The organism is Thermodesulfobacteriota bacterium, from assembly GCA_040754335.1.
In the GTDB taxonomy this organism is placed as follows: domain Bacteria; phylum Desulfobacterota_D; class UBA1144; order Nemesobacterales; family UBA2774; genus 2-12-FULL-53-21.
On the sequence record JBFMCV010000003.1, the window covers coordinates 173,015 to 288,357 of the forward strand.

A 115,343-nucleotide genomic window follows, 5' to 3' on the forward strand; every position below is an offset into this window, starting at 1 on the left:
TCACCAGCTTCTTCGGGAGGAAGATCGACGACAAGGACGCCGTCCGCTCCCGCCCCGGCTGCGTCTTTGGAGAACCTCTCGAGCCCGTATTTAAAAAACGGATTATAGTAGCCGAAGATGATGATGGGAACCCGGGATTTCTCCCTTATGCGCTTTACCATGTCCAGAACCATTTTTAGCGTAGTGCCTTTCTTAAGCGCCCTCTCGGAAGCGAGCTGTATTGCGGGCCCGTCAGCCATGGGGTCCGAGAACGGGACGCCCAGCTCGATAATGTCGGCGCCGCTTTCCTCGAGCTTGAGCACGAGGTCCGCGGTCAATTCGGGCGACGGGTCGCCCGCCGTAACGTAATTGACCAGAGCTATCCTGTTTTTCTTTTTCAGCTCCCTGAACTTATCGCCTATTCTGCTCATGTTATGTTGGAATTGGAATTTAGATGGATGAAATCAACCGACAGCTATTTGTTCCCAAACCACTGCTCTTATTGATAGTCATTTTAAGGGAATGAAATTAACTAAATACTCAGTCACCCGCCCCGCAACCAGATCGTAAGGGACAATCTAACACCTCCAAGGCTAAAGTCAAGATTGGAGCCTGCCTCCCCTGAGGGGGCAGGATTAGTGGTCTTGAGTCGGCCGAAGTCCGGGTTATAATTATAAATCTCATTGTTTTATGCCTCTTACGAGGATATCTGAAACCGCGTTTATGTCCTTGTCGCCGCGTCCGGAGAGGCAGATAATAATAACCGCGTCCCCGGGCATACCGGGCGCTGCCTTCCTCGCGTAAGCGATCGCGTGAGAAGATTCGAGAGCGGGGATTATGCCCTCCGTTTGCGAAAGGTACTTAAAACCTTCGAGCGCTTCCGAATCAGTAACGTTCGTGTAGGAGACCCTGCCCGTATCGTGGAGATACGAATGCTCCGGACCCACGCCGGGATAATCGAGTCCCGGGGCTATGGAGTGCGTCCCCAGGACCTGCCCGTTCTCGTCCTGGAGCAGGTATGTCCTGCTGCCGTGCAGGACCCCAACGCTCCCGGCGGATATAGTAGCCGCATGGTGTCCCGACCCGATGCCGCTTCCGGCAGCTTCGACGCCCGTCATTTTCACCGACTCGTCCCCGAGGAAGGGATAGAAGAGGCCCATCGCATTGGAGCCTCCTCCCACGCAGGCGATAAGGAGATCGGGAAGACGATTTTCCTTCTCGAGTATCTGCTCCCTCGCCTCCCTCCCTATGACCGACTGGAAGTCCCTCACCATCATGGGGTAGGGGTGCGGCCCAGCGACGCTGCCTATAATATAAAAAGTATTCCTGACGTTCGTTATCCAGTCCCTCATCGCTTCGTTCATAGCGTCCTTCAAGGTCTGTGTGCCCTGAGTCACCTCCCTCACGGTCGCGCCCAGGAGCTTCATGCGCGTTACGTTGAGCGCCTGGCGCCTCGTATCCTCGAGTCCCATGAATATCTCGCATTCCATATCGAGGAGCGCCGCTACAGTGGCGGTCGCCACGCCGTGCTGCCCGGCGCCGGTTTCGGCTATGATCCTTTTCTTGCCCATGCGCGACGCGAGAAGGGCCTGCCCTATGGTGTTGTTAATCTTGTGAGCGCCCGTGTGCGCGAGGTCCTCGCGCTTGAGGTATATCTTCGCCCCTCCGAGGTCCTTCGTCATTCTCTCGGCGAAGTAAAGGGGCGTCGGGCGGCCGACGTATTCCTCGAGGAAGTAATCGAGCTCCTGCTTGAACTCCGGGTCGTCTTTTATCTCGAGGTACGCCTTTTCGAGCTGCAATATCGCGGGCATAAGCGTTTCCGAGACATACCTGCCTCCGAATATGCCGAAATGCCCGATCTCGTCGGGCACCGTGGTTCTAGACGCCATTCTTCACCGCCTCGATAAATTTTCTCATCTTCGCGTGGTTCTTCCTTCCGGGAGAGTCCTCTACGCCCGTGCTTACGTCAACGCCGTAAGGCTTCACGATTTCTATAGCCGCGGAAACGTTCTCGGGGGTCAGACCGCCGGACAGTATCACCTTTTTCGACAGCTTGATATCCTTGAGCGCCCCCCAGTCGAAGCTCTTCCCCGTCCCCCCGTATAATTCGTCCGTGTGCTTATCAAAGAGGATAGCCCGAACCGGGTAAAGTTCAACTTCGGCTGTATTTACCGTGTCTTTAATCCTGACCGCCTTTATCAATTTATAGGGCAGCATGGCGGAGAACTCGGGCGTTTCGTCCCCGTGGAGCTGCACGGTGTCTATGCCGGAGACAGCGACCGCCTCTATAATCTCCGGAAGCCCCTGGTTTACGAAGACGCCGACAGCCGAAATAAACGGGGGGAGCGTGGAGATGATCGATCGGGCGTCGCGGGGGTCTATAAACCTTCGGCTCCCCTTGTAGAAAATAAAGCCGAGCGCATCAGCGCCCAGGTCGGCCGCCCGCGAGGCGTCTTCAGAATTCGTAATACCGCAGAACTTTACCCTTACCATAGGAATTGAGAATTATAAAATCACAACCCGTTTATGTAAAACGGACCGGGGCGCCCGCCGCGCTAAAGTCCGTCCATGTAACTCTTTAACGACTCCGCTATTATCCTGTAACCGTTCCTGTTCTCATGCCCGCCGAAGTTGTTGGGGTATATCTGCTCAGTACCCGCGCTTACGCCGAGGGGGCCCAGCGCGTCGACGTACCTGATACCGTGCTCGTCGAAATACTTCCTGACCTCGCTGTCAACCCGCCTCTCGTTCACTATCAGATAGTCGATCCTGTCCGATGCGGGAAGCGATTTATTGCCTTCGATATACCGGGCGAATACGCTCTCCTTCGTGGGGATTATGACAACGATGAACTCGATGCCGTTCTTTCGAGCGAGCCGGTTCATCCTGTCGAAGAATTCGAGGCTGAGCGCGAGCCCTTCCCTTACGTCGGGCTCAGCAAGATCGAGCCCCTTGAGTCTCTGGTCGGGCGTAAACCCCGTCTTTATGCCGCTTGCCTCGTCCTCGAACATAACGATCAGCTCGCCCCTCTTCATCCTCCGCGCCTGCCTCAGGCTGTCCCCGATGAATGAGGAGCTCACGAGCCTGTAGAGGACGCTGTGTCCGGCGAGCCAGCCGCCTATGCCGTACGAGAATCCTTCCTCGTCTTCCGCTTCAACATTATCGGGAGACGATACGAACTCGGGCTTCCTCATGTCCTTCCACCTGTCGACATTGTATACGGCGGTGAAGGAGTCCTTGACGTCGTTGCCCAGATAAAACCCTGCGATAATAATCCCGGGGCGGAGCGCGAGGGCCTCCTGCTCCATGAGATATAGATACTCGGCGGGGCCGTAACCGCCGAGGGACATGTTATACACGGTTTTGCCCGTCATTCTTCCCAGAGCCGAAGGCCAGGAATCGCTCGCCCTAGCGCTAATTCCGTAAGTGTGTGAATCGCCTATCGCCACAACCTCTGCCGTATCGGGGGACGATTTGTTCCTGAACCCCAGGGCGTCGTGCGCGCCTGAATGAGGCTCGATCCTGTATCTGAGCACGTCGTCCGGAATCCTCCTGGGCTTGAGGAAATCTATAGGATCGAAGACGAGCCTCGACACTCCCTCGGCAACCAGGAGCGATATGGCAAACGAGCCCAGGATCAGGACGAAGATTTTGAGATATTTATTCAAGCGGGTATAAGCTCCGACGCGTTCAACAAATTTATAAATATTAAATTTCCAGTAATATAATCGAGGAATAAAGGTGAAACAATCAACCGCCGGACGCGGGCAACCTGTAAATCCTATGCTATCATATTCATCCATACCGCTTTCAAAGAGTGCTGAAAACCCGGGATTCCCCATATATAAACTGTAAGCCGAGAACGAGAGATGAACGAAACCGAAAAGAAGCCGACCTTTAGAAAAAAGCTGTATCTCGTCCTGCTGAGCGTACTCATCACACTCGCCATACTCGAAATCGGAACGCGCGTCTGGCTCGATTTCATCGCCCCAGAGGACGTGAGCCTCGAGTATTCGCTCTACTCGTACCTGAGCCCGGACAACCAGAGATACGTACGCCACCACTATCTGAATTATTACCCGAATCCGGAGTATAGGAGAGGAAAGACCTATCATAATTCGCTCGGGTACAGGAACGACGAGTTCCTGGCCGAGAAGCCGGAAGGGGTGTTCAGGATAGTGCTCCTCGGCGGGTCTTCGACGTACAACATAGGTATAGACGATAACGACAAGACCTGGGCCGCGCAGCTGGAAAAGATACTCAGGGACAAGTACGGGTATAAGAACGTCGAGGTTATTAACGCGGGGGTCGGCGGGTATAATTCATGGGAGACGCTCATCAACCTTGAATTCAGGGTGCTCGACGTCGACCCCGACCTCATTATCGAGTACGAGGGCACGAACGACGTGCACGCGCGGTTCGTTGACCCCGTCTCATACAGGGGAGACGATTCGGGCCGGAGGAAGCAGTGGGACCCTCCGTCGGTATTCTTCCTCGAGCACAGCGCGCTTTTCAGGGTGATACTGAGGAAGCTCGGCGTGACCGAGCAGGTGGGCATAGGGAACTTCATAACCCCCAGAAATACCGCGTACGGCCCTGTTTCGGTGGCGAAACACGACCCGATGGGACTCCTCGATAAGAATCCGCCCGTTTACTTCAGACGCAACCTCAACAACATGGTAGCCATAGCCAAGGCGAACGGCGTCGAAATATTGTTCTCGACGTGGGCGTATTCACCGTACCTGAACGACTACGCCTCGACCCCGTATTATCAGAAGGGGTTCGAGGAGAATAACGATGTGGTAAAGGAAGTGGCCATCGAGAACGGCATACCGTTTTTCGATTTCTCAGCCGTGATGCCCAAAGACAGGAAATTCTGGCGGGACGGCCGCCACGTGAACGCGCTGGGAGCTGAAAAGATGGCCGAGCTCTTCGCGGAATACCTGCACGAGAGCGGTCTTATAAAACAATAGCGTCCTAGCGGGACGCTGCCCTGTCAGAGTCTCCGCTCCCCTTCCCTTCTCATGTAGTATCCGAATACGGCGAATGAAAGCGCCGATTTTATTACGGCGAATCCCAGAAACGCGAGCGCCGCGCCGACGTAGGAATAGGATGGGACGAGCAGAAGCATGAGGGCCAGATAGACTACGGTTGTAAGGACATAAAAAGCGGTCCTTATACCCGGCATCCCCATCGCGAGCAGCGCCGGGTTTATCCAGTATGTATACCTGGCGACGAGCACCGCGAGGGCGAGTATCCTGAGAGTGTTCGTCGCAGGCGCGTACTCCCCGCCGAAAACAAGACGCACTATGGGCCCCGCGAACACGATTATCAGCACAGTCACGGGCACGATGAGCTTCATCAGGTTCTTCGTAGAGTCTTTTATGAAGGACTTGAACTCTTCCATGGCGTTCACGGTCGTGAGCTTGACGAGCTCGGGGAAAATCGCCTCGTAGAGCGTATCCACGATACGGTTTAGCACCGCCGCGACCGAGTTCGCTATCCTGTAAAAGGCGACCGCGTCTTTACCGGCGAAGAAACCGAGTATCATCAACCCCAGATACTTGTCGCTCCCCGTTTTGAGCGTCGCCATGAAGCTCGTGTTCCCCAGGAACCAGGCGATCTCCTTCCACTGTCCCCTTATAAGGAATATATCGGCGGTAAGCCAGCTCCCGAGGTTTTTCTCGCCGAGCACCCGCATGACCGCCCATAGCCTCACGGCTGCGGCTATGAAGTTCGAGAGCACGAGACCGTACAACGCACCTTTTATCCCTAGCCCGAGAAGAAGGAGCGCGGTTACGAGAACCAGCTGCGTCAGGTTCTCGAAGGAATTTATAACCGCGATGTTCTTATACTTCTCGAACACCCTCAGTATCGCGTCCGACGTCAGCTTGGCGGTCTCCACGAAAAGCCCGAATGCGTATATCCAGATGTATATGTAAGCCTCAGGCGAGTGTATCACGTACGTGCTGACGAGCTTCGCCGTGACAATCGCGATCAGGAAGGAGACCGCTCCGCTGCCGACATCGAGTATGTAGGAGAGCTTTATCATCGCAAGCGTCTTCTCGGTCTCCCCGTTCTCCCAGTAGGAGCCGATGTACCTTACTGCTGTTTCCCAGACCCTCACGTCGAAGAACTGGTTCATCATCGCGATGTAGGCGATAACGAGCTGAAGGAGGCCGTAATCGGTCACCCCGAGTATCCTCGCGAGAACGACTGTCTGGAGGGCGGCGAACCCCCCTGCCGCGGCCTTGCCGCTGAAGAGCAGCGATGCGTTGAGAAACAGTTTTTTCTGGGGGCTACGGGATTCGCTCATCCGGCACCCGGCGCATGGAGGACTTTATGGTTTCGCATCGAGAGCACCTTTCAGGGCATCGACATAATTTTTTATCATCCGCGCTTCCGTATGAAACTCCTTTACCATCTCCCTCCCGCTCTCGCCCATGAGCCGCGCCCGCCCGGGGTCCCTGAGCAGGGATATTACAGCTTCGGCTATATCCGTCACGCTCTCCGGATCGACGAGGACTCCTGTCACGCCGTCCCTCACGGCCTCCGCAGATCCCCCTTCATTACCCGCTACGACGGGTTTCCCCCTCGCGCCCGCCTCTATCAATGCGTTAGGCAGACCCTCGACCTTGTCGTCCCACCGCCTGCTCGGCATCACGAAAACGTCCGCGAGATCGAGGTAATTTATTATTTCATCGTGACTGACTCCGCCGGTAAAAACGACGGATCCGCCCGCTCCCATATCGTCGGCAAGCTCCCCGAATCTCTTTTTGAACCTCCCCTCGCCGACGACGAGATAGACAATATCCGGGAATTCTTTTTTTATGAGCGGGAGCGCCCTTATGACCATGTCCTGACCCTTCCTCGGGAGAACCCTAGCAATCGTGATTATGACAGGGGCCGATCCGCCTATCCCGTGCTTTGACCTGAGCGCCTTTAACTTATCCGCATCGGGCTCCCTCGACAGCATTTCCCCGCCAACGCCGTTGTAGATAACCGTGATAACGTCTCCCGGAATGCCAATGCTCTCGAGGAGCCCCTTCGTATTCCTGCTGACTGCTATAATGCGGCCGGCCCGCTTGTAGAGCCTCATCATAGGATGCTTCATCAGTCGTTTGAGCAACCTTTTTCCGTAAAAGCAGGTGGTGATGCCCGAGCCCGCCACACGCACAACGGGCAGGAACGAGATTACCGGAACGAGACCGCCCGCCGCTTCGGCCTCCTCCGTTATGAAGAGGACGATATCCGGTTTCTCATCGCGGAGAGCCTTCGTGAGGGAGAATAAACCGAGGAGAATGTCGGCGTAAGGTAAGGCCTTTATCCAACTGCTGCCGAGAGCGGGAATCCTGATAACGCGGCACCCTAGCCCCTTGTCTGTCACGCCGTTTTCCCGGCCGTAGCCCGGAGCGAGCACGACCGTTTCTATCCCCGAGCCGGAAATCCCTCTCGCAAGTTTCATACTCGTCGTGGCAAGCCCTCCCAGAAACGGGGGGAATTCATGGGTATAAAGAAGGACTTTCATCAAGCGCCGTTATCGGCAATACCAATCTGGTTGCCGATTATTATGTGCATGTATTATTGCTCTTTTTTTTATAATACACTATATTTCGTTTTAGGTTTTCTACAGCCGGCTGCGGCGAGATAGACGCGGCCAGGAAATCACGAGAGACGTCCCGGAATCACGGTCCGGGAGGAAGCCATGAACGATATCGAATCACATTTGCTGAATTTGCTCTGCAGAGGCGCAGGTCAGGGGAACTCCAATACCGACAAGCTCACACAGGCGATCGTGGATGCGAACCCGGAGCTGGATTATAATAAAACGAAAATAAGCGTCGTAGAGGCGCTTAACGACCTCAAGGACAAAGGCCAGATCCAGATTATGACCATCAACTGGGAGCTCGGCGACGAATTCCTCTACATATGCACTAACATAATCGAATGAGTCCCGCCTTCAGCGAGTCAGATATACATGACGCCGGGCCCTTGAACGGAGTCAGACTGCGCGGGCATCGACGGAGCTGCTTGTGCCGACACTCGACTACTTACGCATCGTTGGTATATCGGATATAAAATCGGGCGTCTCAGGCCCGTCCGACGTAACCTTCAACATAGAGTATTCGGGCGATCCGGATTTCAGCCTGCCCAAAATGGGGGTCATAACTCTCAGAATGGACGAGCTCCTTGACATCCCGGGACTAGGTGCCGGAGAGATGGAGAAAATCGCCACAAGGCTCGTAAGACAGGTGCTTGTCAGGGAAAGAGATAAGGACGGAACTATCATAATTCTGCACATCCTCGGACTGCCTCTCGGTGAATGGCTCAGAGAAAACGTACCGTTCCTGAGACAATAAGGGTTACTCAAATAATTAAACTAAGCAGGCCTCTTAACCCTGAAAACCTGAAAAAATCATAACTATACAAATCCTCTTACAAATCCTTTTTTTTTCGTGTATAATCTGTCCCAGTCAATTTTAAGTAGTTTACTTAGTTCTTTGAAAACCTAGACCAAAAAGCATGACCGGATCTCGGCGCTTTATTCCGGGGTTGGATTTTTTTAAGATTTTGTCTCTGCAGGAGGTATAGGTATGGTGCTCAGGCGTTCCCTAATTATCCTTTTCGCAATTCTCCTTCCGGCAACTGCTCTAGCGGCCAAAAAGTATGTAGTCAAGAAAGGAGATAACCTTTATGAATTATCCAAAAAGTTCGGGCTTACAGTCGACGAGCTTAAGTCAATCAACAATCTGAAAGACAGCAGGCTGGACATCGGCGATGTTTTAACGGTCGACGTCTCGTCCGGCGATGAAGACAGAACGGCGGTGAACACCGCTCGAGGCAATAATAACGAATACATCGTAAAGAACGGCGATACATTAGGTGAAATAGCGGAAATATACGGTCTTTCTTCGGAAGACCTGAAAGCAGCAAACGGTTTAAAGAATACAAAACTACAAATCGGACAAAAGCTTTTAATCCCTCCCTCAAACTCAGAGCCGGTCAAGGCAACGGTGTCCGGGGAGCCGGCGGCCGGAGATTCAGTCAGTGAAACTGCGGGTAAAGCCGGGGATTCCTCGAAAGACTCCTCAGATGCGCCCGGTAAGTACGCCGTCCGAAAAGGCGATACGCTCGGGCACATCGCGCTCAGGTTTAACGTGCCGAGCGCCGAAATCAAAAAAGCCAACGGACTAAAAAACGATAAACTGCAGATCGGGCGGGTCCTTATAATCCCGGGCGGCGGAACGGCGGCAGTTGAAGAAACTCCCGCGGCCGTGAACGGGACCGCCGACAAGCCCGCTCCGGTGAAGGCAAGCGCTTACACCGTTGTTAAGGGGGATACGCCTGGCGCTATCGCCAGAAAGCTCGGTGTCAGCACGGATGAATTGATAAAGCTCAACAGCCTCGACAGCAGGAATCTCCAGATCGGCCAGAGGCTCTCAGTCCCCGGCTACGAACAGGGGCAGACAGCATCCGCAGAGAAAGCCGCTCCCGCCGGGGAGGAAAGCGTGGAACCAAGCCGCGCCGAGTCAGTCAATGCCACAACCCCATCAACGACAAAAACTAAAGAATACGTTATCAAAAAAGGCGACACGCCGGGCGCAATAGCCAGAAGGCTTGGCGTGAGCACTGACGAATTGATCAGGCTCAACAACCTCGACAGCAGGAAGCTGCGTGTCGGGCAGGTGCTGGTCGTTCCCGGGACGCAAACCGGGACTGTCACGGGCGATACATCCGCCGCACGCGATGCCGAGAATCAAGCGCCGTCCGAATACATCGTGAAAAAGGGCGACACCCTTTACGAGCTCGCAAGGACGTACGGCGTATCCGTAGACCGCATAAAAGAGTACAACAGTCTTATAAGCAACAACCTGAGGGTCGGCCAAAGGCTCGTACTGAACGCGTCCGGGGCTCAGGCGGCCTCCCGGGAGAACGTGCAGGAAGCGCAGGTCACAGAATCAGTGACCGAAATCACTGAAACCGCGAAATACACGAGGGAATACACTGTCAGGAGAGGGGACACGCTCGGACACCTCGCTCTTAAATTCGGGGTCTCGCAGAGCGAGCTCAAAAAGGCGAACGGGCTCAAGAGCAGCAATCTGAGGTCGGGCCAGGTGCTCATGGTCCCCGGCACCGAAATCACCAGAGAGACCGAAGAAGTAATAATAAAAGAAACAGCGCCGGAACCGGTGAGCGATGTATATATCAAGAAGAGGTACGTCGTCAAGTCGGGCGACACGCTCGGCAATATAGCAGAGAGCTTCGGCGTCACCATAGAGGAAATAAAGAAAGCGAGCGCGCTAAAGAACGATACGATTAATAACGGCGACATACTTCTCATTCCCGTGCCTCAGGAGAAGGTCACGCAGTCCAAATACACTGTGGCCAAGGGCGACACGCTCGGCAAAATCAGCAGGAAGTTCGGCGTCCCCGTTACTTCGATCATGAGGGCGAACGGGCTTTCGAGCGATACGCTCAGGGCGGGCATGAAGCTGAGCATACCGGGACTGAATCCCGCAGAGCCCGTTGAGAGTGAAGCCGAAAGCGCAGCTTCAGCCTCTGTACCGAGGGGCGAGTACGTAGTTAAGAAGGGCGACACGCTAGGACGTATAGCCAGGCGCTACGACGTCACCATCAAGCAGCTCAAGAGAGAGAATAATATTAAGGGTAACTCCATCAGAGTAGGGCAGGTCCTGTATATTCCGGGCTACGGACGCGAGGAGACCGAATACAGGGCAGCAGCAGAGGAGAGCGCCGTTCATGAATCGAACGGACATTACAAATACTCGGAACCCGAAGTGGAAAACGGGAGGTTCTCGAAGGAAAGCATCATACAGGTGGCAAAAAAGTACCTGGGGGCGCCTTACAAATTCGGCGGCAACGACCTCGCTACCGGTATCGACTGCTCGGGTTATGTAAAGAAAATTTTCAGCAGGTTCAACGTATATCTGCCCAGGACGGCCAGGGACATATATTACAAGTCCGGATACAGCGTTTCTAAAAGAAATCTCGATACCGGAGACCTCGTATTTTTCACAACATATGCGAAATACCCTTCGCACGTAGGTATATACATCGGCAACGACGAATTCATACACGCCTCCTCGGCGTCGCGAAAGGTAACCATCGACAGCATCAACAAGCAGTATTACAAGAAACGCTACGTAGGCGCGAAACGAGTGCAGCTGTCGGGACTGTTCTACGACGAGCTCTCCAAGGATTACGCGGGGTTCGGTAATTAACAGTCCGGATTCTCCGTATAAGCTCCGCGAGGGAGCCAATAATTTCCCGGCGGAGCCTACCCTTGTGCCTGTCACTCTTTTATACCTCCCCGTCTCCCGATAAATACCCTCCATTGAAAGATGGGGAGCGGTGTTTATATTATAGCGATTGATATCATGGAACAGCTCATTCAGAATTTCAGGGACTATCTCGGCTCCGAGAGAAACTACTCGAAACACACCGTCAAGGCTTACATCACCGATATAGGAGAGTTCCGGCGTGTTATAAAAGAAAAAAAGCTCCTCGGTGAAAAAGTGGGAGTTATAGATCCCGGGAATCTGGACGAGAAGACCGTAAGGGCTTACGTGAACTGGCTTTACACCAGGAACTCGAGGGCGTCCATATCGAGGAAGCTCGCGTCCGTAAGGACGTTCTTCGAATTCCTGATAAGGAAAGGCGTTATAAAAAATAACCTCGCGAAGCTCGTACCGACGCCCAAGGGCGAGAAGAGGCTCCCGACGTTCCTGACGGTCGACGAGGTTGTGAAGCTCCTCGGCATAGAGGGCGAGGGCGCGCTCGTATCCAGGGACGCCGCACTGCTCGAGCTCCTGTATTCGAGCGGGCTCAGGGTGAGCGAGCTCGTAGGCATCGACCTGAACGACATAGACATCAAGAACCTCACCGTCAAGGTCCTGGGCAAAGGCGGCAAGGAAAGGATCGTGCCCGTCGGCTCGAAGGCCGCGGAGGCGATCAATGAATATCTGCGCGAAAGGCTCGGCATGAACCCCACAGGAGACCACCTGTTCGTAAATTCGAGAGGCGGGAGGCTCAACGTCAGGAGCGTCGACAGGATAATCAGGAAATACGCCACGCTCGCGGGGATACCCAAGAACGTGAGCCCTCATGTGCTCAGGCACACGTTCGCAACGCACCTCCTCGGAGGGGGGGCAGACCTGAGGGCAATCCAGGAGATGCTCGGCCACAAGAGCCTTTCCACGACGCAGAGGTACACGCATACGTCGATCGAAAAATTGATGGAGATTTACGATAAAACACACCCGAGAGCGTGAACATGGAAAACTTCCACGGAACAACGATAGTTTGTGTAAAGATAGGAGACAGGGTCGCGATGGCCGGGGACGGCCAGGTAACCCTGGGGCACGCAGCCGTAAAGCATTCCGCTAAAAAAGTCCGGAAGATATTCGAGGGCAAGGTGCTGGTGGGCTTCTCAGGGGCTACCGCCGATGCCATGACACTCTTTGACAAGTTCGAGGCCAAGCTCGAGGAGTTCAGAGGGAACCTCAGGAGAGCGGCCGTAGAGCTCGCGAGAGACTGGAGGACTGACCGCATACTGAGGAGGCTCGAAGCGCTCCTGGCCGTCGCCGACAAGGAGAGCATGTTCCTCATCTCGGGCAGCGGAGACGTGCTCGAGCCCGACGACAACGTCGTCGCCGTGGGCTCGGGAGGCTCGTACGCACAGGCCGCGGCCAAGGCGCTATCAAGGCACTCGAAGCTGGGCGCGAGAGAGATCGCCGAAGAATCCCTCAGGATCGCGTCCGAAATCTGCATCTACACGAACGATAAAATAACAGTAGAGGAACTCGCATAACATGAGCAGCGAAACATTTTTCACGCCGAGAGAGATAGTCTCGGAGCTAGACAGGTATATAATCGGCCAGAACAAGGCAAAACGCGCCGTTTCGATCGCGCTCCGCAACCGTTGGAGAAGGCAGCGCGTATCGCCCGAGCTGAAGGACGAGATCGCGCCTAAGAACATACTCATGATAGGACCCACGGGCGTGGGAAAGACGGAGATTGCGAGGAGGCTCGCGAAGCTGGCCCAGGCTCCGTTCCTCAAGGTGGAGGCGTCAAAGTTCACGGAAGTCGGCTACGTCGGCAGGGACGTCGAGTCGATGATAAGGGACCTTACCGATATAGCCATAAAAATGATAACCGACGAAGAAAAACAGACCGTGAGAGCCAAGGCCGAAGACCTGGCGGAAGAGAGGATGCTCGATCTCCTTTTCCCCACAGGCGGGGGCGAGCAACCGCATACCGACACGGGGGGCGAAACCCGCGAGAAGCTGAGGAAGCTCTTAAGGGAAGGCAGGCTCAACGAGAGGTTCGTGGATATCGAGGTGACTTCAAAAAACTTTCCCATTCAGGTGTTCTCACCGCAGGGCCTGGAGGAGATGGACGTCAACATATCGGACATGCTGGGGAACCTCTTCCCCAAGAAAACAAAGAAGAGGAAGGTGAGAGTCCCCGACGCCATGGAAGTCCTCATACAGGAGGAAGCACAGAAGCTAATAGACATGGACAACGTCGTCAAGATGGCGATAGAGAGGGTCGAGCAGTCGGGGATAATTTTCATCGACGAGATAGACAAGGTCGCCGGGCGCGAGAGCACCGCCGGGCCCGACGTATCGAGGGAAGGCGTACAGAGGGACCTGCTCCCGATAATAGAAGGGTGCACGGTGAATACGAAGCACGGGATGGTGAGGACTGACCACATTTTGTTCATCGGGGCGGGCGCATTCCACGTATCGAAGCCTTCGGACCTGATCCCCGAGCTCCAGGGCAGGTTCCCGATCAGGGTCGAGCTCGAGCCGCTTACGACGGAGGACTTCATCAACATCCTCACGCAGCCCAAGAATGCGCTCATCAAGCAGTACACGGAGCTGTTGAGCACGGAAAAAATAGACCTCGTCTTCAAGGACGACGCTATAAAGGAAATAGCGGAGACGGCCCAGGCGGTCAACGAATCGACGGAGAACATCGGCGCGAGGAGACTCCACACCATAATGGAGAGGATGCTCGACGAGATATCCTTCAACGCACCCGACATGGCCGAGCAGAAGATTGTGATCGACGCGAAATACGTGAAGGACAAGATCGCCGATATAGTGAAGGACAGGGACCTGAGCAGATATATTCTATAGAACCTGGCGTCGCTCTCGGCCAATCTAAAAACTTATGCCCGTCATTCCCTTAACTGCGGCCCCGCTCCTTTATTTGACGAAAGATGAGGAGTGACGGAGCAATCATATATGAGCGCAGGTTCTGCGCCTTAGGGCGAACGGGTTATCTTTGATGAATGAATGTAAGGTGTCACCCCCACCTTAATCCTAATTTGGATCAGGTGGCATTGAGCCTGAAGTTGATTGGCTACATCAGCTTCGTTGTAGGTCCGACCGGTTCTTGTGCACGCTCAGAACCGTCCCTCAAGGGGGAGGAAATTTATTTGCGGTTACTGATCCGCCGCCGGATTCTGTAATGTCGGGGGAAAATGCGTCCTTCGACAAGCTTCCGGCTCCGCTAAAGCAACGCCGGACATGCAGGGCGAATGGGTATTGCGCGGTTGTTGGATTGAAAACCCACCCCATTCATACTTCGATAAACTCAGTACGAACGGGGTGGGTTTCGTTGCTGGATTAACCAGAGGAGTTGGAAAGAATATTAAAACACACTATGTGTGTGCCCGCGGGTGATCACACGTCAGGAGTTATGACTTGCTCTGCCAGAGCGCCTTTCCGATGAAAAAAGGCCCCAGGCTTTCGAGATACATCGACGTCTGCTTGGTCTTCCGCATCGACTGGATGAGTATGGATAGAGGATAGAGGTCCTTCCCGAGGACGCCTATCAGGAAGTCGTTGTCGTTCCTGTCGAGGCCGTGACAGGCAAGGCGTATGTCCTTGCCTAAGCCAGCGTCCCCGAACTTGAAGCCGAGCTTCCCGTGCTCTCCCAGGACAGAGCGCTGCTCTTCGGCCGAAAGGGTCTCGAAGAGCTTGTTCCTGCGGAGTGGATACCATATCACCCAGGGGAGCTCCGGGTCGAGAACTCTCTCCCGCGGCCGGTCGATGAGCGTCCTCTCGAGATCGGGCTCGTATCCTAGCGAATAAGTCCTCCCGAGCATGGTGTATTCGGGCTTGGGCGTAAGCTCGGTGAAGGCCGAGCCGTTAAGGAACTCCCTAAGCCCGCCGACGAAGAAGTTCGGGTCCTCGTTAACGGACAGAAGGCCTATCCCGTAGGGGTCGTTTATGTCCGCATAAAGGGCGAAATCCATGCCGGATTTCTTTAATTCATTGATTAGTTTCGGCGTGTTATGACAGTTCCCGAAGGCGAGGAGCTGCATCAGCAGCCTCCGGTCGGAGGATAGGACGGTGCCGTCCTTCGCCCTCCCCTTCTCGCTTATATCGAGACCGGCGCGTTCAACATCGAGTGACATTTTCAATACCTCCGCGGCTATTAAATATAACAGGGAAACCGCCCGCTGGCGATTGGGAAGAGGATTTCTCCATGCAAACACCGGTCACTACATCCGTTACTATCGGCCCTCACGGGTGGAATCCGGGATTTCACCCGTAACTGACGCCGAAATCGGGAGTATACCCAAGATAAATATTCACCCGCGGAAAAGAATTTATTTGCATGGAATCGTATTTATTTTATAATAATCAACTTTATTTTCAGTCTGCGAAAGAGGCGGATGAAAAACCTTATACAGAAAGCTAAAACGCTCGTTGAGGCCCTACCCTATATAAAGGAATTCTACGGGCAGACGATAGTCATAAAATACGGTGGGAGCATAGGCGACGACGACCTGCCGAACTTCGCCCGGGACATAGTGCTGATGAAATTCGTCGGCATAGACCCGGTCGTGGTCCACGGGGGCGGCCCCCAGATAGGGAGCCACCTGAAAAAGCTGGGGATAGAATCCAAATTCATCGCGGGCCTCCGAGTGACTGACGAGGAGACGATGGAAGTCGCGGAGATGGTCCTCGTCGGGAAGATAAACCAGAAGATAATCGAGATGATACATTCAATGGGCGGTAAGGCCGTCGGCACGTCGGGCAAGGAAGGGAAAATGATACTCGCGAGGAAGCTCGACGTGAAAAAGTTCGCGATCGAGAACGGGCTCGACATACCGGAGGACGCAGACCTCGGGATGGTAGGAGAGGTGGAGTGCGTGAACCCGCAGCTGATAAACGTGCTCGAGAGCTCGGGCTTCATACCGATTATCGCGCCCATAGGGTTCGACGAGGAAGGAAAGACCTACAACATCAACGCCGACCACGTGGCCGGGAAGATCGCGGGCGCGCTCAAAGCGGCGAAGCTCATACTCATGACGAACGTCCCCGGCATCATGGACAAGGATAAGAACCTCCTTTCGAGCATCACCGAATCGCAGGCGAGACACTTGATCAAGAAAGAGATAATCTCGAGCGGCATGATACCTAAAGTCATGTGCGCGATCGAAGCCCTTCACGACGGGGTGCAGAAGGTGCACATCATAGACGGCACTATCGAGCACTCGCTCATACTCGAAATATTCACCGACGCCGGAATCGGGACGGAGATACTCCTTTGAGAACGGGTGATATTATTTCCGGCACCTCGCAATACCTCATGAACACCTACGGCAGGTACCCGATCGCCATGGTCAGGGGAAAGGGCTCGTGGGTATGGGACTCGGAGGGGAAAAAGTACCTCGACTTCGTGACGGGAATAGCCGTCAACAACCTGGGGCACTGCCATCCTAACGTGGTGAAGGCGATATCCGGGCAGTCGAGGAAGCTCGTACAGGTCTGCAACCTCTATCACATAGAGAAGCAGGTCGAGTTCGCGAAGATGCTAGTCGAGAACTCCTTCGCCGACAAGGTGTTCTTCTGCAACAGCGGGGCGGAGGCGAACGAAGGCGCGATAAAGTTAGCCAGGAAATGGGGGGGAGCGAACGGCGGGAGGTACAAGGTCGTGCACGCCCGCGACTCCTTCCACGGAAGGACGCTGGGCGCGCTCTCAGCGACTAACAAAAAATACCAGAAGGGGTTCGAGCCGCTCGTCCCCGGATTCAAATCCGTCCCTTACGGGCAGATAGATCCCTTAGAAAAAGCCCTCGGGGACGATAAAGTCTGCGCCGTATTACTCGAGCCGATTCAAGGGGAGAACGGCGTGATTATGCCTTACGCGAATTTCCTGAGGGACGCGAGGAGGCTGTGCAAGCGCAAGAACGTGCTCCTCATTCTCGACGAGATACAGGTGGGGCTCGGCAGGACAGGGAAGCTCTTCTCTTACGAGCATTACGGAATAAAGCCTGACATAATGACCCTCGCCAAGGCTCTCGGGGGCGGGATACCTTGCGGGGCGGTTCTCGCGACGGACGCGGTCGCGAAGCACCTCTCTCCCGGCAATCACGGGACCACGCTCGGTGGCAACCCGCTCGCGATGTGCGCGGGCATAGCGGTGCTGAAAACTATCATAGAAGACGGGCTTCTCGACAACGCCGCAGGGATGGGTGAATATTTCCTGAGCGGGCTCCTTAAAATAAAAGATGAATTCGGAGATACCGTCAGGGACGTGAGGGGAAAAGGACTCATACTAGGCGTCGAGTTTGTAAATGCGGAAACCGCAAAGGACGTGGTAGTGAGATGCTCGAATAACGGGCTCCTCACCATTCTCACCGAGCAGAAGGTGATGAGGATACTCCCCCCGCTTACGGTGAAAAAGAACGAGATCGAACATGCGCTCAAGATCATCCGCAGATCGCTTAAAGAGGCGGCCCGTGCCTAGACACTTCCTCAGGATATCCGACCTTACGAAGAAGGAGCTCGAATCCCTCTTCAAAAGAGCCTCGAAGCTGAAAGCCGAAAAGAAATCCGGCAGGAGGCGCGCATCGCTCAGCGGGAAATCGATCGGGCTTGTTTTCGAAAAGCTCTCGACCAGGACGAGGGTTTCGTTCGAGGTGGCTATAAGCGACTTAGGCGCTAACCCGCTCTATCTCAATCCGAACGACCTTCAGCTCGGGCGGGGAGAGACCATCTCCGACACGTCGAAGATACTGTCCTCTTATCTCGACGGCGTAATCCTCAGGACCTATGAGCAGGAGAGGCTCGAAGAGTTCGCGAGGTCGGCGAGCATACCCGTCATAAACGCGCTCACGGACCTGGAGCACCCTACGCAGATAGTGTCGGACCTCTTTACGATCAAGGAAACGGGCCTCGACCTCGGGAAAATGAAGCTCGCCTACATAGGCGACGGGAACAACGTGGTCAACTCCTTCATAGGGGCGGCCGCGATACTGGGTTTCAGGCTCTCCATCGCAACTCCCAAAGGGTACGAGCCCGACCTCGCGGCGGTCGACGGAAAGGCGTCCCCCGGCAAAGCCCGCATAGAGATACTGAACGATCCGGCGGAAGCGGCTGACGGTGCGGACGTATTGTATACGGACGTCTGGGTAAGCATGGGGCAGGAAAAAGACGCTGCCGAGAGGAAAAAGATCTTCAAGCCTTACCAGATAAACCAGAAGCTCTTATCGCACGCCAAAAAAAACGCCTGCGTGATGCACTGCCTTCCTGCGCACAGGGGGGAGGAAATCACGAACGAAGTGGCGGACGGACCCAATTCCATAATCTTCCGGCAAGCCGAGAACAAGCTTCACGCGGGCAAGGCTATCCTGGAAATGTTCATGAAAGGCTGAGGCTTCCGAGGCGCGGTCCTGACCGAGGGCTTCCCTCCCGGCAAGTCAAAAAGAGATCAATAATCCCCGTCTATGTTGATAGTCGGATCGTATTCTATATTGAACGCCCTTCTTATGGGGTCGACATTGAACACCCAGTAAGTGCCCTTGACGAATACGCTCGTCAGGGCGAGGGGCGGCCTTAACGCGAGACTCGTGAGCTTGAACGGGTGGAGTGCGTCGCCCGGATTGTATTTGTAATCCGTTATCTGCGGCGCCTGCGCCAGGGCGTTCGAAGCGATAAACAAGAGACCAAGAACCGATGCTGCGAAATATTTCATGTCCATCTCCCCTTTAAAGTGAAGTGTTAACTTATACGGTCAAATTATAAGTCCCATGACCTGAATAGTCAACGAAGGCAAATCCAGAGCACCAACCGGTTAAAATGCATACTTAAAGGAGAGAATTAGAATGAGCCTCCGATATAGAAGCGGCGGTCTTTATTAAAAAGTGATTTTTGTTTTATCGTGCTGGTATAATATGGTGGATAACTTGAAAATGGATCGTAAAATTTATAGAATAGTAATTTCCGAGGCCGGATAACCGATGAGAAGGGGAGAGAAGGTTTACTACGTCAAGGATTTCATACAGACCGTGCCTCTTCCCTCGCCCAAAAAGATATACAGCGAGCTCGAAAAGCTCGGATACAGGGGACAGCCGCTCGCGAGGAAGGCCGTATCCCTCGCTTCTTACAGGCACGTCAAGAGGCTGAAGCTCCTCCACAATAAGAACACCCCCAGGGCCAACCTGCCGCCGAGACCGAATTCCATTCTGATGGGCCCGACCGGGTGCGGGAAGACCTATCTCATAGAGCTCCTCTTCGGGGAGATATTCAAGCTCCCGTTCGTTATCATCGACATGACCAAATTCACGGAGTCGGGCTACGTAGGGGACGACGTCGTGAACATACTCGTCCAGCTCGTGTACGCCGCCAACGAAAGCATTGACATCGCGGAGTGCGGAGTGATCGTGCTCGACGAGTTCGACAAGATCGCAGGCGCATACAGCAGCGCCAGGTTCGCCGGGCAGGGCACGACGAAAGACGTCTCGGGATACGGAGTCCAGAGGGAGCTCCTCAAGATACTCGAAGGCACGGACGTTCAGATTCCGCTCGACTTCGGGTTCTCGAGCAGGGGGCCGAGGGCCCTCATCTCCACGCGGGATATAACGTTCTTCGCCGTTGGGGCTTTCTCCGGCATAAGGAACCTGTTCGAGAGGAAGGGAGTGGGGTTCATGCAGGCGCTCGAGGAAGGGAGAGGAGACGAGGAATCGATAGCCTATAACCTCACCGAAGAGGAAGCCGACGATATAACGAAATTCCATATGTTCGGGTTCCTCCCCGAGCTCATATCGAGGTTCAACAGGATAGTCCCCTTCGCCCCCCTACACAGGAGCACGCTCAAGGAGATCATCCAGATCAAGGTGCAGAACTATCAGAGGGAATTCGAGGAAGAGGGGTTCAAGCTGCACATAGAGCCCAATGTCGTGGATTTCATCATCGAGGAAGCCCTCAAGAGGCAGACTGGCGCGAGGGGTCTCGACGTGATCATATCGAAATACCTGGAAGAGGTCGCCTTCGAGACTTTCGGCAAGGGCGACGAAGGGGAAGTCGTGCTTACACTCGATTCGGGCGGGGTTTCTCACATAGTCAAGAGACGCGCATGAAGATATCGATCGTAAGCCTCGGCTGCTCGAAAAACCTTGTAGACAGCGAGATAATGACTGGTGCGCTCAAAAGCGCGGGACACGAGCTCTCTACCGAAGAGAACGCCGAAGTGATAATCGTAAACACGTGCGGGTTCATAGGCGACGCGAAGAGGGAATCAGTCGAGACGATACTCGAGTTATCGAAGAGGAAGGAAGAGGGGAGCTGCCGCAAGTTAATAGTAACCGGATGCCTCGTGGAGAGGTATTCAAAAGAGCTCAGCCGCGAGCTGCCTGAAGTGGACGCGTTCTGGGGAACGGGGAACCTGCTCAGGATCAACGAGGCACTAAACGAAATCCAGCCTGAAAAGATACACAGGAACCCTCCCGGGACTCTCTACGACCCCGACACTCCGAGGGTGCTCCTCACGCCGGCCCACTATGCGTACGTCAAAGTGTCCGAAGGCTGCTCTAGGACGTGCTCCTTCTGCATTATCCCCAAAATGAGGGGCACGATGAAAAGCAGACAGGTCGAATCTATTGCCGGAGAAGTCAGTCGGTTGGCCGGTCAAGGGGTCAGGGAGATAAACCTCATAGCGCAGGACATGACGAGCTATGGCAGAGACATAGGTACCAATCTCGAGGAGATGCTGATGGCGCTCGCGGGAATCGAAGGCGTGAAATGGATCAGGATCCATTACTGCTACCCGTGGGGGCTCACGGACTCCCTCATAGGCCTCATCGCGGACGAGGAAAAAATACTACCTTACATAGACATGCCGCTCCAGCACATAAGCGACCGTATACTGGGCCTCATGGACAGGAAGACCCCCGCCAAAAGGATAAGGGACATCATTCACAGGCTGAAGAGCCGCGTCGGCAATCTGACGCTCCGCACGACGTTCATAGTAGGGTTCCCCGGGGAAACGGAAGAAGAGTTCGAAGAGCTCCTTGAATTCGTCGCGGAGACGGGCTTCGACAGGGCGGGCGCGTTCAAATACTCGCGGGAGGAAGGAACACCGGCGGGCGCAATGACAGGTCAGATACCGGAGGATGTAAAAGAAGAAAGGTACGAGAGACTGATGCAGGTCCAGTCGGAAGTGTCGCTCAGAAGGAACGAATCGCACATCGGCACGATTCACGAGGGTTTTATCGAAGGGAGAGAGAACGGGAATTACATTGCCAGGATCGCCTCGCAGGCCCCCGAGGTGGACGGATTGACCTACGTTAAACGAACCAAGCCGCTCGATACGGGCGACCTCGTCAGGATAAAAATCACCGGCGCGGATATTTACGACCTTCACGGGGAAGTCGTTCCCGAATAAAAACCCGTACAATCACTGCCCGGATTCACTGCGGGAAAACATCTGCCTTATTCCATAGGTAGTCGTCCTCTCGGCGGGAATCCTGCCTATCTCCCACGTGAGGCGCCTGAACTCCTCGGGCGGGAAGTACTGCCCATAGCTCGCGCCCGCCGAGCGGGAAATCTGCTCCTCCATGAGTGTGCCTCCGAAGTCGTTCGCCCCCGCCGTGAGCGAAAACTGCGCGAACTCGGGGCCCTGCTTAACCCAGGAGACCTGTATGTTGTTTATCCATCCCCTGAGCATGAGCCTCGAGACGCCGTACATCTTGAGCTGGTTGAGGTCTCCGGGGCCCTCCTGCACCTTGCCCTTGGAGTGCCTGTAGAGACGCGTGTTCCAGGGTATGAACCTGAGCGGCACGAACTCCGTAAACCCGCCCGTCTCTTTCTGTATGTCCCGCAGTATGCCTATGTGCTCGGCCCAGTGGTGGGGCTTGTCCACATGGCCGTACATTATGGTCGAGGTCGTCCTCATGCCGGCCCTGTGCGCCTTCTTCACTATCCTTATCCAGGCTTCTGTGGGCATCTTCCTCGGCGCGATTATCTTCCTCACCTCTTCGACGAGTATCTCGGCCGCTGTGCCGGGGAAAGTGTTGTGTCCGGCGTCTTTTAATTTGTCTATGAAATCCTCTTCGCTTATGCCGAGAGTCTCGGCGCCGTAATAGATCTCGAACGGGGAGAAGGCGTGCGTGTGCATCTCGGGCACGGCCCTCTTAACGGCCTTTATAAGCTCTATATAGAAATTCCCGTCGATGTCGGGATGCATGCCGCCCTGCATGCATACCTCAGTGGCCCCTATCTCCCACGCCTCCCTGACCTTGTCCGCGATCTCGTCCATGGACAGGAAGTAAGCCCTCTCGTCGCCCTCGGGCGCCATAAAATTGCAGAAGCCGCAGTACGTGTTGCAGATGTTCGTGAAGTTGATGTTCCTGTTGACGACGTAAGTCACGACGTCTCCGACGTCCTTTTTCCTTATCTCGTCCGCGGTTATAGCCAGGGCCGACAGCTCGTCAGGGTCGGTTATATTGAAGAGCTCTTCGGCTTCTCCGACGGAAATCTCGCCGCCCGAGAGAGATTTATTGAGTATCCTGCCGGTCGTGCCATTAACCTTGCGCAAAATGCCGTCGAGCCCGAGGCTCCTGTTCTCTTCTATGCGTTTGACTGCGTCTTTAATATGCTCCATCGGATGCCTCCTCGGAAGGGACGTATCCCTGCTCGTCCACGGCACCCCTTACCAGCTTGAGCAGATCGTCGTCGATGTACTTATCGTCTATGAATTCAGGGTAAACAGGGAGTCTCTCCCTGAGAGTAAAGCCCATTTCCTCTACGACGTTTTTCATCATGTCGAGCTTGGGCCAGGGGGCCTCCGGATTGACATAGTCTATCGTGATAGGGGACACGCCCCCGAGGTCGTTCACGCCGGCGTCGACGAAGAGAGGATAGGTGTCGGGATTGAGGTTGGGCGGTATCTGTATGTTCATTACCTCCCCGAATACGAGCCTCGCGATCGCCACTATCTTGAGCATGTCTATAAAATCGGGCGGCGGGTACTTCTCCATGATTATCCCCTGCTTGGGGCTGAAATTCTGGATTATCAATTCCTGGATATGTCCGAAGGCGTCGCTCAGCTCCTTTAATACGTAGAGGGAGTCAATCCTCTCCTCCCAGGTCTCTCCTATGCCGACGAGTATCCCCGAAGTCCAGGGTATGCCGAGCTCGCCTGCCAACTCCATCGTCTTCATCCTGTGCCTGGGCACTTTATCGGGGCACCCGTGATGCGCCTGGCCCTTCTTAAGGAGCCTCGGGCTGATGTTCTCGAGCATGAGGCCCATGCTGGGGTTAGATTCCCTGAATGCCAGGAGCTCGTCCCTAGTAGCCAGGCCCAGGTTCGTATGAGGGAATATGCGCTCCCTCAAACCCGCCTCGCCCATGGCGATAAGGTATTCGGCCGTGCTCTTATATCCGAGCCTGCCGAGCGCCTCCCGGTACACAGGGTACATGAGCTCGGGCTTGTCTCCCGTAACGAAGAGGAGCTCTGTGCAGCCGAGCTCCGCCCCTTTTCTAGCCATGTCTATGACCTCTTCAGGCGTGAGGAAAAGAGGGCCCTCGCCGGGCTCGTATTTGAACGTGCAGTATCCGCAGCGGTTACGGCAGAGCTGAGTGAGTGGGACGAACACGTTTCTCGAAAACGTGAGCGTCTTACCTTTGCCCCTGTCTCTCAGTTTCGACGCGGTCGTGAGGAGGAAGGGTATTTCTTCCCTTCCCAGTTTAGAAAGCGAAACCGCGTCATCCCGGCTAAGGGACTCGCCGCCCTCGGCCCTGGCGAGTATTTCCCCGAGCTCGCCTGGAGCCGTTCCGGCCGCAATCGATAGGTTGCCCGTCATGCCCCGGGCATATTCCGCAGGGGCGGGCCCGGAACAGCATATCGATTTGATATCAAGAGCAGTCATAATTCTCCCAGATATATAATTAAACCAGATATTTATTCAGATAAAAGTCCGATTACGACGATGTATGCTGCGGTTATCACCCCGGATTAACCTATTAATCATTAGCACAAACGGGCAAAACTTGTCAAGGAGGTCCGGGAGCCGGCTAAATCTCGGAGAGGACGGCCGAGGCGAGGAGGGCCGCCTTGTCAGGGTCGGACATCACCGTGTCGAGCACGACGGGCTTGATCCCCATCCCGCTTATCCGCTCGGCCTCCCGGGCGTCCTCCCTGTCGATAACCATGATGTCGAGAAAGTCCCGGTAGAGTCTAGCCACGCCGGCCGACGACACCTCGAGCCCTAGCCCCCTCATAAGCTTGTCCGCAGGCCCTTTGAGCGGCACCCCCCCTATAAGCGGGCTTATGGCGATAATCCTCGCGCCTGAGGCCCTGAGCGCTTCACCGATGCCCTTTACGTTTAGTATAGGGCCTATGCTTATGATGGGGTTGCTGGGGCAAAGAATAACGACCCTGGCGTCCCTTATCGACTCCTCAACGCCCGGGGCGGGCGCTGCTCTTTCGATATTTTTGAAAACCACCTCTATCACATCGGGCCTCATCTTCCGCTTCACGAAATATTCCTGAAAGTGCATCTCCCCGTCGTCGGTCACTATCCATGTCTCGACGTCCTCATCCGTCATCGGGAGGACTCGTATGCCTTCAGTTATGCCGAAAGCTTTTGCCAGCTCCGCCGTGACTTGCGAAGGCGTGAAACCCTTCTGCCTCAGCTGCGTCCTGTAAATGTGCGTGGCGAAGTCGACGTCCCCTATATTGAACCAGGTCTCGGATCCGAATCTCGAAAGCGCGGCCAGGCATTCGAACGTATCGCCCCTCACCCCCCACCCCTTCCCGGCATCTATCAGGCCGGAGAGCCTGTATATTATAGTATCGACGTCCGGAGAGACCCTGAGACCATGCAAAACTATGTCGTCGCCGGTATTTACGATCACAGACAGCGGTTCGCCGTTTATAACGCGGGCGAGACCCTCAAGGAATTTAGCGGCTCCGACACCTCCGCCAAGTGCTGTTATCATTGGGATTAACCTTCGAGAAATGAGAAAATGAAAAACCGCTTCCTTACATAATCTAAATCCAGGTTGAGAAGGGCTTAAGAATATTTGAGCGTGTCTTAACTGTCAAGTGAAGCGGCGGGCCCTGCCTACGGATAATAAGGGCGGGAATGAGAACCGTCATTCGACCGGCCTGTTTATGCCGCGCACACGCGGGTCCGGGCCCCGCCTTGTTGAAACTGAAGAGGAAGTGATATAGATTTTTATAAGAATTCAGCATAAAAGGGGAAAATAAATAAATGAGTCTCAATTTCATCAGGAACAGGCACAGCTGGTTTATCAGAGGAATTTTGATACTTATCGCCGTCGCGTTCATCATAGGCATCGGATACAACCTGAGCGATTTCGGGGCAATCACAGACGTCCCGAACAGGACAGCCGCTAAGGTGAACGGGGAGGACGTAAGTATCGTCAATTTCTACCTGATGAGGGACAGCCTTAAAAGACAGTTCGGCGGCGAAGGCGAAATACCCGCGGAGTATCTCGACCAGATCAATATTATAGCCCTCAATCAGCTGATTAATCTCAAGCTCCTGGCTCAGAAGGCCAAGAGTCTAGGGTTCAGGGTAACGGATGAAGAGCTAGATAATGCAATCAAATCGGACCCGAGCTTCCAGATAGACGGGAAGTTCGTCGGAAGTGACAGGTATAAACAGTTCGTGGAGCAGGCGTTTCAGCAGGATATCGGGGAATTCGAGAATTGGTACAGGGAGAGGCTCCTGGCCGCGAAGTTCGCGGGATTCCTCGATGAGACCGCGCTCATTACGGAAGAAAACCTGCTGGACGTATACGAGAGGCAGAACGAAAAGATCAACCTTTATTACATCACGTTCTCAGGACAGGATTCGGCAGGCTCCTATACACCGGGCGAGGAAGAGATAAAGCTCTACTATCAGAGCCACAAAGGCGACTTGAAAACAGCCGAGACGAGACAGATCAGGTATTTCACGCTCAGTCCGGAAACGTTCGAAAAGAACGTCACCGTAACGGAAGACGAAATCTCCTCTTATTACAACGCCTACCCGGAAGAATTCAAGACAGTGGACGGAAAGCAGGTGCCTCTTGCCGAAGCCAAAAAAGATATAGAGTCCAGGCTCAAAGCGCAGAAGGCGGAAGGGCTTCGCCAGCAGTTCTTGTCGAGGCTCGATAATGCCGGGAGCGAAAGCGCGGGCATCGATGCGCTCGCGAAGGAGTACTCCGCAGAAACGATTAAGGAGAGCGGACCGTTTTCATTAAACGATAATCCGGGCGACATACCGCCTATGGTCACAAGGCAGGCATTCGGCACAGACAAGGGCAAAGTTGCCATGATTCCCGTAGGGACGAGTATATGGGTTATGGAAGTAGTTCAGATAACGCCTCCCAGGGAAAAAACTTTCGAAGAGGCGAAAGAGGAAGCGGCAGAATCCATTAAGCGGGAAAAATCCAAAGATGTCGCCAGAAAGAAAGCCGAAGAGTCGCTTAAGAAGCTGAAAGGCGTGAAGGATGAAAACCTCCCTGCTGAAGCCCAGAAGCTCGGTCTCGAGCTGAAGGAGACAGGATTCTTCTCACGCTCCGAGAGTGTGCCTCAGTTAAATTCTCGGTTGCTGAGCTCGGAAGCCTTCGAGCTCGACCCGGAGTCAGGCGTGCCGAACAGGATCTATGACGATGCGGACAAGTTCTACATCATATCGGTCAAGGAAGTAAAAAGCGCGAGCCCCGAGGATTTTAACGGAGCAAAAGACGCATTGATGGAACAGGAGCTCCAGAACCAGCGTTCCCAGGTCATACAGAGAATGATACAGGACCTGAGACGGCAGGCGGAGATAGTGCCTAACACAAAGATATTCCCGTCACAGGGATGACGGCGGCGTTAAAGGGTCGGAGATAAAATTGTCTAAAAGAGCTCTAATAATAGGTTCTGACAGGGACTACTGCTATGTCTTGAAGGAGTTCCTGGCGCTGAGAGAGCTGTTTGTGACCGTGGTACTGGATTACAAGGAAGGCGTAGAAAGGCTTTTCTATGAAAAACCCGATCTGGCCGTATTCGAGAACACTTCCCAGGAACCCATAGATACGTACAGAGACGCCGTCGAGGGCTCAAGCGAGTTCGAGGTCGTTGACTTCAACAGCGGTCAGTCAATAGGAACCGGGATAAAGCCGGTGCTGATTTTCGACGACAAATCCCAGATAAACCGCCTCTTCGACTTTCTGAAGGCCAGTTACTCGAACCCGGAGACAGAGGATTCCCCCGACAGAGGGGACGAGGGGAGCCTGGGCACCACGTTCTATCCGAGCCTGCTTGTCGATATATACCACAAGAAGAAGAGCGGAATCCTGTCCATATCATCGAAAACGAACCTTATCATTTATTTTATCAACGGCAGCCCCGTGTTCGCGGAAGGGGGGGACATTGAGACGGCGATAGGGAGGATACTCCTCGACAGAGGCAGGATCGATGAACAGACGTATGAAAAAGCGCTGGACATAGCTACGAAAAACAAGCAGAAATTCGGCCAGATACTTTTTGAAATGGGCATCACCTCACCCCACGAGCTGAACAGCTTTCTCGAGTTCCAGATACAGGAAAAAATACTCAAGGGGTTTTATTACATAAACGGGAAATACGTATTCAAAGGCGGTGACGATTTCGCGGACAGGATAGTTTCGTATCAGGTCGATCTGTCCAAGATCATCTATGAAGGCGTAAGGAGGTATATAGACGTGGAGAGCCTCGAAGAAGCGAACCCGACAATCGTCGCCGACCCGAGGCTGAAAAGCGATATCAACAACCTCGGGCTCAAGCCCAGGGAGCTCAGGTTCGTGCAGCTCCTCAAGGAGAGGTCAACAGTAAGGGATATACTCGAGGGGTCGAGGCTCGACAGGCAGGAAACCCTCAAGCTCCTCTATTTCCTGTCGTTGTTCAAGCTGGTGAAGATAACGGGCGTGTCGCCCGATGAGATCGGCAGGGCTTCGATAGAGAAACTCACGAGAGAGAAAGAGAGGGCTGCGGGCACGGGAGGAGAAGCGAGCGTCCCGGCGGATACGGAGAGCATCTTCGGGGAAATGAAAGAGGCGGAGCGCGGAGCAGGGGCTGAGAGCGACTCCTATACCGAAAACGAAGAGCCCGCCGATCATTCATACCCAGGCGCGGAAGAGGAAGGTGGAGAGCCTGAGCCGGCGAATGAAAGAGCAGAGGAGAGTGCGGCATGGTTCGGGCCGCCGTCCGGCATGGAGGAGGCGGATGCCGAGCAGGTGAAATCCATCGAATCCTCGGTTGAGCCCCCGGAGGAAGAGAGCGGGAATGAGCCTGTATATTATCCGGCCGGAACGGAGGCGGAAGGAGTCTCGGGAGAAGAGCCCACGGCGGGCTCGTACGTCCATGAAATTGAGATCGATCAGGACGAGGAAACAGGGGACGACTTAACAGCGGAGGTTGGGGAAGCATTCCTGGGCCTGCAGTTCCGGGATGAGGGACGGTTCGAGAACGGGAGTCCGGAGCCGGAGTTAGAGCTCGATCGTCCTTCGGGCAATGAGCCCCGGGACGCCGTGGCGGAAGACGGCTTCAGCAGCCTCTTTCAGCCTTACAAGGACGCTATGGACGAGGGGGAAGACGATGCCGGCGCCGAGTCCAAGGTAGAATTTATTTTCGCGGGCCAGTCACCCGGCCCGGCGTTCGCCGGGGAGACGGAGGAAGATTCGACGCTAAGACCGCATTCCGCCGATTTCAACGAGCGGGTAGCCGAGTTCCACTCGACGATGCAGCAAAAAGATTATTACGAAATCCTGGGCGTATCTCAGGAGGCTTCTCCGGAAGAGGTAAGAGACGCCTACTATAAACTCGTAAAATGCTACCATCCCGACGTCAATCCAAACGCGGACCAGGAGATAAGGGCAAAGGCGGAAGAAATTTTCACGCAGATCTCGACCGCCTACGAGACACTATCCGAAAGGGATAAAAGGGAGCAATACGACTCGCACGAGGAGCTTTCCGTGCTCAAGTCGCAGGCGAAATACATATATGAAGCGGAAATGACCTTTAAAAAGGGCATAACCCTGCTGATCCAGCGCGATTACGCCGAAGCGGAAAAGAAGATAAGGGAAGCGGTGAACATGAACCCCGACGAAGCCGCGTATTTAGGGGCGCTCGCATGGGCAGGGTTCCTTGCTGCAGGGGACAAGTCGGCTGTCGTGGAGGAGGTCAAGAGCTCTCTCGAGAAGGCCCTGAAGATGAACGATAAAATACCGGAAAATAATTATTACCTCGCATCCGTATACAAATACGCCAACGACCTCAGGAACGCGGAAAAGTATTTCGAAAAGGCGATCGAGCTCGACCCCGATTACATCGAGGCCAAGAGGGAGGTGCGCCTTATCAAGACACGCAAAACGAGCATCAAGAACGACAAAAAGATCGAAAAAAACTTCTGGTCCAGCCTGTTCAAAAAATAATCGGACCCGCCTCCCGGGAAATTCCGCAACCCTTTTTATCTCTTCGGATATTTACTTTTTTTAAACTTTTGATTATCTTCACTGATTAGATTAGGCGATGAAAATCAAATCCCTGGAAATTACCGGCTTTAAATCATTCTACGAAAAGACACGCATCAATTTCGACCTACGCCTGAGCGCTATAGTGGGCCCGAACGGCTGCGGGAAGTCGAACGTGCTCGACGCCATCAGGTGGATACTGGGCGAGCAGAACCCGAGACAGCTGCGGGCGAACGTAATGGAGGAGGTCATCTCGAACGGGAGCGAGTTCCTGAAGCCCCTCGGAATGGCCGAAGTCTCGCTGCTTATGGAAAACGTCCCCAGCTACAACTTCGAGCAGGTCGAGATCAAGCGCCGGGTATTCCGCTCGGGAGAGACCGAGTACTACCTGAACGGGGTCCCCTGCAGGCTCAAGGACATCACGGACATATTCATCGACACAGGCTCCGGCGCAAGGGCCTACTCCGTCATCGGACAGGGCAGAGTGGACCAGATGATCACTGCGAAGCCGGAAGACAAGAGGACGCTCCTCGAAGAAGTGGCCGGCATAAGGAAGTACAAGATCAGGCGGAGGGAGACCGAGACCCGTATCAAGACGACGAGGGAGAACCTGAGCCGCGTAAGGGACATGGCGGGCGAAGTGAAGAGACAGATGGACACGCTGAGTCTCCAGGCGAAGCACGCGGAGGAATTCAGAGAGCTCTCGGAGGAATCGAGAAGGCTAGAAGCCGGGATACTGAGAGCGAGGATAGAGAGACTCGAAAATAAGAAGAAAACCGTAAGCGAGGAAAAAACAGCCGTCGAACAATCTATTGCCAAGTCCGAAGAGGAGATAATCCAGGTCATTAACCTCCTCAAAAAATTGAATAACCAGTCCCTGATCACGGACGATAAAGTGAGGGAGCTCGAAAACAGCATATACAGGACGAAAACAGAGCTCCAGACGAAGATATCCTCGCAGGAGCTTATAAAGACAGAGATATCGAGCATCGAGAGGTTCATCGAAAAGATAGAGAGCGAATCGGCGCTCCTGGGCGGCGAGCGCCTGAACCTGGCGGCGCAGACCGGGATCAAGAGAAGCGCGCTCGAAGAGGTAGGCCTCGAACTGGAAAAAGAGAAGGAGGAGATAGCCGCTAAAGAAAACATGCTGGCGGCGATCAAGACGGGGTTTGCAGAGATCCGAGCGGAGCATCAGGGGATCAGGGCTTCCCTCTTTAAAACACTCGACGAATACAGCTCTCTCAAAGGCGCGGCGCTGGGTTATGAAAAGGAATTAAAGGACCTCTATTCGAAGAAAGAGGTTATAGAGAAAGAGCTCTCCGAAATAGAGCTCGAGAGAAAGGCCGCAGCAGAAGAAATCTCGAACCTCGAGCGGACACTTTCGGAGAACGAGGCCAAACGGCAGCATATTTCCGAATCCAGGGACAGGCTGCTGGCTTCTCTCTCATCCCTGAGCGATGCGCAGGCAACAAAACGCGAGGAATACGACAGGGTCCAGGACAGGCTCAACGAGAGCTCCTCGAGACTCACCGTGCTCAACCAGATACAGGCAAACTACGAATGGCTCCCCGAGGGAATAAGGAATTACATCCTCGAGCATAAGGGAAACGGCGTGCTCGGCACGGTATCCGACTTCATTTCGGTCCCCGAGGGCTACGAGAAGGCCGTGGAAGCGGTGCTCGGGGATAAGATCAAATGGATACTCGTCGAGGAGAACTCGCAGGCGCTGAGCGCTATAGATTCCCTGAGACAGCGCTCCCTCGGCAGGGGGACGTTCGTTCCGGCGAGGGGGATCGAGGCTAAAGCGGCGTCAAACGGAAGACCTGCGAGTTCGAGGCCGCTTTCGGAAATAGTACACCTTGACAACAAACTGAGCGTAATCGAAAACATCCTTAACAGCGTATACATGGTCCCCTCTCTCGGCGAAGGATTGAGAATGCAGTCGGAAATGGGAGGGGGGTCGTCTTTCGTCACCGCCGAAGGTGATTACCTCCACCCCGACGGCGTTATCTCCGGCGGAACGGCGCAGCCCGGGGTGCTCGAGAGGAAAAGGGAGATAGAAAACCTCAAAACCCTTATAAGCGGCCTTGAGCGCGAGACAGACACGCTCGGCCTTGAAATCGAGGCCAACGAGCTCGAGATAAAGGGCTTGCACGCCGGAATAAAGGATTACGAGAGCGGTCTCGTCGAGACGGGGATCGTCGACGCGGAAACGAGGAAAGACATACTCAATTTCAAAAATAACCTCGAGAAGCTGGAGAGGCGGATCGAGGCAATAAGCCTGAACCTCCAGAAGACCGGCTCCGAGACCGACGAAAAGCTCAGGCTCATGGACGAAACGAGGGTGAAACTGGAGGGGCTCGATTCAGAGAAGTCGGTCCTTGAGCAGCGGTTCGGGGAAGTAGAGGGCAAAATCCAGAAGGCCGAGGAAGAGGAGCGCTCGGTCGAAAGGGAAATCGCGGAAAAGAAGGTCAAGTGCGCTTCCCTCGTAGAAAAGGAGAAGAGCCTCATCGAGGATTTAACGGAGCTCGAGAGAAGGATAAGGGACATAGACAGCCGCATCGAGCTCGAATCACGGAACATCGAGGAGAAAAAACAGGAGAAGCTGAGCTTTATAGAAAAGGACAGGTATACGGTCGAGGAGATAAGCCTCATAAATAAAGCCATTTCGGAAAACGAAGAGAAGCTTCAGGTGATGAGGCAGGAAAGGAACACCGTCGTAGAAGAGACAAGGGCCGCTAACGAGAACAGGGAGAGCCTGAATACAATTCTCTCCGATCTGAGGCTCAGGAACAATTCGCTTGAGCTCGACCTCAACAGTTTGCAAATCGAGGCGGAAAATATCAACGATATAATCGAGAGGACCAATCTTTCGGAAATAATATCGGGTATGGCGGAGAGGGGCGAGCCCGCCGAGATAAATATTCACGAAGAAGAAGCAAGACTTAAGAAGCTCCAGGCGCAGATCGAAAAATTCGGGCCGGTAAACCTGCTTGCCCCTGAGGAGTATAACAAGCTCGAAGAAAGACATAAATTCCTGAACGAGCAGATGGAAGACCTGAACCAGGCCATCAATTCGCTCGGGAAGGCTATAAACAAGATAGACAAGGAATCGGAAAAACGGTTCAGGGAGACCTTCGAGCTCATGGATCAGAAGTTCCAGGAGATATTCAGCCGTCTCTTCAGGGGCGGGGAAGGGAAGCTGGTGCTGACGGAGCCTGAGAACATGCTGGAGTCGGGAGTGGAGGTCATGGTCAGGCCGAGGGGGAAAAAATTCCAGGCCATAACGCTCCTTTCAGGGGGCGAGAAGGCCCTTTCCGCGATCGCCCTCATAATCGCAGCCTGCCTGATAAAGCCGGCACCTTTCCTCCTGTTCGACGAAATAGACGCGCCGCTCGACGACAGGAATACTTCCTATTTCATCGAGCTCGTTAAGGAAATAGACAGGAATTCCCAAGTGATACTGATAACCCATAACAAGAAGACCATGCAGCAGGTGAATTCCCTGATCGGCATCACTTCCAACAAGTCCGGCACTTCGACCGTGGTTTCGGTCGACCTGAGCTAAAATCCGCGCAATAGGCTGACCGCTCAATATAATCCGGGTTTAAAACCTGCAGAGGGCCTGACGCCGTATAATAAGCAAAATTTGTGATGCCGGGGTTTTACACTTATACTTTTATCGGTTTCACAGTATCGGAGGAATATTAGCGAATGATTTCTTACATAATGAAGAAAATAATAGGCTCCCAGAACGACAGGGAAATTAGGAGACTGGGCGCCATTGTCGAGAGGGTCAACGAATACGAGAGCGAATTCCAGTCTCTTCCCAACAGCGCATTCGCGTTAAAAACCGTAGAGTACAGGGAAAGGATAAAGAACGGCCTGAACGGGAACGGCGATCCTCTGGAGGAGGAGCATTACGCGAAGCTCGAGGACGCGCTCCTCGAAATACTCCCAGAGGCCTTCGCGCTCGTAAGGGAAGCGTCCCGGAGGACCCTCGGCATGCGTCCTTTCGACGTCCAGCTCATAGGCGGCCTTGTGCTCCACCTGGGCAGGATCGCTGAAATGAAAACGGGGGAAGGAAAGACGCTTGTAGCCGCCCTGCCCCTGTATTTGAACGGCATCACCGGCCTCGGGGCGCACCTGGTGACGGTGAACGATTACCTGGCCAGGCGCGACGCTACGTGGATGGGACCGATATACAAGCTCCTAGGCCTTAACATAGGTGTAATAAACCACGAAATTTCCTATCTTGTGGAATGGGAAGACCCCGTAAGGGCTCAGCACGCAATAGATAACGACTTGAGCGTATGGCCCTCCGAATACTCCGAAATGGAGATACCGACCGAGAAGAACCTCGACGTGCTGGCCGCGTTCAAGACTAAGCTCGTCGAGTGCCCGAGGAAGGAGGCGTACAGGGCGCACGCGACCTACGGAACGAACAACGAGTTCGGGTTCGATTACCTTAGAGACAACATGAAGTTCTCTCTGAACGACTACGTCCAGAGAGAGCATAATTACGCGATCGTCGACGAAGTGGACAGCATCCTGATCGACGAAGCCAGGACGCCGCTTATCATATCGGGTCCGTCGGAGGACTCGACGCAGCTCTATTACGATATAAACAACGTGGTCGTAAAGCTCAAAAAAGAGGTCGATTTCACGCTCGACGAGAAGACGCGTCAGGTAACCCCGACCGAGGAAGGGTCGAACAAGGTCGAAAGGGCCCTCGGGATAAGCAACGTCTACGACCCGGCGAACCTCGAGATACTACACCACGTCATACAGGGGCTCCGCGCGCATAACCTCTTCCACCGAGACGTCGATTACATGGTAAAGGACGGCAAGGTGATTATCGTCGACGAATTCACGGGGAGGCTCATGCCCGGAAGACGCTGGAGCGACGGGCTCCATCAGGCGATCGAGGCCAAGGAGGACGTCGAGATAGAGAACGAGAACCAGACGCTCGCCACGATCACGATACAGAACTATTTCAGGATGTACAGGAAGCTCGCCGGGATGACGGGTACGGCGGACACGGAAGCCTTCGAGTTCAAGAATATCTACAACCTCGACGTAAACGTCATACCGACCAACAAGCCGATGATAAGGGCCGACAGGAACGACTCGGTATACAAGTCGGAAAGAGAGAAGTTCGGCGCCGTGGTCGAGGAGATAAAGGAGCTCTACGGCAAGGGACGGCCTATACTGGTGGGCACTACTTCGATAGAAAAATCGGAGAGGCTCTCCGGCATGCTCCAGAAGCTCCGCATACCCCATCAGGTGCTGAACGCGAAGCAGCACGAGAACGAAGCCGAGATCGTCGCCCAGGCGGGCAGGATCGGAGGCGTGACTATAGCGACGAACATGGCGGGCAGGGGCACGGACATCATACTCGGCGGAAACCACGAGTACCTGGCGAGGGACATACTCAGGAAAAAATTCAGGGTAGACCCTCATGAAGCCCTCCCGGAGCAGTTCGAGGAGGCCATGCTGGAGGCGAAATCCGTATGCGAGGGCGAGAAAAAGAGCGTGCTCGAGCTGGGGGGCCTCCACATCATAGGCACGGAGCGGCACGAATCGAGAAGGATAGACAACCAGCTGAGGGGAAGGGCGGGCAGACAGGGCGACCCCGGCTCTTCCAGGTTCTTCGTGTCCCTGGAAGACGACCTGATGAGGATATTCGCGTCCGAGACGATAACCAAGATCATGGACAAGCTCGGGTGGGAGGAAGGCGAGCCCATAGAGCACAAAATGATCACGCGCTCGATAGAGAACGCCCAGAAGAAGGTCGAGGGCAGGAACTTCGACATAAGGAAGCACCTTCTCGATTACGACGACGTGCTCAACAAGCAGAGGGAGGTCGTATACAGGAAAAGGAGGGAGTTCCTGGCCGGCGGGGAGAACCTCAAGGACAACCTCTATGAAATGGCCGACGAAGTCATAGAGGACCTCGTCACGGAAACTGTGCCGGAAAAGGGCAATATGGACGAGGCCGCATGCGGCGACCTGAAAGAAGCGGTCCACGGCTCGTTCAACATTCAGATCGACACGGCCGGGCTCACCGGAAACGGGACGAGAAGGGAAGACGTGACCGAGTACATACGGACGAAAATACACGAGTACTACGAAGGGAAAGAGACAGAGATAACGCCCGAGACCATGCGGCAGATCGAAAGATATATAATGCTCCAGACACTCGATTACCTCTGGAAGGACCACCTCCTGAACATGGATCATCTCAGGGAAGGCATAGGACTGAGGGGCTACGCGCAGAAGGACCCGCTCTACGAGTACAAGCGCGAGGGGTTCGAGATGTTCTCGTCTCTCATGAACCGCCTCTCCTATGACGTCTGCGAAAAGCTCTTCAGGGTGCAGCCCGTGAGCGAAACCGACATGGAGAGGCTCGAGAGGAGAAGGAGGGCCGAGCAGCAGCGCATGACCCTCAGCAGGGGAGAGGAAGAAGAGAGCAAGAAACCCGTCAAGAGACACGACAGGAAGGTGGGGAGGAACGACCCCTGCCCTTGCGGAAGCGGGAAGAAATACAAGAGATGCTGCGGCGCCTCGTAGGGGAATACCAGTTGGAACCGTCCGAGTTCTCAGGCAGGATACGAAGCCTCGAAACTAACATAAGCGCCGTCATAAAGGGGAAACCCGAGATAGTAAAAACGGCTATAGTGGCCCTCATTTCGAGGTCGCATATGCTGATAGAAGACGTCCCGGGCGTAGGCAAGACCACGCTGGCGCAAGCTCTAGCCAGGTCGACGGCCTTAAGCTTCAAGAGGATCCAGTTCACGAGCGACCTGCTCCCTTCAGACATTCTCGGAGTATCCGTACTCGATCAATCAACCGGTGATTTCATATTCAAGCCCGGGCCCATTTTCGCGAACATAGTCCTCGCCGACGAGATAAACAGGGCCACTCCAAAGACCCAGAGCGCGCTGCTCGAGGCGATGAACGAGGCGAAGGCGACGATCGACGGGACCGTCCGCGACATGCCCCAGCCGTTCATGGTAGTAGCAACGCAGAACCCTTTCGAATACAAGGGCACGTTCCCGCTCCCCGAGAATCAGCTCGACCGTTTCGCCATAAGGATCAGCATAGGCTATCCCGACAGCGAGAGCGAAAGGCGGATACTCTCGACGTCGGGCCCCGTAAACTCGTGGGACGGCGTAAACCCAGTGATATCGAAGGAGGAAGTAGTAATGCTCCAAAAACTGTCGGAGAGGGTGAGGACCGACGATTCCATTCTGGACTACATTCTAGCGATCATAACCGAGACGAGGAACCCGAAGATGTTCGAGCTAGGAGTGAGTCCGAGGGGGGCGATAGCGTTAAAGAGCGCGGCGCAGGCGCTCGCTCTCACGGAGGGGAGAACGTACTGCATACCCGAGGACGTGAAGAAGATGGCCGTCCCCGTGCTCGCTCACAGGGTGCTTCTGAGGAGCGGGCGTCACATGGGACGGGGCGGCGAGGAAGAGGCCATAAGAGAGGTGCTCGAGAGCGTAAAGGTGCCGATCTGAACGCAGCGCCGCGTATCGCATGGTAGACTATATCAAGGTTCTAATATGAATGAGTATCGAAAGCGGAGGAAATAATGAACCCCAGACCAAGAATTTACTTTTATCAGGGTAAGCCGCCCGCATATCTCATACCCCTCGTACTTTTACTGGGGATCGTGGTATTCGCAATACTCGCGGTATTCGGATTCTTCCTCGGGATCGCGGTGGGGGTCGCCCTTATCATATTCGGGGTCATGAGGCTTTTCTCTTCAAACAGCAAGAAGAAATACAGGACCATCGAAGAGGACGGCAGAACGACCATAGTCCTCGACAGGGAAGATTACGAGGTTATAGAAAAGGGTAAAAAGAGTTAATCCTAAAGAGCGTCGATCTCCCCCGCGAGCTTGAAATCCTTCTCCGTCAGTCCCCCTTTGCTGTGCGTAGATAAAGTCAATGTCACGTTTTTGTATTGTATGAGTATGTCGGGATGGTGGTCCGCCTTCTCGGCCAGTATCGCTACCTTATTAACGAACCCGATGGATTCGACGAAGTTCTTGTTCCTGTAGACCTTGACGATCTCGTTCCCCTTACGCTCCCAGCCCTTGAGGCCCGAGAGACCCTCCTCAATCTCCGCATCGGACATGAGCGCCATTGTGATTCACCTCCCATTCTATTTAGTTTATGGAGGGCGGATGGATAGTCAAAAAATAGTTATTTAAACTTAACGGATGCCGAGGGTCTTTATCAGCATAGGGTCGAATCTCGGGGACAGGGTGCTCAACTGTAAAAAAGCGCTCGGGGAGGTCTCGGCCTTCGCCAGGATACTGAGAGTCTCATCGGCATACGAGACCGAGCCCGTAGGGAGCGAAGACCAGCCCCCCTTCATAAACTGCGCTGCGGAGATAGAGACCGCGCTCCATCCCCTGGACCTGCTCGACCGCTTGCACGAAGTTGAAAAGAGATTGGGACGAATCAGGGACGAGACATGGGGGCCGAGGACTATAGATATCGATATTATATTTTACGACGACCTCGTAATAGATACGGAGGAGCTGAAAATCCCTCACGTGAGCGCCCACGCAAGAAGGTTCGTTCTCGAGCCCGTTTGCGAGATAGACCCGTGGCTCGTCCACCCGGGATTCGGAGTGCGCGTTTACGAGCTGCTGGATAAACTTGAGGATACGAAGAAGGTAGAAAAAGTCGGGAACCCGTCCACATTGTTTCCACAGTAACCAACAGCCTGTCAACAGCTCCGTAACAGGTGCCCGGATATATTACCAACATGGCTTAGAGGCAGGTCGCTAAGAAATAAAGCAGCGGTCTTAGGAGATTAAGACCGTTTCTGCATATAAGCCGGATTGTTTGTGGACAACCGGCTTTATGGGAAAGAGACTTTTATCCACAGGCAAAGACCGTTTTTCACGAAGCTGCGAAATTCCTGGCCGATTCGAGCGTGTTAAAGAGAAGCATAGCTATCGTCATAGGCCCTACCCCGCCGGGAACGGGCGTGATGTAGGAGGCTTTTTGGTTTACCCCTTCAAAGTCCACGTCCCCCGTGAGCTTGCCTTCGTCGTTCCGGTTTATCCCCACGTCTACTACGACCGCACCTTCCTTGACCATGTCGGCGGTGATGAAATCGGCGCGCCCGATCGCCGCCACGAGAATATCGGCCCTCTTCGTCACCTCCCCCAGGGGCTTCGTGCGCGAATGGCATATCGTCACGGTCGCGTGGCGGTGGAGCAGAAGCATGGAGACGGGCTTCCCGACTATATTGCTCCTTCCGACGACCACCGCTTCCTTGCCCTCTATGCCTATCTTGTAGAAATCGAGCATCTTTATTATCCCGTGCGGGGTGCACGAAATGAACCTCGGCTTCCCCTCGACGAGGAGACCGACGTTATAGGGATGAAAGCCGTCTACGTCTTTAAGAGGGGATACCGCCCTCAGTATTTTCGTTTCGCTTATCTGGGTAGGGAGAGGGAGCTGGACCAGTATGCCGTGTATGTTGTTATCCGCATTAAGCCTCTCGACGAGCGCGAGCAGCTCCTCCTCGGTCGCCTCGCAGGGGAGCCTGTGCTCCTCGGAGTAGATGCCCGCTTCAGTGCAGGCCTTTCTTTTGTTCCTGACATATATTTCAGACGCCGGGTTATCCCCGACGAGAACGGCCGCGAGGCCGGCCGTTATTCCGGTCTCCGCCCTGAGCCTCTCCACTCCCTCAGCGACCTCGTTCCGTATGTGCTGCGAGACAAGCTTGCCATCGATGATTTCAGCCATTTGTGACTCCTCTTCCTCAATCGAATTTCCAGAAATGGTTCAGTGGTCCGTGCCCTTTCCCGAGCTCGAAAGAGCGCATTATTGCATAAGTGACAAAGTCCTTGGCCTCCTTCACCGCGTCTAACGGGGAAAATCCCTGTGCAAGCGCTGCGCAAACGGCCGCCGAATAAGTACACCCGGTTCCGTGCGTGTTTTTTGTCGCGATCCTGGGCGCTTTCAGCTCGTAGTGGTTTTGCCCGTCGTAAAAAACGTCTATCGCGTCCGCGAGGTTTTCGAGGTGGCCTCCCTTCACGAGCACGAATCCGGGGCCCATCGACTTGATCGCTTCCGACGCCTGCTTCATCCCCGATAAGGACGATATCCTGACCCCGGTAATTACCTCTGCTTCAGGGATGTTAGGTGTCACCATCAAAGCCAGCTTGAAGAGCTCGCTCACCAATGCCTCCCTTGCCCCGGCGTCGAGAAGAGTATCCCCTCCCTTCGATACCATGACGGGGTCGACCACGAGATTCTTTATCCCGTACTCTTTTATTTTCCTGGACACGGCCGAGACGATATCTTTATTGGAGAGCATCCCGGTCTTCACGGCGTCTGCTCCTATATCGCCGAGCACGGCGTCAATCTGGAGCTCGACGAACTCCGCCGGCAGGTCCGAAATGCCCAGAACGGATTCCGTATTCTGGGCGGTCACGGACGTTATCGCCGACATGCCGAAAACCCTGAACGCGGTAAAGGTCTTGAGGTCGGCCTGTATACCCGCGCCTCCCCCCGAATCGGAACCCGCAATTGTCAGTGCTCTCGGAACCTTTCGACCCACGCCGCTTTATTCTACAAAGCTTTTATAACCATTACAAACAGGCCTGTCCCGCGCCCTAGACTAAATAAAATTTAAATGTAATATATTCTCAGCGAAAACAACCGAAGGAGATATAGGAGTTATGGCAGAGATTTCAGAGAAGGACGAAGTTCTGTTCCCGGAGCTTTTCAAGGTGGACAATGAAGGCAGGGTCAGGCTCGTGGCGGGGTACTCGAAAGAGTCTAATAACTGGACTTTCCCGAAATACCTGGCCGACCCGGTAAGCTTCTCGGACGAAGTCGAAGAGAGGCTGCTCAGCCCCACGGGAGAGCTGCATTCATTTACGGTCGTAAGGAGGAGCATGCCCGAGTTCCCCGTCCCATACGCGCTTGCGCTCGTAGATTTTCCGGAGGGAGTCAGGGTCATGGCCCAGGTCGAAACGAGTGACCCGGAGGGACTGAAAATCGGCCAGAAGATGGGAGTCACGATAGGGACCGTGAAGAAATCCAAGGACGGCAGGGACGTTAAATCGTATAAATTCGTACCCGTCAGCAACTGACCGGGGCTCTCCTGTCCGCAGAGAGAAATTACTTTCCAGCGTTGACAAAAGCTTACCGCGCATTCCGTCTTAAATTCCGGGGAGTCCTGATCAGGCGGACTCCGGGATTGTAAAGACATATAATCTTTATTTACTTTTGACCCTTTATCATTTATTCTGAAAGTAGTCTCTCAAAGAGTATCTCACTCGATGAAGAAACCTCTTCTTACGCTCGTCTTATCGGGAATAATCGTCATACTTCCTATAACCGCTTATACGGTCAATACGGCCGACTCATACCCGGAAGACGACCCGGCCGCGGAATCCCCCGCCGGGAAGAACAAAATCCTCTCGGTCGAGGTAACGAACACGGACCTCCGCCTGATCCTCCTGGGAACTCTCACGAGCGGCGGGGTGTCTAAAGCGATGATAAAGAACCCCGTCACCGGGGAGCTCGGATCGTACGTCCGGGGGGACGTACTCGACCTCGTCAGCTCGGAAACCGTGAAGGTAGCCGAGATATCCAACTGCGCCGTGCTCATCGAGAGGTCTGGAAAATTCGAGACCATGGAGTGCGAGAATAAAATGCCTACCGTCGTTTTTAACAGACCGTCCGCACTCTCGAGGTACAGAATAATCCTTCCCGAAGACGGCAAAACCAGGTTCGTCTTCTCGGACGAATTTATAACGGACTACGACAAGGACATACTGAGCGTGAGCGAGAAGCACGGGGTCGATCCATATCTCGTGAAGGCTGTGATAAAGGCCGAATCGAACTTCGACCCGGACGCCGTGTCGCCCAAGAACGCACAGGGCATAATGCAGCTGATACCGGAAACCGCGAGCGATTACGGAGTAGATGACCCGTTCGACGCTAAGGACAACATGGAGGGCGGGGTGCATTACCTGAAAGACCTCCTCGAGTACTTCGACGGGGACATGAGCCTCTCTCTCGCGGCGTATAACGCGGGCAAGGGCGCCGTCATAAAACACGGCTTTTCTATCCCGCCCTATCCGGAAACGACGGACTACATAGCAAAAGTCCTCGGATATTACAAATTGCTCAGGGCGAAAAGCTACGCTTTAAAAAGATAACCCGCCGCGCGCCTCCGGCAAGCAGGCTCGGGGAGATGATGCCAGACCGCTGTTTCGTGAAGCATATGAGCGCGCCGGTTTGACAAAGCCCCGTTTTTTATCTAGACTTCTAAATTCACTAAATTAATTCAGAGGGCCCATAGCTCAGTTGGTTAGAGCGGCGGACTCATAATCCGTTGGTCCCTGGTTCGAGTCCGGGTGGGCCCACACTTTAGAAGAGGTTATAGTTTTCTAAATGGGCATAGAAGTTAAAACGAGCGGCAGCCTCCCAAAATCAGTCCCGATACCTGTTTCCACATTTCCAGCAAGAATCATTAAAACCCTTCTTTCCGAAAATAACGCGGCAAAAAAAAGGAGAAAAAAATGAGAAACCAGATTTTGGTTCTCGAGACGCTCCAGAGAGTAGATATGGAGCTAAGTCAACTGGAAAAAAACTTGAGAGAGTACCCCGAAAAAATCGCGGATTATGAAAACGAGATAGAGACTTCAAGGTTAAAGCTGGAAAATTCAAAAAAAACAAGGGAAGAGATACTTAAGAGCAAGTCGAGGACGGAGCTCGAAATCGCGCAAAACGAGGAACTGATTAAACAGGCCGAGCAGAAGCTGTTCGAGATCAAAACCCATAAGGAATACGAGGCACTCCAGAAGCAAATCGCGGATACGAAACGAAAGAACTCGGAGCTTGAAGAAAAGCTTCTCGAAGAAATGGAGAGGCTCGAGGAAACCGAATCCCGGTTATCGAAAGAAGAAGAGGAACTCGCTAGCAAGGAGAGTGAATACAGCGACAAGATCGCCGGCTTCAAGGATAAGATAGAGGAGCTGAAAATCCAGTATCAGCCGAAGAAGGAAGAGAAAGAAAAAATCGCATCAGGACTCAGCCCCGAGATCCTACCCGTATACGAGCGCGTCAAGAAAAGAAACGGTTTCGTGCTGGCGCTGGCGAGGAACGAGGTATGCACGGGCTGCAATATGAACATCCCGCCCCAGCTGTTTAACGAAGTGCTGACACTATCGAGACTGATACAGTGCCCCAACTGCCAAAAATTCCTCTACTGCGAAGAAGAACCCAAGAGTGAAGCTAAAACAGGATAGCCTGCCTTTCAAGAAATCGGGTGATGACCGCATCGATATTTATATCGACGGCGCCGCCAGGGGCAACCCGGGCGAATCGGGCATAGGGGTCCTGATCAAGGGGGAAGGCGGCAAGGCCCGTGAAATCAAGAAATACCTCGGAACACGCACCAATAACCAGGCCGAATACACGGCTCTTATAACCGCCCTCGAATCGGCCCGCGGCCACAAAGACCAGGAAATCCGGATTTTTACGGACTCCTTGCTGCTCGCCAACCAGATGAACGGCTTATGGAAAGTGAAGCACCCGGAGATAAAGGAGCTCTTCAAAAAAGCGAAGGGCTTAATCGAAGGATTCAGCCGGGTTACGATCAGCCATATACCCAGGGAAGAGAACAGGGAAGCCGACAGGCTTGCGAACCTCGCCATTGATGAATATCTTTAAATGAAGAAGCAAGTGAGCCGGACAGTCGCCGGCCTTAGCGGAAACGCCGGGGCTGGAGGAAAGTCCGAACTCCGCAGGGCAGGGCGCTGGGTAACGCCCAGGTGTCGTGAGGCAACGGAAAGTGCCACAGAAAACAAACCGCCCAAGCTCTCCAGCGATGGAGAGCCGGCAAGGGTGAAAAGGCAGTGTAAGAGACTACCGCGCAGGCTGGCGACAGCAGGCGGCACGGTAAACCCCGCCCGGAGTAAGACAAAATAGGGAAGCGCTTTTCCAGCGAAAGAGAGGACGGCCCGTCCGATGCTTCCGGGTATGTTGCAAGAGGCATTCAGTAATGGATGTCCCAGATGAATGACTGTCCTCGACAGAATTCGGCTTACAGGCTCGCTTGCTTCTAACTTATTTTTACCAGAACGAACTCTTTTTTCCCTATCCTCATGCGGAGAGTGCCTTTATCGGGCACGGGCGAGTTCATATCGGTGACCCTTTCCCCGTCTATGCTCACCCCGCCCTGGGCTATGAGACGCTTCGCCTCGTTCCTGCTCCTGAGCTTCTCCGAGGACTCGACCACGAGATCGAGGAGCGTCTTCCCGTCGTCCCGCTTTATGACTACTTCCCTCGCGTCATCAGGGAACTCCCGCTGCGAGAACTTGGTCGCGAAATCCTCTGCCGCCGACTTCGCGCTGTCTTCCCCGTGGAGCCATGAAGTGATCTCGGACGCGAGCGCCCTCTTCGCGTCCATCGGGTGTCCTTTCTTGAGCACGTCTATTTCCTTTTCGGTCCTCCGCGTGAGCAGCTCATAATACCGCCACATGAGCTCGTCGGGTACGGACATTATCTTCCCGTACATATCGACTGGGGTGTCCTCGACCGCTATGTAGTTGTCGAGGGACTTCGACATCTTCCTCACGCCGTCCAACCCTTCGAGTATGGGGAAGAGTATGGCGACCTGCGGCTCCTGCCCGAAATGCTTCTGCACTCCGCGTCCGAGCAGTATGTTGAACTTCTGGTCAGTCCCTCCGAACTCGACGTCAGATTCCATCCTGACCGAATCGTAGGCCTGAATCAGTGGATAGAGGAACTCGTTGACCGATATGGGGACGCCCGCCTTGTAGCGCTTGCTGAAATCGTCCCTCTCCAGCATGCGGGCCACGGTTTCGAGCGCCGAGAGCCTGACCAGCTCCTCGCCGGTCATCTTTCCGAGCCATGCCGAGTTGAACATGACCTCCGTCCTGTCCCTGTCGAGTATCCTGAAGACCTGCCTCTGGTACGTAAGCGCGTTCTCCTCCACCTGCGACTTCGTGAGCGGGGGTCTTGTCTCGGACCTGCCCGACGGGTCTCCTATCATGGCCGTGAAGTCCCCGATGAGGAACATCACGGTATGTCCCAGGTCCTGGAATTCGCGGAGCTTCTTTAACAGGACGCAGTGTCCAAGGTGGAGGTCAGGCGCCGTGGGGTCAAAGCCGGCTTTAATCCTGAGCGGCACGCCTTTTTCCTTCGATTTTTTAAGCTTCGAGAGGAGCTCGGGCTCTGATATTATCTCCTCGGTCCCGCGCTTGACTATTCCGAGCTGCTCCTCGGGCTCTATGAATTTCACCTTGTTATTTCCCCTTCTTTCGGTAGATTTCGGTCATGGAAGCCGCTCAAAAATATAGAATATCACGGTAGTTAGTCAATGGTGAGTTTTCGTCCCGGCGCACTAAATACCCTACCGAGGCTGTTTATAATCGAAACTTTAGATAGAATATTGGCCCATGATAACGGAAATCCGTGGCAGGAAGCTCCGGCTCCTGATACCGGCGCCGGAGATAAAGAAGAAGGTGAGAGAGCTCGGGATGCAAATCGCGGGGGATTACAGGGACAAGAACCCGGTCTTCATAGGCATACTCAAGGGAGGGTTTATATTTCTGGCCGACCTCGTGAGGGAGCTCGATTTCAACGTCGAGATCGATTTCGTAAGGACGTCGAGCTACAAGGAGGGCATGGAGCCGGGAGAGATCGAGCTCGTGACCGATGTGTCCATCCCGCTTAAAGGGAGGCACGTCGTGATGGTTGAAGATATGCTCGACACCGGGATTACGCTCGATTTCTTAAAATCCGTGATTCTCTCGAAGCAGCCTGCGTCCCTCGGAATATGCGCGCTCATCGACAAGAAAGAGAGGAGACAGGTCGACATAGAAGCCGATTACACGGGGTTCGACATCCGGGAGGGGTTCATAGTCGGGTACGGGACCGACTGGCGCGAGGCCGGGAGGAACCTGCCCGGCGTCTACGTGCTCGAATAGGCCGTTCGCCGGAACACCCGTCGGCGTCAGTTAAGACCTCAATGTAAAATATCCCGTACAAAGCGGTTACAATAAACTTAAAAAAACGCCGGAGACACATACATGAGCCTCAGGGAAAAGATTCCGCAGGATTTAAAAGACGCTCTCAGGAGCAAAAGGGAGCTCGAGCTGTCGGTCCTCAGGATGCTCCAGTCCTCCATCCGCAACAAGGAGATCGAGAAGCAGAAGAAGGATCTCACGGACGAGGAAGTAATCGAAGTCGTAGGGGGCGAGATAAAAAAAAGGAAAGAAGCCGCTGCCGAATTCGAAAAGGTGAACAGGCAGGAGGCGGCCGACAGGGAAAAGGCGGAAATAGAGGTCCTGATGAAATATATGCCCGCGCAGATGAGCGAGGACGAGATCAGGGCGGAAGTGACGAAAGCCGTCGCAGGCTCGGGGGCCCTGGGGCTGAAAGACCTGGGTAAGGTGATGAAGATAATAATCCCCGCCGTAAAGGGGAAGGCGGACGGGGCGGCCGTCAACAGGATCGTCAGGGAAGAGCTTGAGAAGCTCGAGCAGGGATAATATTTTTACATTCTGGAACCGTATTAACAGAACTCATACGGCCTCGAACCAAATAAGGCCGATCATATTTAATACACTCAGAGGAGTCGCCGATGGCAGAACCTGCGAAAAAATTAAAAACGGGCTCGGAAGGCGTCGTGTGGGACCTTTCAGACCTCTATTCGGGCCTGGATGACGCCCGGATCGAAAGAGACATAAAGGACGTAATAAAAAAATCGGCTGCCTTCGAGAAAAAATACAGGGGGAAGATAAACTCGAAAACGATAAACGCCCCTAACCTCCTTAAAGCCGTGAGAGAGCTCGAATCCATAAGCGAGCGGATAGGGAAGCTCCTTTCGTTCGCGTACTTGGTCTTCGCGGCCGATACGGCGAAGCCCGAGCACGGGGCGTTCCTCCAGAAAATCCAGGAGAAAGCTACCGAGGCGAGGAAATTTCTCATGTTCTTCGAGCTCGAGTGGGTGGCTTTGAGCGGCCCGAAAGCCCGGAAGCTTATGGACGACAAGAGGCTTTCGCGCTACCGCCATTTCCTCGAGCAGGAGCGTAAGTACAAGCCTCACAGGCTGAGCGAGCCCGAGGAAATGATCCTCGACGAAAAAGCGAACACCGGATCGAGGGCGTTCAAGCGCCTTTTCGACGAGGTGCTCAACAACATACGCTTCAAGGTCAGGCTCGGCGGGAAAGTAAGGTCTCTCAGCGAGACGGAAACGCTCGCCCTCCTCTACGACCCCGGCCGAGCGAATCGGAAGGCTGCCGCCGAGGGGCTCACCCGGGGACTCGTAGAGAATTCTCACGTGCTCACATTCATATTCAACACTCTCGTCCAGGACCATGCCGTGAGCGACCGTCTGCGCTCGTTCTCTTACCCGATGGAGTCGAGGCATCTCGACAACGAGATAGACAGGGACACGGTCGAGGCGCTGATTACCTCGTGCGAAAGGAATTACGGCATGGTGGCGAAATACTACAGACTCAAGAAGAACCTCCTCCGTCTCAAAAACTTCTACGATTACGACCGCTATGCCCCTGTCTTCTCAGAATCGAAAACTATAAAGTACGGGGAAGGGAAAGAGATAATACTCGCGTCGTTTGAAAAGTTCTCCCCGAGGATGTCGGGAATAGCCGGGGAATTTTTCGACAAGAACTGGATCGACGCCGAGACGCGTGACGGAAAGAGGGGTGGAGCTTTCAGCCACGGAACGGTGCCGAGCGCGCACCCTTACGTATTCATGAACTACACGGGGAGGCTGAGGGACGTCATGACGCTCGCTCACGAGCTCGGGCACGGCGTGCACCAGTACCTGTCGAGAAAGCAGGGGTACTTTCAGTCGAACACCCCGCTGACGACGGCAGAGACGGCGAGCGTCTTCGCTGAGATGCTCGTATTCCACAAATTAACCGAAACGGAGAAAGACCCCGGGACGAGGCTCGCGCTCATATGCAGCAAGCTCGAGGACATATTCGCCACGGTTTTCCGCCAGGTGGTGCTGACGAGGTTCGAGGAGAGCCTGCACGAAAGCCGGAGGAGCAAGGGGGAGCTGCCCCGGGAGGAGATAAACAGGCTCTGGGTCGAGGCGAATAAGCCCATGTTCGGGGACTCGGTCGAGCTCACGGAAAACTACAGCCACTGGTGGCTGTACATTCCCCACTTCATACACTCTCCGTTTTACTGCTACGCGTATTCGTTCGGGGAGCTGCTCGTGCTCGCCCTCTACCATAAATATTTAAACGAAGGGAACAAGTTCGTCCCAAGGTATATAGAACTTTTATCCTCGGGCGGAAGCGAAGCGCCGGACAAGCTGCTAAAACGCGTGGGTGTCGATATCAAGGACCCAGGCTTCTGGCAGGGAGGGCTCGACCTGCTCGGGGATATGGTTACGGATGCCGTTAAGTTATCTGCGGAAGTGGAGAAAATGGGCATCAGAACACAAATATAAACTAGAGAATCAATTGTTCTGAACAGAGAAGGACGTCAAGTTATATCCTTTTGTTGATTCCACCATTCCCTCTGAACCTCTTGAGTTAGTTTATAGGATGTCTATAATAGTTTATACAAATAATTAACCTTTGATCCTATTTTGGTGATTAGATTGATAAAGATTAGTCAAAAAATATTTGTGATTTCAATCACTTCGCTAGGTTTGATGGGTTGCTCTACTTACAAAGTTGGTGTCAACAGTTACCTTGAGCCAGATACAACAATGATAAAAACTAAAAGCGTCTACGTCTTAGCTAATAAACAAGTCCCAAATTGTTTGAACATACATAAAATTTGGTAAATCAAAATGGGGTGGTTCATATTTCTTGCAATTGCAGCATTTATAATCTGGATAGTCATCCATGATGTTAAAGAACTTAAGAAAAAAGAAGAACTCCGCAATGCTAGAATGCAGGAGTTGTATGAAAAACGTGAAATAGAGAGAGCTGAGCGAGAGTTACGAATGCATAGTAGCTCTGACAAATCTTATATAGCCCAAGATTGGAATGAAAGAAGGCTTTACGTATTAAATAGAGATGGATACAAGTGTAGAAATTGCGGTGGAAAGTCTGGTCTACAAGTGCATCATATTATTCCACGTTCTCAGTCCGTAAATCATCATGTTGATAATCTTATTACTCTATGTGTTTATTGCCATTCAAAACATCATAATGCTGATTTTGTTCCCGCAGCTATCGAAAGAAAACTTAGACTGAGTCAATACCATAAGACAACATATAAAATGCGTAAATCGAGGAAAGAGCATCACTGTAGTGATTGTAATCGCTTGATAGAAAAAGGAACTTCATATTATTTTGCTCAGAGGGGTTATATACAAAAAAAGTTGTGTGAACAATGTTTCTTGAAGAGTAGTAGCGGAATAAATAGATTTTAAAAGCTATGAAGTCAATATATCTTAAATTGTCCCGAACTACAAAAGCCTTTACTGTTAGGTCTTCCAGTTAGCTTGTTTTATTTCATTCTACTACATCACCGCCATGACCTAAACGTGTATCTCTAAGATTTACCCCCTAATGGAGACTGAAAGCTTATGCAATCAATATAATCATAGTTGTAGATTATTAAGGGGAAACCTGAAATGTTTGCGGATTATCCTTTAGAAGTCTTTTACATATAATTGACTCGTCTACGTAACCCTCATCGAGTATCCTTTTAAGCATTGCCGCAATATCATTGTTAGTTACTCTTAGATGACCCGTAGTTCTGAATTCCACGCCGATTCTATCTATATACTCCCATGTATACTCTCGTACTTGAGGCTCACCGTCTTTTAGAATAGTAATGAATTCGGGCAAGCCGTGATGAGCCACTAATCCACTATGTCGATCTGTCATTCATCTTAGATTACTCCTCAGTTAGTTAATGTAAAGGATAAAACACTACTACACTCCAAGTCTAGAATCGCTAGAGGGTCTACTGCGTTGTTTCTTATTTACTCCATCATTTCCTTAACCCAAGGCAATCTAGCAACTGTCTTATCCTTATACTCTCTAGACACATGAGAATAGATCATAGGAGGAAAAATCAGTATACGCCTCTTAATTGCTCTCGGCCAGCACGCCGTACAGCACGTCGCTCAGCTTACCCATTTCGTAGGGCTTGGGCAGCACGCCCTTGAAACCATACTTCCTGTACTTCTCGAGTATCGGGTCGCTCGAATAGCCGCTCGATACTATTGCCTTTACGCCTGGGTCGAATACGAGGAGCTTTTCTATCGCCTCTTTCCCGCCCATGCCTCCCGGCACCGTGAGGTCCATTATGACCGTATCGAAGGGGACTCCTTCCATCTTCGCCCTCTTGTATAGCTTCAGAGCCTCGCTCCCGTCTTTCGCGAATTCGACCTCGTACCCGATATGCCTGAGCATTTCGCCCGCGGCTTCCCTCACCTCGATCTTGTCGTCCATTATCAGCACCCTGCCCCTGCCCTTCTTTATCGGCTGCTCCGGCTTCGCCTCGGCGCTGACGGCGTGCCCTTTTGCGGGCAGGTATATAACGAACTTCGTGCCGACGTGGAGCTCGGACTCGACCGTGATATAACCCCCATGGTTTTTAATGATCGAATAGGACGTAGAAAGCCCGAGGCCGCTCCCGGTCTGCTTGGTCGTAAAGTATGGATCGAAGATCCTGGACAAATATTCCTTGGGAATGCCGATGCCTTCGTCGGCGATCGTCGTCTTCACGTATTTCCCGTCCTCGAGCGGGACCCCTTTTTCTTTCCTCGCCTCGGCGTTTTCGATCCTTATCGTTATTTTCCCCTCGTTCGTCATCGCCTGGGCCGCATTGATCAGCATATTGCTGATCACCTGGCTTATCTGCCCCTCGTCTATCTCCACACTCCAGAGCTTGTCCTCGACCATAAAATTGAATTCTATGTCCGAGCCGCTCATGGTGAAATTCGCTGTCTCCCTTATGACCTTTTCGAGCGACGTTACGGTCCTGTTTTCAAGCGCGCCGCCTTTGGAGAAGGTGAGGAGCTGAGTGGACAGGTCTTTGGCCTTGTGACAGGCTTTGAGCGCATGGAAGAGCCTCTGCTTGACCTTATCGTCCGATATGTCCGGGAGCGAGCTCAGGGATATGTTCCCCATTATTGACGTAAGGAGGTTATTGAAATCGTGAGCGACGCCTCCCGCGAGCACCCCTATAGACTCTAGCTTTTGTACTTTGAGCAGCTCTTCTTCCAGTTTTTTCAATTCCGTGATGTCCCTGAATACGAGCACCACGCCGATTATGATGCCGTCCCTGTCGCGTATCGGGGAGCTGCTGGCCGAAACGTACCGGCACCCTTCCCTCCCCTTCGTAATGAGCACGGTGCCGCTTTCGAGACCCACGACGTTATTGGCGTTTATCGCCCTGCTCACAGGGTTTTCCTTCCTCTCCCCGTTCTCGACGTTGACTATGAAGAATACTTCCTCGATAAATTTCCCAATTGCCTCGGCGTGAGACCAGCCCGTCAAACGCTCGGCTACGCGGTTTATGAGCACCACCCTTCCTTCCGTATCCGTCGCGATCACGCCGTCACCTATGGAGCTGAGCGTGACGGCGAGGCGTTCTTTCTCCTCGAAGAGGGCCTGCTCTATGGACTTCCTGTTGTTTATTTCCCTCTGCCTCTCGAGCGCATACTTTATGGACCGCGTGAGATGACTTACGTCGACCTCGCCTTTTATGAGGTAATCCTGCGCCCCGAGCTGGACCGCTTTGACAGCGAGCTCTTCATCGCTCGTTCCGGTAAGAACGATTACGGGAACTTCCGGGCAGCGCTCGTGGAGCTCCGCGAAGGACTCGAGCCCTTCGCTGTCAGGGAGCTGAAGGTCGAGAAGCACCAGATCGAAGCCGCCTGACTCGAGGACCTCTATGCCTCCGGCGAGCGTATCGACACACTCGATCTCGAACGAAACGTTGCCCGCGCCGCCGAGCATCTTGGCGACGAGCCTGGAGTAGCTGTCGTTATCCTCAACCAGTAATGTTCTTATCGGGCGAGAAGACATTTGGTTATCCGGAATGCACATGACCTCATCAATTGATTTTTGAATAATTAATCGTAATTAAATGGATGCAAAAACTGTACCAATATAACAGCCATGATAATTAATCGTTATTAAATATAATTTTTCAAACTGTGCAAAAATTGCCCGTCTGGAACTGACAAAATACGTAACATTCGCCTATTGCGGTAACAAACCTTTGTCAGCCATGACCGTGACCCGGGGCCTGAAGACTCAAGGGATTGAACGAAGGATCAAGATGATTTCGAACAAATGAACGGATCAATTCTATCTTTCATTTATTGAAACTGTTCAGATTGAAGACGTTGTCTTTCGCATCTTCATCCTTGTTATTCTTGTCGGCATACATCAGCTCGTCGGCCTTGACCAGAAGCCTGTCTATTGACGACGGTACCCGCGGATCGAACTTCGCGATCCCGTAGCTGAGAGAAAGGTGGTAAGGCTTCATTCCCTTGGAATTATGCTTCTCCAGGTTTTCCGTTATGCGCCGCTTGATAGCCTCCTCGCCGTTCCCGTCGGTATCTGTAGTTACGACGACGAATTCGTCCCCGCTTATCCTGGCGGTCACGTCCGAGTTCCTGAACGTCTGCTTTATTACCTGTGCGGCGTCCATGAGGGCCTGGTCCCCGATATTGTGCCCGTACGCGTCGTTGATCTGCTTAAGACCGTCGAGGTCGATGAGTATGAGCAGCACCCGCTCCTTTCTCCTTTCCGCGGCCTTTATATGGTGGTCCGCGAAAGCCAGAAACCCGCGCCTGTTATAAAGGCCCGTGAGGTCGTCGGTTATCGAAAGGCTGCGCAGGCGCTCTTCCATCTTTTTCCGCTCCGTTACGTCGCGGGAGTTCACGATAACGCCCATGCCGCTCAAGCCGGGCGGACAGAGCTTGCCGATCGATTCGAGAGTGATCCAGTAGCCTTCCTTGTGCCTGACACGGAACTCGGCCGAATACAGCCGGTCCTCGTTCTGGAGGGTTTCCGTAAAGATATCGAGGACCTTGGGCAGGTCCTCCGGATGTATGAACTCGAATACCCTTCTGCCCAGAAGGTCGTCGTCGTCGTAACCGAGTATGCGCTTATGAGAAGGGCTCACGAATTTCATCGTCCCGTCCACGTCCAGCATTTCGATAAGATCGAGCGCGTTCTCTATGAGGAGCTTGAACCTCTCCTCAGTCTGCTTCACGGCGTCGTCCGCTTTTTTGCGCTCTATCGCATACCTGATCGAGCGGACGAGCAGCCTTGCGTCCACCTGTCCCTTCATGAGATAGTCCTGAGCGCCCATCTGGACTGCTTTGAGGGCCAGCGATTCGTCGTCTGTCCCCGTGAGGACTATTATCGGGACATCCGTGACTTCGCTTATGCTGAGGAGCGTATCTATGTTCCCGCTGTCGGGAAGGTCGAGGTCGAGGAGTATGAGGTCTATGTTGCCCACGGAAGCCCTTTCATAGCCGCCTGAGAACGTATCGTGGTGCTCAACTTCCATAGGGCAGGAAGTCTGCTTGGAAAGAATCCTCTTTATCAGCTGCGCATAATCCAGATTGTCCTCGATCAGTAAGACCTTTATGTTCTGCTCTATCATTTTCCGTAGTATCCAGCGGGGACGGCTCGTTTGATGTACGAATAGATGTAATGATTTTTTTCCGGTCCAGGGTTAAACCGGTCAGGCATCAATCCCCCTCCACGTATCGTATAAGTGACAGTAAAAAACACAACAAAAAGCGTGCCAATATAATCGTCCCAAGCGTTCGCCGCAAGGGTCTATAAATACTGAATTATTTACACGCTCGCATCACCCGGCCGCATGGATTTCAATTTATGCGGACAATATTTGTCGGCCGCCCGACATTTCTCAGTCATATATTATTTTTTCATGTTTACGGGGATAATCGCGCTTTATATATATTCCCGGTATCGATCATCCGGTAACCGCAGTTTAAAGAAACGCCGGTATGCCGGATGATATAATGTCTTGACGGGAGAAAGGACATGAAGCTGCTAGTCGTCGGGGCCTCGAGTGGGATCGGCGCCGCGCTTGCGGAGCAGGCGGTCAGGGAAGGACACGGAGTCACCGCGCTCGTACGCAGACCGGAGAGAATGAGGCCCGGCGCCGTGGGCGTCAGGATAGTCAAGGGCGACATAAGGGATAAGGATAAAGTCTCTGCAGCCGTGGCGGGCCAGGACGCGGTATGCATCACGATCGGAATCAATCCCTCGTTCAGACCCGTCACGGTCTTCTCGGAGGGCACGAGAGCGGTCGTCGAGGCGATGAAAAGACATTCTGTTCGGAAGCTGATATGCGTCACGGGGATAGGGGCCGGGGACAGCAGGGGCCACGGCGGTTTTCTATACGACAGGATAGTTTTCCCGATTTTGCTTAAAAGAATATACGAAGACAAAGACGTTCAGGAGTCGATCGTGAGGAACTCCTCCCTCGAATGGGTGATCGTGAGGCCGGGCTTTTTGACGAACGGTCCGGTTACATGTAGATACAGTGTGCTTACGGACCTCACAGGCGTGACATGCGGCAGCATATCGCGGGGAGACGTCGCACACTTCATCCTCCGGGAGCTCGAAAGCATGAAGCACGCCGGGCAGACACTTCTCCTTACCTCCTGACCTGACCGCCGGGCGGAACCGATTTTAAGACAAGCATTCTCGCCGAGTATGGAATTTACCGGGATCCCTGTATTATAATAGTCACGACGTGAGAACCGCACAAGACCGGAAGCTTATATGCCCTCTATAAAAGACACACGGCACCAGATGGTGCAGTTCGTATTCCCCGAGCACGCGAACCCCCACGGCACCCTCCACGGGGGCAGGCTCATGGACTGGATAATGCTCGCGGGGAGCATAAACTCGTCGCGGACAGCAAGGGGCATAACCGTGCTGGGAGCTACGGACAGCATCGATTTCATTAACCCGGTGAAGGTGGGAGAAATAGTAACGCTCGACAGCTCGATCGAATATATCGGATCGAGCTCCATGGAGATAGGCGTTACAGTGCATTCCGAAAATCTCGAGACTCGCGAGAAGAAGCTCACGACCCACTCTAGCCTGGCGTTCATAGCCGTGGATAAGGACGGAAGCCCTAGGCGGATAGCTGAGGTGATCGAACCTGCCGACGAAGAGGAAACGGCTCTCCGCGACGAAGCAAGGAAACGGAGGGAGCAGAGGGTCCCGAAAATCGGCAGGAGGGACGAGCAGGCAAGGAACATAATCGACGAAACCGAGATAACGAGGATGCGCCTCGAGACGACGAAGGTGGTGCTCCCCGAGGACAGCTTCTACGGGAGCTTCATGTCGGTAGGGAAGCTCATGCTCGATATAGACGAGACCGCGGCCATACTCGCCATGAGGTTCGTCAAGGGGGTCCTCGTTACGGGGTCGCTCGACGAGCTGTTTTTCTACTCGCCCATCAGGGTAGGCGACATCATTATTTTCAAGTCCGGTATTACTTACGTCGGGAACACGTCGCTCGAAGTCGGCATCAAGGTCCTTTCCGAAAATATCCTGACCGGGGAGCAGAGGCATACGTGCACGGCGTTCCTGACCTATGTGCACGTCGGCGACGACGGAGCGCCTAAGAAGGTGCCCGAGTTCAGGCCCGAAACGCCTGAAGAGAAAAGGCTCTGGAAAAAAGCCCTTGAGAGAAAAGACAGACGGACCGAGAGGCTGAGGCGCCTGAGCGGGATCATGTCGTAAAGGGCGGAAATTTCCCCGCGGTTAATTTTTGTGTTAGGATATTCGAAAGCTCCTCTTTACACGCTCCGTAAATTTTTAATATAACGATTCCGGCAGGTTATAACATGCATTACCGCGCCGTCCATAAGCCGAAATGATGCACAGAACGCTCATGTTCCTCCTCTGCCTGATTATGCTCGACATCGTGACGGTGCCCGTGGACGACCGTTCGCCGCTCCGGGAAGTCCACGGCCAGACTGAGCAGGACACAGAAGAAGCGAGTGAGAGCGGTCCCGATTCCGAGGGCGGAATAGTAAATCTCCAGGGAAGCATCAGCATCGTCGACCTGATCATGGCTGTGAGCGAGATCAATGACGAAGTTTACGTCATCGACAGTTCCGTCCGGCCGAACGAGATAAGCATAGTGACCCCCGGGGGCGGGATGAAAAAAGAAGACCTGCTCGGCCTCTTCGACACGGTGCTCCGTTTAAACGGACTTGCGGTAGTGAAAGCGGACGGCATCAACAAGATAGTCAATACGAGCGATATAAAGGGAGTAAATACCCCCGTCGAGTCAGACGGGATGGAATAGTTTTTACGAACGCTCAGAATACGGGCGTCTCGCTCCTCTCGCTCCTTATAACCAGGTAATTCGAGAACAGGATAAGAACCCCCCCTATCAGGAGATATAAACCTATCTTCTGCGAGAAGAACACCCATGCGAGGACCGTAGCGCTCACGGGCTCGAGCAGGAGTATTATCCCCGCGACCGAAGCCGAGAGCCTCTCGAGCGACCTGTAGAAGAGGAGGTGAGGCAGCGCGCCGCCCAGGACGGCGAATGCGGCGAGATATCCCCAGTCCAGAGTGGAAAGGTCGAGCGTAAGCCTGAGGAGCCCTTTATCGGCAATGAGAAAATTCATTACGGGAAGGAGCAGTAGGAGCCAGACCGAGGCGAAACCGGACCAACCGAAAGTGGTCGTGATGTAGTGCTGATCGAGTATCGCGCTCCTCTTGCCCAGAATGACCCATAGCGAGAGCAGAACGCCGGCTGCGAGCGCGGCAGCTACGCCGAATAAAGAACCCGCCTGACCCGCCTCCCACGACTGGAGCAGGACGGCCGTCCCCGCAAGGCCGATGAGCACGGACGCGAGCTTGACGCGCGTCAGCCTCTCGCCGAGAACCGCCCTCCCTATGAATATCGTCCACACGGGCTGCGTGTAAAGGAGCAGCACGGCCAGCGCGACCGGCACTCCGAGGGCGATACCCGTGAACAGGGACAGCTCGAGGAGCCCGCCGATAAGCCCGTAGAGCGCATAGAACGGAATTTTATCCCACTTCAGCATGTACCGGCCGGGCCTCATCAGCACGGCGGGAAGAAGAAAGACGAATACAAGCAATGATCTGTAGAAAGAAACGTCGTACAGCGAGAGCCCGCGGTCGAGAAGAAACTGCCCGCCCGGCGCTATAACTCCGTATAAGATGCCCGCGATAATTATGTACCAGTATTCCCTGTGCATAAGATTGATTTGAAAAGACGGGAGGGACGGCCTCTCCCGGTTATCGATTACAGCCGGAGCGCCCTTTATTTCAAATCTTTGAGCCTCGGCATGACCTCTTCGACGAGGAGCTTCATGGACCTCACCCATTTATCCTTTGGCTTCCATTCGTGCCCCATGACGAGGAGGACGCCGAACCCGCCCACATAATCATATAGCTCCCTTATTCTTCCGACCGCATCGTCGGGGCTCCCTACGATCCAGAGGTTGTCCATCATGTAGTCGACCGTTACATCGGAGTCGGACATGGACTTCCCGGTCTTGAATATATCGAGGTTCCCTCTTATCTTCGGGACCATCTTGAAGAAATATTCGGTGAAGTCCCTGGCGAGCGTGCCTTCCCTGACGTCCCGCCTCGCCTCCTCCGTGCTCTCCGCGATATATATGTCCCTCGCTATGCGCCATAGCGATTTCTCGGGTTTCCTGCCCGCGCCGGCTGCCCCTTCCTCGACAGAGGCCCAGTGCGTTCTGAGCACGTCCCTCGTTATGAAATTAATGCTCATCGGTATCCATCCGTTTGCGCCCGCGATCCTGAGAGTCCCCGAGCCCGCCGTAATTCCGGCTACCGCGATCGGCGGATGGGGTTTTTGATAGGGCTTCGTGTGCACGCCGAGTCCGACGTCCGGCTGCGGCGCCGGGATGGTGAATTTCCACCGTCTGTTCCCGTACTTCCCCGGCCTGGGGTCTTTCCATAAATCCAGAATGAACCCGAGCGATTCGTCCGTCAGCTCCCTCTGCTCACCCGATTTCGCGTCGATGCCGAACGCCTCGAAATCCCCTATGAAGCTCCCTGCCCCGACGCCCCAGTAGAACCTGCCCTTCGCGAGGTGGTCGAGCACGGCGATCCTGTGCGCGAGCACGAACGGGTCGTGGTCGGGGAGGCATGAAACTCCCGTACCGAGAATAATGTTCTTCGTAAGGGGGATCGCCTTGGCTATCAGCAGGTCGGGAGCGGCGATGTTCTCCCAGCCGGCGGTGAAATGCTCGCCTATCCACGCCTCCCTGAACCCGAGCCCGTCCAGAATTACGATCTGTTCGAGGTCGGCGTCGAGGGTCTCGGTAAGGTCAGAGCCCGCAGGGTGAAGCGGCATGGTGAAGTAGCCTATTTCCAAAGGAGACTCCGCTTTATCGAATTTTATTCCGAGTTTCAGGATATTAACACATCGCGTGTTTTTCCACAAAAACGGAGCGCTGTGTATAACCGTTATTCACGTATCGATATTTATTCTTTGAATTTGAGTGCCGGCTTACGTATACTCTTTAAGCCACGGCAAGGACCGATCCCCAATGGCAGTCATCCCAGGACGCGCCGTAAATGCAATCCGTGAATTCCTGAAGCTTGAATCCGCGAGCGGAATAATTCTCGTGGGCGCCGCCGTGCTCGCCCTCATACTGAGCAACTCGCCGCTTTCGAGCCTCTACGACCTTTTTCTGGATACGCCGGTCGAGATCAGGGTGGGAGCGCTTCAATTGGCGAAGCCTCTGCTCCTCTGGATCAACGACGGTCTCATGGCCGTATTCTTTCTCTTAGTCGGACTCGAGATAAAGCGCGAGGTGATGGACGGGCAGCTGTCGAGCTTATCACAGATCGCCCTTCCCGGCATCGCCGCTGTCGGGGGCATGATCGTACCCGCGCTCATATACGTATTCTTCAACTTCAATTATCCGGGAGGGCTCAACGGCTGGGCGATACCCGCGGCGACCGATATCGCGTTCGCTCTCGGCATAATGACCCTGCTGGGCTCGAGTGTACCAATCTCGCTCAAGCTCTTCCTGATGACACTCGCGATAATAGACGACCTCGGCGCAATATTGATAATCGCAATTTTTTATTCCGGGAAGCTCTCCCTCGTCTCGCTCGCAGTGGCGGGGATAGCTATCGCGGCGCTCGCGGTGATGAACCTGAAAGGCGTGAAAAGGATCGCTGCTTACGTCATAGTGGGGGTAGTACTCTGGATATGCGTCCTCAAATCGGGCGTGCACGCTACTCTCGCGGGAGTGGTGCTCGCGTTCGCGATACCGCTGAGGACCAAGGACGACGAGCCCTGCCCGCTCCGGGAGCTCGAGCATACGCTCCACCCCTGGGTGGCTTACGGCATAATGCCTGTGTTCGCCTTTGCAAATGCCGGCGTGTCGCTCGAAGGGATGAGCCTGGGCTCCCTCCTCGAGCCGATACCGGTGGGCATAGCTCTCGGGCTTTTCCTGGGAAAACAGCTCGGAGTGTTCGGCTTCGCTAAGCTTTGTATCAAGCTAGGACTGGCAGCCCTGCCCGAAGGCGCGACGTGGCTCTCTCTCTACGCGACGTCCGTGCTGTGCGGGATAGGTTTCACGATGAGCCTCTTCATAAGCACTCTCGCTTTCGACCCCGGAGCGTCGGGCGAGGGCATCTCCGCGAGGCTCGGCATACTCGCGGGGTCGTTCCTGTCGGCCGTCGCCGGATATTTGCTGCTTAGGTACGCGCTCGGCAGGGAGACCGGACAGGCAATCAATAAAGAGCACACGGAGTGAAACGACTCTTGCGAAAAACAGCGATCGACCGCGTCAAAGGTTTGCTCCTTTTCGTCTCCCTTTTTTATCTGACGTTCTATATCCCGATGGCTCTAACTTTTTACTTCCCTCAGTGGATGAAGCTCAACTGCGAATGGCACGAACGTTGCGGAATAATCGGTTACGATAACGCGTACAGGGGAATGGAAGAACTCTCCGCGTTCTTCAGACACCATGGGGGACTCGACCATTTCTACACAACGAAGGAGAAAACTCACTTAACGGAAGTGCGGGGGATGTTCGACAAGATGCTCATAATCGGCATTGCTGCTGTCGTACTGCTCGCACTCACCTACGACAGGAAGAAGATAGGGCGATTCGCTTTAATCAACGCAGCGATCATACTCTCGCTTCTGATCGTGCTCCCTTTTTTCACGACGTTCTGGAGGGACGTTTTCCACCCTCTGCTCTTCAGGAACAATCTCTGGATAAACAACAGGTATGACCTGTCCTTTTATATAATGCCGAGACAGTTCTTCAAATACACGGTCGCGCTTATAGTTCTTGTTTCAGTCGCGGTGAACGCCGCAATCTGGCTTTCATTGCGCAAGGGCTCCAAGAAGACCTGATCCCTGTCCGTCCGGTCAATCGAATATGTTGCCGGGGTCGCACGACTGGGGCTTGGAGCAGGCGTCGAAGTCCGACTGGTTGCTGTGGTCGGCATTCAAGCCGTACCTGTGGGCGAGCTCGTGCTTCCAGACCGAGAACTCACCGCACCCCTCGAAGCCGCCTTCGGAGATCACTATCGCGTCGATATCGAAGAAGTAGATGCCGCCGCACACGCTGCGGTCGACCGCCTCGCACTCGAAACGGTTCGGCACGACATAAACTCTGAGCTCCGAGAGCGGGGGAACGACGGTGCCGTCGAGCGGGAAGTCCTCGAACCCTATCTGAGAGTCACCGAACTGGCAGTTGAGGAATTCCTCCGCCCTGTTATCGAGGAGGTCGAGCACGTGCTGATCGCCCGCGTTCACGCCGGGATCTATCGCCACCTGCATTCCGTAAAAAGGAGTGGTAAGGTCGTAGTCCTGCGATTCGACGACTTCCCGGTCTATGAGAGGGTCGACAGGGCCGCGGAAAAAGTCTTCAACGTCGTTGCACGCAATGAGTATAAAGATAAAGAGTGTGCTGATCACCACAGGGAGGCGTTTCATACCGTCCATCCTCGAAAACAGGTTTATTTATATACTAGATATGATAACCGACAGATTTTGCCTATGCCATCGAAGAAATTCATACTAAGCACAAAACTTTAGAGTAAACTTTGGATAAATAGTCAAACGCGGGGGAGATAATATGAGACCGGGAGCGTCGCACATCTGCTTGTTCTTGATATTAATTTCGTTTCTCAATTGCAAGGCCGGCAACGAAAGCGGCGTTTTCCCGGAAAACTGCACCGGGGCCGGGTTCGAGTACAGGGGCGACGGCGTAATTCTTAATACCGAGGGTCAGTCCTCGCAGAGCCTCTATCTCCTGAACAACAAATCGGAGAGCGATTACTGGATCACGCACCCCGTCAAAGACCCCGGGGCGAGCGCCGGATGGACGTCCGACATCAACCCCGGAAACTGGTCGGCTTTCACAGTGAATATCCCCGACTTCGAATTGACCTGCATGAAAACGGGACAGAGCTCTATGGAGACCCTCGACTGCGAAAAGGTGCTGAAGGTATGCAGGATCACTAATCCCGTGTTCAAGCCGGACATGAGCGGGAACTACTGGGTGTCGGAGGATAAGCCCCTGGGAGCGGTGTTAGATGAGATCAGGAGCCGGGGGATAGAGTGGTGATGACGGAAATGATTATTTCGGGACGCCTCGGTAAGACCAGTCCAAGAGCTCGACCGGGTGGGCCGTTTTGATGCCTAAGCCGTGCCGCTTGATGCCCTTTCTTATCTGGAGCAGGCAGCCCGGATTCCCGGCGACGAGGCAGTCGGCGCCCGTCTCTTTCAGATGCCTTATCTTACGCTCGAGAAGCCTGCCCGACATCTCGGGCTCGACCATGTTGTAAATGCCCGCGCTCCCGCAGCATAGCTCGGACTCGGGAAGCTCCGTGAACTGGATGCCGGGTATCTGCCCGAGCACGCTCCTCGGCTGATCCTTGATCCTCTGCGCGTGTCCCAGGTGACATGCGTCCTGATACGTGATCCTGAGAGGAAGCGGTTTCAGATCGCCGGCAAGGCCTATGTCGCCGAGGAACTCCATGACGTCCCTTGTTTTCCCGCTCAGTTTCCGGGCGCGCTCCGAGAATGCCGGGTCGTCTTCCAGAAGCTCCCCGTATTCTTTCATGGTCGAGCCGCAGCCCGCGGAATTTACGATTACTACGTCGGCGTCGATTCTCTCGAAGCTCCTTACAAGGAACCTCGCGAACTCCCTCCCCTCATGTAGTCTCCCCGAGTGAACTGAAAGCGCGCCGCAGCACCCCTGATCCCTCGGGATCACCACCTCGCACCCGTTCTCCGCCAGCACTCTGACCGTCGCTTCGTTCGTCTTCGAGAAGAAAACGCTCTGCACGCATCCCGTAAGGAGCGCAACGCGGAAACGCTTCTTTCCTCTCGCGTGCGTAATATCGGGGAGCGCGCGCGGTACCGATGGCGAATCCACGTCGGGCAGCATCTCCTCCATGCTCGCGAGGCCCGGGGATACCGCCCTGAGCAGTCCCGAGGACTCGACGAGACTCTTTATCCCGAGCTTCCGATAGAGATAGAAAAATGGCAGGAGGAGTTTTAACCTCCCGGGGAATGGAAACAGTTTAAAAATGAAAGACCTTCGGAGCTTCTCCGGGAAGGGTCTCTCGTAACGCCTTTCGATCTGCGACCTTCCCGCCTCTATGAGTCTCCCGTAACGCACTCCCGACGGACATGCCGGCTCGCAGGCGAGGCAGCCGAGGCACATGTCCAGGTGCCTGACGAGAGATCCTCCCATAGGAATCTTCCCCTCGGAGGCTGACTTCATGAGATATATCCTTCCTCTCGGGGAGTCGAGCTCGTTTCCGGTCTCCTGATACGTGGGGCACGCGGAGAGACAGAAGCCGCAGTGGACGCAGTCATCTATTATCCGGGCGCTCGGCCTGTCGGTCTCGTCGAAAGTGTCGTACGATCTCTCCCGCATACTAAATGTTTAGCCTTTTATTATTGTGAAATCAAGGGTCGTGAAGGGCGCGCTCGCGAGCGACTTCCTCAGGTCTCCGTCGTCCGCGTAGATTTTCCCCGCAAGCTTCCGCGCCTCTACGCGTAAACCCAGAGGGGCCTCAGAGAAGGGATACGGCGACAGCGTGAAGTCGAATCCGTTGTGCGATTTGAGGACGAGGCTCAGAGAATTACCCCCGTAATCGACGGGGACGTCCGGGATCTCCATGGACTCCCACCCGTGGCAGAGGGCGAGGGAAATGATGTCGCCCACCTGGAGGAGCCTGAGGTTGACCTTTACTTCACGCGTTAGGTTCTGAGGTCCGGAGGCATCGATACCGAGCTTTCCGGAGACGAACCTGTATATCTCGCTCTCGAGCGTTTTCGCGTATCGGTCGGAGGGGTCTCTGGAGAGCAGCTTCCGGTTGAACCTCGCGAAATGGAGCGCGATGAGGGCGGAAGCGTACGGATGCTCTTCCGCATGAGATTCGAAGGACCTCCTCCAGATATCCGTCTGGTCTGAGGATTCCATCTCCATGAAATTGGCCGGATAACCGTTTTCGGGATTTATCCTGGGCGCCGAGTCCCATTCCTTCCACCCGCAGTCGTGCTCTCTCGCCGCGAAGAGCACCTCTCCGCGCGGGCGGGGAGAAGAGAAGGTTTCGTTCCCCCAGCGCTCCATAAGGTTTCCTGCAAGGACAGCGTGGTCATACTGTGTGACAAGGATCCATCCGTGGGCGTCGTCTCTTCGGATCATCACGTCTCCGGGACAGAAATCATAGATGCAGAAAGCGGGAATAGGCTAACCAAGCAGGGAGCTGAGCGCAAGATACTTGAATCCGGTTCTATGTCAGAAAAGCCTGCCAGGATTGAGTATGTTCCCCGGATCGAAGCCCGATTTTATCCTCTTCATCAGGCCGAGCGGCGAGCCTATATCACCCCAGACGGAGACGGCGGCCTTTATTTCAGGGGACGCTTCCCTGACGACGAGACTCCCTCCGGCTGATTCGGAAAATTCCCTCAACTCCTTCACGGAGCTGAGGACAGGCTCGCTATCCCCTTTGACCGATACGATCACGACCCCGTTGGCCGCCCTCGCGGACGCATGCGCGCGGACGCCGTACTTGTCCGATAATTCTTCGAGCATGAGGAACATACGCGTCACGTCCGATATGAGCACGCCGGCTTTGAGCACTGCGGAAGCTCCGTCCAAAGACCTCCAGGGAAATTCCCTGACCTCATTCCAGAAAGCCTCTTCGTCTCCGCCCTCTATAACGACCCCTTCTCCGCCGTTCCTCCGTGAAACTTCCATTACGGTTTTAATCTGATCCTCTACCGCCTGCGTGACGTTCATAATCCTTACGGCGAGGGCGTATATGTTTCTGCCCAAACCCATACCCAGCCTTTCCTCTATGCTTCCCGAGAGCCCCGGATCCATCTGCTCTAGCGCGTTTATCACGAGGTTGGAGTTAATGAGAGACCTGACCGCGCCGTGCGCCTCGTCGAGGGATTTAAACCCTGCGACATACGTCTTGGACGATTCAGGTACAGGGTAGAGCCTGAAAGTCGCCTCCGCTATTATGCCAAGCGTGCCGAGCGAGCCGACGAAGAGCTTGGGCATGTCGTACCCGGCTACGTTCTTCACCACCTTCGATCCGCCTTTAAAGACGCTCCCGTCCGCGCGCACCACTTTCATCCCGATCAGGAGCTCCCTCGCGGTCCCGTACCGGAGCCTCATCGGGCCGCTGTCGTTTGAGGCGATGACGCCGCCCACTGTCGCCCCGTCGTTTACGTGCGGGGGATCGACCGGAAGGAACTGGTTCCTCGCGCCAAGCCGGGAATTGAGCGCGCTTAACGTAATGCCGCATTCGGCCGTAGCCACGAGGTCCGCGGATTCGTGCTCTTTGACGCGGTCGAGTTTTTTTGTGGACAGCACTATATCGGCGCCGAGGGGCTTATTCCCGATCCCGCGTTTCGTCCCCGAGCCCATGGGTATTACGGAGGCCGAGACGCGAGAGGCCGTTTTCATGATTTCTGAAATTTGCTCTATATTTTCCGGGAAAAGCACGATCCCGGGCTTGACGCCGTCTATGGCTGACGATTCAAGGAGCTGCGGGTCCTCGACTGCGTTTTCTTCACCGACTATGCTCCTCAACTCCTTTATTGAAGACAGCTCTACCATGTGCGGGATAGTTTTCTCATCTTGTATTTGTTCACCGAATCTATGCAGTTCAGTACATCTCTCCGAGACCAGCCTTCTGGAGAGGGTGCTCGGCATAAGGCTTCATACCCTGCTCTACGCATGTCCTGGGCGTGGGGAATACCTTTCCGGGGTTGCATAGTCCCTTCTCGTCGAACGCACACCTCACGAGGTTCATAGTCTCGAGGTCGTTCTCGTCGAACATGAGGGAGAGGAACCTCTTCTTATCGTTCCCTACTCCGTGCTCCCCCGTGATGCTCCCGCCCGATTCCACGCACACGCCGAGTATCCTGCCCGCGAGCTCGAGCGCCCTCTCCGACTCCCCCTCTTTCGTCGAATCATAAAGCACGAGCGGGTGGAGGTTTCCGTCGCCCGCATGAAAAACGTTCCCCACCCTGAGGTCGTACTCCCTGCTGAGCTCCCCAATCCTTCCCAGCACTTCCGCGAGCCTGCTCCTCGGTATGACGCCGTCCTGGACGTAGTAATCGGAGCTCACTCTGCCCATGGCCGGGAAGGCGTTCTTGCGCCCCTTCCAGAAGAGGTCCCTTTCCCGCGCGTCCCTGGCGATCCTTATCTCGAGCGCGTTATTCTCCCTCAGCACCTCTTCGACAACAGGCATCTGGGCCTCGACCTCGGCTGCGGGGCCGTCGAGCTCGACGAGCAGTATGGAGCCCGCTTCAACTGGGTATCCGGCGTGAACGGCTTCCTCGACCGAGCGTATGCAGAGATTGTCCATTATCTCCATCCCGGCGGGTATCACACCCCTCGCCGTTATGCCAGACACCGAAGCCCCGGCTTCTTCGATCCTGTCGAAGGACGCGAAGAGAGTCTTCACGGTCTCGGGCTTCTTCACTATCCTCAGCGTGACCCTCGTGACGATCCCCAGAAGCCCTTCCGAGCCCACCATGAGCCCCGTAAGGTCGTAGCCGGGACGGTCGAGGGTCTTTCCCCCGATCTCTATTATCTCGCCGTCCGGAAGGATCACCTCGAGCCCAAGCACGTGGTTCGTGGTCACTCCGTATTTAAGGCAGTGGACTCCGCCCGAGTTCTCGGCGACGTTCCCGCCTATCGTGCAGACTATCTGGCTCGAAGGGTCGGGGGCGTAATAATACCCGTAAGCGCTCACAGCGTTCGTAACGGAAAGGTTCGTCACGCCCGGCTCCGCGACCACGCGCTCGTTCGGGATGTCCACTTCTATTATTCTGTTCATGCGGGAAAGCGATATCACGATGCCTTCTTCGGCAGGCAGAGCCCCGCCCGAGAGCCCCGTCCCCGCCCCCCTCGGCACGTACGGGACGTCCTCGTCATAACACATCTTCATCACAAGCGACACCTCGCCTGATGTCCTCGGCAGGACGACGAAAAGAGGCTTCACCCTGTAGCCCGTAAGCGCGTCGCAGTCGTACGCTATGAGCTCGTCGTCCGCGTATATGACGCCGTCAGGCCCGAGGATGCGCGTGAGCCTCTCTCCGAAATCCTTTTTCCAGCCGGGTGATCTCAGCTTGGCTTCAGATGCTGGTGCGTGCATAATCATTCACAGGAGAATCATTATATCACCGCCCGGCGTCCAGACCAATCTACCGATATTTCCGCGTGATCGGGCGGAATGCTTGACATTCCTTATATAGACGGTACATTGATTTGCTTAACTCTAATAGTTAGAGGCATATAATAATGAAGACTTACATGGCAAGAAGCGGAGATTTCGATAAAAAATGGTTCCTGATCGACGGGGAAGGCAAAACGGTCGGGAGGCTTTCTTCGAAGATAGCCAGTATACTGAGAGGCAAGGAGAAGCCGCAGTTCACCCCTCACGCGGACATCGGAGATTTCGTAATAGTCGTTAACGCCGATAAGCTCAAGTTCACGGGCAAAAAGTGGGAAAATAAGAAATATTACTGGCACACCGGGCACCCGGGAGGGATAAAGTCGATCCCCGCGGACGATCTGGCCGGGAAGAAACCCGAAGAATTACTGAAAAAAGCTGTCTGGGGCATGCTGCCTAAGAACAGGTGGCAGAAAAAGCTCATAACGAGACTCAAGATCTACACCGGGAACGAGCACCCGCATTCGCCGCAGAAGCCCGAGACCCTGGAGGTATAGCAGACAACAATGGCTGAAGTCAATTACTACGGAACCGGAAGAAGAAAAACATCTATTGCCCGGGTCTGGCTGAGATCGGGAGACGGCAAGATCACCATAAACGACCGCCAGCCGGAAGAGTACTTCCCGCGCGAATACTGGATGGTGCATGCGCTCGAGCCGCTCGCGACCACGCAGACGAAGGGGAAATACAACGTCGTCGTCGACGTAAAGGGCGGAGGCCTGACAGGCCAGGCGGGAGCGGTCAGGCACGGCATCGCGAGGGCGCTGCTCAAGGCCGACGAGGCCAACAAGAAGCCGCTCAAATCGGCGGGCCAGCTCAGCAGGGACCCGAGAATGGTCGAGCGTAAGAAGTACGGACTCAAGAAAGCCAGACGCGGACAGCAGTTCTCAAAGAGGTAAAATTTACTTTGCCTGATACCGGGAAAAAGAAACCCGCTTCAAAGAAAGGAAAGAAAATCTCCAAGCCCGAGGGAAAGCTCGGCGTTCTCATCCCCGGCATAGGCGGAGCGGTTAGCACCACGTTCATCGCGGGCGTCGAGGCCATTAAAAGGGGGCTCGGGAAACCCATAGGCTCTCTCACGCAGCTCGGAAGGATAAGGCTCGGGAAGAGGACAGAGAAGAAATCCCCGCTCATCAAGGAATTCATTCCTCTCGCCGATCTCGGCGACCTGGTATTCGCGGGATGGGACATATTCCCGGATAACTGCTACGAAGCCGCTTTAAAGGCGGGCGTACTCGAAAAGAACCTGGTCGAGGAATTAAAAGACACGCTCGAGAAACTAAAGCCGATGCCCGCGGTATTCAGCAGGAAATACGTAAAGAACCTCAACGGAAAACACCTGAAAACCGGCAAGACAAAGATGGACCTCGCCGGGCAGATCATCGAGGACATAAAGCGGTTCAAGAAGGAAAGCGGCGTATCGCGGCTCGTCATGGTGTGGTGCGGGAGCACGGAGGTATTCATAAAGCCTTCCGCGGTCCACGCGACCATGGCTTCGTTCGAGAAGGGATTGAGAGAAAACCACCCGGACATACCGCCGAGCATGATCTACGCCTACGCCGCGCTTCAGTGCGGCGTGCCCTATGCGAACGGCGCTCCCAACCTGTCGGTCGACGTTCCGGCGCTCACGGACTTCGCCGGGAAAAAGAAAGTCCCGATCGCGGGCAAAGACTTCAAGACGGGTCAGACGCTCATGAAAACGATCCTCGCCCCCGGACTCAAGAGCAGGATGATAGGGCTCCACGGCTGGTTTTCGACGAACATACTCGGGAACAGGGACGGCGAAGTGTTAGATGACCCCTATTCGTTCAAGACCAAGGAAGAAAGCAAGTTAGGCGTCCTCGAATACATGTTCCAGCCCGACCTCCACCCGGACCTATACTCGAATTACTATCACAAGGTGAGGATCAACTACTACCCGCCGAGGGGAGACGCCAAGGAAGCCTGGGACAACATAGACATTTTCGGATGGCTCGGATACCCGATGCAGATAAAGGTCAACTTCCTCTGCAGGGACAGCATACTCGCGGCGCCCATAGTGCTCGACCTGGTGCTGTTCCTGGACTTGGCTAAAAGGGCCGGATTCGACGGAATACAGGAGTGGCTATCCTTCTACTTCAAGAGCCCGATGTACGGAAAGGGGCTCTATCCCGAGCATGACCTCTTCATACAGCTCATGAAGCTCAAGAACACGCTCAGATATATGAAGGGCGAAGAGCTCATCACCCACCTGGGACTCGATTACTACAACCTGATGTAATCCGGCCGGGATTCGCACTGAACACTGATTGCGGGAGAAGATTCGGGCTTTTTATCGCGGGATGGGGATCCCATGCTGATATCAGGCCTCCGTGCTTATGGCGAGCCATTTGCGCGTGATGTAGAGGTTCCCCTCGGCGTCCCTGTGCCCGTGCTGCTCAAGTGCGGGCTGAACGGCCTCCTTCATGGCCTCTACCGCGGCGTCGACCGGGTATCCCCTCAGGGCCCCTGCCGCGTACTGCTGGAAGGAGCTTATGTATTCCCAGGCCTCTCTCTTCATGTCTACTGCGTATTCCTTGACCTCGACGAGCTTGAAACCCGCTTCCTTGACCATCTGCTCGTAATAGGATCTCGGGAGGAATTTCGAAGCCTCCGTCCTGGAATCGTCCTTCTGCCTGCTTATACCGCGATCCCTGAGATACTGAACCGCGTTTTTGACCTGCGTGCGGTAGAAAGCGAGCGTCTCGGCAGGCCTCGCCTCCTCGTAGAAGGCGGTGTTGAAGAAAAAGAGGCCGCCCGGCTTGAGCGCCTTTTTTATCCTCTTCACGCTGTCGAGCTGCTCGTGCTCGGAAAGGTAGTGTATTCCGTTCCCCCATACGGCCACGTCTATGCTCGCGTCGGGTATGTCCATGTCCTCGACGGAAGAATGAACCATCTTCAACTTTTCGACCGTCTTTTCGAGCTTCGACTGGGCGAGCCTGAGCGCCTCCGCCGACTGGTCGAGGCACATTACCGCAGCCTTTTTCCAGCTAGCGGGCAGCTGGTCGAAAACTATCTGCACCATCGTCCCCGCGCCCGTTGCTACGTCCAGGATCGCCTCGATCCCGCTCACGCCCTTACGGCGCATTATCTCGACCCAGCCGTGTATGCAGGCCTCGTTCACCTCCCTGTACTCCTCGGTGTCGGCAAACGGCTCATAGTCGTATTTTTCCCTGATCTCGTCCATTATTAACCTCTGTATCAACTCTCACCCCATGTAGTTTAGTCTTAAAAGTAAAAGCGGAGTATAACATGATTGTCCGCAAAAACAAAAAAGCCGGGCGGCGCGCCCGGTTTTATTATACACCTCTCCTGTCCCCCCAGATAATCTTGTGCAGCTGGGGCAGCACCCTGACCCCGCCGAGCCCGTCGGCCATGACCTTCTCCGAGAGCCAGCCGAGCCCCTGCCCTCCCGCGGGCTGGAAAATGACGTTCGCCTTAACGGGATGCGAAGCCAGCACCCCCTTCGCGTACTCGTAATCGGCCTCGTCCGCTATCACGAACTTGAGCTGGTCCCGGGGGCGGAGCTCCTTAAAGAGCCCGAAGTCCATCTTGTCCTCCATGCCGGAGCCGGGACACTTGCAGTCCATGCTTATTACGCAGTTATCGGTCCAGAATACGGGCGGGGGCATCTTGTGCCCGCTCGTCTCGAGCACGATCTTATACCCTTCGTTTATTAGATTTTCCGCGAGCTCCCCGGCCTCGTCCTTCTGAATGAGGGGCTCACCTCCCGTAATGCAGACCCTTTTGCATCCGTGGCCGTGTATCTCCGTCAGGACCTCGCCGACTGTCATTTTCCTGAAATCCCTCCCCTCGACCGCGTACATAGTATCGCACCACGAGCAGCGGAGGTCGCAGGCGAAGAGCCTGACAAATACCGTGGGAAGACCTATCTCCACGCCCTCGCCCTGGATCGAATAAAAGATCTCGCTTACGTTCATCTCTCATATACCGTGGGGTCGGGGACCCCTGCTTCGAGAAAAGCCCTTTTCCTCTCCCTGCAGGAGCTGCATACCCCGCAGTGGACGCTCCCACCCTTGTAGCAGCTCCATGTCTCGCCGAAGGGCACTCCGAGCCTGTCGCCGAGCCTCACTATATCCGCCTTTTCCATGCCGACGAAGGGGGCGAGGATATTCAGGTCCGGCTCACCGGTCGCGAGCCTTTCGGAGGCCTGAAAAGCCTCGACGAACTCCTCCCGGCAGTCGGGGTAGACGCCCCTGTCCGAGTAATGAGCGCCGAAGAAGACGTTGTCGGCGCGTATGCTGACGGCATATCCGACGGCGATAGAGAGAAAGATGGCGTTCCTGTTGGGGACTATTGTCGCTTTGAGCGTATCGTAATGCTCCGCCGTTTCAGGGACCTCGGGCACGTCGATCCTGCCGTCGGTGAGCGCTGAGCCCGAGAGGACCTGGCCGAGCGGGGAGAGGTCGACAATTCTGTGAGGCACGCCCAGGGCTTCAGTCACCCTGCGCGCGGAATCGGCCTCCCTCCCGTGCCTCTGTCCGTAAAGGATAGTGAGACATTCGACCGTGTAACCCTGCTCGATCGAGCTGTAAACGAGGGTCGTGCTGTCGATGCCGCCGGACAAAATGATGACCGCCTTTTTATTCATCGTATTAATACTATATGCATAAGTATAAGGGGACAAGAAAGGCCGCCTGCGCGTAAGGGAAAGGAATCAGTGTGGCTTCACCGGCTGGTTATTCTTCGTGACGACTGTGTAGAAATCGCCGACCTTGCTCTCGAGCTCGTCGACGTGGCTTATGACGTCCTGTATTCTCCTATCGAGGTCTTCGGCTTCGAGGTCGATGTCCTCGCACTTCCTCCATTCGATTATGTGCCCCTTGATATGGTCGAAGGCCGAGTGCATCGACTTCATGTCCTCTGCGATGCGTGCCACGCTCACCGCGATCTCGTTCTTCTCCCTCTCCCTCTTCACGTACTCGAGCCATACGAGGGCGAAAACGAATGCCGCGAGCAGGAGCGCCTGAGGGAGCGCGGTTTCGAGAGTCGGATAAAGGCCCAGTATGTCTATATGCGGAATGAAACCGGCTGGAGTCGCGCCCACTATGCCCGCCTCCTGGAGCTCGTTTATACCCTTGCCGAGCAGGATGAATGAAAGGAGGTAGAGGAACATGCTCGTCACGGAGAATAAGTATTTGAGCGGGATCCTCAAGGCAAGCTTGAATATCACGTAGAACAAAACGATGAGGAGAAGCGCCCCCGCCACCAAACCCCACAGTATGGCAGCCTGGGACTTCTCGGACTGGAACCAGAGCGCCTGATAGAAGAGCACCGTTTCGAACGCCTCCCTGTACACCGCGAAGAACGACACGCTCGCGAGCGCGATAACGCTCCCCTTGGAGAGGGCCTTCTCGACCTTCCCCTGTATGTACTGCTTCCATACGCGCACCTCGATCTTGGAAATAAGCCAGTAGCTCACGTAAAAAAGCACAGCCGCCGCGACGAGGGACGTGACGCCTTCGATGACCTCTCTCTGTGCGCCGCTTATGGAGATAACGGTCCTTGCCAGGAGCCACGTCAGTATGCCGGCCGCGAGGGCCAGTATCCATCCGTAATGTACGTATTTGATCTGCTTCTTCGCCCCTGTAGCCCCCATGAACGCGATTATCGCGGCTATTATCAGTATCGCTTCGAGACCCTCCCTCACGATAATGGAAAAGGAATTGAGAAAGGAAAGTATGTTGCTCGACTGCTTGCCGTTGTCCAGGACTCCCTGCGCGGCCAGTAAGCTCGCCTGAATTTTAGTGTTGAGCTCCTCCACCCGGGCCGCGGGCTTTCCCGCCTTTATCGAGTTCCTGAAGTCGGCGAATTCGGCTTCGATCGCGGCCGTGAGCTTCTCGTCCCTGACCCTGAGTTGGGCCTCCGCCTGCTCGAAGCCTTCGAGGTACGCATCGAGGGCCTTCGTATACGCCTCGTCGGTTCTGCCGTCTTTATACAGCTTCGTCGATTCGTCGAGAAGCGAGCCCGCCGTAAGGAGAGGCGAACCTTCACCGACAGCCTTCTCCATGACGCCCTCTCTCAGGTATGCGAGCGCCGCGGTCTCTTCATCGGAATTGTTTAATAAGCTGCCGAGCCTATCATTGATCTCTCCGTTCGAGAGCGTTGCGAGCGCCTTGTAGTCCTTTATACCGTCCGGGAGCTTAGACGCCAGTTTGCTCCCCTCCGCGACATCTTTCTCGTTATATCCGAGCGCGAGCACATAGAATGCGGCGTCCCATTTCTCCTGATCGGACAGACCGGGGAAGGACGGCATGCCCGTCCCCTCTATTCCGAATGTCATGGTGTTGTAGACCTTGAACGGCGATAAACCGAGCGAGACTTCAGGGTTTGTAAAGTTGGCCGGCGCGGGGTCAAGCCCCGGCGCGAGCGGGCCGTCCCCTGCGCCGTGAGCGCCGTGACATTGAGCGCATGTGCTTTCGAATATATCTTTGCCTGACGCGTAGGAAGGGGCTTCGCCCGGATGGGGGACTATATCGTAAGCCTCGATTATCTTCCCCTTGATCGTCTTAGATAGCGACTCCACTTCGCCGGCGGGCGCTTTATTTTTAATGAGTCCGCTTAATATATCGAGGTCGGATTCGATTCCCGCCTTGTCGCCGCCTTCCGATTTCATGGTCAGGAATAGAGCCTCGACGCCTGACGAGAACTCGAGCATCTCGTTGTATTCAGCAGTATTTATCACCCGCCCGTCCTTTACCGCATTCACGTAATCCCCGCCAATGTAGTCGACGAGGGACAATATGCGGTTGGCGTCATTCGAGGAATAGGACGGCTTCGCAAGGAGGAACAGTAATGAGCACAGCAGAATGGAAAACGTTAAGACCTTCTTCAGCATCGGCATATCGAGAATTAAAAGAGCCTCCTGGCAGAAATAGAGATAATTAAATGTAGTATACCGTAAACCACTGGATAGAAAATGAATATGAATATCAAATTATAAGACCCTTGAGGCTATCATACGCTGAAATGCTGTCAAGACGCTCATTTGCATGAAATCGAGATTTATTTATTATTATTAGGTTATTTTATAGGAGCTTGCGAAAATACGATCATCTTTAGAAGGTCCGGACTTGTCAAATGAAAGACAAAATCAGCTTCAGTGAAAATTTGTTTGAAGAGTTCCCCGAGGTGACGGCATCCGGCTGGAAAGCCGAGATAGTAAAGGACCTCCACGGCGGGGACATTGGGAAGCTCGACTGGAAGCCTTACGAAGGCTTTACCGTGCGTCCGTTCTATACGGAAGAGGACCTCGGCGACCTCGACTACCTTACCGGGCAGTATCCGGGCGCGTTCCCCTACGCCCGCGGGAACGAAACGGGCGGCAACGTCTGGAAGATAAACGAATACATAATCTCGGGCAGCGTTAAAGAGGCCAACAGGCTCGCGCTAAGGAGCCTCTCGGGGGGCGCTCAATCGCTCACGTTCGTCTGCGAGGCCTCGCACGGATACATATCGGGCATCCCTGTTCAAAGCTCGCGGGACATGGCCGCGCTTCTAAAAGACGTACCGGTCGCGGACGTGCCCGTGCATTTCAAGTGCGGTATCGCCTCAGCCGAGATATTATCGCTCTACATACTGGAAGCCGGGAAGCGCGGCCTCGACATCAAACTGCTCGCGGGCTCGGTTGATGCTGACCCTTTGAAGCTCCTCGCCTTGAGCGGCTCTTTCCCCGGAGACGAGCGCGGGACGTTCGAGGAGCTGAGATCAGTCATATCCTATCTCGACAACAACATGCCGGCTTACCGGGCGATCGAGGTGTCCGGGCATCACTTCCACGATTCGGGCGCGTCGGCCACGCAGGATCTGGCATTCACGCTCGCTTCGGGCGTCGAGTATCTCGACCGCCTCACGTCGCTCGATTTGAGCGTCGACCGCATTACGCCTCACATGAGCTTCTCGTTCTCGATAGGTTCTAATTACTTCATGGAGATAGCTAAGCTCCGCGCGGCGAGGATGCTATGGGCGTTTATAGTCGAAGCGTACGGCGCCCGGAAAGAGTCAGCCGAAAAAATGAGCGTAAGGGCGGTGACGTCCTCGTGGAACATGACCGTCTTCGACCCATGCGTCAATATGCTGAGGGGGACGGTCGAGGCCATGGCCGCCGCCATAGGCGGGTGCGAGTCCCTCAGCGTGCTCCCTCTCGATTCCGTTTACGAGAGGCCTGACGAGTTCACGCGCAGGCTCGCCCGGAACACGCAGCTCATACTCAAGCACGAATCCTGCCTCGACCGCGTGACCGACCCCTCGGGAGGCTCTTATTACGTCGAGAGGCTCACCGACGCGCTAGCCAGCTCCGCGTGGGAGCTGTTCAGGAAGGTCGAAAGTATGGGCGGGCTTGTCGATGCGCTCAAGTCAGGATTCATACAGGAAGAGATACAAAAAACCAGGAACGAAAGAGACCGCGACATCGCATCGGGAAAGGCGATACTCCTGGGCACGAACCAGTACCCCGACCTCGGTGAAAAGGGCCCTAAAAAGAGAGGCGCCATAACTCCCAAAAAACAGCTCAGAACGGGAAGCGGAAAATTCACGGGCGCGCCGTCGATCAAAGAATACATCGAACACCTCGAAGAGAAAGGATCGTGCCTCGGGGACATTCTGCACAATAAGCCCGGACCCGCGGACGCGGGAATAGAGCCCCTCCGCCCTTACAGGGGAGCCGAGCCTTTCGAGGAGCTGCGGCTCGCGGCCCTGAAACATAAAAAAGAAACGGGCATGACCCCCGCGGTATTTTTACTGCCTATAGGGAACCCGTCCATGCGTAACGCGAGGGCCGCGTTCTCAGCGAACTTCTTCGGCTGCGCGGGGTTCAAAATTCTGGACAACCCCGGCTTCAGCACAATAGACGACGGCGTGAGGGCCGCTCTCAAGAGCAGGGCGAAGATAGTAGTCGTCTGCAGCTCAGACAGGGAATACACGGAGCTTGCACCTGAAATATGCAGTAAGCTGAGAGAAAAAAATCCCGGGATACGGATGCTGATCGCCGGGAACCCCAGGGAGCACATCGAAGAGCTCAGGGCTGCAGGCATAAGTGATTTCATACACGCCCGCTCGAACGCGCTCGAGACCCTGAGAAAGTATCAAGAGATAGCGGGCATAAGAAACGAGGGAGAGGGAGACTGAATTGAGACCCGATTTTTCAAGGATAGATTACAAAAGCGGGAGACCGGGGAAACCCGGAGCCGCGATAACAGCCCAGGCGGCGGAATGGATGACTCCTGAAGACATCCGGGTCCACCCTTCCTACACGAAAGAAGACCTCCTCGGAATGGAGCACCTCCGCTATGCGGCTGGCCTGCCCCCGTACCTCCGCGGCCCTTATCCGTCGATGTACGTGACGCGGCCGTGGACGATAAGGCAGTACGCCGGCTTCTCGACGGCCGAGGAATCGAACGCGTTTTACAGAAGGAACCTGGCCGCGGGTCAGAAAGGGCTTTCGGTGGCGTTCGACCTCCCCACTCACAGGGGCTACGACTCCGACCACGAGAGGGTCGTGGGAGACGTCGGAAAGGCCGGGGTCGCCATTGATTCCATCCTCGACATGAAGATACTGTTTAACCATATACCGCTCGACGATATATCGGTCTCGATGACAATGAACGGAGCGGTGCTGCCCGTGCTGGCTTTCTACATCGTGACTGCAGAGGAGCAGGGAGTGCGCCCGGAGGACCTGAGCGGCACGATACAGAACGACATCCTCAAGGAATTCATGGTGAGGAACACGTACATATACCCGCCGGGGCCGTCAATGAGGATAGTCGCCGACATATTCAAATACACGGCCGAGCGCATGCCGAAATTCAACTCGATAAGCGTGAGCGGCTACCACATGGAAGAAGCGGGAGCGTCCTCGGACATAGAGCTAGCGTACACGCTCGCCGACGGTCTCGAATACGTGAGGACGGGAATAAACGCCGGGCTCAACATAGATGACTTTGCGCCCAGGATCTCGTTCTTCTGGGGCATAGGCATGAACCATTTCATGGAGATCGCCAAGATGAGGGCGGCGAGGATGCTCTGGGCGAAGTTAATAAAAAGATTCGGTCCCAAAAACCCAAAATCTATGGCCTTGAGAACGCACTGCCAGACTTCGGGCTGGAGCTTAACGGAACAGGACCCATTCAATAACGCGGTGAGGACGTGCGTCGAGGCGCTCGCCGCAGTGCTCGGAGGCACCCAGTCGCTCCACACGAACGCGCTCGACGAGGCGATAGCGCTCCCGACCGATTTCTCCGCGCGCATAGCGCGTAACACCCAGATTTACCTCGAGCAGGAGACGAACATATGCAGGTCTATTGACCCCTGGGCAGGCTCTTATTATGTTGAATACCTGACTGACAGGATATCCCGCCGCGCCTGGGCGCTGATAGAGGAAGTGGAGAAGCTGGGCGGAATGGCGAAGGCGATAGAGACCGGCCTTCCCAAGATGAGGATAGAAGAAGCCGCCGCCAGGAAGCAGGCGAGGATAGACTCGGGCCAGGACACGATAGTCGGCGTGAACAGATACGCGCCTGATGAAGAGGCCGAGATCGAAATACTCGAGGTCGATAACACGGCAGTCAGGGCGGCGCAGGTAGAGCGGCTTAAGAAGTTGAAGAAGGCGAGGAACAACGACGCGGTGAGGGCGGCGCTGGACGCGATTACGGAATGCGCGAGGACGGGCGAGGGGAACCTCCTTGAATTGAGCGTCGAGGCGGCGAGGAGGCGCGCGACGCTAGGCGAGATATCGGACGCGTGCGAGAGGGTGTTCGGACGTTATAAGGCCGTGATACGCACGATATCGGGGGTATATTCGGGAGAGATGTCGGAGGACAGAGGGTTCAAGAAAGCGAGGGATATGGCTGACGAGTTCGCCCGGCTCGAAGGCAGGAGGCCCAGGATAATGGTAGCCAAGATGGGGCAGGACGGGCACGACAGGGGGGCGAAGGTCATCGCCACGAGCTTCGCCGACATGGGGTTCGACGTCGACATCGGAGCGCTGTTCCAGACCCCGAGGGAAGCCGCGCGCCAGGCTGTGGAGAACGACGTGCATATAATAGGCGTATCGAGCCTCGCCGCGGGACACAAGACGCTCATCCCCGAGCTTATAAAGGAATTAAATGATATGGGGCGGGGAGACATTATGGTCGTCGCGGGCGGAGTGATACCGAAGCAGGACTACGAATTCCTCTACGACGCGGGCGTTACCGCCGTATTCGGGCCGGGCACGGTCATATCGAAAGCGGCCCAGGGTCTCCTCGAAATGCTGATCGCCAAACACGGCGGCGCCGGCCAAACGTAAATGCGATGAAAACAGTCTCCGTCTCCCGAGCGCCGGGCATACGCATACACGCTCCCTAGGAATGCTTACGAGAGCAAAAAATCTGTGGACATACCTGACCGAACCTGAAAAAATATAAACATGGAAGACGCGCCCAAATACGAGATCGGCATGATAACGCCTGAAGACCTCGACGGCATTGTATCGATCGAGAACGTAAGCTTCCCGACGCCCTGGCCGAGAAGGGTCTTCGAGCGAGAGCTCAGATCGCAGAGGTCGTACAACAGGGTGATCAGGTATGGAGGGATGGTGGTCGGATACATAGTGACGTGGACCATATACGACGAGGTGCATATACTCAATATTGCCGTGCACCCGGACTTCAGGAACATGGGATTAGGCGAGAGGCTGTTAAGGGACTGCATGGCGCATTCAGCCGGGAACGGGCTTAAATACGCCATACTCGAGGTGAGGGTCTCCAACACCAGGGCCAGGAACCTCTACGAGAAGATGGGATTCAAGACCATACATACGAGAAGGAAATACTATTCGGACACCGGGGAAGACGCTTACGTTATGATGTACGAGATCAAGCCCGCGTAGTGTGACTCCGGGGCGGTTCAGCTCCTTCTATCGGCCACGTATTCGGCGAGCATAAGGAGCGAATCCTTGCAGGAGCTATCGGGGAGGGAAGAGATCGCGCCCCTCGCTCTCAGTATGAAATCTTTCGCGACCGATTTCGTCTTTTCGACCCCTCCGTATCTGTCGACGAGCTCCCTCACGAAAACGAGCTCTCCGTCGGCGAACCCGTCCCTCTCGAGGAGTATCTCTCTCGTTCTCTTCTTCTCAAGGTCGGACGCGAGCGCGAGAGAATAAAAGAGCGGGAGAGTCATCTTGCCCTCTATCAAGTCCTGTCCTACGCCCTTCCCGAACTCCTTCTCCGAGGACGAGTAATCGAGCGCGTCGTCGACGAGCTGGAACGCAACGCCTATGTTGAACCCGTAGCGCCCGACTGAATGCTTCACCCCGTCGTCGGCGCCCGCGAGTATCGCGCCCACAGTGCCGCAGCTCTCGATCAGCGACGCGGTCTTGTTCTCGATTATTCCGAAACATACCTCTTCCGAGACCTCGAGCATGTTCTTCGCGCTCATGACCTCGAGCACCTGCCCCTCCGCGAGCCTGGCCGCGGCGTCCGTCACCGCCTTTATGAGCTCGAGGTTCCCGCAGGACTGTATGAGCCCGAGCGCCTTCGCCAGCATGAAGTCCCCCACGAGCACGGTCGCCTTGTTGCCCCAGACGACGTTCGACGCCGTCTTGCCGCGCCTGAGCTTCGCCTCATCCACGACGTCGTCGTGCAGCAGCGTGGCCGTGTGAATCAGCTCGAGCGCGGCCGCCGAATATATCCTCTCTTTCCCGCCCATGAGCCCGCAGGCCCCGCTCGAAAGCAGCAGCACCGAGGGGCGGAGCCTCTTCCCGCCGCTACCGAGGAGGTACTTTGAAATCTCGTAAACGAGGGGGACCGGGGATTTTATATTGGCCTCAAGCTCCCGTTCGACTTCTTCAAGCTCCGGATTTATAACAGAAAGGATTTCGGAAAATTCCATCGCAGTTTAAGTTATCTGAACAGTTTATATAAGTCAAAGAGCCTAAAAGATGTGATATTTTGAGTAAATGTTATATTAACTAGGATGTTATACGAGGGTCTTCGCTAACCTATGGTCCCGCTTGCGCTAAGCGTCAAAAATTTCCTGAGCTACGGAGAAAACACCTCCACACTCGACTTCAGGGACTTCAGCATCGCCTGCCTTTCGGGAAGGAACGGACACGGAAAATCCGCGCTCATAGACGCCCTCACATGGGCGCTCTGGGGCAGGTGCAGGGTGAAGATCAAGGAAGAGGTGATAAAGAGAGGCGCGACCGAGGCGCGCGTCGAGCTAGAGTTCGAGTCGGAAGGGAACAGGTACAGAATACTGAGGTCCATATCGAAAAAAAAGGGCGGATCGCAGGGCTCGCTCGACCTGCAGGTGTTCGACGGAGGCTCGGGCTCGTACGCGCCTCTCGACCAGGGCGCCAAGGCCCAGAGCGCTATCGAGAAGATACTGAAGATGGATTACAACTCGTTCATCTGCTCGTCGTTCATTCTCCAGGGGATGGCCGACGAGTTTACGAAGAGGACCCCCGCCGATAGGAAAGAAGTGCTGTCGAAGATACTCGAGCTCGACGAATACGAGACCCTCACGAGGAAAGCCCGCGAGCGCGCCCAGGCTTCGGGCTCGGAGGCCGCAGCGCTCGAGGCCGAAGCATCGCGCCTCGATGGCGAGATCGCCCAGAAGGAAATCCACGAGAAGAAGCTCCTCGGGCTGAGGGGAGAGGAAGAGACGGTTTCCGAAAGCATCGCACGGTACGAGGCGATCCGGTCAGGTCTCATCGGAGAATACGAATCGGCAAAGTCGAGGCTCGACACGCTCGCGAGACTCGGCGGAGAGAGGGAAAACGTAAAAGCCCTCCTCGGCAGGCTCGAAGAGGAGCTCGCAGGAGTGAGGGAAAGCATAAAGAAGGACAGGGAGATCGTTTCGAGGGAGAAAGAGATTGAGGACTGCTACAAGAAGCTCGGGGACACGGCGGCCCTCGACCGGGCGCTCGATGAGAAAAGGGCCCGGGCACTGATACTCGATGAGCAGAGCTCCGCGCTCGACCACAAGATCAGCCGGAAGAGGATCGAGCTCGAGACGAGGGCGAAGGAGCTCCATTCGCAAATAAAAGGTCTCGAAGCCAGGGCCTCGTCGTCCGGCAGGCTGAAGAAAGAGATCGAGGGAATCAGGACCCGGATCGGAGAATGTACGGAGACCGCACGGAAAGCGGAAGGGTTAAGGGAAGAGCTTAAGAGAACAGGCGGGGAGAAGGAAGCGGCCGCGGCGAGAATATCCGAGCTCAATAAAAGAAAAACCGAGGAAGAACAAAAGCTGCATGTGCTCGCCGCGGGGGACACGGGGGCGCACTGCCCGCTCTGCGAATCGCCGCTCGAGGAAGAGGCGAGAGCCGCCCTCGCGGAAAAGCTCAATAATGCGGTCTCTCGATTGGGCGGCGAGATACGGGCGGCCGGGGAGAGGATCGCGGCCCTCGGAGATAGGGAGAAAGCGCTCTACAGGGAGCTGGCTACGGCCGATGCCGCGGCAGGGCTCTTGCCCGGACTGCATAAAGAGCTCGGCGAAAAGGAGCAGAACCTCAGGGAATCGGAAGCGGCGGCGGTCGAGCTCGGGGAAGCCGGAAAAAGTTACGACGCCGTCTTGAGAACGTTATCCGGCGAAGAATTCAAAAAAGAGTACGATGCGGAGCGGAAAGAGATCGAACGTAAAAAGGAAGCGCTCGGCTATGACGTGAGAGAGCACAGGGCCGTCAAGGACGCGCTCGAGAAGCTCGGGCACGCATCCGGCGACAAAGAGACGCTCGAGCGGGCGAGGCTCGGTCTGGGCCTCCGCGAGAGCGCGGAGAAGAAGCTCGACGAGAGGATGGCCGAGGGAAAGAAGAGACTCGAGGAAATCGGAATCGAGGTCACCGCGCTCGGCGGCATCGAATCAGCGGCAAAGGAGATAAGGGACAAGATGTCCGCCGCTGACGAGAGGCTGTCGGCCCTCAAGAAACAGAAAGAAGAGCTGGTGATGGACATAAGCAGGAGCGTGAGCGCGCTCGAGAGGATAGGGCAGCTCGCCGTCAGGAAAAACGAGATAAAAGATAAAATCGCGGAGGCGAAGCGCGGGATGCTGATATTCCAGGAGCTCGCGAAGGCGTTCGGCAAGAACGGACTCCAGGCTTTGATAATAGAGCACGCGGTCCCCGAGATAGAAGCCGAGGCGAACAAGATCCTCGGCAGGCTCACGGAAGGCACCATGACCCTCAGCCTCGAGATGGTGAGGCCCACGCAAAAGGGCGGAGAGAAGGAGACGCTCGAGATATACATCGGGGACTCCTCCGGCACGAGGAGCTACGAGACGTTCTCGGGAGGCGAGGCGTTCAGGATAGACTTCGCGCTCCGGGTCGGAATCTCGAAATTCATCGCCAACCGGTCGGGCGCGCAGCTGAGGACGCTCGTGATCGACGAAGGCTTCGGTACTCAGGACAGGGACGGGCTCAGCCAGTTCGTGCAGGTGATAAATTCCATAAAGGACGATTTCGACAAGATACTCGCAATAACGCACGTGGACGAGCTCAAGGAAAGGTTCCCGGTCAGGATAGAGGTAACGAAGGAGCCGGGCTCGGGCTCGAGATTCGAAGTCGTGTACACTTGACGCTCCGCAGGCGGGGCGCAGGGCATCTCAGGCAGCGGCTGAAACGGGACTCGGACAGACACATGAACTGGCTCGACATAACTATAATCGGAATTATCGCTCTCTTCGCTCTCGCCGGGTTTATGAAGGGACTCGTGAGCCAGGTATTCTCGATCGCGGCGCTTGCCGGAGGGCTCATAACCGGATTCATATTTTACGACATACTGGGCGGCGCGCTCGTAAAGGAGAAACTCGTCGAGAACAAGTCAGTTGCGAACGTCGGGGCGTTCATCGCGCTAGCGTTCGCATCATACGTGATAATACAGATCGCGGGCTGGATAACGACGAGGCTCATAGGCACTCTCCAGCTGAGCTGGCTCAACAGGATATGCGGAGGGGCGCTGGGCGCGCTCACGGGAGCCGTCACCGCTTTCCTCCTGGCGTCGTGCCTCACCCTCTTCTACAAAGAGAGCGAACCCGCGCTCAGGGATTCCATGCTCCTCCCCTATCTCAGGGAAGGGTCGCTTATCGTCAAAGACGCCCTGCCCCCCGACTTCGAGAAGAGCTTCAGCGACGCGAGGGAGCTCGTGAGGAAGGAAGGGCTCGACGCAGCGATGAAGTTGAAGGATTCCGACGCGGTGAAGGAGATACTGAGAGAGAAAGACGACACCAAGGAGAAAAATGGCCGTCCGCAGGACTCCGTGACCGGAAATCCTCAGCCTGAGCCGTAGCACGCCGCACGGCGAAACCCGCGCTTTCCTAATGACGTAATTTTGGTAATATTATCGGGTAATGATAGGCGTCGAGACATTAGACGAATTCATCATCAGGAAGCAGACGGAATTCCCGTACGCGCGCGGGGACCTCTCCAGGCTGCTCAGAGACCTCGGGCTCGCGGCCAAGATAGTGAACAGGGAGGTCAACAAGGCTGGCCTCGTAGATATACTCGGGAGCACGGGCAGGAGAAACGTCCAGGGGGAGGAGGTCAAGAAGCTCGACGTGTTCGCGAACCAGAGGTTCATCGCCGCGCTCGAGCTGGGCGGGCAGTGCTCGGGCGTCGCGTCCGAGGAGAACAAGGACTTCATCACGTTCCACGATGAGATTTCCAAAGACGCAAATTACGTCGTGGCGCTCGACCCGCTCGACGGCTCGTCGAACATAGACGTGAACGTCTCGGTCGGGACAATATTCTCTATTTACAGGCGGATCTCGCCTCAAGACGGCCCGCTCACGGCGGAAGACTTCCTGCAGGAAGGAAGGAAGCAGGCGGCCGCGGGCTATATCATATACGGCTCGTCCACAATGCTCGTCTACACGACTGGATACGGAGTGAACGGCTTCACACTCGACCCTTCTATAGGCGAGTTCTGCCTTTCGCATCCGAACATGAGCATCCCGAAAGCCGGCAAGACCTTTTCCGTCAACCAGGGCAATTTCTACAGTTTCCCTGAAGGAGTAAAGCAATACATCAAATACTGCAAAGAACCGGACAAAGCGACAAGCCGCCCGTATTCGCTCCGGTACATCGGCTCGATGGTCGCAGATATCCACAGGAATCTGATAACCGGAGGCATATTCCTCTACCCCGCCACATCGGACGCCCCCAACGGAAAACTGAGGCTCCTCTACGAGTGCAATCCCATGTCGTTCGTCGTCGAGCAGGCCGGAGGGAGAGCGACCGACGGATCGAGACATATACTCGACATAGAGCCCAGGGAGCTTCATCAGAGAACACCGATATTCATAGGCTCGGAGGAAATGGTTTTAAAGGTGGAGGAATTCATGACGAAGTATTCCCGGGGCTGAATCACGCCGCGCTCATGCAGTACCCACTCTCCCGTTCGTAAATTTGAGAGCTCGCAACCAGCACTTTGTAACCGCTCACAATCCCTTAACAATTCGTTCATATTTCTCCGGGAGCACGCCCGATTTTCAGCCTCCAGATTTACTTGACATTTCAAAGTCAGGGTGTATCGTTTCAGTTAAATCAGCGTTACAGGAGAATTGTCATGGAATTCGAACTTGAACTCTTTGCAAAGGATGATGACTGGGAAGACGACGAGGACGAGTGGGACGAGGACGAAGAAGAACTGTGGGACGAGGAAGACGAAGAAGGTTTCGATGAAGAAGAGGAATGGGACGAGGAAGAGGAAGACGAAGAGGAGTGGGAGCAGGAAGAAGAGCAGTCCATCAACTGAGGGTCAGCTAAAGTAATTACGAACATCCCAATAAGTTTCCGGGAAAACCAGACAAGCTAACGAGTTGCAGTATACGCCTCAAAATCCGCCGTTTAATCGCGTTCTGCGTGAATTGAACGGACCCCGTGTTTTAAGAAACCAAACATGGAGAATGACCGGGCTGGAGTTCATGAACAAACCGTGTATGGACTCCGTCCCGCCCGCAGATGTCCTGTGATTCGCAGACAAAGCTTGTCCCGTCGGAATACATCCGGAGTGATACCCGTTCAACCCTCCGACCCTCCCGACGGCTCATAACCTCTGGGCGACGTGCCGTAGGCTTACGTCTTCGCTAAAGCTACGCCGGACAAGCAGGGCGAACGGGCGGGGCTCACACGTGGGTTAGGCATAGGAGATCCGGTAGGATCGTTTATGAGCGCAGATTCTGCGCCGCCGATTGATTCTCCATAATTCATCCGGGGGAAAAAATTTTTTGCCGCACGATGTGGACCGGTTTCCTTCCATTCACCGGAAACGTCCGGTATTTCGATTCACCGTGAAAAATCCGGATGCACGAAATTTACGTATTGACTGTAAAACGAACCGGACGCACAATTCGGAAAACGGATCAGCCGTAAAAATCACTATATAAGGATACGGACTTGCTATCACTCGGAATAATGGAGACATTCGAGCCGCTATTAGCGGGCGCGAATCCCGGCTTGGCGGACGCTGCGGCGAATGAAATGGCCTTCTATTTCTCGGTCTTCGCCATAAGGCTTATGAACCCGGTCCAGTCTTTATACAGGATAGCGCTTAAGCTTTTGCTGCCCGAGCAGGTTTACGAATACGTGCTCGCACTCAAAGACGGCAACGACTTCGTGCCGAAGGTGGGGAGCGTGGGCTTCGGCCATCTCAGGCGTTTAAAGCCGATAAGCACGTGCTACGGCTACGACCGGGGACTGCCCGTGGACAGGTACTATATAGAGAATTTCCTTTCGGAAAATTCGGGATTCGTCAGGGGCAGGGTGCTCGAGATCGGGGACAACGAATATACGCTGAGGTTCGGCGGGAAGAACGTCGTAAAAAGCGATATACTCAACCTGGACAAGCGGGCCAACCCGGAGACCACGATCGAGGCGGACCTGACCTCGGCGCCCCACATCCCGGACAACTCGTTCGACTGCATAATATTCACGCAGACGCTCATGCTCATCTACGACATGCATTCGGTCATAAGGACGCTTAACAGGATACTCAAGCCCGGCGGAACTCTCCTCGCGACGCTAGGCGGCATAAGCAACACTTCAGGCATACACCCGTGGGAAAAGAACTGGTGCTGGCATTTCACGACAGTCTCCGCCGAGAAGCTGTTCGAAGAGGAATTCCCAAACGCCGAAATCGAGGTCCAGGGTTACGGTAACGTGCTCTCGGCGATCAGCCTCCTCCAGGGGCTTTCCTATTCCGAGCTGACCATGAAAGAGCTCGATTATTACGATCCCAATTACGAGGTCGTAGTGAGCGTCAGGGCGGTCAAGAAACCCGTAAGCTGAGACGGGGCTCGACGCGGGAGCGCGCGGCTCGTTTCGATTCCGAACGAAGACGAAGCTACTGCGCGGAATCCGCAGCATGCCCGTTTCCGAACGGCGGATTCGCATGTTCAGCATAAATACGATGACTGTATCCTGACCCGGCTTTATGTCCGTTGATCTGATGCACGAGCTGCTTCAGGTAATCTGAGCCCGAGTCCGCAATCCGGCTCCTGATGTTTTTCCATTCATCGATCGGGATATCTAAAAATATATCGACCACATCGGGATCGAACTGGGAGCCCGAGGCCTCGGTTATCCTCCGCACGGCTTCCTCGAACGGGAGGGCGTCCCTGTAGCTCCTTTTGGAGGTCATGGCGTCGAGCGCGTCAGCGACGGAAAATATCCGCGCGCCTAACGGTATCTCGTCCCCCGACAGACCCGCCGGATAGCCGAGCCCGTCGTATCTCTCGTGATGCGTGTGGACTATCGCAGCCGATTCCTCGAGGAAGTCTATGTTCTTGAGCAGCCTGTAGCCGAATTCAGGATGCTTCTTCATCAGCTTCCATTCCTCGTCGGTGAGCTTGCCCGGCTTAAGAAGTATGCTGTCGGGAATGCCGATCTTGCCTATGTCGTGCAGCAGAGCGCCTTTGGCCATCACGGACAGCTCATCGTCCGACAGGTTCGCGCGCTTCCCGAGATAGACCGCGTACTCGGTGACCCTGTACGAGTGATAGCCCGTTTCGTTCTCCCTGAGATCGAGCGCGAGTATCATCGCTTCGAGCGTCCCGAAATACGCGCGTACCAACTCGTTCTGCTGCTCCCTTATCTCCCGTGTCGCTTCCTCAACCCTCTCGTTGAGAGTCTCGTTGAATTTCTGCGTCTGATGGAGGAGATCGAGGTTGCTCCTGTGCGTGTCGTCGATCGTCTGCAGCATCTCGTTGAATGAGCCCGCCAGCGTGCAAATCTCGTCCGTTTTCTCCGGATTCTCGATCCTGTAGGAATAATCGCCTTTCTTGACGGTCTTCGTCGCCGTTATCAGGCGCTCTATCGGTTTCGTGATCCTGGAGGGGAAGAGAAACGTTATTATTCCGCCGAAGACAATCGCCACGCCCGATATGATAAGCGTGTACGTGTAGTTGAATTTCATCTGCTCGTCCACGATCGTTACGGCGCGGTCGACTATTTCTTTTCCGAAGCCGGGCTCCGAATGTATTTGACTGTCGGGAGTGGAGAACAATTTATACAGCGTGGAATAGCGCCCCTGGAGATTCAAAGCCGATTCGTTCAGTTTGTAAACGTTGAACAGAAAAAGGCCCCCGATTATCAACATGAGTAGGAGCATGAGGCCGAACCCGAGTCTGATCTGCTTACTGAGCTTCAATTAACCTGTTACCCGACACCTTTTCGAAAGTAAGAAAAAATAATTCTACCCTATAATGTCCCGGTCGCAGACTAAAATTTCACCGGACGAAATATTTCCTTGTTATGACATAATTCCGGGAAGGCATTACAAGAGGAAAAAGGCGGGGATGATGACGGTTAGCGATGTGAAATTCGGCAGCGCTCGGAAAGAAGCTCTACAAGAGGAGATGGAGAATCCGGACGTAACGTTCTATTAGAGAATTATTTGCGCCTCTTTTAATACCTCCCTGCCCGGCTAAAAAGCATGACCGGAGAATACGCGGCGTAACCGCTTGAATATATTATCTGCCCGGGGCCGGACTCGAACCGGCACGGGTACAGACCCGAGGGATTTTAAGTCCCTTGCGTCTACCTGTTCCGCCACCCGGGCCATTCAACGACTGCCTGGAAATAATAACAGGACGGGAATGTATTTTACAGCCTCCTGCATATCGTTCAATAGGGGGGCTGCGGGAATGCAGACGGTCGGTTCACAGCGGCGGCAGAAAAAGAAGTGTCATTGCGAGGAGCAACGATTGCGAGCAAGTGAGCAATCGGACGCCTTCAGCAAAAGGCAATTGAGTTCCCAAATAGTGGAATAACGTGAAAAAAAATCGTGCGACGCGGCAATCTCATGAATAAAGCGAGATCGCCACGGCTCTTCCGCGCAAGGCTACCGTCTTCGCTAAGGATGCGCCGGATCACCCTACGGCTCAAAGCCTTCGGGCGCGTGCCGCAAGCAGCACGAACGGGCTTTTATCGCGGCTGGCCTGTCCTGAACTTGTTTCAGGAAAGCCGCTCCTGCAATGTTTGTCATTGCGGTCCTTCGATGAACTCAGGATAAACTCCGCGCGGCAATCTCGCATTTTTCTTTTTGTCATTCCCGAGCGCCTTTATCGGGAATCTCGTATCCATCTAACAGATTTACAAGGTACCCCCTCACCCTCCCCCTCTCTCATCCGCTGGAGGTAGCGCACTCTGAGGAGCCCCCTCTGCCAGAGGTTATCTTGCGGGTCGGGCTCGCCGGAACGTCTTGCATACAGCTTGATTTTGTTCAAACTCAATTATCGGCCGCAACCTCCGATCATGTTGTTGCATTCAATATAGATATATGTAAAGTTATCAATATATCTCCTACAGGTTTCCCTTTTCGGTCAAGTAGTGCGTTATACTGCAATCGGATGCGGAGCGATAAAAAATATGGTTCTCGGCTTTGTTTTCTGAAGGCTAAGTTTTTCACGCCCGTCTTATTTCTTTTTATGTTTTACCCCCTTAACTCACCGGCCGACGAAAAGTATGACTGGAAGAGTGATTGGTCGCTTACAGAGAACTTCGAAATTAGCATAGACACGGAAGGGTATCGGTTCCCAACGGCAATAGCGTTCGTCCCGAACCCGGGATATGGGCCGAAGGACCCTCTATACTTCGTAACCGAGCTTAGGGGAAAGGTTAAGGTCGTCACTAACGACAGGACGGTTTATACGTTTGCCGAGGATTTCTTCAAATTGAAGCCCGGCGAGGAGCTGCCCGCAATGTCCGGCGAGAGCGGGCTTGCGGGAATATGTCTCGACCCCGCAAACGGTTACGTCTTCGTAACGTTCGCCTATCATGACGAGAATAACATTTTGAGAAATAATATTATAAGGTTTCAGTCGAAACCCGGTACATTTTCTTTAACACCGACCTCGCAGTTAGCGTTTACCGATATATTCTCATCTGAAATTTCGAGTGTGTCCCATCAGATCGGCCCTTGTCAGGTATATGATAATACGCTTTATGTAAACGTTGGTAACGCTATGATTGATAGCAAGAGTCAAGATATAAATTCTCTATTGGGAAAAATTATTCGCATGGATCTGGACGGAGAGCCTGTAAGAAGCAACCCGTTCTATACCGACGACGATACCAATAAAGCCAGGAATTATGTATGGGCTTACGGCTTCAGAAATCCTTTCGGGCTCAATATTTTGAACGGCCGGGTATTTGTAGCGGATAACGGCCTTGCAGTGGACAGATTCCTTGAGGTAGGTAAAAACGGCAACTACCTGTGGGACGGTTCCGATGAAAGTATTGCTACGAACGCGGACTTTGTAATCGTACCTGGAGTCGGAGTGACCCAAATGACTTATGTCCCTGAGGATCTGAATATATTCCCCGAAGAGCATAGGGGGAAGTTTTACCTCAATCGATCCGGCTCCCCCGTGGACGATCTTACAAAATATAAAAATATAGGGGGCAGGAGCATCATTTCGATCAATTACGACTTTGAGAATAACAGGCTCGTTAGTACGCCAGGCACATTTCTAAAGTACAGGGGCAAGACTTCTCAGACCCTTGCAGGACTTGCGGCCGGTCCCGACGGTCTTTACTTCGTTCCCATAATGCCGTTCGCAGACGGCAGGAGCGCGGTATTGAAAGTCACCTACGACCCTGAAAATAAGCACCCGTATACGCTAAAGAACGAGACGGACGCCCAGGCGCTTCTCGGCCGATACGGCTGCTACGGATGTCATATGCGTAACGAGGTCGGTTGGGGTTCCTCGGGTCCCAGGCTCGACAGAGACCTGCTGGTTAAGAGGGTAAGCGACAGGCTATCATCCGAAAAATATATAGACAGCGTGAAAAAGCTCGACGAGCTCGATATAGAGCCGTACAAAAGCTACAGGAACGCAAGACATGAAGTTCTCAATGACCGGGGCGAGGACCGGATAAAGACCTGGGTGCGGTACCACATAATGGAACCCAGGTTCGACAACCCAAATTCGCAGATGCCCAATCTCGGGATAAAGGAAAATGAAGCTCAATTAATGACCGATTATCTCGTCGATGAGCAGATCGATCTGAAGAAGACCGGTTGGAAAATTCTCGTCGAGCTTATCCCAAGATTGAAATACAGATATCTGGTCTATTCCTTTTTGCTCGGGATCGTTTTTACGTTACTGATTGCGGGCTCGTACGCTTACATACGCAGAAAGAAGCCGGGCCGCGGATAAGCTATTTAACAGAGCGTACAACACTGCCGCACATGATTTCAATCAATCGTGCGCGGCTCGCACACGAAGATCGGGATGTCCCTGGTTGTGCGCTTTCTGTAATCGGCGTAAGGAGGGAAGTATTGGTCGCAGACCGGCCAGAGCACGGGCTTCTCGTCGGGTGTAGCCAGGCGGGCCCGGAGCATCATGCTGCGGCCGCGGTGACGCACAACTATATCGGGATACTTTACGATGTTGTGATACCAGACAGGGTTGCTCGGGGCGCCGCCCAGCGACGCGACCAGCAGCACGCTGTCCCGGTAAGGGAGGTACATAAGCGGCAGCGTCAATGTACGGCCGCTTTTCGCCCCCTTCATCGTGACGAAGCAAATCTCCCTGCCTCCGAAACTGTTGAAAAGGCGGCCGCCCGACAGGCGGTTCAGAAACACTTGCATGCGCGCGAAGGTCTTGACTATCCAATGCGGGAATTGCGCGCCCGATGATGCGGAAGCGGGTTCAGCCGTCATATTGGGCCTCCTGTGTTTGGTGGAGAATGAAGCAAAGCCGCCCCCTTGCGTCTACCTATACATCACACGGGCTACCGATAATTCCGCCTTCCAGGAATGCATGTAAATAATAACAGGACGGGAATGTATTTTACAGCCCAGGCTTATCGTTCAATAGGGGGGGGTTGCGGAGGTATTTTTTTCGAATCTGTCTATCTATAATGGGAATGTAATTGTTATAGAATAATATTAAGCGTCAGATCCAAAACTAAAATTATGCTGGAAAGATTGACCTTCTATTGTATTAAATACGACTGTGAATTTGTAATTAGAGTTTCGTCTTAGCTCGTGTAGTAATTTACCTAATTGATTTTCTCGCAAATGTCTATTAGAGCTTAAATCAAACGATTGAGAATCAAAATCTATTCTTACTATCGGTCGTTTTCCTACCTCAATTTCCAAGGGAATGAATCTAAACTCCATTTCGCTTTTCTGCTGGTCTGAGGATAGTTTTCGATGACGCTTACCTGTCCAATAATTCATATTATTTACAGTTAAAATATCAGTATCAGAACTAAGTGATACTTTATTAATTGCTATTGCACGAGACCCTTTATTATGAATTGAGAAATCTAAAGATAATCGAAAAAATTGTTCATGTTGCCCAATTTGGTTAAAAATAGGTTCGTTTGAAATCTTGTGAACCTCGATATCATATTCTAGTTCTAAGCCTTTTCGTTCTGCATACATTTCATCAAGGTCGAGTCTCGATGCAGAATTAATTGAACCATCCTTTCTAACTGGTATGTAGTTCTGACAGTATTTATACTTACCAACTACATATGGCTTATTCTTAGTATTGGGAATTTTAATTACACTCAATATATTTTTCTCATTGTTATAAGCAAGTTCCACTTCCTCTATTTCACAATCCGGTTCTGGATTTACATATTTTCTTAAAAGTCCTGATATTTCACTTTTATCATTCAACCCACTTTCTTTAAAAGGTGAATTCGTAATTGCTCCGTTTTTTTCATTAATCCCAATAATTAAATAACCTTCTAGTCCAATTGTATTGGCAATAGCAGAAACATCTCTGCAGAAATTCATTCTTTGATCGGCATCTTTTAAGTCGTACCATTTACTCTTTAACTCCAGCTTTTTATTTTCAACTGTCCCACCATCTTTAATACGTAAGAATAATTTTTGAAGTTCTTTTTCACCGTATGGCATTGATATCTTCTCTATATTTAATTTTTATACAGTATAAAAAATAATCAGTGTAGTAAGCAAGTGTATGTTAAGTTCGGGTAGCAGATAAAGCAAGAACCTGTGAATAGGGGGAGTATTTAATCACTTGGTCCCTCCCTCAACTGCTGGAGGTAACGCACTCTCAGGAGCCGCCTCTGCCAGAGGTTATCTTGCGGATCGGGCTCGCCGGGTTTGCCTAACTTCTGCGCTTCCTTGTCGAACTCCTTCCTCTCCCGAGGTGTGAGCGATTGAAAATGCTCGGACGCTTCGAGCATCGTTACCTTGTTATCGTCCTCATAATCGTCTGGAGCGGGAAAAGACGAAGAAGCGCGAGCTTCTTCATGCGCGCGTTTTTGTTTTTTGCGCGCTTCTGTTTTTACTGTGTGTTCCTTCCCTGTGTTTCCTTCAACTGTGTATTCCTTAGTGTTCATATTTTGAACATCCGGTTGTTCATTATCTGAACAGGGGTGTTCATATTCTGAACAGGTGGGTGACGTTTTGTTCACCCTCCCTTCCTCTTCCGAAACGGCGAAGTTAGACGAAACTAAGTCATCGCTGTTTTGCATGAGATTGCCGCGGTCGCTTCCGGCTTCGCCATCCTCCTTCGCTAAAGCTTCGGAGGATAAAAGGCTGCGCCGGGATAAAGCGCTCCCTCGCAAATACAGGTTATAGGCAGGCTCGCCATTCTTATATCTCGCCTTCGCTTCTTCGATTATCCGACAGAGATCCTTTGAGACAAAGTAGTTATGCGAACGTCCGGGAACCGGACTTCTGCATATAAGACCTAAATTTACGAGATTGTTGATAGCCTTATAGGCGGTGTTTCTCGATCCGAAACCGCAGTCGCGGCATATCCGCTCGACGGACGGGAACGACCTGCCCGCCCTGTCGGCGCGCCTCATGAAATATATGAGGACGAGCTTCTCGTTAGCCGTGAGCTTGAGATCGAACACCAGATCGGGGACCTGGAAGTATCCTCCGCTGAACTCAACCGGGCCCTCCCCGGGACCCGCACCGTACTTATTCAAGACACTGATCCCCGGACACTCCTCCCTGCTCCGGGTTTAAAACCCCCATCACTCCACATAATCTCTCCGCCGCTCATCGCCCGAAGGCAAAAAAAAGACGGAGATATACATACATTCGCCCGCAGACGTATCGGGCACAGTACGTATATTCCCGTCTATAAAGCCCTCGCTCCCTTAGTAGGGAGGAGTAAGTGAATAATTTCAGCGTAATTACAGAAAAAACCCCGCCTGAGCAACTGTATATTCAGAGGTTAACCCAAGGTGAGATTTTGCACAAGGGACTTTTTTTTGGAGGCGGCGCCCGGATTCGAACCGGGGCATTGCGGTTTTGCAGACCGCTGCCTTACCACTTGGCTACGCCGCCTTTTATTACAAAAGAGACTTGTTATTATGAACGACGATTCCGTTTTTTCAAGCCGGACGAAGACACCCTACACGCACATCTGTCCCTTGAATATCGTGACCGCCTTGCCTAAGAGCTTCACCCTCTCGCCCAGGACACGGACGCCTATCACTCCACCGCGGTCTGAGGCTTGGTATGCGAGGAACTCCGATTTCCCGAGCTTCCTCTCCCAGTAAGGGCCTAAACAGCAGTACGCCGAGCCTGTGGCGGGGTCCTCGTTTATTCCCGATGCAGGGCCGAAGAAGCGTGCGACGAAATCGTATTCGGGTATATCGGACGAGGACGTGACAATCACACCCCTCACGGGAATAGTACCGAGTAGCTGGAAGTCGGGCTTAATCGCCCTCACCTCTTCAGCCGTCCCGACTTCAACGAGATAATCGAGCCTGTTCCTCCCGACGTAGAGTGGCTTCACTCCGAGAGACTCGATCAATGCAGGAGGCGCATCGGCCTGTTTTTCAGGTTCGGAGGGGAAATCGAGCTCTATCATGTCCCCGTTCATAACAGCCGTGAGCGTGCCGCTGAGAGTGTAGAATTCGATCCCCTGTCCTCGCGGGACGAGTCCCGATTCCCACAATATATGCGCGCTCGCGAGAGTCGCGTGGCCGCATATCTCGACCTCGACAGCGGGCGTGAACCAGCGGAGATTGTAGCCGCCCTTGTCCGCGTAGAGAAACGCGGTTTCGGAGACGTTCATCTCGCGGGCGACCTTCTGCATCCATTCGGCGTCGGCGGGACCCGGGAGCAGGCACACCCCCGCCGGGTTGCCCCCGAAGGGCCTGTCCGTAAACGCGTCGGCCTTATATATCTCTATAGCCATTACCGCTTCGCTCCTTCTTCAATCTCCGGCGCCGGGACGGCGTCATTCTGCCGTTCCGGAGAATCTAAATATATATTGCGCGTATCCCGGTGACAATTTACACTTTATTATGAGGAGATGACTCCGGCTGCGCCGTTATGCGGAATATTTGACATTTTCCCGCGTTTCTTTATTGTTATATGCGCTTTTTTGAATTTTTTGGCTGATTAAACAGTATTACCGCCTGGATCCCCGCGGGGACCGGGACGGAGGAAGAGTTAAAAATGACAAAGAAGGGACGGAACTCAGGCCGTACCCCGAATAATGTGAACGAGCCAAGCCAGTAGAGGACTGTTACGTCCCCGATCTGGCTTTTTTTATGAGAAGGCGGAGCGAATGAGAAAAATTACAGCGCCGGTAATACGATCGATGAAGGAGGAGGGGCGGAAGATAGTCATGGTCACGGCCTACGACGCGGCCACGGCCGGGATGGTGGACGAAGCGGGCGTGGATATTGTGCTCGTGGGGGATTCTTTAGGGAACGTCGTCCAGGGACAGCCGAACACTCTGCCCGTGACCATAGAAGACATGATCTATCACACGAGGATAGTGTCGCGGGGATTAAGGAACGCCCACCTCTCGGCCGACATGCCGTTCATGTCGTACCAGGCGTCCAGGGAAGACGCGCTCAGGAACGCGGGCAGGCTCATCAAGGAGGCGGGGGCGGAATCGGTCAAGCTGGAGATAAACGAAGACTACGTGGAAACGCTTTACGCGATAAACAAAGCCGGGATTCCGGTCATGGGGCACATAGGGCTCTGCCCGCAGTCGGTGCTGGAGATGGGGGGATACAGGGTGCAGGGGAGAGGCAGGAGGGAGGCGAGGAGGCTCGTCGATCTCGCGAAGGGCGTAGAGAGCGCGGGCGCGTTCTCGCTCGTGCTCGAGAGCATACCCAGGTCGCTCGCCCGGGAGATCACGGACTCCGTAAAGATACCGACGATCGGCATAGGAGCGGGGCCCGGATGCGACGGCCAGGTGCTCGTCATAAACGACCTTCTCGGGCTCTCGCCCGAGCCCACGCCCAAGTTCGTTAAGAAGTATGCGAACCTTAGGGAGGTCGTTGGAAAATCTACGAAGGCGTTCATAGAAGACGTGAGGTCGGGGGCGTTCCCCGGAGAGGAACATTCGTATGACTGAACGAGGGACCGTGAAAGTCGTGAACGGCATTGAAGAAATGCAGTCGCTCTCGAACTCTTTGAGGAGGGAAGGCAAAACTATCGCGTTCGTACCTACAATGGGAGCCCTCCACGAAGGGCATCTCAGCCTCATGAGGGAAGGGAAGCGGCACGGGGACGTGCTCGTCGCGAGCGTCTTCGTTAACCCCGCCCAGTTCGGAAGGGGCGAGGACTTTCAAAGCTATACGCGGGACACCGAAGGCGACCTTAAAAAGATGGAGTCGGCCGGAGCGGACATAGCCTTTTTCCCCCGCGCTGACGAGATATACCCGCCCGGATACGAAACTTACGTAGAAGTAACGGAGCTCGAGAAGCCTCTCTGCGGGAGGTTCCGTCCGGGGCATTTCAGGGGGGTCGCGACGGTGGTACTCAAGCTGTTCAACATCGTTAAGCCCGACGCGGCGATATTCGGGCAGAAGGACTATCAGCAGCTCCAGATAATAAAGAAAATGGTGAAGGATTTAAATCTCGAAGTAAGCATAATCGGGATGCCGATAGTCAGGGAAGAGAGCGGGCTCGCCATGAGCTCGAGGAATGCGTACCTGTCGCCCGAAGAGAGGGAGCGGGCCGCGAACCTTTCGCTCGCGCTCGGACGTATAAAAAAGAGCTTCGATGAGGGGGAAAGAGACGCGGCCAGGCTCGCGGGAGAGGGATACTGCGTGTTAGCGGGAGCGTCAATAGGCGAAGTGGACTACCTCGAAATAAGGGACGGACAGACGCTCGGGGAGAAGCTGCTCGCTTCCCCGGGGGACGTCGCTGCGCTCGCAGTGCGCATAGGCGGGGCGAGACTCATAGACAATACGGTGCTTTAAACCATATTTACCGAGAGGGGGAATTGTAATGCACAGGACTCTGCTAAAATCGAAAGTACACCGCGTGACGGTGACCGACGCGAACGTCGAATACGAGGGGAGCATCACGGTCGACCGTGACCTCATGGACGCGGCCGACTTCCATCACTACGAGCAGGTGCACATATTCAACGTATCGAACGGCCACAGGTTCGTCACATACGTGATCGAAGGCGAGCGCGGCTCGGGCGATATATGCGTCAACGGAGCCGCTGCCCATCTCGCCAAAAAAGGGGACTGTCTCATCGTCGCGAGCTTCGCCTCTTACTGCGAGAGCGAGTGCAAAGCGCACGTCCCGAAGCTCGTGTACGTGGACGGATGCAACAGGATATCGAGGATCGGACCCGAGCAGAATAAGTTAAAGGTAGCCAAGAGTTGAGCCGCCCGGAGATACCGCGGGATACCGCTTTCGAGCGCGGGAATTTGCACTTATACTTACCCGGGCCGGCGCCCGCAGTGACCGTGTCCGCCCCTATGTACCGGTTTTGCGGGAATTTTCATAAAATCAGAAGCTTATCGGCATGAATTACATCATAAATATTGACAGAACCCATTCTGGAGGTTATAAATGTTAGCTAGTATTAAAGGAGGAGAAAGGATACAGGATTCGTATTCCGCGGATCCTTCTATATTACTTCTAATAAAAATAACTTCACATCCTTCTCAAGCGGAGAAAATAATATGAAAGCTGTAATACTCGCAGCTGGTAGAGGTAAAAGGCTTTATCCTTACACGAAATATATACCGAAATGCCTGCTCGATATCGGCGGCGAGACCATCCTTGAGCACCAGATCAACCACCTGCGCGACTGCGGTATAGACGAAGTCGTGATCGTGGTCGGGTTCGGATTCGAAAAGGTCGAGAATTTCCTGAGGAATTACGACGGGCTGGGGATGCGGATAAAGACACTGTATAACCCTTTTTATCAAACTACAAACAGCCTCATATCCCTCTGGATAGCGAGGGGGGAGATGGACGACGACATAGTCGTGATGAACGGGGACGACGTCTTCGAAATAGAAGTCCTGGAGCAGGCGCTCCGGATGAGGGACGAGAAGATATGCCTCCCGATCAAGCGGAAATCGAGTTATGAAGACGAAGACATGAAGGTCGTGATAAAGGAGACCAAGATCGTCGACATAAGCAAGACGCTCACGAACAGGGCTTCGGCGGAGTCGGTAGGCGTGAGGGTGTTCAGGGACACGGGCGTCGAGCTCATGAAAAGGGCTATCGAGGAGGAGATGAGGACGGTAGGGGCCGAGAACAAGTGGTACATATCGGCCATACACAGGCTTATCAAGAAAGGGTACAAGGTAAAATCGCTCGACATCAACGACCTCTTCTGGATGGACGTCGACTACCCGAGCGACCTGTTCAAGGCGAGATTCAATTCGAACAAGTTTATAAAGAAATCTTATCAGGAAAGGGTCCTAAGAGTTGTAGAAACAAGCTGAGAAAATGGACCATGCAATAGTCGTTGCCGCTGGTACTGGTATAGAAGAAGAGAAGCTAAGCGTTCATGGAAAGACCGTATTCGGCTCACTTCCGCAAATCAAGCGCCTCATAATCACAGCCCAGAGAGCCGGGATCAAAAGATTCACGGTAATCACGGAAAAGGGCGACTCTTCTTTAAAAGACCTCTTATCGGGCGATAAGCGCATAGAAAGCGATATAAGCTGGCATTCCCTCGGGTCGGAGATAACCCTCGGTCCCGCCCAGTCCCTTATTCTTCAATCGAACCTCATAACGACCCCCCGCGGGCTCGTGAATTTCATGGAGTCCGGGTGCGGCTCGGACGAGATAGCCGTGCTTGTGGACTCCCGGGACGACGCCTGGGTGAGAGCCGACGGCGATGAAATATCGGAGGTATTTTCAAGCGGAGGGAAAGCCGTAGGCGCATTTATAGCGTCCGGCAGGCTGCTCGAAAAATCCATCATGGACTCGATGTCCGTAAGGACATTCGTCCAGGAGCACATAGGCAGGGAGAAGGTCAGGCTCAGGAAGTTCTCGGACTCTTACTGGATGAGGCTCGATTCGGGCAGCGACAGCGCCGAGAGAGCCGAGGACCTTATATTCGCCCACGTCGGCAAGACCGCGACGGGCTGGCTGTCGAGGAACATCAACAGCAAGCTCTCCCTCCCGACGAGCAGGCTCCTCGTCAAGACCCCCCTCACGCCCAACATGATAAGCGTGCTGATAAACGTGATCGGCATGATGTGCGGCGTGTTCTACGCGATAGGCCACCCTGTGTGGGGGGCGCTCTGCATGCAGGCGGCGACGATTCTCGACCGCTGCGACGGGGAAGTGGCCCGCGTCAAGCTCATGGAAACGCACAGAGGGCAGTGGGTGGACACGATATCCGACCAGGTGACGGTCCTCTCGTTTATGCTGGGCGTCCCCATCGGGTACTACGTCATTTCTAAGAGCCCTGTCGCGATAATACTGGGCGCAATAAACGTATCCATATTCATATTTTTCGTAGTTTGGTCGTTCTACTTCCTCAAGAAATATACGAATTCGGGCAGCCTTGTAACCTATTTCGATGTCGATAAACTGGTCGAAGGGCAGAAGACGTCTCTCGCGCGGAGGCTCATCAAGATCATACGCCCCATGGGCAGGAGAAATTTCTATTCGCTCGCGTTCCTCGTCATCGCGATAGTAGGCGGTTACCCCTGGCTGCTCGGCATCACGACAGCCGCGATGGCGGTGTTCTTGATCCACCAGCTCGAAGATATGATAAAATTACGCAGGGTCGATCCGAAAACGAGCAACTTAAAATAATCTCTCGCAGGAAGGTTATTAAGATGGCAGATCCGAATCAGGGCGATACGAAGAAAAACGGAAACGGCAGCAAGTTCCAGGCGGATTACGAAGTGAAGGAGTATATGCCGGGGCTTATGACCCTGATAATCAAGTTCGTTGAAAAAACGAACGTCCTTTTCGCCAAAAACGGGAACCTCCCGATATACGAAAAGAAGACGTTCCCTTGGGTCGCCGAGGTCGAGAAGGAATGGAAAACGATTAGGTCGGAGCTCGACAGGGTAATGGAGAGGAGAGAGGAGCTTCCGAGCTTCCACGAAATAATGCCCGAAGTTAGAACCATAACGACCGACAATATGTGGAAGACGTTCTTCCTGGCGGGCTACGGGCTCGAGAGCGACGAGAACGCGAAAAGGTGTCCCGAGACTACACGGATATTGAAAAAGATACCGGGCATGAAAACGGCGTTCTATTCGATCCTCGCCCCTAAAAAACACATCCCGGCGCACAAGGGCCCCTATAACGGCGTGCTCAGATATCATCTCGGCCTGATAGTGCCCGAGCCCAAGGAAATGTGCCGCATCCGCATCGAGGACAAGATCACGCACTGGGACGAGGGGGACAGCATTATATTTGACGACACGTTCGAGCACGAGGTCTGGAACGACACGAACGGCTTCAGGGCCGTACTGTTCGTCGACTTCGTGCGCCCGATAATGTTCCCCTTCAATCTGCTTAACGAATTCCTGATAAACGCCGCGTCTTTCGCCCCTCTGATAAAGGAGGCGGAGGTCAGGCACAAAGATTGGGAAAAGAAGTTCTATAAGAAGTAGCACGCGCAGCGCGCAGCTGAACCACCCGCAAGCCGCAGGAAGTTCACGGAATCACCCGCATCGGGCCGGCCGAAAGCCCTCTACGCTTCTCAGGGCCTCACAGGGTCCGAGACCCGTTGTCGGGGTTATTTTCCGGTGCCGCAATAATTATAAGCCGCACGGATGCAAGGGAAATTTATAATTAAAGTCCGGGCCGTCCGTCAGGGACTCTTGTTACACGGGAAGCGCCTGACAGGCGTCAGCACGGAGACCTGAACATATACTCTTGACAAACCCGTTAATGTACTTATCTTAATACACCTTTGCTTTTGATTTCATGTCGGCCGAAGGACGATTTATCCGCAACAGATTTCGCGGTGTGGTTAAGAGGGAGCTGAAAACCGGTCTTAATATTTAAACGATTATAGACGGTTAAGTAATCCACAAACGATCAAGGAGATCCCTTACTATCATGGCAAAGAGCAAAAAGGCACCCCCGAAGAAGAAAGTAACGAAGAAGCCGAAGAAAGAGAAGAAGGATTGGAGGGACGAAACAAAGAAGATGCTCCTCCAGATGCGTAAAGAGCTGCTCCTGGAAGTTACCCAGACCATGAGAGCGGAATCCGATCACCTGAAGTTCGACATCGGGGACTTCTACGACCACGCCTCGACCGACAGGGACCGCGAGCTCGCCCTCATGCTCGCCGACAGGGAAAGGGAAAAGCTCACACACGTCGACGACGCGCTCAAGAGGATCGAAACGGGCACGTACGGCATATGCGAGTCGTGCGAAGAGGAGATCGACAAGGAAAGGCTCGCTGCGATGCCGTTCACGAAACTCTGTCTTTCCTGCCAGGAAGACCTCGAGAGGCAGTAGCGCCGCCCGCGCTACCCGCGCAGCTTCGGCAGATTAACCCCGTAAGGCTTAACGACAGCGCCCTTCTCTGTAATAATGGAGGTTACGTTCGCTTCAGGCGTGACGTCGAACGCCGGGTTATAGACGCCGACCTCGGGCGCTATCCTCACGCCGGATATATGCGTGACTTCGAGCGGGCTCCTCTCCTCGATCGGGATAGATTCCCCTCCGGGGCATTCGAAGTCTATGGTCGACAGCGGGGCCGCGACATAAAAAGGGATATCGTGGGTTTTGGCGAGAACGGAGAGAGTGTACGTCCCTATCTTGTTGGCAACGTCCCCGTTCGCGGCTATCCGGTCAGCTCCTACTACGACCGCGTCGACCATACCCTTGCTCATTATGTAACCCGCCATGCTGTCTGTGATGAGCGATACCGGGATGCCGTCCCTCCGGAGCTCCCACGCGGTGAGACGCGCTCCCTGGAGGAAAGGCCTCGTCTCGGTGGCGATGACTTTTACCTTCTTTCCCTCCTCCAGGGCAGCCCTTATAACGCCGAGAGCGGTCCCGTAACCCCCGGTCGCGAGCGCGCCCGCGTTGCAGTGCGTGAGCACCGTGGAATTGTCCTTTATCAGCGGTGCTCCGCTCTTTCCGATCATTTTGCAGGTGTTGATATCTTCTTCGAGCATGAGCCGGGCTTCCCCGACAAGCCTTGACTTTAATTCCCCGACGTCCCCTCCCCTTTCCATGAGCACTCCGAGCATCCTCTTTACGGCCCAGGAAAGGTTGACCGCCGTGGGTCTCGTGGCGAGGATCACACCCGCGATCCTCTTCACCTCTGATATGAATTCACCCCTGTCGGTCGTCCGCAAGCCGACCGCGCCCAACGCTATGCCCATTCCCGCGGCGACCCCTATAGCGGGCGCGCCCCTTATGACCATGCGCCTTATCGCGTCCGCCACGTCCTCGTACGTCAAGCACTCGACGTAGACCTCCTCGCCGGGGAGCTTAGTCTGGTCTATCATCACCACCCTGTCTTCCTTCCACTCTATCGTCTTGAACGAGGACATGCCGTCACCCTTTAAAATCCGTTTTAAACACGCGCGTATCAGTTTACAGGAGCGGAGCGCTTAATCAATCGAGCCTGAACGCGAGTGCGACCCAGTCGCCCTCCCTCATCTCTTTATACAGCCTGAACCCGGCCTTTACGAGGTAGTCAACGGCCTCGTCCCTTCTGATGACCGGGATGCCTGAAACGACGAGCGTGCCCCCGGGAGCGAGCCTGGACTTGAATGCCTCTCTCATGTGATATATAGGCTCGAGGTATACGTTGGCGACTATAAGGTCGTAAACGCCGCGGGCGCTCTCGATATAGCCGCAGAAGAATTTTATCTTGCCGAGCACCCCGTTCCTCCGGGCGTTCTTCCTCGACTCGCTTATCGCAATGGGGTCGGTATCGAAGCCGGTAACGTTCCCTATGCCGAGCTTGTAGGCGGCTATGGAGAGAATTGCGCTCCCGCACCCGACGTCGAGCATGCTCTTCACGTTTCCGGTCCTGACCAGGGCCTCGATGAAAGCGATGCAGAGCCGCGTCGTCTCGTGGTGCCCCGTGCCGAAGGCGAGCGACGGGTTTATCTCGATCACCGTCTCGCCTTCCGAAGGCGCGTGCTCCTCCCAGGGAGGTATTATCACGACCTTCTCCCCTGCCCTTACCTTCGTGAGCAGGGTCTTCCAGACCTCCCAGCTCGAGCGGTCTATGTGCTCGACTTCCGGAGACCCTATCCCGGCCCCTTTCGCACCGTCGCCGAGCATGTCCGAATACTCTCTCAGGCCGTTCATCACCGATTCGAGGTCGGTCTCCATCGGGAAATACGCAGAAATCTCGCTCGTGCCGTCGGGCATTATGTCCTCGGCCACTCCCATGGAGCCCAGGCCCAGGAGGAAGTCCGAATAGAGTGAAGCCGTGTCCCCGGATGCCCTGAACCTTATCTGCGACAGTTTTAGCAAGTGTCCCCCCCGGACGATCGAATGATAGCCAATAATAATAACCGGGAAAGAGAGACTGCATAATCCTCATCAGCCGCAGCGGGCTATATCGCGGCCCGTCCCGGACCATGTCCTGAATCCTGAAACAACCCTGAAACAAGTTCAGGGCATGGTTCAGGACAGGCTTGTTTCAAAATCCGGCATTTAACCCGTTCATACTTCGATCCTTCGACTTCGCTCGGGACAGGCGCGCAGTTCAAGATTATTTGGCTCTATCCGGCTGAGCCGGAGGAGCAGCCGAGGGACCGTATGCGAGCGCAGGTTCCGCGCCTCAGTACGAACGGGTAGAGGACCATATCCCGAATCATGCATCCTGAATCATGCATCCTGCTCGTCACGGCGAAGCTATAGCGAAGCCGGACATCCCGCATCCCGCAGGGATACTTACCCGCGCCGCCGGTATGTTTTACACTATTTGCCATAGGTGCTATAATTTTTCGATGGACAAGCAAAGGCTCAAGCACTTCAGGGAAATCCTCATCAAAAGGATGGCCGACCTTCTAGGTATCGCGGAAGACACGGTTACGCGCATGAGCGAGGGCAACGGCACGTTCCCGGACCCGCTCGACAGGGCGCTCTCCGAATCCAACAGCACTATAGAGCTCAGGAAACGGGACAGGGAAAGAAAGCTCATACAAAAAATACGGAAAGCGATCCAGAAAACTGAAGACGGGACTTACGGAGTGTGCGAGATATGCGGGGAGGAGATCACGGAAGACAGGCTGGAGGTAAGGCCGGAGACTACCCTCTGCATAAGCTGCAAGGAAGAACAGGAACAGGTGGAAAGGCAGTTCGGCATGTAAACGGTACCGGTCAGTCTTTACTGCGTCCAAAAACGTAGCCGTAAAAGAAATCCTCGTCCGACTCCCGCACTATAACCCATTTGCCGTTCTTTTTGGCCATCAGTATCTTCTCTTTAATCCTCATCTTGCTTTTGCCGTCCGAGTCTTCGGCGCTGACGACAGTCCTCTGAAAGACCTCGGCCCTGTCGCCGTCCCTGTATATAGTCCTGTCGGAATGCTTGAGGCTCACCTTGTCGAAGAGCTTTACGTTCACCTCGAAGTTCTTTTTGATCTCCCCGGGCCCTATGACCTTGCCCTTGACCTCCTGCCTGTAGTCAGGCGCGATCAGGGTCATGTAGAGGGCAGCGTCCTTCGTTTCGAAAGCCTCGGTCCTCATGGACAGGACCTCTACGATCGCCCTATCCTCATCGTTCCCGCATGAGGCGGCGAAGGACGTAAGAACGAGAAAGAGACATAGGAGGACTCTCATCCCTGCTTAGGCTCTGCGGGCTCCGCCTTTTTTTCCTCCTGCGGAGAAGGAGTAGGGGGAGGAGCGGTCTTGCCCTGGATATCGTTCAGGAGCGATGTGGCCTTGCCGGAATACTTTTCGTTGGGGAATTCCTGGACGAGGCGTCCGAGGGTCTGCCGCGCGAGGTCGAACTGGTCCGATTTCGCGTACGCCCTTCCGAGGAGATAAAGCGCTTCCTGGTACCTCTGGGTATCGTTGTAATCGTTCACGACGATCTTGTACCTGTCCGCCGCGGCCCTGTAATTATCCCGCCGTGAATAAAAGTTGCCTATATATATCTCTCTCCGGGCGAGCCTGTCCCTGCAGCGGAGAGCCCTCTCGCGCGCGTCGGGCGCGAGCGGAGAGTCCGGGTATTTCTCGATGAAGGTATTAAACCATTGAAGCGCGAGCCGTGTATTGAGCGGGTCCCTGTCGGGGCTGCTCATTTCCTTATAATACGAGAGTGCGGTCCTGTATGTGGCGTATGGGGCCTCCGCATGGCCCGGGTGCCGCTTCAGGAACTCCTCGTACTCGATCGCGGCCTGCTCGTATTCTTCCTTTTCGAAGTACGCGTCACCCGTCCTAAGCTCGGCGAGCGCGGCGTAGGGGCTGTAAGTGTATCTGAGCTGTATCTCTTTCAGGTACGCGAAGATCATATCCCAGTCCCTGCCCCTGAATATCCAGGGGAAGCCGCCTTTATCGGCCGTGAGCTCCTTCACGGCGTCGTCGTAGAGCTGCTCGTCCGTGAGGTCTTTCGGAACTTTTTTCGAGCCGCAATTTATTACGAAGAGGAGGGAGACGGCGAGAATGAATACCGCGAGAATTTTCGTCATGAAGTCTTATAGTATTTTGATAAAAATATCCGTGTCAAGTTCGGACGGAAATTGGCAAAATGAGGGCAGCCAGCCGCCTGTCAATATTTACGGTAAACAGATTATCGAACGTTAACCGGAATATCCGCGGCAGACGGAGCCGAGGCAGCCATTTTTCGACATGATCCGGGGCACGGATACTCTCGTCCGGCCGGCTGAGCTCCGGCATCTTACCGGGTTCCCGTCCCGTATAAAAGCGCCCGAAAAGAGGCACCCCGGACTAAAAGCTCAGCCTACCAAAAGATCGGGCGGCTCGAAGACGAACCCGATTTCTTCTTGATCGTCTGTGTCACCCTGTTCGTGATCTTGCACGAAGTCGAATTCTCGACCCTCGACTGTATGTATATGGTCCTTCCGCCTAGCGTGCTCGACAGATTGGCGTTGATCGTAGCTTTCCCCGTCGAATCCGCCGTAGCCGTGCCAATCAATGTAGGGCTTCTCAGGCTAAGCGTCTTCCCTTTGCAGACCCCGCTCGTGATCGAGGTCGTGCCCGTATACCTCGAATAATAGAATCTGACTGTGGCGCCCCTCGGCGCTCCGGTTACGGTCAACGAATTCTTTAAGCCTGCCGTACCGGGGACAAAGCCCGAGAGGGTGCCGCCCGTGATCGGAGCAGGCGTGGGAGTAGGCACCGGACCCGGAGCGGGCGACGGAGCGGGCGAGGGTGCGGGACTGCCCGACGAAGCTAGGTCCACCGCAAAATCGGCGTTTACCCGCCCTTCGCCGAAGAATGTCGCAGACCCTATATTCTCGGCCGTATCTCTCAGTATCTGATCGACTTCCGCGTTCGTGAGTGTGCCTTTGGCGGACCAGACCAGGCCCGCAACGCCGCTTACTATCGGCGCTGAGAAAGAAGTCCCGGACCAGCTCGCGTAAAAACTTCCGGCGGCGTCGGACGTCCCGATCGCGTTTACTATCCCTACGCCCGGAGCGGCCAGATCGACGAAGCTCCCGTAGCTCGAAAAGCTCGCGAGCGTGTCGCTGTTAGTCGTAGCCGACACGGCTATCACGTGATTCGCCGCGGCCGGGCACTGGAGGTTGCTGTTTCCGGAGTTCCCGGCTGACGCGACGACCAGCACGCCCGCGCTCCATGCCGCGTCGATGGCGTCCTGCTCGGCCTGGGTGACGCCTGAAGACTGACAGTCCCTGCCGAGGCTCATATTTATCACTACTTTCTTGGTCGGATTATTCAAGGCGTAGTTGCGGGCGAACAATATCCCCTCTACGGTGTCGGCGAGCGTCCCCGATCCGCTGTCGCTCAGCACCTTCACCGGGAGTATCGGACAATTCCAGCATAATCCGGCAGCCCCGAGCCCGTTGTTGGTCTTGGCCGCGGCTGTGCCCGCGACGCCGGTCCCGTGCCCGTTATTATCGTCGACGTTCGAGCCGCAGCTGCTTTCCGTAAAGCCGCCTATGACGCTGCACCCCGGGAGCAGCTTGCCGGTTATGTCCTCGTGAGTCCCTTCGACTCCCGTGTCGAGCACTGCGATCACAACGTTAGAATTGCCTGTTTGAGTGTTCCACGCCGGAGGGGCGTCTATGACGTTCAGATAAGTCTGCTCTCCGAACCTCGGATCGTTGGGGTTCAGGTCCGCGTACACTATGTAATTCTTTTCGACGTATTCCACGTCGGGATTGCTTTCGAGAGACCTCTCCACGTCCTCGATCGTATCCCCGGGCGCTATCTGAACGAGCATCATGCGGAGGTCCGAGAACGATTTTCTTAAGACCGACCCCCTTCTGTTCAACATCGAAGCGGCGGCCGATTCATCGGTGCCGCTCTTCATTTTTACGATTAGTTCGTCCGTGACGTAATCTTCCCCGGCATAAGAAAAATGAGCGATCGAGCACGTAACGAGAAAGAGAATGAGGGCTATGGATAATTTCGCCGCCAGCTTCCTTGTCATAGCCATTTTTATATCCTCCCTGTGACTGAGAACCGATGAAATTTGTTGAATAACCCCGTTTTAAAAAGTTGCAATGTTTATGCCACCTGCACCGGATCAGATTTACCAACAAATACGAGAACTTAAGTCACAATAAACATCGGGGCTTTCAGACATTCAACTAATAATTGTTACATGGTGACGCAAATTGTCACCTTTATTAATTCCCTGTGATATCTGGAGAATTTCATGAAATATCAATTTTCAACCGGCCGTCCTCGATATTTATTCCCTTTAAAAGGGCTTCGTTTTGCCCGATCCTGCCTGCGGCAAGCTCAGCGACATAGGGGAGAATAGTATTCGAGAGCGAATATGTCGAAGTCCTGGAGACGAGCGCCGGCATGTTCGTAACGCAGTAATGGGTCACGCCGAGCGTCTTGTACACGGGGGCGTCGTGGGTCGTCGGCACGCTCGTCTCGGAGCACCCGCCCTGGTCTATGGCAACGTCGACGAATACGCTCCCCTCTTCCATGCCCGCGATCATATTCTTCGTTATGACCCTCGGGGCCCTCGCGCCCGTCACCAGCACCGCGCCTACGGCGAGGTCGCATTTAGCTAACTCTCCCGCGATCACTTCGGGATAGGAAGGCAGAGTCTTCACCCTCCCCTCGAAATGCTCGTAGAAGAATTCGAGCTTCGGGTGCTTGTTGTCGATCACCGTCACTTCCGCGCCGAGTCCCAAGGCGGAGAGGACAGCGTTAAGACCCACAGTGCCGCCGCCTATGACCGTTACCCGCCCGTTCCTCACCCCTGCCGCGCCCGAGAGGAGCACACCCTTCCCTCCCTTCGATTTCTGGAGGAAGTGGACGCCAACCTGAACGGAGAGCCTGCCAGCTATCTTGCTCATCGGCACGAGGAGAGGGAGCGACCCGTCCGGAAGCTCGACCGTCTCGAAGGCAATCGCCCTGCAGCCGCTCTTATTGAGGGCATCGACTAATTTCTTGTCGGCAGCTAAGTGGAGATAGCAAAAGAGCGTGTGATGTTCTTTTATTAAAGGGTATTCGACAGGAAGAGGCTCTTTTACCTTGACGATGAGCTCCGCTTTCTTGAAGAGCTCTTCTTCGGTTTTTACGATCCGGGCTCCCGCTTTCTTATATTCCGAATCGGGAATCCCGCTCCCCGCACCCGCGTCTTTCTCAATGAGGACCCTGTGCCCGCGCTCGACCAGAACACGCACCGCCTGGGGTGTCAAAGCCACCCTGTATTCCTGAATTTTCCTCTCTTTAGGGATGCCTACGACCATGTGAGTGACTACAGAATAGCATTTGCAACTGGGGATGGGAAGATAGTTAAACCGTTGTGCTTAAAATTATAGTGCCGGTAAGACTAGAATGAAATATTCCTCAATCATAGGTGCGCAAATTAAATTAAAATCGTTTTTCTAGTAAAGACTATTTATAGGAGGTCTATTATGACTTATTTAGAGAAAGAGATTTTAAATCTGTACAGGGAGAGGAGTATTCAGGAAGGACGTGGTTTTTCACAGCAGGTAATTCCGACTGTAATCTTTGAAAGGACAAATTTAAAGGAGCATCCCAATATAGTTGCGGAGTTAGCTGAGGCTTTAGGGAATTTGATTGAGGAAGGTTATCTAAAGGTATCGGATGAAAATAGTAATGCTTTAGTACTTACAGAATCCGGCCATAAAGAAATCTACGCCTAAGTCCTGGTTACAAAAATGAGACACACGCTTCTGTCGACCATAGGCCGGGTAAAGAAATCCTCGTGATGTTAGTCTGGTCGCTAATCACAAATGATGCTTGAGCCAGGTTTTGCAGGGGATGGGGAGGTTAAAGCCATCCCACTCGCGGGAGGGTTTCAATATCAGGAGTGAATCGTCTGAGTCTATCTTGTCCTTGAGTATCTCGTGTATCTCCGAGATGGAGAAGCTCGTATTGACGAGCCATATCGACCGTAGGCAGTGTATGCATCCGCCTAACGACTCTATCGCCTCGTGAATCTTCTCGTAGTCCTTATCGTAGTGGAGCTCGTACGTGATTAGGTAAACCGACATCCGGACACCCCCTCTAGAGAATAAAATAATCCTGCAATCAGATTACAGGAATTATTTATGTTAGGGAATATCCTGACGGATTATAGAAGATGCAAACAAGATCTTCGACAATTACATATTGTGCTGAGTTCTCGCGTGAAATTAGCGGTAACTTTCAAAACCCCGCAGTTAAGCCGCACGGTCAGTTAGTACACTTCAGCTCAACACATTACTGTGCTTACACCTAGTGCCTATCAACCTCGTAGTCTTCGAGGGACCTTTAGAAATCTTTTGATTTGGGAGACCTAGTCTTGGGGTGGGTTTCCCGCTTAGATGCCTTCAGCGGTTATCCCGTCCGAGCATAACTACCCAGCGCTGCCACTGGCGTGACAACTGGTACACTAGAGGCTCGTCCACTCAGGTCCTCTCGTACTATGAGCAGATCCCCTCAAGTCTCCTACGCCCGCTGCAGATAGGGACCGAACTGTCTCACGACGTTCTAAACCCAGCTCGCGTACCGCTTTAATTGGCGAACAGCCAAACCCTTGGGACCTTCTCCAGCCCCAGGATGCGATGAGCCGACATCGAGGTACCAAACCTCCCCGTCGATGTGGACTCTTGGGGGAGATAAGTCTGTTATCCCCGGCGTACCTTTTATCCGTTGATCGATGGCCCTTCCACTCGGAGCCACCGGGTCACTAAGACCTGCTTTCGCATCTGCTCGACTTGTCAGTCTCGCAGTCAAGCTCCCTTATGCCTTTGCACTCTCCGCCTGGTTTCCAATCAGGCTGAGGGAACCTTTGCACGCCTCCGTTACTCTTTAGGAGGCGACCGCCCCAGTCAAACTACCCGCCTAGCATTGTCCTGGATCCGGATGACGGATCTCAGTTAGAATCCTAATGGTACAAGGGTGGTATTTCACTATTGCCTCCGCTCCGCCCTGAAGCAGAGTTTCACAGGCTCCCACCTATGCTACGCATGCAGCACCAAAATCCAGTGCTAAGGTATAGTAAAGGTGCACGGGGTCTTTCCGTCCCGCAGCGGGTACCCGGCGTCTTCACCGGAACCACAATTTCGCTGAGCATTTGGCCGAGACAGCGCGGCAATCGTTACGCCTTTCATGCAGGTCGGAACTTACCCGACAAGGAATTTCGCTACCTTAGGACCGTTATAGTTACGGCCGCCGTTTACCGGGGCTTCGGTTCTGAGCTTCTCCTGGCGAACCAGAATGACCCATCCCCTTAACCGTCCGGCACCGGGCAGGCGTCAGACCCTATACGTCGTCTTGCGACTTTGCAGAGCCCTGTGTTTTTAGTAAACAGTCGTCACCGCCTCTTTACTGTGACCCACTTCGGCTCCAGCCGCAGGGCTTTCACCTAGTGTGGGCACCCCTTATCCCGAAGTTACGGGGCTATGTTGCCGAGTTCCTTAGCCAAAGTTCTCTCACGCGCCTTAGTATACTCAACTCGCCTACGTGTGTCCGTTTACGGTACGGGCACTCAATCATCAACGCTACGAGGCTTTTCTCGAAAGTTTGGGCTCAATCACTTTATGGGGCTAACGCCCCTCGTACTCGCACCTCAGGGTTAACGAAGAGACGGATTTGCCTATCTCTTCCCCCTACATGCTTGAACCGGGATATCCGACGCCCGGCTGACCTACCCTCCTTTGTCACCACTTCACTCCGATTGAGTGGTACGGGAATATTAACCCGTTTTCCATCGACTACGCCTTTCGGCCTCGCCTTAGGTCCCGACTTACCCTGGGAGGACGAGCCTTCCCCAGGAACCCTTAGGCTTACGGCGAGGTGGATTCTCACCACCTTTATCGCTACTCATGCCAGCATTCTCACTTCTCAAAAGTCCAGACCTCCTTACGGTAGTCCTTCAGCCCTTTGAGAACGCTCCCCTACCGCTGTATAAAATACAACCCGTAGCTTCGGCACCGGGCTTGAGCCCCGTTTCATTTTCGGCGCAAAGTCGCATCGACCAGTGGGCAGTTACGCACTCTTTAAAGGGTGGCTGCTTCTAAGCCTACCTCCTGGCTGTCAATGCGACTTCACATCCTTTACCACTTAGCCCGAATTTTGGGGCCTTAGCTGACGATCTGGGGTGTTTCCCTCTCGCCCAAGGAACTTATCTCCCTTGGACTGACTCCCACGCTAGGCAAGATGGCATTCGGAGTTTGATTGGGTTTGGTAGGTCTTTCAACCCCCTAGCCCATTCAGTGCTCTACCTCCACCCGCCAAAACGTGAGGCTATACCTAAATATATTTCGGGGAGAACCAGCTATCACGAGCCTTGTTTAGTCTTTCGCTCCGATCCACAACTCATCCGATAGGTTTTCAACCCTAACCGGTGCGGGCCTCCACGGAGGTTTTCTCTCTGCTTCACCCTGGTCATGGATAGATCGACTCGCTTCGGGTCTATCTCCAGCGACTGAACGCCCCGTTCAGACTCGCTTTCGCTACGGCTACACCTCTCTCGGCTTAACCTAGCCGCTGAAGATAACTCGCTGGCCCATTATGCAAAAGGTACGCGGTCAGGCATTTCCTGAAAGCAAGCTCCCAGGATATAGCCCTTCCACCGATCGCAGGCAGACAGTTTCAGATTCTATTTCACTCCCCTCACCGGGGTTCTTTTCACCTTTCCCTCACGGTACTTGTTCACTATCGGTCGACGGCACGTATTTAGCCTTGGAAGGTGGTCCTCCCAGATTCCCCCAAACTTTCACGTGGTCCGGGGTACTCGGGAATACAGTAAGGAAGACTCCAATACTTTCGTTTACAGGACTGTCACCCTCTATGGTGCAACTTTCCAGATGCTTCAACTAGTATAGAGTTTTGTAACTTCCCGAAGGACTTACGGGTCCTTCAAACTGCATCCCGCGACACCTTATATGCAACGCCCGTAAGCTTTAACACGTATAAGGTTTAGGCTCTTCCCCTTTCGCTCGCCGCTACTAAGGGAATGTCGGTTGATTTCTCTTCCTGAGGGTACTGAGATGTTTCACTTCCCCTCGTTTGCCTATTAGGGCTATGTATTCACCCTAATATGGCCGAGGTTTGCTCGGCCAGGTTTTCCCATTCGGAAATCCCCGGATCACAGCCTGTTTAGCGGCTCCCCGAGGCTTATCGCAGCTTACTACGTCCTTCATCGCCGTCCGTCGCCAAGGCATCCACATATCTGCCCTGAGTATCTTAACTGCAAGGTATGAAAATCACCGCATAATTAAGCACGCTCGATTACTCAGCACAATATGAAATTGTCAAAGATCCATGCAAATATAGATTTGCTTTGTTTGCAATCTTATGGAGGTGAGCGGGATCGAACCGCCGACCTCCTGCTTGCAAGGCAGGCGCTCTCCCAAGCTGAGCTACACCCCCGATTGAACTACTAATCCGAGAATCTCAACGAAGTAAGAATCAGGTACTAGATCAGCTATCGGTGGTGGGCCTAGGTGGAGTCGAACCACCGACCTCACCCTTATCAGGGGTGCGCTCTAGCCTGCTGAGCTATAGGCCCGTCGTTAGTTGACCTAACAGCCGACTCCACTTTTACTCCGGGAAAGCACCAAAATTTAATAGCAGATAAAGCGAACAGAAGAAAGAGAAAGCAATTTTTCTCCGTGAAAAAGGAGGTGATCCAGCCGCAGGTTCCCCTACGGCTACCTTGTTACGACTTCACCCCAATTACCAGCCCTACCTTAGGAGCCTGCCCCCCTTGCGGGTTAGCGCAGCCACTTCGGGTAGAACCGACTTTCGTGGTGTGACGGGCGGTGTGTGCAAGGCCCGGGAACGTATTCACCGTGGCGTGGCTGATCCACGATTACTAGCGATTCCAACTTCATGCAGGCGAGTTGCAGCCTACAATCCGAACTGAGACTGACTTTGATGGGATTAGCTTCGCCTCGCGGTTTTGCAACCCATTGTATCAGCCATTGTAGCATGTGTGTAGCCCAGGACATAAGGGCCATGATGACTTGACGTCGTCCCCACCTTCCTCCGGCTTGTCGCCGGCAGTCTCTTTAGAGTTCCCACCTTACGTGCTGGCAACTAAACATAGGGGTTGCGCTCGTTACCGGACTTAACCGGACACCTCACGGCACGAGCTGACGACAGCCATGCAGCACCTGTACTGAATGTGTAAAGCAAGCTTCACACCACTCCATGCTTTCACATAAGCTTAATTCAGTATGTCAAGCCCTGGTAAGGTTCTTCGCTTTGCATCGAATTAAACCACATGCTCCACCGCTTGTGCGGGCCCCCGCCAATTCCTTTGAGTTTCAATCTTGCGACCGTACTCCCCAGGCGGGATGCTTAATGCGTTAACTTCGGCACAGAGATTTTCATCCCCACACCTAGCATCCAACGTTTAGGGCGTGGACTACCCGGGTATCTAATCCGGTTCGCTACCCACGCTTTCGTCCCTGAGTGTCAGTACCAGGCCAGTTGGCCGCCTTCGCCACTGGTGTTCCTCCAGATATCTACGCATTTCACCGCTACACCTGGAATTCCGCCAACCTCTCCTGGACTCGAGCCTCACAGTATTAGATGCAGTTTCAGGGTTAAGCCCTAAGATTTCACATCTAACTTACGAGGCCACCTGCGGACCCTTTACGCCCAGTAATTCCGAGCAACGCTCGCCCCCTCCGTATTACCGCGGCTGCTGGCACGGAGTTAGCCGGGGCTTCCTTTGTAAGTACCGTCAAGTCTCCTGGATATTAGCCAGGAGACCCATCGTTCCTACTGACAGAGGTTTACGACCCGAAGGCCTTCATCCCTCACGCGGTATTGCTGGGTCAGGCTTGCGCCCATTGCCCAAGATTCCCCACTGCTGCCTCCCGTAGGAGTCGGGGCCGTGTCTCAGTCCCCGTGTGGCCGATCACCCGCTAAGGTCGGCTACCCGTCTTCGGCTTGGTGAGCCGTTACCTCACCAACTACCTGATGGGACGCGGACTCATCTTTTGGTGACAGCCCGAAAGCCGCCTTTTACCCCTGGTTCCATGGAACCTGTGGTCTTATCCGGTATTAGCCCTAGTTTCCCAGAGTTATCCCAGTCCTAAAGGCAGATTATCCACGTGTTACGCACCCGTCCGCCGCTCTACTCATGACCGAAGTCACTTTCGCGCTCGACTTGCATGTGTTAAGCATACCGCCAGCGTTCGCTCTGAGCCAGGATCAAACTCTTCATATGATCTTATGAAAGGATTGCTTAGCTCTTCTTCGCCCGCTTATCTGCTATTTAATTTTCAAAGATCTGAATATCTTGTTCAGATATTTTTGCCAAAGGGATATATAATATAAATGAACGAAAAAGGATGTCAAGACAAAGAGACATACTTTTTTTAAAATACTGAAAATCCGAAAACCCGGTCAGGTTCAGCACCCAATAGCGCCGAATCCTTAAGCCCGCAAGTTGTATCTAACTTGTTAAAACCGGACCGAGACCTTAATATATATTATACATGTTTACGAGATGTTCAAGGAGCCCCTGCGCGCCTGTATACGCAGGGCCGTGCCGGAGTTGAAAGTATCCGGTTTCTGTATTAATTTTATTCCTCACTCACAAATATAAAGCAAGGGGACGGTAGATAATATGGGTCTCACGAACGAGCAAATAAGACGTTACTCAAGACACCTCATCATGCCCGAAGTGGGCCTGGAGGGCCAGGAAAAGCTTGTGAATGCGCGCGTATTGTGCGTAGGCGCGGGAGGGTTAGGCTCACCGCTCGCCCTTTATCTCGCGGCCGCGGGCGTGGGGAACCTGGGCATACTCGACTTCGACGTCGTCGATTTCAGCAACCTCCAGAGGCAGATCATTCACAGCGAGGAAACCCTCGGCGTGCTGAAAGTGGAATCGGCCAGGGACAGGCTGCTCGAGCTCAACTCCGACATCGACGTCACGACCTACAACACCATGCTCACGTCCGAGAACGCGATGGAAATAATAAAGGACTACGACATAGTTATAGACGGCACCGACAACTTCGCGACGAGATACCTAGTGAACGACGCGTGCGTGCTCCTGGGCAAGCCCAACGTCTACGGGAGCATATTCCGCTTCGAGGGACAGGTCAGCGTGTTCGACGCCAAGAGAGGCCCCTGCTACAGGTGCCTTTACCCGGAGCCTCCGCCGCCGGGGCTAGTGCCCAGCTGCGCCGAGGGCGGGGTGCTCGGAGTGCTGCCGGGCATAGTCGGCACTCTACAAGCTGCCGAAGCCATTAAGCTCATAATAGGCAAGGGAGAGCCGCTTATAGGCAAGCTCCTCTTCCTCGACGTCATGGAGATGAAGATAAGGGAGCTCAAGCTCCGCAAGGACCCCGACTGCCCGATATGCGGCGAGCACCCCATAATAAAGGAGCTCATAGACTACCAGGAGTTCTGCGGCATAGGGCGCGGCGAGGAGGTTCCCGGTTTCGCCGAATCAGACAGCCTGGAGATATCCGTAGAAGATTTCCACGATCTGCGCACGAAGAACGGGAAGATCGTCATCCTCGACGTAAGGGAGCCGCA

The 115,343-nt window shown here is 54.2% G+C and carries 97 protein-coding genes, 5 tRNA genes, 2 rRNA genes and 1 other RNA gene (2 of these 105 running past the window's edge); 58 read left to right on the plus strand and 47 right to left on the minus strand.

Annotated elements, in window-relative coordinates; all coding sequences use genetic code 11:
• From trpA to AB1598_07145, 4 genes are all read right to left on the minus strand, one after another.
• A protein-coding gene (trpA, locus tag AB1598_07130; GenBank protein ID MEW6144778.1) for a tryptophan synthase subunit alpha crosses the window boundary here: on the minus strand, positions 1-410 show its beginning. 424 nt of this gene lie to the left of the window's left edge; the window shows 410 of its 834 coding nt (coding positions 1-410); the start codon lies at positions 408-410; the stop codon falls past the left edge of the window.
• Between the two features lie 249 nt (positions 411-659).
• On the minus strand, positions 660-1,868 hold the full coding sequence (gene trpB / locus AB1598_07135) for a tryptophan synthase subunit beta (GenBank protein ID MEW6144779.1): 1,209 nt from the start codon (positions 1,866-1,868) through the stop codon (positions 660-662).
• Positions 1,858-2,472, minus strand: coding sequence for a phosphoribosylanthranilate isomerase (locus AB1598_07140; protein MEW6144780.1), 615 nt, complete (start codon positions 2,470-2,472; stop codon positions 1,858-1,860). The genes trpB and AB1598_07140 overlap by 11 nt, the downstream gene beginning before the upstream one ends.
• Before the next feature lie 62 nt (positions 2,473-2,534).
• A complete protein-coding gene (locus AB1598_07145; protein ID MEW6144781.1) occupies positions 2,535-3,647 on the minus strand; it encodes a hypothetical protein in 1,113 nt (370 codons plus the stop codon).
• Between the two features lie 201 nt (positions 3,648-3,848).
• Between AB1598_07145 and AB1598_07150 the strand changes: the two genes are divergently transcribed.
• The gene (locus AB1598_07150; protein ID MEW6144782.1) at positions 3,849-4,952 is read left to right on the plus strand and encodes an SGNH/GDSL hydrolase family protein; all 1,104 of its coding nucleotides are present in this window, start codon (positions 3,849-3,851) and stop codon (positions 4,950-4,952) included.
• Positions 4,953-4,975: 23 nt separating this feature from the next.
• On the opposite strand, the gene AB1598_07155 is transcribed toward AB1598_07150, so the two are convergent.
• Complete coding sequence (locus tag AB1598_07155) at positions 4,976-6,295, minus strand: oligosaccharide flippase family protein (GenBank protein ID MEW6144783.1); 1,320 nt, start codon at positions 6,293-6,295, stop codon at positions 4,976-4,978.
• A 24-nt stretch (positions 6,296-6,319) separates the two neighbouring features.
• Positions 6,320-7,507 carry a glycosyltransferase family 4 protein gene (locus AB1598_07160; GenBank protein ID MEW6144784.1) on the minus strand — a complete coding sequence of 396 codons (1,188 nt, stop codon included), beginning with the start codon at positions 7,505-7,507 and terminating at the stop codon, positions 6,320-6,322.
• Positions 7,508-7,684: 177 nt separating this feature from the next.
• On the opposite strand from AB1598_07160, the gene AB1598_07165 reads away from it, so the two are divergent.
• From AB1598_07165 to hslU, 6 genes are all read left to right on the plus strand, one after another.
• Positions 7,685-7,930, plus strand: a complete 246-nt coding sequence (locus tag AB1598_07165; protein ID MEW6144785.1) for a hypothetical protein — start codon at positions 7,685-7,687, stop codon at positions 7,928-7,930.
• An 82-nt stretch (positions 7,931-8,012) separates the two neighbouring features.
• Positions 8,013-8,339 (plus strand): hypothetical protein, encoded by a 327-nt coding sequence (locus AB1598_07170; GenBank protein MEW6144786.1) that lies wholly within the window; start codon positions 8,013-8,015, stop codon positions 8,337-8,339.
• Between the two features lie 234 nt (positions 8,340-8,573).
• On the plus strand, positions 8,574-11,222 hold the full coding sequence (locus AB1598_07175) for a LysM peptidoglycan-binding domain-containing protein (protein ID MEW6144787.1): 2,649 nt from the start codon (positions 8,574-8,576) through the stop codon (positions 11,220-11,222).
• 156 nt (positions 11,223-11,378) lie between these two features.
• Positions 11,379-12,272: a site-specific tyrosine recombinase/integron integrase gene (gene xerA, locus AB1598_07180; protein ID MEW6144788.1), complete on the plus strand. Its 894-nt coding sequence runs from the start codon at positions 11,379-11,381 to the stop codon at positions 12,270-12,272.
• 2 nt (positions 12,273-12,274) lie between these two features.
• A complete protein-coding gene (gene hslV / locus AB1598_07185; GenBank protein ID MEW6144789.1) occupies positions 12,275-12,811 on the plus strand; it encodes an ATP-dependent protease subunit HslV in 537 nt (178 codons plus the stop codon).
• Position 12,812: 1 nt separating this feature from the next.
• A complete protein-coding gene (gene hslU / locus AB1598_07190; GenBank protein ID MEW6144790.1) occupies positions 12,813-14,144 on the plus strand; it encodes an ATP-dependent protease ATPase subunit HslU in 1,332 nt (443 codons plus the stop codon).
• Positions 14,145-14,707: 563 nt separating this feature from the next.
• Here the strand turns inward: hslU and AB1598_07195 are convergent.
• The gene (locus AB1598_07195) at positions 14,708-15,430 is read right to left on the minus strand and encodes a chlorite dismutase family protein (protein ID MEW6144791.1); all 723 of its coding nucleotides are present in this window, start codon (positions 15,428-15,430) and stop codon (positions 14,708-14,710) included.
• A gap of 261 nt (positions 15,431-15,691) precedes the next feature.
• On the opposite strand from AB1598_07195, the gene argB reads away from it, so the two are divergent.
• The 3 genes from argB to argF are packed head-to-tail and all read left to right on the plus strand — an operon-like array spanning position 15,692 to position 18,679.
• On the plus strand, positions 15,692-16,573 hold the full coding sequence (argB, locus tag AB1598_07200) for an acetylglutamate kinase (protein MEW6144792.1): 882 nt from the start codon (positions 15,692-15,694) through the stop codon (positions 16,571-16,573).
• The gene (locus AB1598_07205; protein ID MEW6144793.1) at positions 16,570-17,772 is read left to right on the plus strand and encodes an aspartate aminotransferase family protein; all 1,203 of its coding nucleotides are present in this window, start codon (positions 16,570-16,572) and stop codon (positions 17,770-17,772) included. The genes argB and AB1598_07205 overlap by 4 nt, the downstream gene beginning before the upstream one ends.
• Positions 17,765-18,679 carry an ornithine carbamoyltransferase gene (gene argF, locus AB1598_07210; GenBank protein MEW6144794.1) on the plus strand — a complete coding sequence of 305 codons (915 nt, stop codon included), beginning with the start codon at positions 17,765-17,767 and terminating at the stop codon, positions 18,677-18,679. Before AB1598_07205 ends, argF begins: the two co-directional genes overlap by 8 nt.
• Before the next feature lie 56 nt (positions 18,680-18,735).
• On the opposite strand, the gene AB1598_07215 is transcribed toward argF, so the two are convergent.
• Positions 18,736-18,999 carry a hypothetical protein gene (locus tag AB1598_07215; protein ID MEW6144795.1) on the minus strand — a complete coding sequence of 88 codons (264 nt, stop codon included), beginning with the start codon at positions 18,997-18,999 and terminating at the stop codon, positions 18,736-18,738.
• A gap of 265 nt (positions 19,000-19,264) precedes the next feature.
• Here AB1598_07215 and AB1598_07220 point away from each other — a divergent pair, with 265 nt between their 5' ends.
• Together AB1598_07220 and rimO are read left to right on the plus strand one after the other, a co-directional pair.
• Positions 19,265-20,383, plus strand: a complete 1,119-nt coding sequence (locus tag AB1598_07220) for an AAA family ATPase (GenBank protein MEW6144796.1) — start codon at positions 19,265-19,267, stop codon at positions 20,381-20,383.
• Positions 20,380-21,687, plus strand: coding sequence for a 30S ribosomal protein S12 methylthiotransferase RimO (gene rimO / locus AB1598_07225; GenBank protein MEW6144797.1), 1,308 nt, complete (start codon positions 20,380-20,382; stop codon positions 21,685-21,687). The genes AB1598_07220 and rimO overlap by 4 nt, the downstream gene beginning before the upstream one ends.
• A 12-nt stretch (positions 21,688-21,699) precedes the next feature.
• On the opposite strand, the gene cofH is transcribed toward rimO, so the two are convergent.
• From cofH to cofD, 3 genes are all read right to left on the minus strand, one after another.
• Positions 21,700-22,905, minus strand: coding sequence for a 5-amino-6-(D-ribitylamino)uracil--L-tyrosine 4-hydroxyphenyl transferase CofH (gene cofH, locus AB1598_07230; GenBank protein ID MEW6144798.1), 1,206 nt, complete (start codon positions 22,903-22,905; stop codon positions 21,700-21,702).
• Positions 22,892-24,106, minus strand: a complete 1,215-nt coding sequence (cofG, locus tag AB1598_07235) for a 7,8-didemethyl-8-hydroxy-5-deazariboflavin synthase CofG (GenBank protein ID MEW6144799.1) — start codon at positions 24,104-24,106, stop codon at positions 22,892-22,894. The genes cofH and cofG overlap by 14 nt, the downstream gene beginning before the upstream one ends.
• Positions 24,107-24,317: 211 nt before the next feature.
• On the minus strand, positions 24,318-25,244 hold the full coding sequence (cofD, locus tag AB1598_07240) for a 2-phospho-L-lactate transferase (protein MEW6144800.1): 927 nt from the start codon (positions 25,242-25,244) through the stop codon (positions 24,318-24,320).
• A 275-nt stretch (positions 25,245-25,519) separates the two neighbouring features.
• Between cofD and AB1598_07245 the strand changes: the two genes are divergently transcribed.
• From AB1598_07245 to AB1598_07270, 6 genes are all read left to right on the plus strand, one after another.
• A complete protein-coding gene (locus tag AB1598_07245; protein ID MEW6144801.1) occupies positions 25,520-27,124 on the plus strand; it encodes a SurA N-terminal domain-containing protein in 1,605 nt (534 codons plus the stop codon).
• Positions 27,125-27,152: 28 nt separating this feature from the next.
• On the plus strand, positions 27,153-29,711 hold the full coding sequence (locus tag AB1598_07250) for a DnaJ domain-containing protein (GenBank protein ID MEW6144802.1): 2,559 nt from the start codon (positions 27,153-27,155) through the stop codon (positions 29,709-29,711).
• Between the two features lie 97 nt (positions 29,712-29,808).
• A complete protein-coding gene (smc, locus tag AB1598_07255; GenBank protein MEW6144803.1) occupies positions 29,809-33,318 on the plus strand; it encodes a chromosome segregation protein SMC in 3,510 nt (1,169 codons plus the stop codon).
• Between the two features lie 146 nt (positions 33,319-33,464).
• Positions 33,465-36,323, plus strand: a complete 2,859-nt coding sequence (gene secA / locus AB1598_07260) for a preprotein translocase subunit SecA (protein ID MEW6144804.1) — start codon at positions 33,465-33,467, stop codon at positions 36,321-36,323.
• Positions 36,324-36,334: 11 nt separating this feature from the next.
• On the plus strand, positions 36,335-37,276 hold the full coding sequence (locus tag AB1598_07265) for a MoxR family ATPase (GenBank protein ID MEW6144805.1): 942 nt from the start codon (positions 36,335-36,337) through the stop codon (positions 37,274-37,276).
• A 74-nt stretch (positions 37,277-37,350) separates the two neighbouring features.
• Positions 37,351-37,629 (plus strand): DUF308 domain-containing protein, encoded by a 279-nt coding sequence (locus AB1598_07270; protein ID MEW6144806.1) that lies wholly within the window; start codon positions 37,351-37,353, stop codon positions 37,627-37,629.
• A 2-nt stretch (positions 37,630-37,631) separates the two neighbouring features.
• Here the strand turns inward: AB1598_07270 and AB1598_07275 are convergent, their stop codons facing one another.
• Positions 37,632-37,907, minus strand: coding sequence for a 4a-hydroxytetrahydrobiopterin dehydratase (locus AB1598_07275; GenBank protein MEW6144807.1), 276 nt, complete (start codon positions 37,905-37,907; stop codon positions 37,632-37,634).
• Positions 37,908-37,983: 76 nt separating this feature from the next.
• On the opposite strand from AB1598_07275, the gene folK reads away from it, so the two are divergent.
• Entirely contained in the window at positions 37,984-38,487 is a 504-nt protein-coding gene (gene folK, locus AB1598_07280; protein MEW6144808.1) for a 2-amino-4-hydroxy-6-hydroxymethyldihydropteridine diphosphokinase, read from the plus strand.
• A 187-nt stretch (positions 38,488-38,674) separates the two neighbouring features.
• Here folK and folD read toward each other — a convergent pair whose 3' ends face one another.
• Both folD and thiD read right to left on the minus strand, forming a co-directional pair.
• Complete coding sequence (gene folD / locus AB1598_07285; GenBank protein MEW6144809.1) at positions 38,675-39,529, minus strand: bifunctional methylenetetrahydrofolate dehydrogenase/methenyltetrahydrofolate cyclohydrolase FolD; 855 nt, start codon at positions 39,527-39,529, stop codon at positions 38,675-38,677.
• A 16-nt stretch (positions 39,530-39,545) separates the two neighbouring features.
• Entirely contained in the window at positions 39,546-40,346 is an 801-nt protein-coding gene (gene thiD / locus AB1598_07290; GenBank protein MEW6144810.1) for a bifunctional hydroxymethylpyrimidine kinase/phosphomethylpyrimidine kinase, read from the minus strand.
• Between the two features lie 121 nt (positions 40,347-40,467).
• Between thiD and AB1598_07295 the strand changes: the two genes are divergently transcribed.
• The 7 genes from AB1598_07295 to rnpB all read left to right on the plus strand — a co-directional run bounded on the left by AB1598_07295 (position 40,468) and on the right by rnpB (position 43,866).
• Positions 40,468-40,884, plus strand: coding sequence for an OB-fold domain-containing protein (locus AB1598_07295; protein ID MEW6144811.1), 417 nt, complete (start codon positions 40,468-40,470; stop codon positions 40,882-40,884).
• 189 nt (positions 40,885-41,073) lie between these two features.
• On the plus strand, positions 41,074-41,958 hold the full coding sequence (locus AB1598_07300; protein MEW6144812.1) for a transglycosylase SLT domain-containing protein: 885 nt from the start codon (positions 41,074-41,076) through the stop codon (positions 41,956-41,958).
• 133 nt (positions 41,959-42,091) lie between these two features.
• Positions 42,092-42,165: transfer RNA gene (locus AB1598_07305), tRNA-Ile, on the plus strand.
• Positions 42,166-42,193: 28 nt separating this feature from the next.
• Positions 42,194-42,325, plus strand: coding sequence for a hypothetical protein (locus AB1598_07310; protein ID MEW6144813.1), 132 nt, complete (start codon positions 42,194-42,196; stop codon positions 42,323-42,325).
• Positions 42,322-43,050: a C4-type zinc ribbon domain-containing protein gene (locus AB1598_07315; GenBank protein MEW6144814.1), complete on the plus strand. Its 729-nt coding sequence runs from the start codon at positions 42,322-42,324 to the stop codon at positions 43,048-43,050. Before AB1598_07310 ends, AB1598_07315 begins: the two co-directional genes overlap by 4 nt.
• Complete coding sequence (locus tag AB1598_07320; GenBank protein ID MEW6144815.1) at positions 43,031-43,474, plus strand: ribonuclease HI family protein; 444 nt, start codon at positions 43,031-43,033, stop codon at positions 43,472-43,474. Before AB1598_07315 ends, AB1598_07320 begins: the two co-directional genes overlap by 20 nt.
• 9 nt (positions 43,475-43,483) lie before the next feature.
• Positions 43,484-43,866: RNase P RNA component class A (gene rnpB, locus AB1598_07325), an RNA gene on the plus strand.
• Here the strand turns inward: rnpB and tyrS are convergent.
• Positions 43,866-45,059 carry a tyrosine--tRNA ligase gene (tyrS, locus tag AB1598_07330; GenBank protein MEW6144816.1) on the minus strand — a complete coding sequence of 398 codons (1,194 nt, stop codon included), beginning with the start codon at positions 45,057-45,059 and terminating at the stop codon, positions 43,866-43,868. The genes rnpB and tyrS overlap by 1 nt on opposite strands.
• A gap of 166 nt (positions 45,060-45,225) precedes the next feature.
• On the opposite strand from tyrS, the gene hpt reads away from it, so the two are divergent.
• The 4 genes from hpt to AB1598_07350 all read left to right on the plus strand — a co-directional run bounded on the left by hpt (position 45,226) and on the right by AB1598_07350 (position 49,190).
• Positions 45,226-45,756, plus strand: a complete 531-nt coding sequence (hpt, locus tag AB1598_07335) for a hypoxanthine phosphoribosyltransferase (protein ID MEW6144817.1) — start codon at positions 45,226-45,228, stop codon at positions 45,754-45,756.
• Between the two features lie 102 nt (positions 45,757-45,858).
• A complete protein-coding gene (locus AB1598_07340) occupies positions 45,859-46,320 on the plus strand; it encodes a GatB/YqeY domain-containing protein (protein ID MEW6144818.1) in 462 nt (153 codons plus the stop codon).
• Positions 46,321-46,412: 92 nt separating this feature from the next.
• The gene (locus AB1598_07345; protein MEW6144819.1) at positions 46,413-48,254 is read left to right on the plus strand and encodes a M3 family oligoendopeptidase; all 1,842 of its coding nucleotides are present in this window, start codon (positions 46,413-46,415) and stop codon (positions 48,252-48,254) included.
• A gap of 504 nt (positions 48,255-48,758) precedes the next feature.
• On the plus strand, positions 48,759-49,190 hold the full coding sequence (locus AB1598_07350) for an HNH endonuclease (protein MEW6144820.1): 432 nt from the start codon (positions 48,759-48,761) through the stop codon (positions 49,188-49,190).
• A 664-nt stretch (positions 49,191-49,854) separates the two neighbouring features.
• Here the strand turns inward: AB1598_07350 and AB1598_07355 are convergent.
• Both AB1598_07355 and AB1598_07360 read right to left on the minus strand, forming a co-directional pair.
• Positions 49,855-51,801 (minus strand): response regulator, encoded by a 1,947-nt coding sequence (locus AB1598_07355; protein ID MEW6144821.1) that lies wholly within the window; start codon positions 51,799-51,801, stop codon positions 49,855-49,857.
• Between the two features lie 292 nt (positions 51,802-52,093).
• On the minus strand, positions 52,094-53,395 hold the full coding sequence (locus tag AB1598_07360) for a diguanylate cyclase (GenBank protein ID MEW6144822.1): 1,302 nt from the start codon (positions 53,393-53,395) through the stop codon (positions 52,094-52,096).
• A gap of 407 nt (positions 53,396-53,802) precedes the next feature.
• On the opposite strand from AB1598_07360, the gene AB1598_07365 reads away from it, so the two are divergent.
• The 3 genes from AB1598_07365 (at position 53,803) to AB1598_07375 (ending at position 56,092) form a co-directional block, all read left to right on the plus strand.
• Positions 53,803-54,432, plus strand: coding sequence for an SDR family oxidoreductase (locus AB1598_07365; GenBank protein MEW6144823.1), 630 nt, complete (start codon positions 53,803-53,805; stop codon positions 54,430-54,432).
• Positions 54,433-54,549: 117 nt separating this feature from the next.
• On the plus strand, positions 54,550-55,521 hold the full coding sequence (locus AB1598_07370; GenBank protein MEW6144824.1) for an acyl-CoA thioesterase: 972 nt from the start codon (positions 54,550-54,552) through the stop codon (positions 55,519-55,521).
• Positions 55,522-55,654: 133 nt separating this feature from the next.
• Positions 55,655-56,092, plus strand: coding sequence for a hypothetical protein (locus AB1598_07375; protein ID MEW6144825.1), 438 nt, complete (start codon positions 55,655-55,657; stop codon positions 56,090-56,092).
• A gap of 13 nt (positions 56,093-56,105) precedes the next feature.
• On the opposite strand, the gene AB1598_07380 is transcribed toward AB1598_07375, so the two are convergent.
• Together AB1598_07380 and AB1598_07385 are read right to left on the minus strand one after the other, a co-directional pair.
• On the minus strand, positions 56,106-57,017 hold the full coding sequence (locus AB1598_07380) for a DMT family transporter (GenBank protein ID MEW6144826.1): 912 nt from the start codon (positions 57,015-57,017) through the stop codon (positions 56,106-56,108).
• A gap of 65 nt (positions 57,018-57,082) precedes the next feature.
• Complete coding sequence (locus tag AB1598_07385; GenBank protein ID MEW6144827.1) at positions 57,083-58,168, minus strand: LLM class flavin-dependent oxidoreductase; 1,086 nt, start codon at positions 58,166-58,168, stop codon at positions 57,083-57,085.
• A gap of 175 nt (positions 58,169-58,343) precedes the next feature.
• Here AB1598_07385 and nhaA point away from each other — a divergent pair, with 175 nt between their 5' ends.
• Together nhaA and AB1598_07395 are read left to right on the plus strand one after the other, a co-directional pair.
• The gene (nhaA, locus tag AB1598_07390; GenBank protein ID MEW6144828.1) at positions 58,344-59,564 is read left to right on the plus strand and encodes a Na+/H+ antiporter NhaA; all 1,221 of its coding nucleotides are present in this window, start codon (positions 58,344-58,346) and stop codon (positions 59,562-59,564) included.
• Between the two features lie 8 nt (positions 59,565-59,572).
• Positions 59,573-60,172, plus strand: coding sequence for a DUF1461 domain-containing protein (locus tag AB1598_07395; GenBank protein MEW6144829.1), 600 nt, complete (start codon positions 59,573-59,575; stop codon positions 60,170-60,172).
• Positions 60,173-60,187: 15 nt separating this feature from the next.
• On the opposite strand, the gene AB1598_07400 is transcribed toward AB1598_07395, so the two are convergent.
• Positions 60,188-60,757 carry a hypothetical protein gene (locus AB1598_07400; protein MEW6144830.1) on the minus strand — a complete coding sequence of 190 codons (570 nt, stop codon included), beginning with the start codon at positions 60,755-60,757 and terminating at the stop codon, positions 60,188-60,190.
• A gap of 142 nt (positions 60,758-60,899) precedes the next feature.
• On the opposite strand from AB1598_07400, the gene AB1598_07405 reads away from it, so the two are divergent.
• Positions 60,900-61,391: a hypothetical protein gene (locus tag AB1598_07405; GenBank protein ID MEW6144831.1), complete on the plus strand. Its 492-nt coding sequence runs from the start codon at positions 60,900-60,902 to the stop codon at positions 61,389-61,391.
• A 12-nt stretch (positions 61,392-61,403) separates the two neighbouring features.
• Here AB1598_07405 and AB1598_07410 read toward each other — a convergent pair whose 3' ends face one another.
• The 4 genes from AB1598_07410 to AB1598_07425 form a co-directional block, all read right to left on the minus strand.
• Positions 61,404-62,711: a heterodisulfide reductase-related iron-sulfur binding cluster gene (locus AB1598_07410; GenBank protein MEW6144832.1), complete on the minus strand. Its 1,308-nt coding sequence runs from the start codon at positions 62,709-62,711 to the stop codon at positions 61,404-61,406.
• A gap of 9 nt (positions 62,712-62,720) precedes the next feature.
• Positions 62,721-63,485: a DUF3891 family protein gene (locus tag AB1598_07415; GenBank protein MEW6144833.1), complete on the minus strand. Its 765-nt coding sequence runs from the start codon at positions 63,483-63,485 to the stop codon at positions 62,721-62,723.
• 93 nt (positions 63,486-63,578) lie between these two features.
• Positions 63,579-64,910 carry an FAD-binding oxidoreductase gene (locus tag AB1598_07420; protein MEW6144834.1) on the minus strand — a complete coding sequence of 444 codons (1,332 nt, stop codon included), beginning with the start codon at positions 64,908-64,910 and terminating at the stop codon, positions 63,579-63,581.
• 49 nt (positions 64,911-64,959) lie between these two features.
• A complete protein-coding gene (locus AB1598_07425; GenBank protein MEW6144835.1) occupies positions 64,960-66,456 on the minus strand; it encodes an FAD-linked oxidase C-terminal domain-containing protein in 1,497 nt (498 codons plus the stop codon).
• A 143-nt stretch (positions 66,457-66,599) separates the two neighbouring features.
• Here AB1598_07425 and rplM point away from each other — a divergent pair, with 143 nt between their 5' ends.
• Genes rplM through AB1598_07440 form a run of 3 tightly spaced genes read left to right on the plus strand, consistent with a single transcriptional unit; the run spans position 66,600 to position 68,794 of the window.
• The gene (gene rplM, locus AB1598_07430) at positions 66,600-67,031 is read left to right on the plus strand and encodes a 50S ribosomal protein L13 (protein MEW6144836.1); all 432 of its coding nucleotides are present in this window, start codon (positions 66,600-66,602) and stop codon (positions 67,029-67,031) included.
• A gap of 9 nt (positions 67,032-67,040) precedes the next feature.
• The gene (gene rpsI / locus AB1598_07435; GenBank protein ID MEW6144837.1) at positions 67,041-67,433 is read left to right on the plus strand and encodes a 30S ribosomal protein S9; all 393 of its coding nucleotides are present in this window, start codon (positions 67,041-67,043) and stop codon (positions 67,431-67,433) included.
• Positions 67,434-67,489: 56 nt separating this feature from the next.
• Entirely contained in the window at positions 67,490-68,794 is a 1,305-nt protein-coding gene (locus AB1598_07440) for an inositol-3-phosphate synthase (GenBank protein ID MEW6144838.1), read from the plus strand.
• 81 nt (positions 68,795-68,875) lie between these two features.
• Here AB1598_07440 and AB1598_07445 read toward each other — a convergent pair whose 3' ends face one another.
• The 4 genes from AB1598_07445 to AB1598_07460 all read right to left on the minus strand — a co-directional run bounded on the left by AB1598_07445 (position 68,876) and on the right by AB1598_07460 (position 73,417).
• Positions 68,876-69,739, minus strand: a complete 864-nt coding sequence (locus AB1598_07445) for a class I SAM-dependent methyltransferase (protein ID MEW6144839.1) — start codon at positions 69,737-69,739, stop codon at positions 68,876-68,878.
• Positions 69,740-69,851: 112 nt separating this feature from the next.
• Positions 69,852-70,493 (minus strand): radical SAM protein, encoded by a 642-nt coding sequence (locus tag AB1598_07450; protein ID MEW6144840.1) that lies wholly within the window; start codon positions 70,491-70,493, stop codon positions 69,852-69,854.
• Positions 70,490-71,164, minus strand: a complete 675-nt coding sequence (gene queC, locus AB1598_07455) for a 7-cyano-7-deazaguanine synthase QueC (protein ID MEW6144841.1) — start codon at positions 71,162-71,164, stop codon at positions 70,490-70,492. The genes AB1598_07450 and queC overlap by 4 nt, the downstream gene beginning before the upstream one ends.
• A 66-nt stretch (positions 71,165-71,230) precedes the next feature.
• Complete coding sequence (locus AB1598_07460; protein MEW6144842.1) at positions 71,231-73,417, minus strand: cytochrome c/FTR1 family iron permease; 2,187 nt, start codon at positions 73,415-73,417, stop codon at positions 71,231-71,233.
• Between the two features lie 236 nt (positions 73,418-73,653).
• On the opposite strand from AB1598_07460, the gene AB1598_07465 reads away from it, so the two are divergent.
• The 3 genes from AB1598_07465 to rimI all read left to right on the plus strand — a co-directional run bounded on the left by AB1598_07465 (position 73,654) and on the right by rimI (position 78,439).
• The gene (locus AB1598_07465; GenBank protein MEW6144843.1) at positions 73,654-75,699 is read left to right on the plus strand and encodes a methylmalonyl-CoA mutase family protein; all 2,046 of its coding nucleotides are present in this window, start codon (positions 73,654-73,656) and stop codon (positions 75,697-75,699) included.
• A 22-nt stretch (positions 75,700-75,721) separates the two neighbouring features.
• Positions 75,722-77,857, plus strand: a complete 2,136-nt coding sequence (gene scpA / locus AB1598_07470; protein ID MEW6144844.1) for a methylmalonyl-CoA mutase — start codon at positions 75,722-75,724, stop codon at positions 77,855-77,857.
• Between the two features lie 120 nt (positions 77,858-77,977).
• Positions 77,978-78,439 carry a ribosomal protein S18-alanine N-acetyltransferase gene (gene rimI / locus AB1598_07475; GenBank protein ID MEW6144845.1) on the plus strand — a complete coding sequence of 154 codons (462 nt, stop codon included), beginning with the start codon at positions 77,978-77,980 and terminating at the stop codon, positions 78,437-78,439.
• Between the two features lie 17 nt (positions 78,440-78,456).
• Here rimI and AB1598_07480 read toward each other — a convergent pair whose 3' ends face one another.
• A complete protein-coding gene (locus tag AB1598_07480) occupies positions 78,457-79,440 on the minus strand; it encodes a polyprenyl synthetase family protein (GenBank protein ID MEW6144846.1) in 984 nt (327 codons plus the stop codon).
• Positions 79,441-79,551: 111 nt separating this feature from the next.
• Between AB1598_07480 and AB1598_07485 the strand changes: the two genes are divergently transcribed.
• The 5 genes from AB1598_07485 (at position 79,552) to AB1598_07505 (ending at position 85,831) form a co-directional block, all read left to right on the plus strand.
• Entirely contained in the window at positions 79,552-82,122 is a 2,571-nt protein-coding gene (locus tag AB1598_07485; GenBank protein MEW6144847.1) for an SMC family ATPase, read from the plus strand.
• Positions 82,123-82,184: 62 nt separating this feature from the next.
• Positions 82,185-82,832 carry a CvpA family protein gene (locus AB1598_07490; protein ID MEW6144848.1) on the plus strand — a complete coding sequence of 216 codons (648 nt, stop codon included), beginning with the start codon at positions 82,185-82,187 and terminating at the stop codon, positions 82,830-82,832.
• 61 nt (positions 82,833-82,893) lie between these two features.
• Positions 82,894-83,907 carry a class 1 fructose-bisphosphatase gene (fbp, locus tag AB1598_07495; GenBank protein MEW6144849.1) on the plus strand — a complete coding sequence of 338 codons (1,014 nt, stop codon included), beginning with the start codon at positions 82,894-82,896 and terminating at the stop codon, positions 83,905-83,907.
• Between the two features lie 203 nt (positions 83,908-84,110).
• Positions 84,111-84,299, plus strand: coding sequence for a hypothetical protein (locus AB1598_07500; protein ID MEW6144850.1), 189 nt, complete (start codon positions 84,111-84,113; stop codon positions 84,297-84,299).
• Positions 84,300-84,940: 641 nt separating this feature from the next.
• A complete protein-coding gene (locus AB1598_07505) occupies positions 84,941-85,831 on the plus strand; it encodes a methyltransferase domain-containing protein (protein ID MEW6144851.1) in 891 nt (296 codons plus the stop codon).
• A gap of 55 nt (positions 85,832-85,886) precedes the next feature.
• Here AB1598_07505 and AB1598_07510 read toward each other — a convergent pair whose 3' ends face one another.
• Together AB1598_07510 and AB1598_07515 are read right to left on the minus strand one after the other, a co-directional pair.
• A complete protein-coding gene (locus AB1598_07510; GenBank protein MEW6144852.1) occupies positions 85,887-87,191 on the minus strand; it encodes an HD domain-containing phosphohydrolase in 1,305 nt (434 codons plus the stop codon).
• Between the two features lie 327 nt (positions 87,192-87,518).
• Positions 87,519-87,602: transfer RNA gene (locus AB1598_07515), tRNA-Leu, on the minus strand.
• A gap of 616 nt (positions 87,603-88,218) precedes the next feature.
• Between AB1598_07515 and AB1598_07520 the strand changes: the two genes are divergently transcribed.
• Positions 88,219-90,204, plus strand: coding sequence for a PQQ-dependent sugar dehydrogenase (locus tag AB1598_07520; protein MEW6144853.1), 1,986 nt, complete (start codon positions 88,219-88,221; stop codon positions 90,202-90,204).
• A 38-nt stretch (positions 90,205-90,242) separates the two neighbouring features.
• Here the strand turns inward: AB1598_07520 and AB1598_07525 are convergent, their stop codons facing one another.
• From AB1598_07525 to AB1598_07545, 5 genes are all read right to left on the minus strand, one after another.
• Entirely contained in the window at positions 90,243-90,710 is a 468-nt protein-coding gene (locus AB1598_07525) for a nitroreductase/quinone reductase family protein (protein MEW6144854.1), read from the minus strand.
• A 228-nt stretch (positions 90,711-90,938) separates the two neighbouring features.
• Positions 90,939-91,922: an ATP-binding protein gene (locus AB1598_07530; protein MEW6144855.1), complete on the minus strand. Its 984-nt coding sequence runs from the start codon at positions 91,920-91,922 to the stop codon at positions 90,939-90,941.
• 116 nt (positions 91,923-92,038) lie between these two features.
• The gene (locus tag AB1598_07535; GenBank protein MEW6144856.1) at positions 92,039-92,968 is read right to left on the minus strand and encodes a helix-turn-helix domain-containing protein; all 930 of its coding nucleotides are present in this window, start codon (positions 92,966-92,968) and stop codon (positions 92,039-92,041) included.
• Positions 92,969-93,257: 289 nt separating this feature from the next.
• Positions 93,258-93,332: transfer RNA gene (locus tag AB1598_07540), tRNA-Cys, on the minus strand.
• Between the two features lie 67 nt (positions 93,333-93,399).
• The gene (locus AB1598_07545) at positions 93,400-94,191 is read right to left on the minus strand and encodes a PhzF family phenazine biosynthesis protein (GenBank protein ID MEW6144857.1); all 792 of its coding nucleotides are present in this window, start codon (positions 94,189-94,191) and stop codon (positions 93,400-93,402) included.
• A gap of 375 nt (positions 94,192-94,566) precedes the next feature.
• Here AB1598_07545 and panB point away from each other — a divergent pair, with 375 nt between their 5' ends.
• From panB to AB1598_07580, 7 genes are all read left to right on the plus strand, one after another.
• Positions 94,567-95,367 carry a 3-methyl-2-oxobutanoate hydroxymethyltransferase gene (panB, locus tag AB1598_07550; GenBank protein ID MEW6144858.1) on the plus strand — a complete coding sequence of 267 codons (801 nt, stop codon included), beginning with the start codon at positions 94,567-94,569 and terminating at the stop codon, positions 95,365-95,367.
• A 10-nt stretch (positions 95,368-95,377) separates the two neighbouring features.
• Complete coding sequence (gene panC, locus AB1598_07555; GenBank protein ID MEW6144859.1) at positions 95,378-96,217, plus strand: pantoate--beta-alanine ligase; 840 nt, start codon at positions 95,378-95,380, stop codon at positions 96,215-96,217.
• Positions 96,218-96,245: 28 nt separating this feature from the next.
• Complete coding sequence (gene panD, locus AB1598_07560; GenBank protein MEW6144860.1) at positions 96,246-96,635, plus strand: aspartate 1-decarboxylase; 390 nt, start codon at positions 96,246-96,248, stop codon at positions 96,633-96,635.
• 302 nt (positions 96,636-96,937) lie between these two features.
• Positions 96,938-97,711, plus strand: a complete 774-nt coding sequence (locus AB1598_07565) for a phosphocholine cytidylyltransferase family protein (protein ID MEW6144861.1) — start codon at positions 96,938-96,940, stop codon at positions 97,709-97,711.
• A gap of 4 nt (positions 97,712-97,715) precedes the next feature.
• Positions 97,716-99,038 carry a CDP-alcohol phosphatidyltransferase family protein gene (locus AB1598_07570; GenBank protein ID MEW6144862.1) on the plus strand — a complete coding sequence of 441 codons (1,323 nt, stop codon included), beginning with the start codon at positions 97,716-97,718 and terminating at the stop codon, positions 99,036-99,038.
• Between the two features lie 23 nt (positions 99,039-99,061).
• Entirely contained in the window at positions 99,062-99,850 is a 789-nt protein-coding gene (locus AB1598_07575; GenBank protein MEW6144863.1) for an aspartyl/asparaginyl beta-hydroxylase domain-containing protein, read from the plus strand.
• Between the two features lie 451 nt (positions 99,851-100,301).
• Positions 100,302-100,706 (plus strand): TraR/DksA C4-type zinc finger protein, encoded by a 405-nt coding sequence (locus AB1598_07580; protein ID MEW6144864.1) that lies wholly within the window; start codon positions 100,302-100,304, stop codon positions 100,704-100,706.
• Positions 100,707-100,717: 11 nt separating this feature from the next.
• On the opposite strand, the gene mtnA is transcribed toward AB1598_07580, so the two are convergent.
• Positions 100,718-101,752 (minus strand): S-methyl-5-thioribose-1-phosphate isomerase, encoded by a 1,035-nt coding sequence (mtnA, locus tag AB1598_07585; protein ID MEW6144865.1) that lies wholly within the window; start codon positions 101,750-101,752, stop codon positions 100,718-100,720.
• Between the two features lie 64 nt (positions 101,753-101,816).
• Complete coding sequence (locus AB1598_07590; protein ID MEW6144866.1) at positions 101,817-102,689, minus strand: 50S ribosomal protein L11 methyltransferase; 873 nt, start codon at positions 102,687-102,689, stop codon at positions 101,817-101,819.
• Positions 102,690-103,168: 479 nt separating this feature from the next.
• Between AB1598_07590 and dksA the strand changes: the two genes are divergently transcribed.
• Positions 103,169-103,531 carry an RNA polymerase-binding protein DksA gene (gene dksA / locus AB1598_07595; GenBank protein MEW6144867.1) on the plus strand — a complete coding sequence of 121 codons (363 nt, stop codon included), beginning with the start codon at positions 103,169-103,171 and terminating at the stop codon, positions 103,529-103,531.
• A gap of 10 nt (positions 103,532-103,541) precedes the next feature.
• Here the strand turns inward: dksA and AB1598_07600 are convergent, their stop codons facing one another.
• The 4 genes from AB1598_07600 to ald all read right to left on the minus strand — a co-directional run bounded on the left by AB1598_07600 (position 103,542) and on the right by ald (position 108,079).
• A complete protein-coding gene (locus tag AB1598_07600) occupies positions 103,542-104,000 on the minus strand; it encodes a nuclear transport factor 2 family protein (protein MEW6144868.1) in 459 nt (152 codons plus the stop codon).
• The gene (locus AB1598_07605; GenBank protein ID MEW6144869.1) at positions 103,997-104,851 is read right to left on the minus strand and encodes an outer membrane protein assembly factor BamD; all 855 of its coding nucleotides are present in this window, start codon (positions 104,849-104,851) and stop codon (positions 103,997-103,999) included. The genes AB1598_07600 and AB1598_07605 overlap by 4 nt, the downstream gene beginning before the upstream one ends.
• A 272-nt stretch (positions 104,852-105,123) precedes the next feature.
• The gene (locus AB1598_07610) at positions 105,124-106,803 is read right to left on the minus strand and encodes a S8 family serine peptidase (GenBank protein MEW6144870.1); all 1,680 of its coding nucleotides are present in this window, start codon (positions 106,801-106,803) and stop codon (positions 105,124-105,126) included.
• A 220-nt stretch (positions 106,804-107,023) separates the two neighbouring features.
• Positions 107,024-108,079: an alanine dehydrogenase gene (ald, locus tag AB1598_07615; GenBank protein ID MEW6144871.1), complete on the minus strand. Its 1,056-nt coding sequence runs from the start codon at positions 108,077-108,079 to the stop codon at positions 107,024-107,026.
• 168 nt (positions 108,080-108,247) lie between these two features.
• On the opposite strand from ald, the gene AB1598_07620 reads away from it, so the two are divergent.
• Positions 108,248-108,499: a hypothetical protein gene (locus AB1598_07620; protein MEW6144872.1), complete on the plus strand. Its 252-nt coding sequence runs from the start codon at positions 108,248-108,250 to the stop codon at positions 108,497-108,499.
• Positions 108,500-108,583: 84 nt separating this feature from the next.
• Here AB1598_07620 and AB1598_07625 read toward each other — a convergent pair whose 3' ends face one another.
• From AB1598_07625 to AB1598_07645, 5 genes are all read right to left on the minus strand, one after another.
• A complete protein-coding gene (locus AB1598_07625) occupies positions 108,584-108,850 on the minus strand; it encodes a hypothetical protein (GenBank protein ID MEW6144873.1) in 267 nt (88 codons plus the stop codon).
• 164 nt (positions 108,851-109,014) lie between these two features.
• Positions 109,015-112,034 (minus strand): 23S ribosomal RNA (locus tag AB1598_07630).
• 106 nt (positions 112,035-112,140) lie between these two features.
• Positions 112,141-112,214: transfer RNA gene (locus AB1598_07635), tRNA-Ala, on the minus strand.
• Between the two features lie 62 nt (positions 112,215-112,276).
• Positions 112,277-112,353, minus strand: a tRNA-Ile gene (locus AB1598_07640).
• Positions 112,354-112,461: 108 nt separating this feature from the next.
• Positions 112,462-114,024: ribosomal RNA gene (locus tag AB1598_07645) — 16S ribosomal RNA — on the minus strand.
• The 16S and 23S rRNA genes sit together here with 2 tRNA genes alongside, the layout of an rRNA operon.
• Positions 114,025-114,426: 402 nt before the next feature.
• Between AB1598_07645 and moeB the strand changes: the two genes are divergently transcribed.
• Positions 114,427-115,343, plus strand: the 5' portion of a protein-coding gene (moeB, locus tag AB1598_07650; protein ID MEW6144874.1) for a molybdopterin-synthase adenylyltransferase MoeB. Its footprint extends 235 nt past the window's final position; the window shows 917 of its 1,152 coding nt (coding positions 1-917); it begins with the start codon at positions 114,427-114,429; its stop codon lies off the right edge, out of view.

Excerpts from the sequence above, each read along its gene's own strand:
- trpB (MEW6144779.1), bottom strand. The coding sequence starts at position 1,868 with ATGGCGTCTAGAACCACGGTGCCCGACGAGATCGGGCATTTCGGCATA.
- AB1598_07140 (MEW6144780.1), bottom strand. The coding sequence starts at position 2,472 with ATGGTAAGGGTAAAGTTCTGCGGTATTACGAATTCTGAAGACGCCTCG.
- AB1598_07150 (MEW6144782.1), top strand. The coding sequence starts at position 3,849 with ATGAACGAAACCGAAAAGAAGCCGACCTTTAGAAAAAAGCTGTATCTC.
- AB1598_07155 (MEW6144783.1), bottom strand. The coding sequence starts at position 6,295 with ATGAGCGAATCCCGTAGCCCCCAGAAAAAACTGTTTCTCAACGCATCG.
- AB1598_07160 (MEW6144784.1), bottom strand. The coding sequence starts at position 7,507 with ATGAAAGTCCTTCTTTATACCCATGAATTCCCCCCGTTTCTGGGAGGG.
- AB1598_07165 (MEW6144785.1), top strand. The coding sequence starts at position 7,685 with ATGAACGATATCGAATCACATTTGCTGAATTTGCTCTGCAGAGGCGCA.
- AB1598_07175 (MEW6144787.1), top strand. The coding sequence starts at position 8,574 with ATGGTGCTCAGGCGTTCCCTAATTATCCTTTTCGCAATTCTCCTTCCG.
- xerA (MEW6144788.1), top strand. The coding sequence starts at position 11,379 with ATGGAACAGCTCATTCAGAATTTCAGGGACTATCTCGGCTCCGAGAGA.
- hslV (MEW6144789.1), top strand. The coding sequence starts at position 12,275 with ATGGAAAACTTCCACGGAACAACGATAGTTTGTGTAAAGATAGGAGAC.
- hslU (MEW6144790.1), top strand. The coding sequence starts at position 12,813 with ATGAGCAGCGAAACATTTTTCACGCCGAGAGAGATAGTCTCGGAGCTA.
- AB1598_07195 (MEW6144791.1), bottom strand. The coding sequence starts at position 15,430 with ATGTCACTCGATGTTGAACGCGCCGGTCTCGATATAAGCGAGAAGGGG.
- argB (MEW6144792.1), top strand. The coding sequence starts at position 15,692 with ATGAAAAACCTTATACAGAAAGCTAAAACGCTCGTTGAGGCCCTACCC.
- AB1598_07215 (MEW6144795.1), bottom strand. The coding sequence starts at position 18,999 with ATGAAATATTTCGCAGCATCGGTTCTTGGTCTCTTGTTTATCGCTTCG.
- AB1598_07220 (MEW6144796.1), top strand. The coding sequence starts at position 19,265 with ATGAGAAGGGGAGAGAAGGTTTACTACGTCAAGGATTTCATACAGACC.
- rimO (MEW6144797.1), top strand. The coding sequence starts at position 20,380 with ATGAAGATATCGATCGTAAGCCTCGGCTGCTCGAAAAACCTTGTAGAC.
- cofH (MEW6144798.1), bottom strand. The coding sequence starts at position 22,905 with ATGGAGCATATTAAAGACGCAGTCAAACGCATAGAAGAGAACAGGAGC.
- cofG (MEW6144799.1), bottom strand. The coding sequence starts at position 24,106 with ATGACGGGCAACCTATCGATTGCGGCCGGAACGGCTCCAGGCGAGCTC.
- cofD (MEW6144800.1), bottom strand. The coding sequence starts at position 25,244 with ATGATAACAGCACTTGGCGGAGGTGTCGGAGCCGCTAAATTCCTTGAG.
- AB1598_07245 (MEW6144801.1), top strand. The coding sequence starts at position 25,520 with ATGAGTCTCAATTTCATCAGGAACAGGCACAGCTGGTTTATCAGAGGA.
- smc (MEW6144803.1), top strand. The coding sequence starts at position 29,809 with ATGAAAATCAAATCCCTGGAAATTACCGGCTTTAAATCATTCTACGAA.
- secA (MEW6144804.1), top strand. The coding sequence starts at position 33,465 with ATGATTTCTTACATAATGAAGAAAATAATAGGCTCCCAGAACGACAGG.
- AB1598_07270 (MEW6144806.1), top strand. The coding sequence starts at position 37,351 with ATGAACCCCAGACCAAGAATTTACTTTTATCAGGGTAAGCCGCCCGCA.
- AB1598_07275 (MEW6144807.1), bottom strand. The coding sequence starts at position 37,907 with ATGGCGCTCATGTCCGATGCGGAGATTGAGGAGGGTCTCTCGGGCCTC.
- folK (MEW6144808.1), top strand. The coding sequence starts at position 37,984 with ATGCCGAGGGTCTTTATCAGCATAGGGTCGAATCTCGGGGACAGGGTG.
- folD (MEW6144809.1), bottom strand. The coding sequence starts at position 39,529 with ATGGCTGAAATCATCGATGGCAAGCTTGTCTCGCAGCACATACGGAAC.
- AB1598_07295 (MEW6144811.1), top strand. The coding sequence starts at position 40,468 with ATGGCAGAGATTTCAGAGAAGGACGAAGTTCTGTTCCCGGAGCTTTTC.
- AB1598_07300 (MEW6144812.1), top strand. The coding sequence starts at position 41,074 with ATGAAGAAACCTCTTCTTACGCTCGTCTTATCGGGAATAATCGTCATA.
- AB1598_07310 (MEW6144813.1), top strand. The coding sequence starts at position 42,194 with ATGGGCATAGAAGTTAAAACGAGCGGCAGCCTCCCAAAATCAGTCCCG.
- AB1598_07315 (MEW6144814.1), top strand. The coding sequence starts at position 42,322 with ATGAGAAACCAGATTTTGGTTCTCGAGACGCTCCAGAGAGTAGATATG.
- hpt (MEW6144817.1), top strand. The coding sequence starts at position 45,226 with ATGATAACGGAAATCCGTGGCAGGAAGCTCCGGCTCCTGATACCGGCG.
- AB1598_07340 (MEW6144818.1), top strand. The coding sequence starts at position 45,859 with ATGAGCCTCAGGGAAAAGATTCCGCAGGATTTAAAAGACGCTCTCAGG.
- AB1598_07345 (MEW6144819.1), top strand. The coding sequence starts at position 46,413 with ATGGCAGAACCTGCGAAAAAATTAAAAACGGGCTCGGAAGGCGTCGTG.
- AB1598_07350 (MEW6144820.1), top strand. The coding sequence starts at position 48,759 with ATGCATAGTAGCTCTGACAAATCTTATATAGCCCAAGATTGGAATGAA.
- AB1598_07355 (MEW6144821.1), bottom strand. The coding sequence starts at position 51,801 with ATGTCTTCTCGCCCGATAAGAACATTACTGGTTGAGGATAACGACAGC.
- AB1598_07360 (MEW6144822.1), bottom strand. The coding sequence starts at position 53,395 with ATGATAGAGCAGAACATAAAGGTCTTACTGATCGAGGACAATCTGGAT.
- AB1598_07365 (MEW6144823.1), top strand. The coding sequence starts at position 53,803 with ATGAAGCTGCTAGTCGTCGGGGCCTCGAGTGGGATCGGCGCCGCGCTT.
- AB1598_07370 (MEW6144824.1), top strand. The coding sequence starts at position 54,550 with ATGCCCTCTATAAAAGACACACGGCACCAGATGGTGCAGTTCGTATTC.
- AB1598_07375 (MEW6144825.1), top strand. The coding sequence starts at position 55,655 with ATGATGCACAGAACGCTCATGTTCCTCCTCTGCCTGATTATGCTCGAC.
- AB1598_07380 (MEW6144826.1), bottom strand. The coding sequence starts at position 57,017 with ATGCACAGGGAATACTGGTACATAATTATCGCGGGCATCTTATACGGA.
- nhaA (MEW6144828.1), top strand. The coding sequence starts at position 58,344 with ATGGCAGTCATCCCAGGACGCGCCGTAAATGCAATCCGTGAATTCCTG.
- AB1598_07400 (MEW6144830.1), bottom strand. The coding sequence starts at position 60,757 with ATGAAACGCCTCCCTGTGGTGATCAGCACACTCTTTATCTTTATACTC.
- AB1598_07405 (MEW6144831.1), top strand. The coding sequence starts at position 60,900 with ATGAGACCGGGAGCGTCGCACATCTGCTTGTTCTTGATATTAATTTCG.
- AB1598_07410 (MEW6144832.1), bottom strand. The coding sequence starts at position 62,711 with ATGCGGGAGAGATCGTACGACACTTTCGACGAGACCGACAGGCCGAGC.
- AB1598_07415 (MEW6144833.1), bottom strand. The coding sequence starts at position 63,485 with ATGATCCGAAGAGACGACGCCCACGGATGGATCCTTGTCACACAGTAT.
- AB1598_07420 (MEW6144834.1), bottom strand. The coding sequence starts at position 64,910 with ATGGTAGAGCTGTCTTCAATAAAGGAGTTGAGGAGCATAGTCGGTGAA.
- AB1598_07425 (MEW6144835.1), bottom strand. The coding sequence starts at position 66,456 with ATGCACGCACCAGCATCTGAAGCCAAGCTGAGATCACCCGGCTGGAAA.
- rpsI (MEW6144837.1), top strand. The coding sequence starts at position 67,041 with ATGGCTGAAGTCAATTACTACGGAACCGGAAGAAGAAAAACATCTATT.
- AB1598_07445 (MEW6144839.1), bottom strand. The coding sequence starts at position 69,739 with ATGGACGAGATCAGGGAAAAATACGACTATGAGCCGTTTGCCGACACC.
- AB1598_07450 (MEW6144840.1), bottom strand. The coding sequence starts at position 70,493 with ATGAACGTAAGCGAGATCTTTTATTCGATCCAGGGCGAGGGCGTGGAG.
- queC (MEW6144841.1), bottom strand. The coding sequence starts at position 71,164 with ATGAATAAAAAGGCGGTCATCATTTTGTCCGGCGGCATCGACAGCACG.
- AB1598_07460 (MEW6144842.1), bottom strand. The coding sequence starts at position 73,417 with ATGCCGATGCTGAAGAAGGTCTTAACGTTTTCCATTCTGCTGTGCTCA.
- AB1598_07465 (MEW6144843.1), top strand. The coding sequence starts at position 73,654 with ATGAAAGACAAAATCAGCTTCAGTGAAAATTTGTTTGAAGAGTTCCCC.
- rimI (MEW6144845.1), top strand. The coding sequence starts at position 77,978 with ATGGAAGACGCGCCCAAATACGAGATCGGCATGATAACGCCTGAAGAC.
- AB1598_07480 (MEW6144846.1), bottom strand. The coding sequence starts at position 79,440 with ATGGAATTTTCCGAAATCCTTTCTGTTATAAATCCGGAGCTTGAAGAA.
- AB1598_07485 (MEW6144847.1), top strand. The coding sequence starts at position 79,552 with ATGGTCCCGCTTGCGCTAAGCGTCAAAAATTTCCTGAGCTACGGAGAA.
- AB1598_07490 (MEW6144848.1), top strand. The coding sequence starts at position 82,185 with ATGAACTGGCTCGACATAACTATAATCGGAATTATCGCTCTCTTCGCT.
- fbp (MEW6144849.1), top strand. The coding sequence starts at position 82,894 with ATGATAGGCGTCGAGACATTAGACGAATTCATCATCAGGAAGCAGACG.
- AB1598_07500 (MEW6144850.1), top strand. The coding sequence starts at position 84,111 with ATGGAATTCGAACTTGAACTCTTTGCAAAGGATGATGACTGGGAAGAC.
- AB1598_07525 (MEW6144854.1), bottom strand. The coding sequence starts at position 90,710 with ATGACGGCTGAACCCGCTTCCGCATCATCGGGCGCGCAATTCCCGCAT.
- AB1598_07530 (MEW6144855.1), bottom strand. The coding sequence starts at position 91,922 with ATGCCATACGGTGAAAAAGAACTTCAAAAATTATTCTTACGTATTAAA.
- AB1598_07545 (MEW6144857.1), bottom strand. The coding sequence starts at position 94,191 with ATGGCTATAGAGATATATAAGGCCGACGCGTTTACGGACAGGCCCTTC.
- panB (MEW6144858.1), top strand. The coding sequence starts at position 94,567 with ATGAGAAAAATTACAGCGCCGGTAATACGATCGATGAAGGAGGAGGGG.
- panD (MEW6144860.1), top strand. The coding sequence starts at position 96,246 with ATGCACAGGACTCTGCTAAAATCGAAAGTACACCGCGTGACGGTGACC.
- AB1598_07565 (MEW6144861.1), top strand. The coding sequence starts at position 96,938 with ATGAAAGCTGTAATACTCGCAGCTGGTAGAGGTAAAAGGCTTTATCCT.
- AB1598_07570 (MEW6144862.1), top strand. The coding sequence starts at position 97,716 with ATGGACCATGCAATAGTCGTTGCCGCTGGTACTGGTATAGAAGAAGAG.
- AB1598_07575 (MEW6144863.1), top strand. The coding sequence starts at position 99,062 with ATGGCAGATCCGAATCAGGGCGATACGAAGAAAAACGGAAACGGCAGC.
- AB1598_07580 (MEW6144864.1), top strand. The coding sequence starts at position 100,302 with ATGGCAAAGAGCAAAAAGGCACCCCCGAAGAAGAAAGTAACGAAGAAG.
- mtnA (MEW6144865.1), bottom strand. The coding sequence starts at position 101,752 with ATGTCCTCGTTCAAGACGATAGAGTGGAAGGAAGACAGGGTGGTGATG.
- dksA (MEW6144867.1), top strand. The coding sequence starts at position 103,169 with ATGGACAAGCAAAGGCTCAAGCACTTCAGGGAAATCCTCATCAAAAGG.
- AB1598_07600 (MEW6144868.1), bottom strand. The coding sequence starts at position 104,000 with ATGAGAGTCCTCCTATGTCTCTTTCTCGTTCTTACGTCCTTCGCCGCC.
- AB1598_07605 (MEW6144869.1), bottom strand. The coding sequence starts at position 104,851 with ATGACGAAAATTCTCGCGGTATTCATTCTCGCCGTCTCCCTCCTCTTC.
- AB1598_07610 (MEW6144870.1), bottom strand. The coding sequence starts at position 106,803 with ATGGCTATGACAAGGAAGCTGGCGGCGAAATTATCCATAGCCCTCATT.
- ald (MEW6144871.1), bottom strand. The coding sequence starts at position 108,079 with ATGGTCGTAGGCATCCCTAAAGAGAGGAAAATTCAGGAATACAGGGTG.
- AB1598_07620 (MEW6144872.1), top strand. The coding sequence starts at position 108,248 with ATGACTTATTTAGAGAAAGAGATTTTAAATCTGTACAGGGAGAGGAGT.
- AB1598_07625 (MEW6144873.1), bottom strand. The coding sequence starts at position 108,850 with ATGTCGGTTTACCTAATCACGTACGAGCTCCACTACGATAAGGACTAC.